101 protein-coding genes (2 of these 101 cut by a window edge) are annotated in these 114,549 nt (G+C 70.0%); 58 read left to right on the top strand and 43 right to left on the bottom strand.

What is annotated here, in order from left to right; all coding sequences use genetic code 11:
• On the top strand, positions 1-1,718 hold the 3' portion of the coding sequence (locus tag OG430_RS18710; RefSeq protein WP_442816515.1) for a TPM domain-containing protein. The gene continues 352 nt to the left of window position 1, outside the view; the window shows 1,718 of its 2,070 coding nt (coding positions 353-2,070); its start codon lies beyond the left edge, outside the window; it ends in the stop codon at positions 1,716-1,718.
• Positions 1,719-1,779: 61 nt separating this feature from the next.
• Positions 1,780-2,493 (top strand): PspA/IM30 family protein, encoded by a 714-nt coding sequence (locus OG430_RS18705; protein WP_327353671.1) that lies wholly within the window; start codon positions 1,780-1,782, stop codon positions 2,491-2,493.
• Positions 2,494-2,832: 339 nt separating this feature from the next.
• Here OG430_RS18705 and OG430_RS18700 read toward each other — a convergent pair whose 3' ends face one another.
• Genes OG430_RS18700 through OG430_RS18685 form a run of 4 tightly spaced genes read right to left on the bottom strand, consistent with a single transcriptional unit; the run spans position 2,833 to position 6,733 of the window.
• Positions 2,833-3,639 carry a succinate dehydrogenase/fumarate reductase iron-sulfur subunit gene (locus OG430_RS18700; RefSeq protein ID WP_327353670.1) on the bottom strand — a complete coding sequence of 269 codons (807 nt, stop codon included), beginning with the start codon at positions 3,637-3,639 and terminating at the stop codon, positions 2,833-2,835.
• Entirely contained in the window at positions 3,636-5,579 is a 1,944-nt protein-coding gene (locus tag OG430_RS18695; RefSeq protein ID WP_327353669.1) for a fumarate reductase/succinate dehydrogenase flavoprotein subunit, read from the bottom strand. The genes OG430_RS18700 and OG430_RS18695 overlap by 4 nt, the downstream gene beginning before the upstream one ends.
• Positions 5,579-6,403, bottom strand: coding sequence for a hypothetical protein (locus OG430_RS18690; protein WP_327353668.1), 825 nt, complete (start codon positions 6,401-6,403; stop codon positions 5,579-5,581). The genes OG430_RS18695 and OG430_RS18690 overlap by 1 nt, the downstream gene beginning before the upstream one ends.
• Positions 6,404-6,445: 42 nt before the next feature.
• Positions 6,446-6,733: a hypothetical protein gene (locus tag OG430_RS18685; protein ID WP_327353667.1), complete on the bottom strand. Its 288-nt coding sequence runs from the start codon at positions 6,731-6,733 to the stop codon at positions 6,446-6,448.
• A gap of 331 nt (positions 6,734-7,064) precedes the next feature.
• Between OG430_RS18685 and OG430_RS18680 the strand changes: the two genes are divergently transcribed.
• The 8 genes from OG430_RS18680 (at position 7,065) to OG430_RS18645 (ending at position 19,234) form a co-directional block, all read left to right on the top strand.
• Positions 7,065-9,266 (top strand): ABC transporter family substrate-binding protein, encoded by a 2,202-nt coding sequence (locus OG430_RS18680; protein WP_327353666.1) that lies wholly within the window; start codon positions 7,065-7,067, stop codon positions 9,264-9,266.
• Between the two features lie 201 nt (positions 9,267-9,467).
• Positions 9,468-11,375 carry a translational GTPase TypA gene (gene typA / locus OG430_RS18675; RefSeq protein WP_327353665.1) on the top strand — a complete coding sequence of 636 codons (1,908 nt, stop codon included), beginning with the start codon at positions 9,468-9,470 and terminating at the stop codon, positions 11,373-11,375.
• 133 nt (positions 11,376-11,508) lie between these two features.
• Positions 11,509-12,186 carry an HAD family hydrolase gene (locus tag OG430_RS18670; RefSeq protein WP_327353664.1) on the top strand — a complete coding sequence of 226 codons (678 nt, stop codon included), beginning with the start codon at positions 11,509-11,511 and terminating at the stop codon, positions 12,184-12,186.
• Between the two features lie 756 nt (positions 12,187-12,942).
• A complete protein-coding gene (locus OG430_RS18665; RefSeq protein WP_327353663.1) occupies positions 12,943-13,992 on the top strand; it encodes an ABC transporter permease in 1,050 nt (349 codons plus the stop codon).
• A gap of 106 nt (positions 13,993-14,098) precedes the next feature.
• Positions 14,099-15,889, top strand: a complete 1,791-nt coding sequence (locus tag OG430_RS18660) for an ABC transporter substrate-binding protein (RefSeq protein WP_327353662.1) — start codon at positions 14,099-14,101, stop codon at positions 15,887-15,889.
• 133 nt (positions 15,890-16,022) lie between these two features.
• On the top strand, positions 16,023-17,000 hold the full coding sequence (locus OG430_RS18655) for an ABC transporter permease (protein WP_327353661.1): 978 nt from the start codon (positions 16,023-16,025) through the stop codon (positions 16,998-17,000).
• Between the two features lie 10 nt (positions 17,001-17,010).
• Positions 17,011-18,075 (top strand): ABC transporter ATP-binding protein, encoded by a 1,065-nt coding sequence (locus OG430_RS18650; protein WP_327353660.1) that lies wholly within the window; start codon positions 17,011-17,013, stop codon positions 18,073-18,075.
• Positions 18,076-18,100: 25 nt separating this feature from the next.
• Entirely contained in the window at positions 18,101-19,234 is a 1,134-nt protein-coding gene (locus tag OG430_RS18645) for an ABC transporter ATP-binding protein (RefSeq protein WP_327353659.1), read from the top strand.
• Between the two features lie 127 nt (positions 19,235-19,361).
• Here OG430_RS18645 and OG430_RS18640 read toward each other — a convergent pair whose 3' ends face one another.
• The gene (locus OG430_RS18640) at positions 19,362-20,771 is read right to left on the bottom strand and encodes a M1 family metallopeptidase (protein WP_327353658.1); all 1,410 of its coding nucleotides are present in this window, start codon (positions 20,769-20,771) and stop codon (positions 19,362-19,364) included.
• 75 nt (positions 20,772-20,846) lie between these two features.
• A complete protein-coding gene (locus OG430_RS18635) occupies positions 20,847-21,599 on the bottom strand; it encodes a class I SAM-dependent methyltransferase (protein WP_327353657.1) in 753 nt (250 codons plus the stop codon).
• Positions 21,600-21,825: 226 nt separating this feature from the next.
• On the opposite strand from OG430_RS18635, the gene OG430_RS18630 reads away from it, so the two are divergent.
• Positions 21,826-22,764 carry a GNAT family N-acetyltransferase gene (locus OG430_RS18630; RefSeq protein ID WP_327353656.1) on the top strand — a complete coding sequence of 313 codons (939 nt, stop codon included), beginning with the start codon at positions 21,826-21,828 and terminating at the stop codon, positions 22,762-22,764.
• 11 nt (positions 22,765-22,775) lie between these two features.
• Here OG430_RS18630 and OG430_RS18625 read toward each other — a convergent pair whose 3' ends face one another.
• The gene (locus tag OG430_RS18625) at positions 22,776-23,363 is read right to left on the bottom strand and encodes a Uma2 family endonuclease (protein WP_327353655.1); all 588 of its coding nucleotides are present in this window, start codon (positions 23,361-23,363) and stop codon (positions 22,776-22,778) included.
• A 216-nt stretch (positions 23,364-23,579) separates the two neighbouring features.
• Here OG430_RS18625 and OG430_RS18620 point away from each other — a divergent pair, with 216 nt between their 5' ends.
• From OG430_RS18620 to OG430_RS18595, 6 genes are all read left to right on the top strand, one after another.
• The gene (locus OG430_RS18620) at positions 23,580-25,208 is read left to right on the top strand and encodes a peptide ABC transporter substrate-binding protein (protein ID WP_327353654.1); all 1,629 of its coding nucleotides are present in this window, start codon (positions 23,580-23,582) and stop codon (positions 25,206-25,208) included.
• Between the two features lie 134 nt (positions 25,209-25,342).
• Complete coding sequence (locus OG430_RS18615; protein WP_327353653.1) at positions 25,343-26,266, top strand: ABC transporter permease; 924 nt, start codon at positions 25,343-25,345, stop codon at positions 26,264-26,266.
• Complete coding sequence (locus OG430_RS18610; RefSeq protein WP_327353652.1) at positions 26,259-27,278, top strand: ABC transporter permease; 1,020 nt, start codon at positions 26,259-26,261, stop codon at positions 27,276-27,278. The genes OG430_RS18615 and OG430_RS18610 overlap by 8 nt, the downstream gene beginning before the upstream one ends.
• Before the next feature lie 8 nt (positions 27,279-27,286).
• Positions 27,287-28,264: an ABC transporter ATP-binding protein gene (locus OG430_RS18605; protein WP_327353651.1), complete on the top strand. Its 978-nt coding sequence runs from the start codon at positions 27,287-27,289 to the stop codon at positions 28,262-28,264.
• Positions 28,257-29,369 carry an ABC transporter ATP-binding protein gene (locus OG430_RS18600; protein ID WP_327353650.1) on the top strand — a complete coding sequence of 371 codons (1,113 nt, stop codon included), beginning with the start codon at positions 28,257-28,259 and terminating at the stop codon, positions 29,367-29,369. Before OG430_RS18605 ends, OG430_RS18600 begins: the two co-directional genes overlap by 8 nt.
• A 94-nt stretch (positions 29,370-29,463) precedes the next feature.
• Positions 29,464-30,579: an NAD(P)/FAD-dependent oxidoreductase gene (locus OG430_RS18595; RefSeq protein ID WP_327353649.1), complete on the top strand. Its 1,116-nt coding sequence runs from the start codon at positions 29,464-29,466 to the stop codon at positions 30,577-30,579.
• A 28-nt stretch (positions 30,580-30,607) separates the two neighbouring features.
• Here OG430_RS18595 and OG430_RS18590 read toward each other — a convergent pair whose 3' ends face one another.
• The gene (locus tag OG430_RS18590; protein ID WP_442816514.1) at positions 30,608-31,063 is read right to left on the bottom strand and encodes a MarR family winged helix-turn-helix transcriptional regulator; all 456 of its coding nucleotides are present in this window, start codon (positions 31,061-31,063) and stop codon (positions 30,608-30,610) included.
• 54 nt (positions 31,064-31,117) lie between these two features.
• On the opposite strand from OG430_RS18590, the gene OG430_RS18585 reads away from it, so the two are divergent.
• Positions 31,118-32,092: an LLM class flavin-dependent oxidoreductase gene (locus OG430_RS18585; RefSeq protein ID WP_327353648.1), complete on the top strand. Its 975-nt coding sequence runs from the start codon at positions 31,118-31,120 to the stop codon at positions 32,090-32,092.
• Between the two features lie 49 nt (positions 32,093-32,141).
• Here OG430_RS18585 and OG430_RS18580 read toward each other — a convergent pair whose 3' ends face one another.
• From OG430_RS18580 to OG430_RS18555, 6 genes are all read right to left on the bottom strand, one after another.
• Positions 32,142-35,309: an ABC transporter substrate-binding protein gene (locus OG430_RS18580; RefSeq protein WP_327353647.1), complete on the bottom strand. Its 3,168-nt coding sequence runs from the start codon at positions 35,307-35,309 to the stop codon at positions 32,142-32,144.
• Positions 35,310-35,485: 176 nt separating this feature from the next.
• Positions 35,486-36,610, bottom strand: coding sequence for an ABC transporter ATP-binding protein (locus OG430_RS18575; RefSeq protein ID WP_327353646.1), 1,125 nt, complete (start codon positions 36,608-36,610; stop codon positions 35,486-35,488).
• 13 nt (positions 36,611-36,623) lie between these two features.
• Positions 36,624-37,697 (bottom strand): ABC transporter ATP-binding protein, encoded by a 1,074-nt coding sequence (locus OG430_RS18570; RefSeq protein WP_327353645.1) that lies wholly within the window; start codon positions 37,695-37,697, stop codon positions 36,624-36,626.
• 111 nt (positions 37,698-37,808) lie between these two features.
• Entirely contained in the window at positions 37,809-38,786 is a 978-nt protein-coding gene (locus OG430_RS18565; protein WP_327353644.1) for an ABC transporter permease, read from the bottom strand.
• 82 nt (positions 38,787-38,868) lie between these two features.
• Positions 38,869-40,653, bottom strand: a complete 1,785-nt coding sequence (locus OG430_RS18560) for an ABC transporter substrate-binding protein (protein WP_327353643.1) — start codon at positions 40,651-40,653, stop codon at positions 38,869-38,871.
• Between the two features lie 45 nt (positions 40,654-40,698).
• Complete coding sequence (locus OG430_RS18555) at positions 40,699-41,736, bottom strand: ABC transporter permease (RefSeq protein ID WP_327353642.1); 1,038 nt, start codon at positions 41,734-41,736, stop codon at positions 40,699-40,701.
• A 450-nt stretch (positions 41,737-42,186) separates the two neighbouring features.
• Here OG430_RS18555 and OG430_RS18550 point away from each other — a divergent pair, with 450 nt between their 5' ends.
• Entirely contained in the window at positions 42,187-43,167 is a 981-nt protein-coding gene (locus OG430_RS18550; RefSeq protein ID WP_327353641.1) for a hypothetical protein, read from the top strand.
• Between the two features lie 32 nt (positions 43,168-43,199).
• Here the strand turns inward: OG430_RS18550 and OG430_RS18545 are convergent, their stop codons facing one another.
• A complete protein-coding gene (locus OG430_RS18545) occupies positions 43,200-45,335 on the bottom strand; it encodes a S9 family peptidase (protein WP_327353640.1) in 2,136 nt (711 codons plus the stop codon).
• 199 nt (positions 45,336-45,534) lie between these two features.
• Here OG430_RS18545 and OG430_RS18540 point away from each other — a divergent pair, with 199 nt between their 5' ends.
• The 8 genes from OG430_RS18540 (at position 45,535) to OG430_RS18505 (ending at position 53,144) form a co-directional block, all read left to right on the top strand.
• The gene (locus tag OG430_RS18540) at positions 45,535-45,729 is read left to right on the top strand and encodes a hypothetical protein (protein WP_327353639.1); all 195 of its coding nucleotides are present in this window, start codon (positions 45,535-45,537) and stop codon (positions 45,727-45,729) included.
• 32 nt (positions 45,730-45,761) lie between these two features.
• Positions 45,762-46,730, top strand: coding sequence for an N-acetyl-1-D-myo-inositol-2-amino-2-deoxy-alpha-D-glucopyranoside deacetylase (gene mshB / locus OG430_RS18535; protein WP_327353638.1), 969 nt, complete (start codon positions 45,762-45,764; stop codon positions 46,728-46,730).
• Positions 46,727-47,152, top strand: a complete 426-nt coding sequence (locus tag OG430_RS18530) for a DUF6113 family protein (RefSeq protein WP_327353637.1) — start codon at positions 46,727-46,729, stop codon at positions 47,150-47,152. The genes mshB and OG430_RS18530 overlap by 4 nt, the downstream gene beginning before the upstream one ends.
• A 175-nt stretch (positions 47,153-47,327) precedes the next feature.
• On the top strand, positions 47,328-49,448 hold the full coding sequence (locus OG430_RS18525; protein WP_442816513.1) for a hypothetical protein: 2,121 nt from the start codon (positions 47,328-47,330) through the stop codon (positions 49,446-49,448).
• A 213-nt stretch (positions 49,449-49,661) separates the two neighbouring features.
• Positions 49,662-50,612, top strand: a complete 951-nt coding sequence (locus OG430_RS18520) for an ABC transporter ATP-binding protein (protein ID WP_327353635.1) — start codon at positions 49,662-49,664, stop codon at positions 50,610-50,612.
• On the top strand, positions 50,609-51,364 hold the full coding sequence (locus OG430_RS18515; RefSeq protein WP_327353634.1) for an ABC transporter permease: 756 nt from the start codon (positions 50,609-50,611) through the stop codon (positions 51,362-51,364). Before OG430_RS18520 ends, OG430_RS18515 begins: the two co-directional genes overlap by 4 nt.
• Positions 51,365-51,369: 5 nt before the next feature.
• Positions 51,370-52,530 (top strand): sensor histidine kinase, encoded by a 1,161-nt coding sequence (locus OG430_RS18510; RefSeq protein WP_327359143.1) that lies wholly within the window; start codon positions 51,370-51,372, stop codon positions 52,528-52,530.
• Entirely contained in the window at positions 52,527-53,144 is a 618-nt protein-coding gene (locus OG430_RS18505) for a response regulator transcription factor (protein ID WP_327353633.1), read from the top strand. The genes OG430_RS18510 and OG430_RS18505 overlap by 4 nt, the downstream gene beginning before the upstream one ends.
• A gap of 91 nt (positions 53,145-53,235) precedes the next feature.
• On the opposite strand, the gene OG430_RS18500 is transcribed toward OG430_RS18505, so the two are convergent.
• Together OG430_RS18500 and OG430_RS18495 are read right to left on the bottom strand one after the other, a co-directional pair.
• Positions 53,236-54,066, bottom strand: coding sequence for a transglutaminase-like domain-containing protein (locus tag OG430_RS18500; protein ID WP_327353632.1), 831 nt, complete (start codon positions 54,064-54,066; stop codon positions 53,236-53,238).
• Between the two features lie 36 nt (positions 54,067-54,102).
• Entirely contained in the window at positions 54,103-55,137 is a 1,035-nt protein-coding gene (locus OG430_RS18495) for a GNAT family N-acetyltransferase (protein ID WP_442816512.1), read from the bottom strand.
• A gap of 110 nt (positions 55,138-55,247) precedes the next feature.
• Here OG430_RS18495 and fdxA point away from each other — a divergent pair, with 110 nt between their 5' ends.
• Positions 55,248-55,574 (top strand): ferredoxin, encoded by a 327-nt coding sequence (gene fdxA, locus OG430_RS18490; RefSeq protein WP_327359142.1) that lies wholly within the window; start codon positions 55,248-55,250, stop codon positions 55,572-55,574.
• Between the two features lie 115 nt (positions 55,575-55,689).
• On the top strand, positions 55,690-56,784 hold the full coding sequence (locus tag OG430_RS18485; RefSeq protein ID WP_327353630.1) for a bifunctional succinyldiaminopimelate transaminase/glutamate-prephenate aminotransferase: 1,095 nt from the start codon (positions 55,690-55,692) through the stop codon (positions 56,782-56,784).
• An 81-nt stretch (positions 56,785-56,865) separates the two neighbouring features.
• On the opposite strand, the gene OG430_RS18480 is transcribed toward OG430_RS18485, so the two are convergent.
• Together OG430_RS18480 and OG430_RS18475 are read right to left on the bottom strand one after the other, a co-directional pair.
• Positions 56,866-57,381, bottom strand: a complete 516-nt coding sequence (locus OG430_RS18480; protein WP_327353629.1) for an ATP-binding protein — start codon at positions 57,379-57,381, stop codon at positions 56,866-56,868.
• A gap of 311 nt (positions 57,382-57,692) precedes the next feature.
• Complete coding sequence (locus OG430_RS18475; protein WP_327353627.1) at positions 57,693-58,631, bottom strand: heavy metal transporter; 939 nt, start codon at positions 58,629-58,631, stop codon at positions 57,693-57,695.
• A gap of 74 nt (positions 58,632-58,705) precedes the next feature.
• Between OG430_RS18475 and dapE the strand changes: the two genes are divergently transcribed.
• Together dapE and OG430_RS18465 are read left to right on the top strand one after the other, a co-directional pair.
• Complete coding sequence (gene dapE, locus OG430_RS18470) at positions 58,706-59,794, top strand: succinyl-diaminopimelate desuccinylase (protein WP_327353626.1); 1,089 nt, start codon at positions 58,706-58,708, stop codon at positions 59,792-59,794.
• A gap of 136 nt (positions 59,795-59,930) precedes the next feature.
• Complete coding sequence (locus OG430_RS18465; RefSeq protein ID WP_327353625.1) at positions 59,931-60,680, top strand: TIGR00730 family Rossman fold protein; 750 nt, start codon at positions 59,931-59,933, stop codon at positions 60,678-60,680.
• 137 nt (positions 60,681-60,817) lie between these two features.
• Here the strand turns inward: OG430_RS18465 and folP are convergent, their stop codons facing one another.
• On the bottom strand, positions 60,818-61,687 hold the full coding sequence (gene folP, locus OG430_RS18460) for a dihydropteroate synthase (protein ID WP_327353624.1): 870 nt from the start codon (positions 61,685-61,687) through the stop codon (positions 60,818-60,820).
• 117 nt (positions 61,688-61,804) lie between these two features.
• Here folP and OG430_RS18455 point away from each other — a divergent pair, with 117 nt between their 5' ends.
• Both OG430_RS18455 and OG430_RS18450 read left to right on the top strand, forming a co-directional pair.
• Positions 61,805-62,191, top strand: coding sequence for a DivIVA domain-containing protein (locus OG430_RS18455; RefSeq protein WP_327353623.1), 387 nt, complete (start codon positions 61,805-61,807; stop codon positions 62,189-62,191).
• A complete protein-coding gene (locus OG430_RS18450; RefSeq protein WP_327353622.1) occupies positions 62,188-62,763 on the top strand; it encodes a DNA-3-methyladenine glycosylase I in 576 nt (191 codons plus the stop codon). Before OG430_RS18455 ends, OG430_RS18450 begins: the two co-directional genes overlap by 4 nt.
• Before the next feature lie 147 nt (positions 62,764-62,910).
• On the opposite strand, the gene OG430_RS18445 is transcribed toward OG430_RS18450, so the two are convergent.
• Positions 62,911-63,711, bottom strand: coding sequence for an enoyl-CoA hydratase/isomerase family protein (locus OG430_RS18445; RefSeq protein WP_327353621.1), 801 nt, complete (start codon positions 63,709-63,711; stop codon positions 62,911-62,913).
• A gap of 331 nt (positions 63,712-64,042) precedes the next feature.
• Between OG430_RS18445 and OG430_RS18440 the strand changes: the two genes are divergently transcribed.
• On the top strand, positions 64,043-64,210 hold the full coding sequence (locus tag OG430_RS18440) for a DUF3117 domain-containing protein (protein WP_003966491.1): 168 nt from the start codon (positions 64,043-64,045) through the stop codon (positions 64,208-64,210).
• 107 nt (positions 64,211-64,317) lie between these two features.
• On the opposite strand, the gene OG430_RS18435 is transcribed toward OG430_RS18440, so the two are convergent.
• The gene (locus OG430_RS18435) at positions 64,318-65,037 is read right to left on the bottom strand and encodes an O-methyltransferase (protein ID WP_442816720.1); all 720 of its coding nucleotides are present in this window, start codon (positions 65,035-65,037) and stop codon (positions 64,318-64,320) included.
• A gap of 143 nt (positions 65,038-65,180) precedes the next feature.
• Between OG430_RS18435 and sigE the strand changes: the two genes are divergently transcribed.
• The 5 genes from sigE to OG430_RS18410 all read left to right on the top strand — a co-directional run bounded on the left by sigE (position 65,181) and on the right by OG430_RS18410 (position 70,828).
• The gene (gene sigE / locus OG430_RS18430) at positions 65,181-65,960 is read left to right on the top strand and encodes an RNA polymerase sigma factor SigE (RefSeq protein ID WP_327359140.1); all 780 of its coding nucleotides are present in this window, start codon (positions 65,181-65,183) and stop codon (positions 65,958-65,960) included.
• Complete coding sequence (locus OG430_RS18425) at positions 65,957-66,922, top strand: anti-sigma factor (protein ID WP_327353620.1); 966 nt, start codon at positions 65,957-65,959, stop codon at positions 66,920-66,922. The genes sigE and OG430_RS18425 overlap by 4 nt, the downstream gene beginning before the upstream one ends.
• A gap of 429 nt (positions 66,923-67,351) precedes the next feature.
• A complete protein-coding gene (locus tag OG430_RS18420) occupies positions 67,352-69,421 on the top strand; it encodes a S1C family serine protease (protein ID WP_327353619.1) in 2,070 nt (689 codons plus the stop codon).
• A gap of 165 nt (positions 69,422-69,586) precedes the next feature.
• Positions 69,587-70,093, top strand: a complete 507-nt coding sequence (locus OG430_RS18415) for a sec-independent translocase (RefSeq protein WP_327353618.1) — start codon at positions 69,587-69,589, stop codon at positions 70,091-70,093.
• A 111-nt stretch (positions 70,094-70,204) separates the two neighbouring features.
• Entirely contained in the window at positions 70,205-70,828 is a 624-nt protein-coding gene (locus OG430_RS18410) for a hypothetical protein (RefSeq protein WP_327353617.1), read from the top strand.
• An 82-nt stretch (positions 70,829-70,910) separates the two neighbouring features.
• Here OG430_RS18410 and OG430_RS18405 read toward each other — a convergent pair whose 3' ends face one another.
• Genes OG430_RS18405 through OG430_RS18395 form a run of 3 tightly spaced genes read right to left on the bottom strand, consistent with a single transcriptional unit; the run spans position 70,911 to position 73,954 of the window.
• Positions 70,911-72,059, bottom strand: a complete 1,149-nt coding sequence (locus OG430_RS18405) for an Mrp/NBP35 family ATP-binding protein (protein ID WP_327353616.1) — start codon at positions 72,057-72,059, stop codon at positions 70,911-70,913.
• A gap of 40 nt (positions 72,060-72,099) precedes the next feature.
• Positions 72,100-72,675: a DUF1003 domain-containing protein gene (locus tag OG430_RS18400; protein ID WP_327353615.1), complete on the bottom strand. Its 576-nt coding sequence runs from the start codon at positions 72,673-72,675 to the stop codon at positions 72,100-72,102.
• On the bottom strand, positions 72,659-73,954 hold the full coding sequence (locus OG430_RS18395; protein ID WP_327353614.1) for a magnesium transporter MgtE N-terminal domain-containing protein: 1,296 nt from the start codon (positions 73,952-73,954) through the stop codon (positions 72,659-72,661). The genes OG430_RS18400 and OG430_RS18395 overlap by 17 nt, the downstream gene beginning before the upstream one ends.
• Before the next feature lie 186 nt (positions 73,955-74,140).
• Between OG430_RS18395 and OG430_RS18390 the strand changes: the two genes are divergently transcribed.
• Positions 74,141-74,860 carry a hypothetical protein gene (locus OG430_RS18390; RefSeq protein WP_327353613.1) on the top strand — a complete coding sequence of 240 codons (720 nt, stop codon included), beginning with the start codon at positions 74,141-74,143 and terminating at the stop codon, positions 74,858-74,860.
• A gap of 91 nt (positions 74,861-74,951) precedes the next feature.
• Here the strand turns inward: OG430_RS18390 and OG430_RS18385 are convergent, their stop codons facing one another.
• Both OG430_RS18385 and OG430_RS18380 read right to left on the bottom strand, forming a co-directional pair.
• Entirely contained in the window at positions 74,952-75,461 is a 510-nt protein-coding gene (locus OG430_RS18385) for a hypothetical protein (RefSeq protein WP_327353612.1), read from the bottom strand.
• Positions 75,462-75,496: 35 nt separating this feature from the next.
• Positions 75,497-76,621, bottom strand: coding sequence for a magnesium and cobalt transport protein CorA (locus OG430_RS18380; protein ID WP_327353611.1), 1,125 nt, complete (start codon positions 76,619-76,621; stop codon positions 75,497-75,499).
• A 440-nt stretch (positions 76,622-77,061) separates the two neighbouring features.
• Between OG430_RS18380 and OG430_RS18375 the strand changes: the two genes are divergently transcribed.
• From OG430_RS18375 to OG430_RS18360, 4 genes are all read left to right on the top strand, one after another.
• Entirely contained in the window at positions 77,062-77,646 is a 585-nt protein-coding gene (locus OG430_RS18375; RefSeq protein WP_327353610.1) for a suppressor of fused domain protein, read from the top strand.
• Positions 77,647-77,746: 100 nt separating this feature from the next.
• Complete coding sequence (locus OG430_RS18370) at positions 77,747-78,388, top strand: DUF6758 family protein (RefSeq protein ID WP_327353609.1); 642 nt, start codon at positions 77,747-77,749, stop codon at positions 78,386-78,388.
• A gap of 88 nt (positions 78,389-78,476) precedes the next feature.
• Entirely contained in the window at positions 78,477-79,340 is an 864-nt protein-coding gene (locus OG430_RS18365) for a PHP domain-containing protein (RefSeq protein ID WP_327353608.1), read from the top strand.
• 108 nt (positions 79,341-79,448) lie between these two features.
• On the top strand, positions 79,449-80,054 hold the full coding sequence (locus OG430_RS18360) for a MarC family protein (RefSeq protein WP_327353607.1): 606 nt from the start codon (positions 79,449-79,451) through the stop codon (positions 80,052-80,054).
• 97 nt (positions 80,055-80,151) lie between these two features.
• Here the strand turns inward: OG430_RS18360 and OG430_RS18355 are convergent, their stop codons facing one another.
• On the bottom strand, positions 80,152-80,304 hold the full coding sequence (locus OG430_RS18355) for a hypothetical protein (RefSeq protein WP_327353606.1): 153 nt from the start codon (positions 80,302-80,304) through the stop codon (positions 80,152-80,154).
• Positions 80,305-80,502: 198 nt separating this feature from the next.
• Here OG430_RS18355 and OG430_RS18350 point away from each other — a divergent pair, with 198 nt between their 5' ends.
• Positions 80,503-81,426: an NYN domain-containing protein gene (locus OG430_RS18350; protein WP_327353605.1), complete on the top strand. Its 924-nt coding sequence runs from the start codon at positions 80,503-80,505 to the stop codon at positions 81,424-81,426.
• A 6-nt stretch (positions 81,427-81,432) separates the two neighbouring features.
• On the opposite strand, the gene OG430_RS18345 is transcribed toward OG430_RS18350, so the two are convergent.
• Both OG430_RS18345 and OG430_RS18340 read right to left on the bottom strand, forming a co-directional pair.
• Positions 81,433-82,275: an alpha/beta fold hydrolase gene (locus OG430_RS18345; protein ID WP_327353604.1), complete on the bottom strand. Its 843-nt coding sequence runs from the start codon at positions 82,273-82,275 to the stop codon at positions 81,433-81,435.
• A 232-nt stretch (positions 82,276-82,507) separates the two neighbouring features.
• Complete coding sequence (locus OG430_RS18340) at positions 82,508-84,244, bottom strand: DEAD/DEAH box helicase (protein ID WP_442816511.1); 1,737 nt, start codon at positions 84,242-84,244, stop codon at positions 82,508-82,510.
• Positions 84,245-84,763: 519 nt separating this feature from the next.
• Here OG430_RS18340 and OG430_RS18335 point away from each other — a divergent pair.
• Positions 84,764-85,510: a ferritin-like fold-containing protein gene (locus OG430_RS18335; RefSeq protein WP_327353603.1), complete on the top strand. Its 747-nt coding sequence runs from the start codon at positions 84,764-84,766 to the stop codon at positions 85,508-85,510.
• Between the two features lie 134 nt (positions 85,511-85,644).
• Here OG430_RS18335 and OG430_RS18330 read toward each other — a convergent pair whose 3' ends face one another.
• From OG430_RS18330 to OG430_RS18315, 4 genes are all read right to left on the bottom strand, one after another.
• A complete protein-coding gene (locus OG430_RS18330) occupies positions 85,645-85,926 on the bottom strand; it encodes a hypothetical protein (protein ID WP_327353602.1) in 282 nt (93 codons plus the stop codon).
• Positions 85,927-86,102: 176 nt separating this feature from the next.
• A complete protein-coding gene (locus OG430_RS18325; RefSeq protein WP_327359139.1) occupies positions 86,103-86,330 on the bottom strand; it encodes a DUF3107 domain-containing protein in 228 nt (75 codons plus the stop codon).
• A gap of 156 nt (positions 86,331-86,486) precedes the next feature.
• On the bottom strand, positions 86,487-87,128 hold the full coding sequence (locus tag OG430_RS18320; protein WP_327353601.1) for a TetR/AcrR family transcriptional regulator: 642 nt from the start codon (positions 87,126-87,128) through the stop codon (positions 86,487-86,489).
• A 198-nt stretch (positions 87,129-87,326) separates the two neighbouring features.
• Entirely contained in the window at positions 87,327-87,542 is a 216-nt protein-coding gene (locus OG430_RS18315; protein ID WP_327353600.1) for a hypothetical protein, read from the bottom strand.
• 148 nt (positions 87,543-87,690) lie between these two features.
• Here OG430_RS18315 and OG430_RS18310 point away from each other — a divergent pair, with 148 nt between their 5' ends.
• The 12 genes from OG430_RS18310 (at position 87,691) to moeZ (ending at position 102,800) form a co-directional block, all read left to right on the top strand.
• The gene (locus OG430_RS18310) at positions 87,691-88,680 is read left to right on the top strand and encodes an alpha/beta fold hydrolase (protein ID WP_327353599.1); all 990 of its coding nucleotides are present in this window, start codon (positions 87,691-87,693) and stop codon (positions 88,678-88,680) included.
• Positions 88,681-89,102: 422 nt separating this feature from the next.
• Positions 89,103-90,446, top strand: a complete 1,344-nt coding sequence (locus OG430_RS18305) for a DUF3152 domain-containing protein (RefSeq protein WP_327359138.1) — start codon at positions 89,103-89,105, stop codon at positions 90,444-90,446.
• An 80-nt stretch (positions 90,447-90,526) separates the two neighbouring features.
• Positions 90,527-90,619, top strand: coding sequence for an Ms4533A family Cys-rich leader peptide (locus tag OG430_RS18300; RefSeq protein ID WP_327353598.1), 93 nt, complete (start codon positions 90,527-90,529; stop codon positions 90,617-90,619).
• 172 nt (positions 90,620-90,791) lie between these two features.
• Positions 90,792-92,513 carry an ABC transporter substrate-binding protein gene (locus OG430_RS18295; RefSeq protein ID WP_327353597.1) on the top strand — a complete coding sequence of 574 codons (1,722 nt, stop codon included), beginning with the start codon at positions 90,792-90,794 and terminating at the stop codon, positions 92,511-92,513.
• A gap of 33 nt (positions 92,514-92,546) precedes the next feature.
• A complete protein-coding gene (locus tag OG430_RS18290; protein WP_327353596.1) occupies positions 92,547-93,539 on the top strand; it encodes an ABC transporter permease in 993 nt (330 codons plus the stop codon).
• Positions 93,536-94,528 (top strand): ABC transporter permease, encoded by a 993-nt coding sequence (locus tag OG430_RS18285; RefSeq protein ID WP_327353595.1) that lies wholly within the window; start codon positions 93,536-93,538, stop codon positions 94,526-94,528. The genes OG430_RS18290 and OG430_RS18285 overlap by 4 nt, the downstream gene beginning before the upstream one ends.
• A gap of 35 nt (positions 94,529-94,563) precedes the next feature.
• Complete coding sequence (locus OG430_RS18280; RefSeq protein WP_327353594.1) at positions 94,564-96,348, top strand: ABC transporter ATP-binding protein; 1,785 nt, start codon at positions 94,564-94,566, stop codon at positions 96,346-96,348.
• Between the two features lie 190 nt (positions 96,349-96,538).
• Positions 96,539-98,347 carry a DUF3492 domain-containing protein gene (locus OG430_RS18275; protein ID WP_327353593.1) on the top strand — a complete coding sequence of 603 codons (1,809 nt, stop codon included), beginning with the start codon at positions 96,539-96,541 and terminating at the stop codon, positions 98,345-98,347.
• The gene (locus OG430_RS18270) at positions 98,344-99,594 is read left to right on the top strand and encodes a hypothetical protein (RefSeq protein WP_327353592.1); all 1,251 of its coding nucleotides are present in this window, start codon (positions 98,344-98,346) and stop codon (positions 99,592-99,594) included. The genes OG430_RS18275 and OG430_RS18270 overlap by 4 nt, the downstream gene beginning before the upstream one ends.
• Before the next feature lie 264 nt (positions 99,595-99,858).
• Positions 99,859-100,815, top strand: coding sequence for an NAD-dependent epimerase/dehydratase family protein (locus tag OG430_RS18265; RefSeq protein WP_327353591.1), 957 nt, complete (start codon positions 99,859-99,861; stop codon positions 100,813-100,815).
• Positions 100,803-101,555 (top strand): spherulation-specific family 4 protein, encoded by a 753-nt coding sequence (locus tag OG430_RS18260; protein WP_327353590.1) that lies wholly within the window; start codon positions 100,803-100,805, stop codon positions 101,553-101,555. The genes OG430_RS18265 and OG430_RS18260 overlap by 13 nt, the downstream gene beginning before the upstream one ends.
• A gap of 66 nt (positions 101,556-101,621) precedes the next feature.
• Entirely contained in the window at positions 101,622-102,800 is a 1,179-nt protein-coding gene (gene moeZ, locus OG430_RS18255) for an adenylyltransferase/sulfurtransferase MoeZ (RefSeq protein WP_327353589.1), read from the top strand.
• 61 nt (positions 102,801-102,861) lie between these two features.
• Here the strand turns inward: moeZ and OG430_RS18250 are convergent, their stop codons facing one another.
• From OG430_RS18250 to narH, 9 genes are all read right to left on the bottom strand, one after another.
• The gene (locus OG430_RS18250; RefSeq protein WP_327353588.1) at positions 102,862-104,424 is read right to left on the bottom strand and encodes an alpha/beta hydrolase; all 1,563 of its coding nucleotides are present in this window, start codon (positions 104,422-104,424) and stop codon (positions 102,862-102,864) included.
• Positions 104,425-104,482: 58 nt separating this feature from the next.
• The gene (locus OG430_RS18245) at positions 104,483-106,096 is read right to left on the bottom strand and encodes an alpha/beta hydrolase (RefSeq protein WP_327353587.1); all 1,614 of its coding nucleotides are present in this window, start codon (positions 106,094-106,096) and stop codon (positions 104,483-104,485) included.
• A 219-nt stretch (positions 106,097-106,315) separates the two neighbouring features.
• Positions 106,316-107,893 (bottom strand): alpha/beta hydrolase, encoded by a 1,578-nt coding sequence (locus OG430_RS18240; protein WP_442816510.1) that lies wholly within the window; start codon positions 107,891-107,893, stop codon positions 106,316-106,318.
• 68 nt (positions 107,894-107,961) lie between these two features.
• On the bottom strand, positions 107,962-109,485 hold the full coding sequence (locus OG430_RS18235) for an alpha/beta hydrolase (protein ID WP_327353586.1): 1,524 nt from the start codon (positions 109,483-109,485) through the stop codon (positions 107,962-107,964).
• A 192-nt stretch (positions 109,486-109,677) separates the two neighbouring features.
• Complete coding sequence (gene hemG / locus OG430_RS18230; RefSeq protein ID WP_327353585.1) at positions 109,678-111,045, bottom strand: protoporphyrinogen oxidase; 1,368 nt, start codon at positions 111,043-111,045, stop codon at positions 109,678-109,680.
• A 361-nt stretch (positions 111,046-111,406) separates the two neighbouring features.
• The gene (locus tag OG430_RS18225) at positions 111,407-112,597 is read right to left on the bottom strand and encodes a TIGR04053 family radical SAM/SPASM domain-containing protein (protein WP_327353584.1); all 1,191 of its coding nucleotides are present in this window, start codon (positions 112,595-112,597) and stop codon (positions 111,407-111,409) included.
• A gap of 8 nt (positions 112,598-112,605) precedes the next feature.
• Positions 112,606-113,334, bottom strand: a complete 729-nt coding sequence (gene narI / locus OG430_RS18220) for a respiratory nitrate reductase subunit gamma (protein WP_327353583.1) — start codon at positions 113,332-113,334, stop codon at positions 112,606-112,608.
• On the bottom strand, positions 113,334-114,014 hold the full coding sequence (gene narJ, locus OG430_RS18215; protein ID WP_327353582.1) for a nitrate reductase molybdenum cofactor assembly chaperone: 681 nt from the start codon (positions 114,012-114,014) through the stop codon (positions 113,334-113,336). The genes narI and narJ overlap by 1 nt, the downstream gene beginning before the upstream one ends.
• Positions 114,011-114,549, bottom strand: partial view of a nitrate reductase subunit beta gene (gene narH / locus OG430_RS18210; protein WP_327353581.1) — the final stretch only. 1,027 nt of this gene lie beyond the right edge of the window; the window shows 539 of its 1,566 coding nt (coding positions 1,028-1,566); its start codon lies beyond the right edge, outside the window; the stop codon is at positions 114,011-114,013. The genes narJ and narH overlap by 4 nt, the downstream gene beginning before the upstream one ends.

Below are 114,549 nucleotides of genomic sequence, written 5' to 3'. Positions count from 1 at the left end.
CCTACTGGGTCGACCAGGGCTCCCGGCTCACCGACGCCCAGCTCGCGGACGTCGCGCAGAAGGCGATCGTGCCCACCCTGCGGCAGAACGACTGGGCGGGCGCCGCCATCGGGGCCGCGAACGGCTATGACGCGGTCCTCGCCGGACAGCCCGTCCCGGCCCCCGCGATCACCCCCGGCGAGGCCGACCCGGGAGGAGCCGCTTCCGACTCCACCGCGAGCGGCGACCTCGTCCTGCCGGTGATCGCCGTCGGCAGCGCGGGCGCCCTGGCGGCGTACGCGTACACCCGGCGCAAGCGGCGTACCACCACGCGCACCACACCCGGACAGCCGGCCGTCCCCCTGACCCCGCTGCCCGAACTGGACACCAAGGCCAAGCACCTGCTCGTCCAGACCGACGACGCGATCCGCACCAGCACCGAGGAACTCGGCTTCGCCAGCGCCCAGTTCGGCGACGAAGCGATCAAACCCTTCACCGAGGCGGTGGAGTACGCGAAGGCCGAGCTGACGGCGGCCTTCCGCATCCGCCAGCAGCTCGACGACGCGTTCCCCGAGGACGACCCGACCAAGCGCCGCATGCTCGACGAGATCATCACGCGCTGCACCGAGGCCAACCGCCGCCTGGACGCGGAGACCGCCGACTTCGACCGGCTGCGCGCCCTGGAGCAGAACGCCCCCGAGGCACTGACCCACGCGGAGGGCGCGTTCCGGCAGATCGCGGGCCGCACGGGCACCGCGGAGGCGACGCTCGCCGCGCTCACCACCCGCTACGCCGACTCCGCGTCCGCGTCCGTGACCGGACACGTCGAGGAGGCCAAGGAGCGCCTGGTCTTCGCCACCACCAACCTCAACCAGGCCCGCCAGTCCGTCGACGGCGGCGACAACGGCAGGGCGGCCGTCTATCTGCGGGCCGCCGAGGGCGCGGTCGACCAGGCCGGCACCCTCGTCGACTCCATCGACCGCCTCGCCCAGGAACTCGCCGAGGCCACCGGCAAGTTGCCGGCCGCGCTCACCGAGACCGAGACCGATCTGGCGGACGCCCGCGGCATGCTGCAGGGCACGGTCACCGGCACCTCGACGGCCGATCTGCAGGGCCGCATCGGCCGCGCGGAGGCCGTCGTCAGCGACGTACGACAGGAGATGACGACGGGCCGGTACGACCCGATCGACGCGCTGCGCCGCATCGAGGAGGCCGACTCCGCGCTTGACGAGGCCCTGGACGGCGCCCGCGAGCGCGAGGTCGCGAACCAGCGGGCCCGGGCCCTGCTCGACCAGGCCATGCTCACCGCCCGCAGTGGCATCGGCGCCGCCGCGGACTACATCACCACCCATCGCGGCGCCGTCGGCAGCCAGGCCCGCACCCGGCTCGCCGAGGCCCAGCGCCACCTGGAGCGGGCCGACGCGATCGCCGCCTCCGACGCCTCGACCGCCCTGGCCGAGGCCCAGCAGGCGGACTCCATGGCCCGCCAGGCACAGCAGCTGGCCGAGCGCGACGTGGGTTCGTACGGCAGCCCGTACGGCGGCGGATTCGGCGGACAGCAGCGCGGTGGCGGCGGCATGGGCGGGGCGGTGCTCGGCGGGATCATCCTCGGCGAGATCTTCGGCGGGATGGGGCGGGGGATGGGCGGCGGCGGTGGGGGCGGCGGCTTCGGCGGGGGCGGGCCCGGGAGCTTCGGCGGTGGAGGGACTCGGGGGCGGATGGGCGGAGGCAGGTTCTGAATCCCACCTAGCTCGATCCGGTATGTCCCCCAATTACCTTTTCAGGCAAGGAGCTTGAGCCATGACCAAGCAGACGATCCTGGGCCGTGTCGCCCAGCTCGCGAAGGCCAACATCAACGCCCTGCTCGACCAGGCCGAGGACCCGCAGAAGATGCTCGACCAGCTGATCCGGGACTACACCAACAACATCAGCGAGGCGGAGCAGGCGGTGGCCACCACCATCGGCAACCTGCGGATGCTGGAGCAGGACCACAAGGAGGACGTGGACGCGTCCGCCGAGTGGGGCGGCAAGGCGGCGGCGGCCAGCAAGAAGGCCGACGAGCTGGCGTCCGCCGGCGATTCCGCGGACGCGGACAAGTTCAACAACCTCGCCAAGGTCGCGCTGCAGCGCCAGCTGCAGGCCGAGAAGGAGGCGAAGGACGCCGAGCCGACGATCGCCGCGCAGACGGAGGTCGTCGACAAGCTGAAGACCGGACTCGACCAGATGAAGGTCAAGCTGACCGAACTCCAGTCGAAGCGCGACCAGTTGGTGGCCCGCGCGAAGACGGCGTCGGCGCAGAACCAGATGATGGACGCCGCGAAGAACATCAACGTCCTCGACCCGACGAGCGAACTGAGCCGCTTCGAGGAGAAGGTCCGCCGCGAGGAGGCCAAGGCGCTCGGCAAGCAGGAGCTCGCGGAGTCCTCCCTGGACGCGCAGTTCGAGCAGCTGGACTCGATGGGCGACCAGGCGGAGATCGAGGCGCGGCTGGCGGCGCTGAAGGCTACGGCTTAGCCGCGCGCCCAGGCACGCGGGGCGACGAGCACCGGGACCGAGCGGGGAGGGGGTCCCGTGGGGCTACGTGGGGGAAAGGGGGCAGCCATAACGGACATAAGGGTCCGTCTGGCGCCCCTTTCCCCCCCATGTAGCCCCGCTTCACCTTCCGGTCCCCTGCTGCGCCCTCGCCCTCGCCTTCCGCCCCGCCCCCGCCGCGCCTCTTTCCGTTGCCGACCTGCCCCCGGCCTGCCCGGCCTGCCCGGCCTGCCCCGGCCTGCCCGGCCTGCCCCGGCCCGCCCGGCCCGCCCGACCTGCCCCCGACCTGCCCGGCCCCGGCTCGCCCAGCAGGGCCCCCGCCTACCCCTCGCCCCGCCTGCGGATCTTGTTCCCCAGCCACACCAACGGGTCGTACTTCCTGTCCACCGCCCGCTCCTTCAGCGGAATCAGGGCGTTATCCGTGATCTTGATGCCCTCGGGGCACACCTCGGTGCAGCACTTGGTGATGTTGCAGAGCCCGAGCCCGTGCTCCTCCTGCGCCGTGGCCTTCCGGTCGAGGCCCGACTCGGCGGCCGCGTCCAGCGGGTGCATGTCCAGCTCGGCGACCCGCATCAGGAAGCGCGGGCCCGCGAAGGCGCCCTTGTTCTCCTCGTGGTCGCGGACCACGTGGCAGGTGTCCTGGCAGAGGAAGCACTCGATGCACTTGCGGAACTCCTGCGAGCGGTCCACGTCCTCCTGCTGCATCCGGTACTCACCGGCGGCGACCCCCTGCGGCGGCACGAAGGCCGGGACCTCCCTGGCCTTCGTGTAGTTGAAGCCGACGTCCGTCACCAGGTCCCGCACCACCGGAAACGCCCGCAGCGGCGTCACCGTGATGACTTCCTCCCGCGAGAACGTCGACATCCGCGTCATGCACATCAGCCGGGGCCGGCCGTTGACCTCCGCCGAACACGAACCGCACTTGCCCGCCTTGCAGTTCCAGCGCACCGCGAGATCCGGCGCCTGGGTGGCCTGCAGCCGGTGGATGATGTCGAGGATCACCTCGCCCTCGTTGACCTCGACCTTGAAGTCCTCGAGCCCACCGCCGTCGGTGTCCCCGCGCCACACCTTGAAGCGCGCCTCGTACGAGGTCGACGCCCCGGCGCCCGTCTCCTGAACCGTGCTCACTCGTAGAGCTCCTCTTCGGCGAGGTACTTGACCAGCTCTTCCTTCTCGAAGAGGGCGAGCAGGTCCGGACGGATGGGCTCGGTCTCTTTCCGTACGAGCTTGATCTGGCCCCGTACCGGATCGGTGGCCGCCAACCCCCCGCTGGGATCGGCGAGTTGGCAGAGCAGATTGGCGCGCCGCCACTGCCGGTCCATGCCCGGGAAGTCCTCGCGGGTGTGCCCGCCCCGGCTCTCCTGCCGCTCCAGGGCGGCCCGCGCGATGCACTCGCTGACCAGGAGCATGTTCCTGAGGTCGAGCGCGAGGTGCCAGCCCGGGTTGAACTGCCGGTGCCCCTCGACCCCGGCCCGCCGCGCCCGCACCCGCAGCTCGGCGAGCTTCTGCAGGGCCTCGTGCATCTCGCCCTCGCGGCGGATGATGCCGACCAGGTCGTTCATGGTCTGCTGGAGTTCCTGGTGGATGGTGTACGGATTCTCCGGCGGCCTGCCGTTGACCTCGCCTTCCGGCGGCCCCTCGGCGGAGAAGGGCCGCAGCGCCTCGGCCGCCGCCACGTCGATCTCCAGGTCGTCCACGGCGGGGCGGCTCGTCAGCGCGGTCGCGTACTGCGCCGCGTGCAGACCGGCCCGGCGCCCGAACACGAGGAGGTCGGAGAGCGAGTTCCCGCCGAGGCGGTTCGAGCCGTGCATTCCGCCCGCGACCTCACCGGCCGCGTACAGACCGGGCACGGCGAGCGCCGCGGCGGTGTCGGACTCGACCGCGATGCCGCCCATCACGTAGTGGCAGGTCGGCCCGACCTCCATGGCCTCCGCCGTGATGTCGACGTCCGCCAGCTCCTTGAACTGGTGGTACATGGAGGGGAGTTTGCGCTTGATCACATCGGCTGGGAGGCGGCTGGACACGTCCAGGAAGACCCCGCCGTGCGGTGATCCGCGGCCCGCCTTCACCTCGGAGTTGATGGCGCGGGCCACCTCGTCGCGGGGGAGCAGTTCCGGAGGTCGCCGGTTGTTGGCCTGGTCGTCGTACCAGCGGTCGCCCTCCTCCTCGGACTGGGCGTACTTCTCCTTGAACACGTCCGGGATGTAGTCGAACATGAACCGCTTGCCCTCGGAGTTCCGCAGCACCCCGCCGTCACCGCGTACGGACTCGGTGACGAGGATCCCCTTCACCGACGGCGGCCAGACCATCCCGGTCGGGTGGAACTGCACGAACTCCATGTTCAGCAGCGGCGCCCCGGCGAGCAGGGCGAGCGCGTGCCCGTCACCCGTGTACTCCCACGAGTTGGACGTCACCTTGAAGGACTTGCCGATGCCACCCGTGGCGATCACGACGGACGGCGCCTCGATGACGAAGAAGCGGCCCGACTCGCGCTCGTAGCAGAACACCCCGGAGACCCGGCCGTCCGGGTCCTTGAGGATGCGGGTGACCGTGCACTCCTGGAAGACCTTCAACCCGGCTTCGTAGTCGCCGTGCTCCTTCTTGTCCTCCTGCTGCAGCGACACGATCTTCTGCTGCAGCGTGCGGATCAGTTCGAGGCCCGTACGGTCACCGACGTGCGCGAGCCGCGGGTACTCGTGCCCGCCGAAGTTGCGCTGCGAGATCCGGCCGTCCTTGGTGCGGTCGAAGAGCGCACCCCAGGTCTCCAGCTCCCAGACCCGGTCCGGGGCCTCCTGCGCGTGCAGTTCGGCCATCCGCCACTGGTTGAGGAACTTGCCGCCGCGCATGGTGTCGCGAAAGTGCGTCTGCCAGCTGTCCTCGCTGTTCACGTTGCCCATGGCGGCCGCGATGCCGCCCTCGGCCATCACCGTGTGCGCCTTGCCGAACAGCGACTTGCAGATGACCGCCGTACGCGCCCCCTGCTCGCGCGCCTCGATCGCGGCGCGCAGTCCCGCGCCGCCCGCACCGATCACGACAACGTCCCACTGCTGCCGCTCCACCTGAGTCATCAGAAGAACCTCGGATCATCGAAAGCACCGGACGCGACCAGGAAGACGTAGAAGTCCGCGAGTGCCACGCTGATCAACGAGGCCCAGGCGAGCAGCATGTGACGGGCATTCAGCTTCCCGATCCACTGCCACGCCCGGTAGCGCACCGGGTGCTTGGAGAAGTGCTTGAGCTTGCCGCCGACGATGTGCCGGCAGGAGTGGCAGGACAGCGTGTACATCCAGATCAGCACGATGTTGAGGAGGAAGACCAGGGACCCGAGTCCCATGTGGCCCCACTCGTAGTTCTCGTCGCGGAAGGCGAGAACGGTGTCGTACGTGAGGATTCCGGCCACCGGCACCGCGGCGTAGAAGAAGTAGCGGTGCATGTTCTGGAAGATCAGCGGGAACTTCGTCTCGCCGCTGTACTTCGTGTGCGGCTCGGCCACCGCGCAGGCGGGCGGCGAGGCCCAGAAGCCGCGGTAGTAGGCCTTGCGGTAGTAGTAGCAGGTCAGCCGGAAGCCCAGCGGGAAGATCAGGATGAGCAGCGCGGGGGACAGGGCCCACCAGCTGCCGAAGATCTCCCAGTTGGGGCCGCCCTTCATGGTCTGGCAGTTGTCCGCGAGACAGGGCGAGTAGAACGGCGAGACGTACGGGGCCGCGTAGTAGTCCGAGTTCGCGAAGGCCCGCCACGTCGAGTACACGACGAAGGCGAACAGCCCCGCGGCGGTCCCGGCGGGCGCCAGCCACCAGCGGTCTGTCCGCAGATGAGGGGCGGCGATGGCGGCACGTGAGGCGCCGCGCACACCGCCCGCGGTATTGAGTTCGGGTTCCGTGCCAGTGGCCAACGAGGTCTCCAGGGGAGGTCGCGCTCAGGGGGTTCGGGGGTGCTAGGGCGCGTGGCGGTCGCGGGCGCCCAGACCCTCGTCGTCCGAGTCGGTCCAGAGCGAGCGGTCGTACGGCGTGTCGGGGATCGTGACCATCTCGGGGCGCTGCTTCGGGGGCAGTGCGGGCGCCGCCGCGCGCAGGAGCGCGACGCTGTCCCGCAGATGGTCGGTGTCCGTGCCTACCCGGCGTATGTCCAGGCCCGGTCCGACCTGCTGCTCCAGCCTTCCGACGGAGCGCACCAGGTCGTCCAGGCAGCGCTGAACCGCCGTCAAATCGTCCTGCAGGGACATGACTTGCCCTCACTTCCGCGGTTGCGGTGGCAATGCAGTCGTCGATCCATGCGCCTGCGAGTGTTGCGCGTCACATCCCGCGTTGTGAAGAGATCTGCGCGGATTGAACACTTCAGTGCGTCGACTGGCGCGCCTGTGCGCCCCGCGCGGCCGGATTGGGCCCAATGGGTGGGCTTCCTTGGCGCTGCCGACGTGTCGCCGCCATGCGCCGGGCCCGGGCCCCTTCAGTAGGGCGATAGGTGTGATCAGCCCCTTAATACCGCCATACGTGAACAAACCCGGCCCACGACTGGTAGCGGGCGGCCGGGCGAGCCCCCGGAGGTACCAAGTCATGGCCCGACCAGGATCAGCGGGCGTCAGACTCCGCTCTGCCGCGCTCCTCACCACGGGGGTGCTCGCCCTGCCCGCGCTCGCCGGCTGCAGCTCGGGCGAGGAGGGCGGGGCCACCACGGCGCCCCAGGACATCTCGCGCGCGCAGCGGGACCAGGTCGCGGACGGGGGCAAGGCCACCTGGGCGGTCGACGCGATGCCCGAGACCCTCAACTCCTTCCAGGCGGACGCCGGTTCGGCCACCTCGCGGATCGCCGGGGCGGTGCTGCCGTCGATGTTCACGCTCGACGCCAAGGGCCGGGCGCAGCGCAACGCCGACTTCCTGGAGAAGGCCGAGATCGTCGAGCGCGAGCCCAAGCAGGTCGTGCTCTACAAGCTCCACCAGCAGGCGGTGTGGAGCGACGGCCGCGAGATCGGGGCCGCCGACTTCGCCGCCCAGTGGCGCGCCCTGTCGGGGCAGGACAGCGCCTACTGGACGGCGCGGAACGCCGGTTACGACCGGATCGAGAAGGTCGAGCGCGGCGCCAGCAACCTGGAGGTCCGGGTCACCTTCGCCAAGCCGTACACGGACTGGCGCTCGCTGTTCTCGCCGCTGTACCCCAAGGACGTGATGGGGACGCCGGACAGCTTCAACGACGGCGCCCGCAAGAAGCTCAAGGCCACGGCCGGCCCCTTCCGCATCGAGCAGCTCGACCGAAAGGCCGGCGAGGTCACGCTCACCCGCAACCCGCGCTGGTGGGGCAGCCCGGCCAAGCTGGAGCGCCTGAGCTTCCGCGCGGTGCCGCGGGGCGAGCTCGCCGGAGCGCTGGCCGCCGGTCAGGTCGACGTCGCCGAGATCGGCAGCGGCGAGGCCGAGCGGATCGCGCTCGCGGCGCGGGACGCGGGGGCCAAGGGTCCGCTGGCCCACGGCCCGGGCTCGAAGATCACGCCGGCCCAGGCGCTGAAGTCCTGGATCCGCGCGCACAGCGAGGACGAGGACAAGGCGGAGGCCGAGCAGAAGGCCCGCAAGAAGAACCAGCAGGCCATCAGGGAGTACGCGACCGAGCAGTCCGGACTGCGCGGCTTCGTGGTCCGCAAGTCGCTGGAGCCGGCGTACACCCAGCTCGCCCTGAACGGCGCCGACGGCCCGCTCGCCGACGAGCGGGTCCGCCGCGCCGTGGCCCGCGCCCTGAACCGCGCCGAGCTCGCCGAGGTGGTCCTCAAGCCGCTCGGCCTGCCCGCCGTGCCGGTCGGCAGCCACCTGGCGCTCGCCGGACAGCAGGCCTACAACGACAACAGCTCGGCGCTCGGCACCCAGGACACCGCCGAGGCCCAGGCCCTGCTCGCGGACGCGGGCTGGGTGCCCGGCGGCCCGCTCAAGGAGAAGACGGCGGGCAGCAAGGCCGACAAGAAGAAGGCCAAGGACTCCGCGGAGGACGACGGTACGTACATCGTCGGCCAGGAGGACGACAAGCAGCCCGCCTCCGCCCGCCGCGACACCAAGCCCGAGGCCCAGCTGGAGGCCAAGCGCGAGGAGAACAAAGAGAAGAAGAAGGCGGGCGAGCACAAGAAGAAGGAGCAGCAGCAGGCGAAGAAGGGCGGCGCTCCGGGTGCGTACGCCCCGAAGGGCACCGCGGCGCCGAAGGGCGCGGGTGCCCCGAAGCCGGCCGGCGGCCCGCTCGCCAAGGACGGCAAGGCCCTGACGCTGAAGTTCGTGCTCCCCTCGGGCCCCGGCACGGAGTCGCTGCGCGCGGTGGGCGACAAGGTCTCCCGGATGCTGCAGCGCATCGGCATCCGTACGGAGATCGACCGCGTCGCCGACGACAGCTACTTCAAGGACCACGTCGCGTCCGGCCAGTTCGACATGGCCCTGTACTCGTGGCCCGCCTCGGCCTTCCCGGCCACCGACGCCCGCCCGATCTTCGCCAAGCCGCAGCCCGCGGCGGACGGCTCGCTCAACGTCGAGCAGAACTACAGCCGGGTCGGCACCGACCACATCGACCAGCTCTTCGAGCAGGCGCTCGGAGAGCTGGACGAGGGCGCCTCGCGGGACCTGGTCAAGCAGGCGGACGCCCGGATCTGGGCGGCGGCGGGCTCCATCCCGCTCTACCAGCGCCCGCAGCTGTACGCGGTGCGCCCGGCCCTGGCCAATGCGGGTGCCTTCGGCTTCGAGTCGCCGCACTACGAGGACATCGGCTTCCTGAAGGCGCCGCCGAAGGCGTAGCTTCCTCCGTCGCTGCTTCGGTATATCCGCAGGTCAGCGACAAGACGTAAGTGAACTTCAGACGTACAGAAAGCCCCCGCGGAGGCCGCCTCCGCGGGGGCCACGTACGATGGGGTAAGGCCGTGGCGTGTCTGCCCGGCAGGGCTCGCGTACCGGACCGTACGCGCAAGCCGTCCACGATTCCGGGAGAAGCGCCCCAGTATGCCCACGCGCCACGACATCCGTAACGTCGCCATCGTCGCTCACGTCGACCACGGCAAGACGACCATCGTCGACGCCATGCTCAAGCAGGCCGGCTCCTTCGCCGCGCACGCCGCCGAGTCCCTCGACGACCGCATGATGGACTCGAACGACCTGGAGCGTGAGAAGGGCATCACGATCCTGGCCAAGAACACGGCCGTGAAGTACCACCCGAAGGATGGCGGCGACGTCATCACCATCAACATCATCGACACCCCGGGCCACGCCGACTTCGGTGGCGAGGTCGAGCGTGGTCTGTCGATGGTGGACGCGGTGGTCCTGCTCGTGGACGCCTCCGAGGGCCCGCTCCCGCAGACCCGCTTCGTGCTCCGCAAGGCCCTCCAGCAGCGCCTGCCCGTCATCCTGTGCATCAACAAGACGGACCGCCCGGACTCCCGCATCGACGAGGTCGTCAACGAGACGTACGACCTCTTCCTGGACCTGGACGCGGACGAGGACCAGATCGAGTTCCCGATCGTCTACGCCTGTGGCCGTGACGGCATCGCCTCGCTGACCAAGCCGGAGGACGGCACCGTCCCGGCGGACAGCGACAGCCTGGAGCCGTTCTTCTCGACGATCCTCGAGCACGTCCCGGCTCCGGAGTACGACGACGCCGCCCCGCTGCAGGCCCACGTCACCAACCTCGACGCGGACAACTTCCTCGGCCGTATCGCGCTGCTCCGTGTCGAGCAGGGCGAGCTGCGCAAGGGCCAGACGGTCGCGTGGATCAAGCGTGACGGCACGATCGCCAACGTCCGCATCACCGAGCTGATGATGACCGAGGCGCTCACCCGCAAGCCCGCCGAGGTGGCGGGCCCCGGTGACATCTGCGCCGTCGCGGGTATCCCGGACATCATGATCGGCGAGACCCTGGCCGACCCGGAGAACCCGATCGCGCTGCCGCTCATCACGGTGGACGAGCCGGCGATCTCCATGACCATCGGCACCAACACCTCGCCGCTGGTCGGCCGGGGCGCCACCGGCAAGGGCGCGGACAAGGGCACCCAGGTCAAGGACCGCAAGGTCACCGCGCGCCAGGTCAAGGACCGTCTGGACCGCGAGCTCATCGGTAACGTCTCGCTGCGCGTCCTGGACACCGAGCGCCCCGACGCCTGGGAGGTGCAGGGCCGCGGTGAGCTGGCGCTGGCCATCCTGGTCGAGCAGATGCGCCGCGAGGGCTTCGAGCTGACCATCGGCAAGCCGCAGGTCGTCACGCAGGAGATCGACGGCAAGACGCACGAGCCGGTCGAGCGCATGACGATCGACGTGCCCGAGGAGCACATGGGCGCCGTCACGCAGCTCATGGGCGTCCGCAAGGGCCGTATGGACAACATGTCGAACCACGGCTCCGGCTGGGTCCGCCTGGAGTTCGTCGTCCCGTCCCGCGGCCTCATCGGCTTCCGTACGGAGTTCCTGACGCAGACCCGCGGCACGGGCATCGCGCACTCCATCCACGAGGGCCTCGAGCCCTGGTTCGGCACCCTGGCGACCCGTAACAACGGTTCGCTGGTCGCCGACCGCGCCGGCGCCGTCACCGCGTTCGCGATGACCAACCTGCAGGAGCGCGGCGTGCTGTTCACCGAGCCCGGCACCGAGGTGTACGAGGGCATGATCGTCGGCGAGAACTCGCGCGCCGACGACATGGACGTGAACATCACCAAGGAGAAGAAGCTCACCAACATGCGCTCGGCCGCGGCCGACTCCTTCGAGGCGATCGTCCCGCCGCGCAAGCTCTCCCTGGAGCAGTCCCTGGAGTTCTGCCGCGACGACGAGTGCGTCGAGGTGACCCCGGAGGCGGTCCGCATCCGCAAGGTCGGCCTGGACAAGACGGCGCGTGCGCGGGCGGCTTCGCGGGCCAAGAACAGCTGAAGCCAAGCATTGATCGACTGATGGGCCCGGTACCCCGAGAGGGGGCCGGGCCCATCGGCGTTCTGCCCGGCGGCTCGCGTTCTGCCCAGTGCCTGGCGTCGTTCCGCCCGGCGCCTGGTGACATGATCCAGAGGTGACCAGCGAACTCTCTCAGCCCGGCACCGAGCGATACGTCCTGTTCGACGTCGACGGCACATTGATCGACGCCGTGGCCAACCAGCGCCAGGTCTGGCGCACTTGGGCCGAGCGGTACGGACTCGATGCCGACGAGGTCTACCAAGTGGCCCTGAGGGCAAGGCCGTTGGAGACCTTCGCGCAGGTCGCGCCGGACCGGAACCCGCAGGAATGCCTCGCGGCCCTGCACGAGTTGGAGGACGACGACGTACGGTCCGGCACCTATGCCGCCTTCGACGGAGCCGCGGAATTGCTCACGGCCCTGCGGCCCGGGACCTGGGCCCTGGTGACCTCGAACTACGAGCACCGGGTACGCGGCCGCTTCGCCCGGACCGGCCTGCCGGTCCCGGAGGTCCTCGTGGACGCGGCCGCCGTCGAGGAGGGCAAGCCGTCCCCCGTGCCGTATCTGCGGGCCGCCACGCTGCTCGGCGCCGCACCGGGGGAGTGCCTGGTCATCGAGGACGCCCCGTCCGGAGTGCGCTCCGGGCTGAGCGCCGGGATGACGGTGTGGGGCGTCAACGCCCCCACGGCCGTTGACGGCGTGCACCGCCACTTCGCCGGCCTGCGCGAGGCGGTGCAGGACATTCTCGCCTTCGCGTCCGGAACCAGCCCTCAGGAGCGGGCCCGGCACGCGTGACGCCGGGCGGCTCGACATATTTTGCAGAACCCCTGCGGAACGGCCTGATCGAGCCGTTAAGGTGCACGTCATACCGCCTCCGGGGGCCACTGCCCGCCCGCGTCTCGCAAGATCACGAACGATCAGAGCGAGCGGCTTCGGCGCAACTCCTTTTCCTGTACGGCCCGTCCGGTATTCGAACGATCATGACCGATAGATACGTAACGAGTCCGTTTCGCAGTGATCTATCTAGGATCGGTTTGTCCATATTTCGGAAGAAGTAGGTCGCAGGTGTGATCGAACCGAGACCAAAAGTGTGTGGTCGCTTGGAACCCGATGGCTAATAGTTGAGCGCGTAGAGCTCGGGTCAATGGGTTACGCGCTATGGGGAGCGCCGACTCACGAGCACACCGGGGTACTTGATCTTTGCCGTCAGGGGTGGCGGCGAAGCGTCGGTGCCTCACCTTTCAGGTGAACAAGTGGACTCATGAGGAGGAACCCATGCGTGGTGCCACAAGCGCCAAGTGGGTTGCGCCGTCGTCGGCATGGGCCGGCGGTCTCACCCGGCGCAGTTCGTATCGCTCGGTACCCGGCCGCGGTACGCGGACCTGACGTCTGGCAGCCCACCCGGCCTGCCTGACCCTTTGGGTGCATTCCCGGAGCCGAGACAACTCGGCTTTCCCGGCCCGCAGATGACCCGGTTCGGCGTATCGCTCACCGAATCTGCCGGACCGGCGCGGGAGCGCAGGCCGACAATACCCGTGAAACGGACAAAACATGACTAGTCCAATCGAGACCGAGGGCGCCAAGTCCTCTGTCGTCTTGGACGGCGAGATCGCGAAGAAGTCGGGCAAGAAGTCCGGCAAGGGCAAGGGCAAGGACGACGAGCTGCTCGTCGGTCGTTCCCCCGGGCAGCTGATGTGGATCCGCTTCAAGCGGGACCGGGCGGGCGTCATATCCGCCTGGATCGTCATCGCCTTCTTCGCGGTGGCGGCGCTCGCTCCGCTGATCGGCAAGGTCTACGGCAAGAACCCGTACGACCTGTACGGGCAGGATCAGTTCCTGCTCGACGACTTCAACATGCCGCTCGGGTCCAACGGCGGTATATCCGGGGACTTCTGGTTCGGCATCGAGCCCATCCTCGGCCGCGATGTGTTCACGCAGCTGATCTACGGCATGCGCACTTCGCTCTACACCGCCCTCGCCGCGACGGTCATGATGGTCATCACGGGTGTCCTCATCGGCCTGGCCGGCGGCTATTTCGGCGGAAAGATCGACTACGTCATCGGTCGCGCGACGGACTTCTTCATCGCCTTCCCGCAGCAGCTCTTCTTCATCGCCGCGATGCCCATCGTCACCTCGGTCTTCGTCAGCCCGTCCGAGGAAACCCCGGTCTACGTCCGGACGTTGGCCATCATCGGCGTCATGTGGTTCCTGGGCTGGATGGGCCTCGCCCGTCTGATCAGGTCGGTGACCCTGTCCCTCAGGGAACGGGAGTTCGTCGAGGCCGCCAAGGTCTCGGGTGCGTCTCCCTGGCGCATCATCCGCAAGGAACTGCTCCCCAACATCGTCACACCGATCCTGGTGCAGGCGACGTATCTGCTCCCGTCCACCATCCTCTCGGTGGCCTTCCTCTCGTACGTCGGCGTCGGCTACACCGAACCCACCCCTGACTGGGGGCGGATGTTCGCCACCGGCGCCAAGATCTACGAGCAAGACCCGACCTACATGTTCTTCCCGGGCATCGCCATGGTCATTTTCGTCGTGGCGTTCAATCTCCTCGGAGACTCCGTACGGGATGCGTTCGACCCCAAGACAGGACGCTGAAGTCCGCCTCTAGGGGGGGAATCGCTGCCACTCTCGTGCGTCGGCCCGGCCGGTCGCGCAAGGCAGCTCAGCTGGATCACTATCGACAGGCAGGTGCCTCAATCTCATGAAGATGCTTCCCTCGCGCACTGCGCGCGCCGCACTGGTCGCTCTCGCGGCCGGCTCGCTGGTCCTGACCGCCTGCAGTGACAACAACGGCGGCAAGGCCACCGGCGGCAAGGACCAGAAGGACGCTGCCTCCCAGGGCGACGCCGTGGCCCTCGGCGACAAGGCGGCCTCCACGGGCCCCGCGGCCGCGGTCAAGGGCGCCAAGTCCGGTGGCACGGTCACCGTGTACCAGGAGAACAAGTTCTCCCACCTGGACCCCGCTCAGATCTACGTGAGCGACGCCGGCCTCGTCTCCAAGATGATCCAGCGTGGTCTCACGACCATCAAGGAAGACGACAAGGGCGGCCAGACCGTCGTCGGTGACATAGCCACCGACTCCGGCAAGATGACCGACGGCGGCAAGACCTGGACGTACACCCTCAAGGACGACTTGAAGGACAGCCAGGGCAACGCCATCAGCTCGGCCGACGTCCGCCACACCTTCGAGCGGCTCTACGACCCGTTCATCACGGACGGCCCGAGCTACATCCAGCAGTGGCTGTCCGGCTCCGGCACCACGTACCGCAAGGCGTACCCGGGTCCGTACAAGGGCAAGCACCTGCCCGCCACCGTCCTGGACACCCCGGACGCGAAGACGGTCGTCTTCCACTTCAAGGACGCCCAGCCCGACCTGCCGCAGGCGCTCGCCATGGCCGGCTACTCCATCGTCGCCAAGAAGGCGGACACGAAGGAGAAGTACGACACCGAGCCCGCCGGCATGGGCCCGTACAAGGTCGCCGAGCACAAGGTCGGCAAGTCCCTCACCCTCGTCAAGAACGAGAACTGGAAGGCGGACACCGACGCGGTCCGTCACCAGTACGTCGACGGCTTCAACATCGAGTTCGGCCACGACGACGAGGACCAGACCAAGACCATCATCGCCGACCGCGGTGAGGCCAAGAACGCCATCATGATGACCGGTCAGGTTGCCACCAACCTGGTCAAGGACGTCGTCACGACGGACGTCAAGAAGCGCTCCATCGCGGGCTACGCCCCGTACGTGTGGCAGCTCAACATGAACATGGACCGCATCAAGGACAAGAAGATCCGCGATGCGATCACCTACGCGCTGCCCAACGGCCAGATCTACAAGCCCGACGGTGGCAACTACGGCGGTGAGCCGGCCGGTGGTCTGCTCGCCCCGACCGTCCCGGGCTACGAGAAGGGTTACGACCCTTACGGCAAGCTCGCGAAGCCGAATGGTGACCCGGAGAAGGCCAGGGCGCTCCTGAAGAAGGCCGGCAAGGAGGGCATGAAGCTCGTCTACGCCTACTCCAACATCCCGGTCCGCCAGCAGCAGTCCGTGATCATCGAGAAGGCTCTCGAGAAGGCCGGCTTCGACGTCCAGAAGAAGGAAGTCGACAACGCCACCTGGTACGAGCAGATGGGCAAGGTCAAGAACGGCTTTGACGTCTACATGACCGGCTGGGGCCAGGACTGGGCGTCTGCCTCCACCGTCATCCCGCCGTCCTTCGACGGTACGCAGATCCAGGACGGTGCCTCGAACTACGCGCACCTGAACGACGAGCACGTCAACTCCGAGATCCAGCGGATCCTGAAGATCACGGACCCGGCGAAGTCCGCCAAGGAGTGGAACACGCTCCAGAAGTACATCGTCGAGAAGATCAACCCGGCGGCCCCGATGTACTTCGTGAAGGTTCTGCAGGTCCAGGGCTCGAACGTCGGTGGCGCTCGCTACTCGACCGAGAAGAGCTACATCGACCTGACGAACATCTTCCTCAAGAAGTAGCAGCAGCGGCGTAACCCCCGCTTGCCCGGAGTGTGTCCACGGCGGTGGCGCACTCCGGGCGGCGGGCCCGTCACACCCGGCCACAAGCCACCCAACCCCTCAACCGCCGCCGCCCTGAGAGCAGCGAATTGTCATGCTTAGATTTCTCCTGCGCCGCACAACCGGCGCCGTGGTCATCCTGTTCCTGATCGCCGCGTTCACGTTCTTCATGTTCTTCGCGATCCCGCAGGACCCGGCAACCCTGGCCTGTGGCAAGAACTGCACGCCGGACGCCCTGGCGATCATCCACAAGAACCTCGGCCTCGACTCCCCGGTACCCGTACAGTTCTGGGACTTCGTCGTCGGCATCTTCAACGGCCGCGACTTCTCCGTCGGCCGCTGTGATGCGCCGTGCTTCGGTATGTCCTTCAGCGACCGGGAGATGGTCTGGGACACCCTCATCGACCGATTCCCGCTGACGCTCTCGCTCTCCATCGGCGGCATCATCTCCTTCCTGACCATCGGCCTCGGCACCGGCATGATGGCCGCGTGGAAGCGTGGCACCAGCCTCGACAAGACGGTCAGCGCGTTCTCACTGGTCCTCAGCTCGATGCAGATCTACTTCCTCGGCCCGGTGATGGTCGGCCTCTTCGTCTTCAGCACCGGCTGGCTGGACAAGCCGAAGTACGTTCCGTTCAGCGAGTCTTTCGGCGGCTGGTTCATGGGGTTGCTGATCCCCTGGCTGGTCATGTCCGTCATCTTCACGGCGAACTACACGCGTATGGCGCGCTCGACGATGATCGAGCAGCTGCAGGAGGAACACGTCCGCGCGGCCCGGGCCAAGGGCATGACGAGCAAGTACGTCTTCTTCCGCTACGCCTGGCGCGGTTCGCTCATCCCCATCGTCACCATCCTCGGCATGGACCTGGGTGCGCTCTTCGGCGGCGCGATCGTCACCGAGTTCACCTTCGGACTGCACGGCCTCGGACGCCTGGCGGTGGAGTCGGTCAACAACAAGGACCTGCCGCTCACCATGGGCGTGATGATCTTCAGCGCGGCCTTCATTCTTCTCTTCAACATCATCATTGACGCGGCGTACGCATACATCGACCCGCGCGTGCGGCTGTCCTAGGAGTTCGACCGTGACCACACTCACCAAGACCGAGGACGCCGAGGCGCCGACCGGCTCCGACGCGTTCCTCCAGGTGCGCGACCTGCGTGTCCAGTTCTCCACCGAGGACGGCATCGTCAAGGCCGTGGACGGGCTCTCCTTCGACCTGGAGCGCGGCAAGACGCTCGGCATCGTGGGCGAGTCCGGTTCGGGCAAGTCCGTCACCAACCTGACGGTGCTCGGGCTGCACAACCCGCGGTCGACGACTGTCACCGGCTCGATCAGCCTGGACGGCCAAGAGCTCACCGACGCCTCGGAGAAGACGCTCGAGAAGCTCCGCGGCAACAAGATGGCGATGATCTTCCAGGACGCGCTGACCGCCCTGTCGCCGTACTACACGGTCGGCCGGCAGATCGCGGAGCCGTACCGGAAGCACACCGGCTGCAGCAAGAAGGAGGCCCGCGACCGGGCCATCCAGATGCTGGAGAAGGTCGGCATCCCGCAGCCCAAGACGCGCGTGGACGACTACCCGCACCAGTTCTCCGGCGGTATGCGCCAGCGCGCGATGATCGCCATGTCGCTGGTCTGCAACCCCGATCTGCTGATCGCGGACGAGCCGACCACCGCGCTCGACGTGACCGTGCAGGCGCAGATCCTGGACCTGCTCAAGGACCTGCAGCAGGAGTTCGGCTCCTCGATCATCATGATCACGCACGACCTCGGTGTGGTCGCCAACATGGCGGACGACCTGCTGGTCATGTACGCAGGGCGGGCCGTGGAGCGCGGTTCGGTGCGCGAGGTGCTGAAGGCCCCGCAACACCCGTACACCTGGGGCCTGCTCGGCTCGATGCCGCGCCTCGGGGGTGACGTCGACGAGCCGCTCAACCCCATCCCCGGGGCCCCGCCGAGCCTGCTCAACCCGCCGTCGGGGTGCGCCTTCCACCCGCGTTGCGCGTACGTCGACCTGGTCGACGGCAGCGCACGCTGCAGCGGTGAGCGTCCGGGGCTGCCCGTGGCGCGCGGCGCGGCCTGCCACCTGAGCGCGGACCAGAAGCAGCAGGTGTTCATCGAGAAGATCCAGCCCCGGCTGGGCTGACAGACGGCGACTGGGGTCAACGACCATGAGTGAGAACAAGAACACGGCCACCGCGGTGTCCGATGCCGTCCCGGCGCAGCGGAACTCGGACCAGTCCAAGCCGCTGCTCGAGGCGAAGGGCCTGACCAAGCACTTCCCGATCTACGGCGGCTTCCCGATCAAGCGGAAGGTCGGCGCGGTCCGGGCCGTCGACGGAGTGGACCTCGCGGTCTACCCCGGCGAGAGCCTGGGCCTGGTCGGCGAGTCTGGCTGCGGCAAGTCCACGACGGGCCGGCTCCTGACCCGCCTGATGGAGCCGACCGACGGCGAGATCTCGTACCAGGGCAAGGACATCACCAAGGCCAGCCGCAGGCAGCTGGCGCCGGTGCGCTCCGAGATCCAGATGATCTTCCAGGACCCGTACGCCTCGCTGAACCCGAGGCAGACGGTCGGCTCGATCATCGCGGGCCCGATGGAGATCAACGGCATCAACCCGCCCGGCGGCCGCGAGGCCCGGGTCCGCGAACTCCTCGAGATCGTCGGCCTCAACCCGGAGCACTACAACCGCTTCCCGCACGAGTTCTCGGGCGGCCAGCGGCAGCGCATCGGTGTGGCCCGGGCGTTGGCGCTCGAGCCGAAGGTGATCATCGCCGACGAGCCGGTCTCCGCGCTCGACGTGTCGATCCAGGCCCAGGTCATCAACCTGCTGCAGAAGGTGCAGCAGGAGATGGGCATCGCCTTCGTCTTCATCGCCCACGACCTCGCCATCGTGCGCCACTTCTCGCACCGTGTGGCCGTGATGTACCTCGGCAAGATCGTCGAGGTCGCGGACCGCGACTCCCTCTACAACCGCCCGCGCCACCCCTACACGCACGCGCTGCTCTCGGCCGTGCCCGAGGTGGACCTCGACGGTGACAAGAAGGAGCGCATCCGCCTCCAGGGCGACGTGCCTTCGCCGATCAGCCCCCCGTCCGGCTGCCGCTTCCGCACCCGTTGCTGGAAGGCGACGGACAAGTGCGCGTCGGAGGAGCCCCCGCTGGTCCAGATCTCCGGAAACAAGGAAGGCCACCTCACGGCCTGCCACTACCCGGAGGACCCGACCACCGAGGCCCGCGACGAGGACATCGTCCTCGACCCGGCGCTGGCGGCGCTGGAGGACGGGCACGTCGCGAAGGACTGAGGCTTCGGCCGTACGTCCGCGCAGCTGTGCGTCTGTACGTTGAAGGGGCGCCCGGAACCGATCGGTTCCGGGCGCCCCTTCGTCGCGCCCCTTCGTCGCGCTCCATCGAGCGCGGCGGGACGCTACTTCACCGGATGCGGTGCTTCTTCCAGAAGGAGGTCAGGTCCTTGTCCGTCATGGACTGGGCGGCCTTCTTGAAGTCGGCGGTGGTGGAGATGCCGTACCAGTGGTCGTGGGCGTACCGCTTGAGGAGTTTCGTCATGGCGTCGGGGCCGAGGGTGCGCTCCAGGTCTGCCAGGGCGCAGGAGCCGGCGTCATAGAGGATGAACATGAACTCGTCGCGATGATTGGACCAGTAGGCCATCGAGTTGGTGAGCGCGGTGCGCGCGTCCGGCCAGTTGACGTCGGACCAGCAGCCGCGTCTCTCGTCGCCGTTGAAGCGGTACATGGCGTACTGCGTAAAGCCCTCGTCCAGCCAGGGCGAGGAGTATTCGTCGTTGCCGACGATGCCGTACCACCATTGGTGGGCCACTTCGTGCACGATGGCGCTCTCCTCCTCCGTGGTGGCGAGCAGGACCAGACCGGGGTACTCCATGCCGTTGCCGCCGAATTCGGGCGTCATCACGAGGTCGATCTCGCCATACGGATAGCGGCCGAACTCCTTGCCGAAGCGGTCGATGGCGGCGACCCCCAACTTGCGGTTGAGGCGCACACCCACGGCGGGCGTGTTCGGTGCCCAGTAGGACTTCACGCGGACGCCTCCGGGCGAGGTGTCGGTCGCCGTACGGAACGGGCCCGCCGACCACGCGAAGTCCCGCACGCGGTGGGCGACGCTCTGGGTGACCGTCCGCCCTGCCATACCGGGCCGGGTCCAAGTGCGCCCGGTAGCCGGGACCTTGAGGCTCGTCGGGTGGTCGAGGCGCACCCGGAAATCGCTCGCCAGGGCGTAGAAGCTCTCCCCGAGGTTCACATAGGGATCGAGATGCCACCCCTTCGCATCGTGCACGGCGAGCACCGGCAGCGCATTGCCCAGGAAGCGGAAAGCACCCTCACGCCCGAAGCGGTCGTTGCGCTTCGGCACGGCGATGGACACGTCGAACGAGACGGCTGCCCGCCGACCGCGCGCGAGCGGCTTCGGCAAGGTGACACGCAGCGCGCTGCAGTTCACCGCAAGGCGGCCCGGAGTGCCCCCGCGCACCCGGGACGCCTTGATGGGGGACGGCTTGCCCGGTGTGCCGCACTTGTCGTCGCCGTTACCCCACAGCCGTACGTACACCTCGCGCAAGGGGCGACCGGTGGCATTGCGGAACGACACCCGCTCCCGGCCCTTCCAGTGCGAACCGTCGGCGTCGCTTCGCAGGGCCACTTCGTAGCGAAGGTGATCGGGTGTCGCGGCCTCGATGGATCCGGCTTTGGTCTTGCCCACGGGTGCGGGGCCCGCGTCGGCGATGGTCGCGCCTGCCGTGACGAGTGAGGCGAGGAGGCCAACTAGTACGTATCGGAGGGCTCTTGGTGGTCTGGCAAGAGTTGACTGCATGGCAGTGGATCATTGCAGGCCGGTGGAGTGTTCACCTCGGCTGTGACAATCCAGGGACATCGCGGGCGAGCTGCCCTAGGCCCGCCTTGCCACGGTGATGATCTCGGGGCTTGCTTCGGTGACCGGGCCGCGCCCCCAGTCGCCGTACTGCTCCGCCACCTCAAGCCCGGCCTCGGCAAGGAATTCCCCGAGCCTCTCCTGCCCGAGGAACCGCAGCGTGCTCCGGCTCACCTCCGGCCCGGCCCAGCCCGCGCCGGTGCAGGTCGTGCTGAAGCGGACCAGGCCGCCGTCGACGGGGTCGACGTCCACGGGGTGCTCGACCTCGTGGGCGGCCCGCACCAGGGCGCCGTCCGCGTCGGTGACCTCGGCCGCGCGTTCCGGGGTCCAGCGCTCCCAGGCCTTGGCCGAAGGGTTCCGTGTCTCGAAGGCGAAGGCCCCACCCGGGGTGAGGGCCTGGCGAATCGCGGCGAGCGAGGTGCGCAGCTGGTCGTCGGTCACCAGCACTTGGAAGGCGTGCCCGGTCATCACCGTGAGGTCGAACTCCGCGTCCCAGTCGGTGGATTGGGCATCGCCGAGCACCCACTCGATGTCCTCGCGCCTCCGCCGCGCGACTCCCAGCATGCCGCGCGCCGGATCGAGCCCCACCAGCCGCCCCGTGTGCCCCGCCTCCCGGGCCCGGTGCAGCAACAGCCCCGTCCCGCAGCCCACATCGAGCACGGACCCGGCGTCCCCCACCAGCCCGAGATAGAACTCGTCACCCGGTCCCCAGGTGTTGAACAGGTCGTACAGCCGGGCCAGTCGGCCGTCCTCGTACGCGTGATCCACCATCGGGCCAGTCTGCCGGTCGCGGTCACTGCGGAAGTGCTCGAGCGCGTGGCTGGTGGGGGTGGGTGATGCCAGCGGTATGTGGGGCGAAAGGGGCGGCGATATGGGGCATACCAGGCCTCCTGGTGCCCCTTTCTCCCCACATGGCTGGTGTCGGTCCTGGGCGGGGCGCTCCGCATCGCCGGAAACCCCTTTGCGATCAGGGCGCCCGTCCCCGGACCCTGACCCCATGCCTTCCTTCGCCGTCCGCCCCGCCGCCTTCGCCGACGCCCCGGCGATCTGCGAACTCCTCAACACCATCGATGAGTTGGAGATAGGCCGGCCCGAAACGGACCTGCACGAGGTGCAGGCGGACCTCAAGCAGGTCGAGGCCGATCTGGCCCGCAACTCGTGGCTCGCCCATGACGAGGAAGGCAAGCTCGTCGCGTACGGCCTGCTCTGGGACGACTCCGGGGCCGAGCGCATCGACATCGACCACTACGTCCTGCCGGACCAACAGGTCGCCGGGGCCCGCCTGTTCGAGCTCATGGAGAGGCGCGCGGCCGAGAAGGCGGCGGCGAACGGTGCCGAGCGGGCCGTGGTGCATCTGCACCTCAACTCCAGCCCCACCCTCGACCTCGCCCTCCTCGAAGGGCGGGGCTGGCGACGCGTCCGCCGCTATCAGGTGATGACCCGCGAGGTCTCCGAAGCCACCGACCCCACCCCGCCTGCGCTCCCCGGCCTGACCCTGCGCACCTGCGAGGCCGAGGCCGACCGCCGCCTCGCGCACCGCCTGACCGAGGCGACCATGGCGGACCACTTCGACCATCAGCCGCGTACGTACGAACAGTGGCTGCTGGACCTCGACGCTGAGCGCCTCGACTGGTCCCTGATCTGGATCGCCACCCTCGCCGGCCGGGACGTGGGCGTCCTCCTCTCCCGCGACGACCGCCAGGCCATGGCCTGGATCCGCACGATCGGCGTCCTGGCAGAAGCGCGCGGCCGCGGCATCGCGGGCCATCTGTTGCGCCATGCCTTCGCGGTCTACGCGGCCCGGGGCCGCGACACGGCCGGCCTCGGCGTGGACGTGCAGAACGCGACGGGAGCGCTGCGCCTGTACGAGGCTCATGGCATGCGGCAGCACTATGCGGTGGACACCTGGGAGAACACCCTCGGGGTCGCCCCCTGAGAGCCTTGGTCTCAGCGTTGGCTGTCGGTGCCCGGCTTCCCGTACCGACGGAACGCCCCGGTCTCAAGGAGCCATGGGCCGAAGGGGACCGTGTCGCCGAAGATGTACGGCTCCTTCGACCCGTACCGGTTACCGCAAGGCTCGGAGTGCACCTCGATGGTGCCGGTGCGTGGGTCGACGATCAGATAGAGCGGGATACCCATGGCGGGGTAGTCGGCGAGTTTGTCCCGGTAGTCGTTGTCCGGATTGGAGGGGGAGACGATTTCGATGACGGCGAGTACTTCGGCCACGTCTACTGCGAGGCCCTCTTCGTCAAGCGAAGCTTCGGGGATCACGACCGCGTCCGGGTGCCTCATGCGGCCGATTGCGGGGTGCTCGATTTCGGGGCCGCCGGCGCAGATGTAGCCGGGGTGGGTTGCGGTGAGCTGCTGGTCCAGCTGCTTCCGGATCCTGCGGGCTGTGCCGTGGTGTCTGTTCGGAACGCTCGCCATGGCCAGGACCGGGCCCGACGGGCCGATCTCGACGCTCCAAGACCCTTCGAGTCGCTCGGCGTAGGCCATTAGCTCCTCGGCGATCCCACGCATCTTCGCGTACTCCATGACATGAAGGTACCGAGGGCTCACCTCCTCCGGCTTGCCCAGCGCAGCGCTCCGTCATCCGAGGGTTTCTCCGCCACAGAACCCCCAGAAGGCCGCCATAGAGGTGCGACTCGTCACCACCTGGGGTGTATTTGGGCCTATCTGTGATTTATCCGGCCCAAACGGGCCTGATGAGCCCGATGGGCCTGACGGGCCTGATACGAGGAGGCACTCCCTATGCGCGGAGCCACACACGCCAAGTGGGCCGCTTGCGCGGCCACCGTAGCGCTGGCGGCCACCGGCCTCGCCGGCTGTGGCGGTGGAAGCAGTAGCGGCGACGGCTCCGGGATCGTGAAGTCCTCGTGGGGTGATCCGCAGAACCCGCTCGAGCCCGCCAACACCAACGAGGTGCAGGGCGGCAAGGTCCTCGACATGCTCTTCCGCGGTCTGAAGCGCTACGACGCGAAGACCGGCGAGGCGAAGAACATGATCGCCGACAAGATCGACACCTCGGACTCGCAGAACTTCACCGTCACGCTGAAGGACGGCTGGACCTTCAGCAACGGCGAGAAGGTCACCGCGAAGTCCTTCGTGGACGCCTGGAACTACGGCGCGCTGGTCGACAACAAGCAGAACAGCGCCACGTTCTTCAAGGACATCGAGGGCTACGACAAGGTCCACCCGGAGACCGGGACCGCGTCCGCCAAGACCATGTCCGGCCTGGCAGTCAAGGACGACAAGACCTTCACGGTCAAGCTCAGCGGCAAGTTCTCCACCTGGCCCGACACCCTCGGCAGCTCGGCCTTCTCGCCGCTGCCCCAGTCCTTCTACAAGGACCACGCGGGCTGGCTGAACAAGCCCGTCGGCAACGGCCCGTACACCGTCGAGTCCTACACCAAGGGCTCCGGCATGAAGCTCCGCAAGTGGGACGGCTACAAGGGCGACGACAAGGCCCAGAACGCCGGTGTCGACCTGACCGTCTTCACGGACAACAACACCGCCTACACCGCGCTGATGGCGGGCGACCTCGACCTCGTCGACGACGTACCGGCGCAGCAGCTCAAGAACGTCAAGAACGACCTCGGTGACCGGTACATCAATCAGCCGGCGCTGATCATTCAGACCGTCGTCTTCCCGCTGTACGACGCCAAGTGGGGCAAGCCCGGCATGGAGAAGGTCCGCCAGGGCCTGTCCATGGCGATCAACCGGGACGAGATCACCAAGACGATCTTCCAGGACACCCGCACCCCGGCCAAGGACTGGACCTCGGCCGCCCTCGGCGACAAGGGCGGCTACAAGGACGTCTGCGGCGACCTGTGCAAGTATGACCCGGCCAAGGCCAAGAAGCTGATCGAGGAGGGCGGCGGCCTGCCCGGCGGCAAGGTCACGCTCACCTCGAACGTCGACACCGGCTCGCACCGCGAGTGGATGGACGCCGTCTGCAACAGCATCAACAACGCCCTGGGCAAGGGGGCCGTTTGTACGGTCAACCCCATCGGCACCTTCGCCGACTTCAAGAACCAGCTCAGCGGCTTCAAGCTCACCGGGCCGTTCCGCTCCGGCTGGCAGGCCGACTACCCGCTGATCGAGAACTTCCTCGACCCGCTGTACTACACGGGCGGCTCCTCGAACTACGCGAAGTTCAGCAACAAGGACTTCGACAAGCTGATCGACGAGGCCAACGCCGAGTCCGACAACGCCAAGGCCCTGACCAAGTTCCAGGACGCCGAGAAGATCCTCGCGGCGCAGGTCCCGGCGATCCCGCTCTGGTACCAGAACGGCAGCGCCGGCTACTCGGACAAGGTCTCCAACGTCTCCCTCAACCAGTTCAGCGTCCCGGTCTACGACCAGATCAAGGTCAACTGACCGCTCAGGAAGCGCTGAGAGAGCGCTCAGAAAGCGATCAGGAAGCGATCGGAAGGGCCGTTCGCGGCGACGTACGTCCTCGCGGGCGGCCCTCTTCCTCTCACCCCCCGGAGCCTGACTGACATGGGAAGCTAATGGGACGCTATGTGATCCGGCGGCTGCTTCAGATGATCCCTGTGTTCATCGGCAGTACGTTCCTGATCTTCTTCATGGTGTACGCGCTCGGGGACCCGGTAGCGGCCCTCTTCGGCGACAAGGCACCCGACCCGGCCACCGCCGCGCTCATCCGCAAGGAGCTGTATCTCGATCAGCCCCTGTGGAAGCAGTACCTGCACTACATGGGCAACATCTTCCAGGGCGACTTCGGCACCGCCTTCAACGGCCAGAAGGTCACCGAGCTGATGAGCACGGCCTTCCCGGTGACGCTGCGGCTCACCCTGGTCGCCATCGTCATCGAGATGGTCGTCGGCATCACGCTCGGCGTGATCAGCGGCCTCAAGCGGGGCCGGACCATCGACACCTCGGTGCTGCTGCTCACCCTCGTCGTGGTCTCCATCCCGACGTTCGTCAGCGGCTATCTGCTGCAGTTCCTGTTCGGCGTGAAGTGGGGGATCGTCCGGCCGTCGGTCTCCTCGGACGCGCCGTTCAACGAACTGATCCTGCCCGGCGTCGTGCTCGCGCTGGTGTCATTGGCGTACGTCACCAGGCTGACCCGGACCTCGATCGCGGAGAACGCCCGCGCCGACTACGTCCGTACGGCCATCGCCAAGGGCCTGCCGAAGCGCCGGGTCATCACCCGCCACCTCCTGCGCAACTCACTGATCCCGGTCGTCACCTTCATCGGCACCGACATCGGCGCCCTGATGGGCGGCGCGATCGTGACGGAGCGGATCTTCAACATCCACGGCGTCGGCTACCAGCTCTACCAGGGCATCCTGCGCAACAACGCCCCCACGGTCGTCGGCTTCGTGACCATCCTGGTGATCGTCTTCCTGCTTGCCAACCTGCTCGTCGACCTGCTGTACGCGGTCCTGGACCCGAGGATCCGTTATGCCTGAGCCCGAGCTGCCGTACGACCCGCTGAAGGCGGGCAAGAGCGAGGCGATCGCCCCGACCGGCCAGGGCGGTGCCATGGACCTCGCGTTGGAAGAGGGCGAGAGTTTGGAGAAGGCCCCCGGTGGGCCGGGCGGGGTCGGTGCTCCCGACGGGACCGGTGCCGCGAACAAGCCGCGCAGCCTGTGGACCGACGCCTGGCACCAGCTGCGCCGCAATCCCATCTTCATCGTCTCGTCGCTGCTGATCCTGTTCCTCGTCATCATCGCGATCTGGCCCCAACTGATCGCAAGCGGCGACCCGTTGAAGTGCGACCTGTCCAAGTCCCAGCAGGGTTCGCAGCCGGGGCACCCCTTCGGCTTCGACACCCAGGGCTGTGACGTCTACACCCGGACCGTGTACGGGGCGCGCGCCTCGATCTCGGTCGGCATCTGCGCCACCCTCGGCGTCGCCCTGCTCGGCTCGCTGCTCGGCGGGCTCGCCGGGTTCTTCGGCGGCTGGTGGGACGCGCTGCTCTCCCGGCTCGCCGACATCTTCTTCGGCATCCCGGTGATCCTCGGCGGCCTGGTCTTCCTGTCCGTCGTCACCGGCTCCGGGATCTGGCCGGTGGTCGGCTTCATGATTCTGCTCGGCTGGCCGCAGATCTCCCGCATCGCCCGCGGATCGGTGATCACGGCCAAGCAGAACGACTACGTCCAGGCGGCGCGGGCGCTCGGCGCGAGCAACAGCCGGATGCTGCTCAGGCACGTGGCGCCCAACGCGATCGCGCCGGTGATCGTCGTGGCGACCATCGCGCTCGGCACGTACATCGCGCTCGAAGCGACCCTGTCGTACCTCGGTGTGGGCCTGAAGCCGCCGACCGTCTCCTGGGGCATCGACATCTCGAACGCCGCCCCGCAGATCCGCAACGCCCCGCACATGCTGCTCTGGCCGGCGGGCGCGCTGAGCATCACGGTGCTCGCCTTCATCATGCTCGGCGACGCGGTGCGCGACGCCCTCGACCCCAAGCTGAGGTGACCGGCCGCATGCTGCTCGACGTACGCGATCTGCAGGTGGAATTCCGTACGAGGGACGGGGTCGCCAAGGCCGTCAACGGCGTCACCTACTCGGTGGACGCGGGCGAGACCCTGGCGGTCCTCGGTGAGTCCGGGTCCGGCAAGTCGGTCACCGCGCAGGCCATCATGGGCATCCTCGACATGCCGCCCGGGAAGATCGCCGGTGGCGAGATCCTCTTCCAGGGCAAGGACCTCCTCAAGCTCAAGGAGGAGGAGCGGCGCAAGATCCGGGGCGCCGAGATGGCCATGATCTTCCAGGACGCGCTGTCCTCCCTGAACCCGGTGCTCACGGTCGGCGAACAGCTCGGCGAGATGTTCACCGTGCACCGGGGGATGTCCCGCAAGGACGCCAAGGCCAAGGCCGTCGAGCTGATGGACCGGGTCAGGATTCCCGCCGCCAAGGAGCGGGTCTCCAACTATCCGCACCAGTTCAGCGGCGGCATGCGCCAGCGCATCATGATCGCGATGGCGATGGCACTGGAGCCCGCGCTGATCATCGCCGACGAGCCGACGACGGCCCTCGACGTCACCGTTCAGGCCCAAGTCATGGACCTGCTCGCGGAGTTGCAGCGCGAGCTCAACATGGGGCTGATCCTCATCACCCACGACCTGGGCGTCGTCGCGGACGTCGCCGACAAGATCGCGGTGATGTACGCGGGCCGCATCGTCGAGCACGCCCCCGTGCACGAGATCTACAAGGCGCCCGCCCACCCCTACACCCGGGGCCTGCTCGACTCCATCCCGCGCCTGGACCAGAAGGGCCAGGAGTTGTACGCGATCAAGGGCCTGCCGCCCAACCTGATGGCGATCCCGCCGGGCTGCGCCTTCAACCCGCGCTGCCCCAGGGCCCAGGACATCTGCCGCACCGATGTGCCGCCGCTGGCGAAGGTCAGCGAGGACCGGCAGAGCGCCTGCCACTTCTGGAAGGAGACGCTGCGAGATGCCTGAGCTCACCAAGGAGGCCCAGGACGCGGCGCCGGTTCGCTCCGGGGAGCCGATCCTCGAAGTGCGCGGTCTGGTCAAGCACTATCCGCTGACGCGCGGCATCCTCTTCAAGAAGCAGGTCGGCGCGGTCAAGGCCGTCGACGGCATCGACTTCGCGCTGCACCAGGGCGAAACCCTCGGCATCGTGGGCGAGTCCGGCTGCGGCAAGTCGACCGTCGCCAAGATGCTGGTGAACCTGGAGCGGCCGACGGCGGGCGAGATCCGCTACAAGGGCGAGGACATCAGCAACCTGTCGGGGCGCGCCCTGAAGGCCGTACGCCGCAACATCCAGATGGTGTTCCAGGACCCCTACACGTCGCTCAACCCGCGCATGACGGTCGGCGACATCATCGGGGAGCCGTACGAGATCCACCCCGAGGTCGCCCCGAAGGGCTCGCGCCGGCAGAAGGTGCAGGAGCTGCTCGACGTCGTCGGGCTCAACCCCGAGTACATCAACCGGTACCCCCATCAGTTCTCCGGCGGCCAGCGCCAACGCATCGGCATCGCCCGGGGGTTGGCGCTGCGGCCCGAGATCATCGTGGCCGACGAACCGGTGTCGGCGCTCGACGTGTCGGTGCAGGCGCAGGTCATCAACCTCCTTGAGCAGCTGCAGAACGAGTTCAACCTGTCGTACGTCTTCATCGCCCACGATCTGTCGATCGTGCGGCACATCTCCGACCGGGTCGGCGTGATGTACCTCGGCCGGCTCGCCGAGATCGGCACGGACGTCGAGATCTATGAGCACCCGACGCATCCGTACACGCAGGCGCTGCTCTCCGCCGTCCCGGTGCCGGACCCCGCGGCGCGGGAGCACCGGGAGCGGATCATCCTCTTCGGCGATGTGCCCTCGCCCGCCAACCCGCCCTCGGGCTGCCGCTTCCGTACGCGCTGCTGGAAGGCGCAGGAGCGGTGCCAGTTGGAGGTGCCGGAGCTGGCGGTGCCTGCGGTGTTCCGGCTCGAGGGCGGGCCTGCGGCGCATGAGTCGGCGTGCCATTTCGCGGAGGAGAAGCAGGTGGTTCCGACGGAGCCGACGCAGGAGCCCGACTCTGGGCCTAGGCCCAAAGACTGAGGGCTGGTTCACCGGCAGCGGTTGTAGTTCGTAGTGCGAATCAATTAACTTCGTACTACGAACTACTGCTGCTGATTGCCGGGAGTGACACGTCATGAGCAAGGCCATGGGCAAGGGAATCGCAAGGCCCACCGTCGCCGTCATAGGCGGGGGTTACGGCGGATCCGCCGTCGCGAAGGCGCTGGACGAGGACACGGACGTCGTCCTCATCGACCCCAAGGACGCCTTCGTGCACGCGGCCGGATCGCTGCGGGCGCTGGTGAAGCCCGACTGGGCGGACAACATCTTCTTCCCGTACGACACCCTGCTCCAGCGGGGCCGGTTCGTCCGGGACCGCGCCGCCTCGGTGGACGCCGCGGGTGTGACGCTGGGCTCGGGGGAGCGCGTCGACGCCGACTACCTGGTCCTGGCCACCGGCTCCGGCTACCCCTTCCCCGCCAAGCCGGACACCGACACCGCCGAGGTCGCCCTCGAACGGCTGCGGGCCACGCATGCCGAACTCGGCGAGGCAGGGCGGGTGTTGCTCGTCGGGGCCGGTCCGGTCGGGCTTGAGCTGGCCGGTGAGATCAAGGCGGTGTGGCCGGAGAAGGAGGTCACGCTGGTCGACCCGGCCGAGGAACTCGTCCCCGGCTTCGCGCCCGAGATGCGCGCCGACCTGACCCGCCAGCTCGCCGAACTCGGTGTCGAGGTACGGCTCGGCACGAGTCTGACCGGTGAGCCGCCGACCGGTCCTGGGCAGGCGAAGACGTTCACCGTCGCCACCTCCGGCGGGCCGCTGACCGCCGACATCTGGTTCCGGTGCTACGGCGTACGCATCAACGGGGAGCCCCTGGAAGGGGAGTTGGCCGCGGTCCGCACGCCCAAGGGGCAGGTCCGGGTGACGGAGGAGCTCAATGTCGAGGGGTACGAGCACATCTACGCGGTCGGCGACCTGACCGATCTCGCCGAGGCCAAGATGGCCGGGTACGCGATGCAGCACGCCGAAGTCGTGGCGAAGAACATCCTCGCGCGGGTCCGCGGCGAGCGGCCCGAGGCCGTCTACCGGCCCTCGCCCGTCCCGGCCGTGCTGCTGCCGCTCGGTCCGACCGGCGGGGTCGGGCAGTTCCCTTCGCCGGAAGGGCCGAACGTGCTGCCCGCGCGGATGGTCGCCGAGTACAAGGGGGCGGACCTGTTCACGGGGCGGTTCGCCGAGCTGTTCGGTACGGCGTGAGCTGCTCGGTACGGCTTGAGGGGCTGGGTCACGAGGTCTCGGAGAAGACCTCGGGCACCTTGTTGTCCTGCACCACCCGGGCCAGGAGCGAGGCGAGCGTCGCGCGCTCGGCCTTGCTCAGGCCCTCGGGGAGCAGTTCGATGCGCCGGCAGGTCTCGGTGTAGAACTCGTCCACGAGCGCGGCACCCTTCTCGGTGAGCGCCACCCGGATCGCCCGCCCGTCCGCGGGGTCCGGCTCGCGGTGCACCAGGCCGTGCCGGGCGGTCCGGTCGACCAGGCCGGTGAGGCTCGACTTGGCGAGGCCGAGGGTGGCGCCGAGCTCGCTCATCCCGAGCGGCCGGGCCATCAGGACGCACATCAACTGGCCCTGCTGGGAGGTGATTCCGTACGCCCTGCTCGACTCGGCGTACACGGCGTTCACCAGAAACGCGGAGCGCACCAGTGCGGCGACGACTCCCATCTGCCCCTCATCGGACTTGGCCATGGGGTCAGGTTACCGCCACATGATTCGTAGCACGAACTATTGGAAGGCAAGCCGATGAAACAGCTGTCCACTTCCCCACGCGGCCCTCTGTTCGGTGCCCACGGCAGCACCGCCGTCGGTTCCGCCGAGGAGGTGCTGAAGCGCGCCGAGCAGGCGGACCGTGCCGGGCTCGACCTGTTCACGGTCTCCGACCACCCCTACTTCGGCGACCGGTTGGACGCGTACGCAGTGCTCGGGGTCGTCCTCGGCCGGACCGGCCGGATCACGGTCATCGACTGCGTCACCAACCTGCCGAGCCGTCCCGCGCCCATGCTGGCCCGCACGATCACCTCGCTCTCCGCGCTCTCCGGCGGCCGGGTGGTGCTCGGGCTCGGGGTCGGCGGGCTGTGGGACGAGATCGTCCGGCTGGGCGTGGAGCGGCTCGGGCCCGGGGCCGCTGTGCGTGCCTTCGAGGAGGCGATCACGCTGGTCAGGGCCCTGTCCGACGGGGGCGAACCGGTCACCTTCGACGGGGAGTTCCACCGGGTCGAGGGCCTGCAGCCTGCCCCGGTTCCGGCCGCGCCCGTGTGGACCGGTTCGGTCGGGCCGAAGTCCCTGGCCGTCACCGGGCGGTTGGCCGACGGCTGGTTCCCCGGGCATGCCGCGGACTGGCTCAGTGAGCGGTATCGCACCTCGCGTCCGGTGATCGACGAGGCGGCGGTGGCGGCGGGCCGCGACCCCGGGGACATCGCCACCGTCTACAACCTGCCCGGCGCCATCACCCCCACCCCGCTCGCCCGTACCCGCGACGACGACGGCCGCTGGGTGGGCGGCTCGGTCGACCAGTGGGTCGAGGAGCTGACCGGCGCGGCCTTGGAGCACGGCGCGTCCGGCTTCGTGTACTTCGCGCCGGGCGGCGCGGCCCCGGACGAGTCGGCGCTCGCCCGCTGGGCGGAGGAGATCGCCCCGGCGGTGCGCGAGGCAACCCGTCCCGGCGGGGAGGTGAGCGGGGTGCGTGTCCACCCGGCCGGTCCGGCGCCTACTTCTTGACGTACACGGCTACTTCCGGACGTATACGGCTACTTCTTGACGTGCGCAGCTACTTCTTGACGTACACGGCGGTGGGGTCGAGAGCCCCGTAGAGCCCTTGGTACTTCACCCCGCCGAGGCGCGGGCCCCACACCGTGAGGATCCGTGAGGTGAAGATCGGGACCTGCGGGATGTGCTCGGTGAGGATGTCCCGGCCCAGCTCGGCCCACGTCTTCGTGGACTCGTCCGGGTCGGCGATCCGCTCGGCCTGGTCGATGCGCGAGTCGACTTCGCGGTCCTTGAGCTTCGCGTAATTGGTCATGTCCTTGTCGGCGTAACTGCCGTCGAACAGCGGTGACACCACGGTCGACGCGGACGGCCAGTCGGCGGACCAGGAGGTCGGGTACAGATCGAACGTGCTGTCCGGATTGTTGATCTCCGAGTAGAACTCGGTGACTTCCAGCGGCTTGAGCTCCACCTTGAATCCGGCCCGCTCCAGTGCTTGGCTCACCGTCTCGGCGGCCCGGTCGTCCCGGCCGTCGCGGCGGTAGGCGTAGACGATCTTCTTTCCCGTGGCGTCGGCCTCCTCGAGGAGCTGCTTGGCCTTGGCGGGATCGCCGTCGGGCTTCCCGACCTTGTCGAAGGGGTCGAAATCGGCCGAGCCTTCGAGCGGCGGCCCGTACAGCGACCCGGTGACCTCGCCCGCGCTCTTGCCGCCGTACGCCTGCAGATAGGTCCCGGACGGGAAGGCACGGGCGATGGCCTCGCGGACCTTCTTGTCCTTGATGCGCTTGGTGTTGATGGTGGCGGAGCGGACGAAGGGCTGTGGTGCGGTGAGCGAGCGCTTCTTGAGCTTCGGGTCGCCCTGGACGGCCGCGGCCCCGGCGGGGGTGATGACATTGGTCCAGGACATGGCGGTCGCGTTCTCGCCGGTGCCCGCCCGCAGGCGCACGGTCGCCTCGTCCTGGGACAGACCGAGGGACACCTCGAACCCGTCGACGTGGTTGTGGCGTACGGCGTCGGTGTCCGGGTCCCACTGGCTGTTCCGCACCAGGGACAGGCTCTTGCCCGGCGTGTAGCTTTCGATCTTGTACGGTCCCGAGGCCACCGGCTTCGTGTCGTACGCCGCCTTGGAGTCCTTGTCCTGTGGCACCGGGGACGAAGTGGGCAGCGCCATCAGGTACGGCACCTCGGCGCGCGGCCGGTCGAAGTGGAACACGACGGTCCTGTCGTCCGGGGTCTCCAGAACGCTGTCCGGCAGGTGCTTGCCCCCGTACGGGCCCTTGGGCAGGACCTTGCCGCGGTAGTCGTCTCCGGACAGCCACTGCGGCAGATAGGTCGGGCCTTCGAGGGCGAAGTCCGCGTACTGCCGCTCGATGCCGTGGCGTACGTCCTTCGAGGTGATCAGGGAGCTGTCCTCGAAACGGATGTTGTCCTTGAGCGTGTACGTCCAGGTCTTGCCGTTGTCCGAGGACTTCCCGGTGTCGGTGGCGAGGTCGCCGACCAGGGTCATGCGGCCGGTCCCGGGGTCGACCTTGTATGTCGTGAGCGTGCGGTTGTACAGGCTCTGGGCGGTGAACTCGGAGCTGTAGTACTGGCGGGCGGGGTCGAGATGCTCGATCCCGCCGCTCTGCAGGACATTGACCGTGCCGCCGCGCTTCGCGCCCGGCACCGCCTTTGCCGGTCCGGTGGAGTCGGACGCGGTGCCGATGACCACGGGTTTGTCACTGACGGCGACCTGATCGGGGTTTGCCGAGGGGCTGCCGCCGTTCGAGCCCTCGGTTGAGCCGCCGTTCGAGCCGCCGTCCGTGCTGTTGCCGGAGCCGCCCTTGTCGCGGTTCTGGAGCAGGACGATGCCGGTGGTGATGCCGCCGCCGATCAGGGCGACGGCGAGGGCGGCCGCGAGGACCCGGGAGCGCAGGCTGCGCAGCCGGCCGGGGGCGGGGCTCGGCACGGTGGGGGCGAAGGGGGACGGCGGAGTGCTCGGGAACGGGGGGATGTAGGGGGTGTTGTTCTGGGCGTGGGCGCCGCCGGCGTAGTCCAGGCCGGGGGAGTGGAGCGGTCCGGTGGGGGCTCCAGTGGACCCGGGGGACCCGGTGGATCCAGGGGACCCGGGTATCTCCGGGGACGGAGCCAGGGGTCCGCCCATGACGGGCGCGGGGCTCGGCGTTCCAAAAGCCTGGGCGGGGGTTCCGAATCCCGGCCCGGCCTGCTCAGGTGCGCCGAAGCCGGGCCCGCCTTGGCCAGGTGCGCCGAAGCCGGGCCCGCTCTGGCCAGGTGTGCCGACGCCCGGCCCGGCCTGCCCGGGCGTGCTGGATCCCGGCGCGGGTGATGGTGCGGGCGAGGGCGAGGGCGGCTGTGGTGTCGCAGGCCAAGGAGTCCTGGGATCGGAGGAATTCGCCGGGGCCGTCACCGCGGCGAGCAGGTGGGCGGTCCGGTCCGCCGGCATGCGCTGCCCGGGATCCTTCATCAGGAGCCCCGCGATGACCTCCGCGAGCGGACCGTCGACCCGGCGCAGCGGTGCCGGCTCCTCGAGCAGGGAGGCGGCGAGCGCAGCGAGGCCCTCGGCACGATCGAAGGGGCCGGTTCCCTCGGCTGCGTAATAGAGCATGACGCCGAGCGAGAACAGGTCGGTGGCGGGCGAGGGTTCGGCGCCGCGGATGCGCTCCGGAGCGAGATAGCCCGGGGTGCCGATCACACCGTCCTGGGTGAGCCGGGTGTGGCCGGGGTCGATGCGCAGGGAGATGCCGTAGTCGGCGAGCATCACCCGGGCGAGGGGGCGGCCCGAATGGTCGGGTGCCAGCAGGATGTTGGCGGGCTTGACGTCCCGGTGGACGATGTCCAGCTGATGCCCGGCGGTCAGCGCGTTGAGGACGTCCGCGCCGATGCGGGCCACTTCGTCGGGGGGCAGCGGGCCGTGCTCGCGGATGAGCGCATCGAGGTCGGTCGCACCCTGGACGTACTCCATGACGATCCACGGCAGTCCGTCGTCCTCGACGAGGCCCATGACGGTGGCGACATGCGGATGGTGGCGCAGCCGGGCCGCGTTGCGCGCCTCGTGCCGGGCGCGGGCGATGCGCTGGGCGCGCTCGTCCTCGGTGAGGCCGCCGGGCAGCTGGATCTCCTTGAGGGCGACCTGGATCTGCAGGTCCAGGTCGTCGGCGAGCCAGACGTGGCCCATGCCGCCCTGCCCGAGGGGATGGCGCAGCCGGTAGTGGCCTACGGTTCTCCTGCTCATTTCCGACATGCTGTCCGGCTCTCCCCCGTCGGCCACCCTGCGTCACGCGCGGCACACAGCACGCCCGCACAGCCTGGCACACGACTGTGGCCGGGCTGTGATCAGGGCACGTCACCGCAGCACAGACGTTACCCAAGTCGCGGGGTTCACATCGGAGTTGTCCGGGGCCGGCCCGCTCAGGGAAGGTCCTCCTCCAGGCTGCGCAGCGCCGGGTCGAGGACCACGTCCTCGTCACGCGCCTCGGTCGTCGGGTCCTCCGGGAAGTGGCAGGCCGTGAGGTGCCCCGCGCGGTTGCCGGCGATCTGGATCAGGGGCGGCTCCTCGGCCGCGCACTTGTCCTGCGCCTTCCAGCACCGCGTCCGGAACCGGCAGCCCGAGGGCGGGTTGATGGGCGAGGGCACGTCGCCTGCCAGCCGGATCCGCTCGCGCGGCTCCGTGCCCTCGGGCGCCAGGGCGGCCTCGGGGACCGCCGAGAGCAGCGCGTGGGTGTAGGGGTGGCGGGGCCGCTCGTAGATCGAGTCGCGGTCGCCGATCTCGACGATCTTGCCCAGGTACATCACGGCGACCCGGTGCGAGAAGTGCCGTACGACGGCCAGGTCGTGCGCGATGAACAGGAACGTGATGCCCATCTCGCGCTGCACCTCTTGCAGCAGATTCACCACCTGCGCCTGGATCGACACGTCCAGGGCCGACACCGGCTCATCGGCGATGATCAGACGGGGTTCGAGGGACAACGCCCGTGCCACGCCGATGCGTTGACGCTGTCCACCGGAGAATTCGTGCGGGAAGCGGTTGTAGTGCTCGGGGTTGAGGCCGACGATCTCCAGGAGCTCGCGGACCCGGGCCTCGCGGCCGCCCGGCGGATTCATGCCGTTGATCTCCATCGGGCTCGACACGATCGTGCCGATGGTCTGGCGTGGGTTCAGTGACGAGTACGGGTCCTGGAAGATCATCTGGATCTCGGGGCGGATCGGCGCCAGCTGCCTGCGCCCCGCGTGCGTGATGTCCTTCCCCTGGTACGCGATGGTGCCCTCGGTCGGTTCGAGCAGCCGGGTCAGCAGTCGGCCCGTGGTCGACTTGCCGCAGCCCGACTCGCCGACCAGGCCGAACGACTCGCCCGCGAGCAGCTCCAGATCGATGCCGTCCACCGCCTGGACGGCCCCGACCCGGCGCCGGAACGGGAAGCCGCCGAACACCGGGAAGTGCTTCTTCAGCCCCTCGGTGCGCAGCAGCACCTCGGAACCGGCCGGAGCCGCCTCACGCGGGGCGGGGACGGCGGGAACGGTGGCCTCGTGCGCCATTGCACAACTCCCTCTACCTCAGCCGCGGCTTGATCTGCTCGATGAAGATCGTGTGCTTCTGCTCCGGCGAGAGGTGGCACGCCGAGCCCCGCCCGTCGGGCATCGCGGGCCGCTCCTCGGAGCACCGCCGCAGCCCGCCGCCCTGCACCTCGGAGGGGAATCCGCACCGCGGATGGAAGGGACACCCCGGGGGCGGCGACAGCAGGCTCGGCGGAGTCCCCGGGATCGGGGTCAGCGCCTCGGTGACATCGGACTCAAGACGCGGGATCGAGCTCAACAGACCCCAGGTGTACGGGTGTTGCGGGGCATGCAGCACTTCCCGCACCGGCCCGCGCTCCACCGCCCGCCCCGCGTACATCACCAGGAGGTCGTCCGCCGTGTTGGCGACCACGCCCAGGTCATGGGTGATCAGGACGATCGCCGAGCCGAACTCCTGCTGCAGATCGCTGAGCAGGTCCAGGATCTGGGCCTGCACGGTCACGTCGAGCGCGGTCGTCGGCTCGTCGGCGATGAGCAGCGCGGGGTTGCAGACCAGCGCCATGGCGATCATCGCGCGCTGCCGCATGCCCCCGCTGAACTGGTGCGGATAGTCGTGCGCCCGCTGCTTCGGCTGGGGAATGCCGACCTTGCCGAGCATCTCCACGGCCCGGTCCCAGGCCGCCTTCTTGGAGGCCCCGGTGTGCTTGCGATAGGGCTCGGAGATCTGCCGGCCGACCGTGTAGAAGGGCGAGAGCGCGGTCAGCGCGTCCTGGAAGATCATGGCGACCTTGTTGCCGCGCAGCCGCTCCAGGGTCTTCTCGCCCGCGCCGGTCATCTCCTGTCCGTCCAGGATGATCTCGCCACGGGTGGTGGTGTGCCGGGAGTCGTGCAGCCCGAGGATCGACAGATTGGTCACCGACTTGCCCGAGCCAGACTCCCCGACGATGCCCAGGGTCTTGCCGCGCTCCAGCTCGAAGGAGAGCCCGTCCACCGCCTTCACGATGCCGTCCTCCGTACTGAACTGCACATACAGATCACGCACGGAGAGGAACGCGCCGCCTCCCGAATCGGGCGGCGGTTCGTTCTCGGCCTTGGCGAGTGTGGTCATACGCGGACTCCTCCAACTCAGGGCCTTGAAAGGGGTGTTGCTGTCCAGGTCGGCGTTCTGCTGTCCGGGTCGGCGTTCTCTCGTGTCCTAGGTCAGCCGTACGCGCGTGTCCTAGGTCAGCCGCACGCGCGGATCGAGCACGGCGTACAGGGAATCCACCACGATGTTGAACAGGACGATGGCGGCGGCGCTCACCAGCATCACTCCCATCAGCATCGGCAGATCGGTGAGCCGCACGGACTCGACCGCGAGGCGTCCGATGCCGTGCAGCGTGAAGGTGAACTCGGTGACCATCGCGCCGCCGATCAGCGAGCCGAGATCCATGCCGAAGATGGTCACCACCGGGGCCATGGCCCCGCGCAGTGCGTAGCGGAAGAAGACGGCGGGCCGTCCCATGCCCTTCGCCCGGGCGGCTCTGACATGTTCCTCCTGCAGCTGCTCCACCATCAAGGACCGCGTCATACGGCTGTAGTTGGCGATGAAGATCATGGAGACGACCAGCCAGGGCAGCAGCATCCCGGCGAACCACTGACCCACGTCCTCGGTGATCGGGTAGTACGCGGGCTGATCCAGCCACCCGAGGCGGGAGACGAAGAACGCGAGGCACAGCACGCCGACGAAGTAGATCTGCATCGAGGCGCCGAGCAGCGACAGCGAGCTGAAGAACTTGTCGATCCAGGTGCCCCGGCGCGCGGCCGCGACCAGGCCGATGCCGACGCCCACGGTCAGGAACACGACGGCGCCGCCCGCGGCCAGCGAGAGCGTGGTCGGGAAGCGGTCGAGGATGGTGCCCCACACCGACTCGTTGTTGACGAAGGAGTACCCGAAGCAGGGCGCGTCGCAGCGGCCCACCGGCAGATCACGGCCGACGAAGATCCCCAGCATGTACTCCCAGTACTGCACGGGAATCGCCTTGTCGAGGCCGAGGTTCTCCCTGATGATCGCCAGCGCGTCGGGGCTGCAGTTCTTTCCGCAGGCGAGCCTGGCGGGCTCCGCGGGCAGCACGAAGAACATGAAGAAGGTGACCGCGCTGATGACAAGCAGGATGACCAGCGCACCGAGCGAGCGGCGGAACAGGAATCTCAGCATGGATTCGTGATCTTTCGGTCAGCTCCGGGACCGGCCGCCGTACGGGCCGGACCGGTCCCGGAGGAAGAGCCGAGCCTCAGGGCTACTTGACGTAGATGGCGGTCGGATCCACGGCGCCGTACGGCTCGTGGTACTTCACGCCACCGAGGCCGGAGCCCCAGACGGTGAACAGCCGGTTGTAGAAGGTCGGGACCTGCGCGACCTCGTCGCTGAGGACGTTCTGCGCGATCTTGACCCACTCGCCGGCCGCCTTGTCGATGTCCGTGGACTTCGACGCCGCCGCGATCTGACTGTTGATCGCGGGGGAGTTGACGTGCGAGTAGTTGGCCGAGTCGTCGTAGATCTGGTTGCCGTCGTACAGCGGCGGCACCACGGTCGAGGCGGACGGCCAGTCGGCGCCCCACGAAGAGCGGTAGAAGTCGTACGGGTTGTCGACCTTGCCGATCTGCGTGTAGTACGTCGTCGAGTCCAGCTCCTTCTTCTCGATCTGGAAGCCCGCCTTCTCCAGGGCCCGCTCCACGACGATCGAGGCGTCCTGCGCGACGTCGGTGTTGGAGTAGGCATAGACGAGGGTCTTCTCGCTCGCCGGAACGCCCTTCAGGAGTTCCTTGGCCTTCTCGATGTTGCCCGCCGGGAACTTCTTCTTCTGGAACGGGTCGAACTCCTTGTAGCCCTTGAGCGTCGGACCGACCAGCGACCCGGCGACCTCGCCGGCCTTCGGACCGCCGTACTGCTGCAGGTACTGGCCCGCGGGGAAGGCCCAGGCGAGCGCCTGGCGGACCTTCTTGTTCTTGACCCGGTCCATGTTGATGCTGATCACGTCGACGTACGGCTGGGTCTTGGTGAACGACCGTGCCATCGCGGCCTTGTTGTCCAGAACCGTCGAAGTCAGCGACGGGTCAACGGCGTTGGTCCAGGTCATGCCGTTCTTGTCGACGCCCCTGTCGGCGACGAGCCGCCGGGTGGAGTCCACCCACTGGTGGCCGAAGGAGACGCTGAACTTGTCCACGTACTGATGGCGCACGGCGTCCGTCTTCGGGTCCCACTGGTCGTTCTTGACGTACTCGACGGACTTGTCCGGCTTGAAGTTCTGCACCTTGTACGGGCCCGAGGCGACCGGCGCCTTGTCGTACTTCTCCTTGGTGTCCTTGGCCGCGGGCACCGCCGTGATGTTCGGCATGGCGACGGCGAACGGCACCTCGGCGCGCGGCTGGTCGAAGTGGAAGACGATGGTCTTGTCGTTCGGGGTGTCCAGGACACTGGCCGGCAGATGCTTGCCCTTGTACGGCCCGTCCGGGAGCGCCTTGCGGTAGTCCTGCCCCTCACCCGACAGCCACTGCTGCAGATAAGTGGGGCCCGCCGTCTGGTACTTGGCGTACAGCCGCTCGATGCCGTGCCGGATGTCCTTCGAGGTGATCGTCTTGCCGTCCTCGAACTTCAGGCCGTCCTTGAGGGTGTAGGTCCAGGTCTTGCCACCGTCGGAGGACTTCCCGGTGTCGGTGGCGAGGTCACCGACCAGCGTCACCTTGCCGGTCTTGTCGTCGATCTTGTACGTGGTCAGCGTGCGGTTGTAGAGCGTCTGCTGGATCAGCTCGTCGCTGACGTAGATCTGGCCCGGGTCGAGATGCTCGAAGGCATCCCGCTGCAGGACCGTGACCGTGCCGCCCTTCTTGGCGCCGGATATCTCGGGGGCGGGTCCCTGCGAGTCCGCTGCCGTGCCGATGGAGATGGTCTGCTGCTCGATCTTCTCCTCGGGGTCCTTGCCCTTGTCGCCCCCGCCGCCGCTGCTGCACGCGGAAAGGACGAGTGCGCCGGCCGCCACGATCACCGCCGAGGCCCGCACTTTGGATTGCGTCGAATTCCTCATGGTCACGAATGCACCTGCCTTATTTGTACGTTCCTGAAGACGTACTCAGTGCTTGGTCTTCGGGTCGATGGCGTCCCGGACCGAGTCCCCCAGCAGGTTGAAGGCGACCACGAAGATCACCATGGCGATACCGGGGAAGAACATGTAGGTGATGTCGCCCTCGTAGAATCCGGCGCCTTTGGCGAACATCCGGCCCCAGTCGGGAGTCGGCTCCACGAGGCCGACGCCGAGGAAGGAGAGCGCGGCCTCCAGCGTCACGAAGTTGGGCAGCATCAAGGTCGACTGCACCAGGATCGGCGTCATCACATTGGGCAGAAGTTCCTTGCGGATGATCCGCCAGGGAGGTGCGCCGGAGACCCGTGCGGCCTCGACGAACTCCCTTTCCCGCAGGCTGAGTACCTGTGATCTCAGCAGCCGGGCCAGCGGCATCCAGCCCAGAATCCAGAGCACCATGATCAGAACGGTGACCCGGAAATAGGTCGGCGTCTCCTTCTGCGGACTCACGAAGAGCGCGGTGAACACCGGCATGAAGGCGACGAAGGAAAGCTGCTGCGGGAAGGAGAGCAGAAGATCGACGAAGCGGCCGAGGAAGTAGTCGGTCCGCCCGCCCATGTAGCCGGCCGTCACCCCGATCACGATCCCGGTCACCGTGCAGAGCACCGTGACGACGACCCCGATGAGCAGGGACATACGGATCCCGTAGACCAGCTGCATCAGCACGTCCCGGCCGAGCTTGGGCTCGATCCCGAACCAGAACTCGCCGTCGATGCCCCCGTTGGGCTTCGTCGGATAGCTGGTGATCGGGTCGAGGAGCTCCGGCCGGTCGAGTCCGTACGTGGTGTACGGATCCTTCCCGTACAGCCAGCCGATCACCGGCGCCAGAATCGCGACCAGGAAGAAGAACAGCACGATGTACGCCGACACCACACCGGTCCGGTCGCGCCGGAATCGTCGCCACGCGAGCTGTCCCGGAGAACGCCCGGTGAGCTCCTCCTCCTTGCCCAGCGAAATCGAATGTGGATCAATACCGCTGGGACCGAGATCGGCAATTCCGGTCGGTCCGGCCTGAGATGGACTTGTCATCGTGCGAGCCCCCGAAATACCCAGTTCCGCGGTGCACTGAGCGAACGGGCCCCGCCGGCCCGATCGCTGTTAATGAGCGGACTGTGGCCCTGGAGGTCTATGCCAGTCAAGAGCCGAGGGAGGTAATGGGCCCCATTCCGTGACTTCTTGAGTGAACGTTGTGCAGATTGTCGTGGACGCGTGCTTGACGAGGCGTCAGGTCGAGCGACATATCAAGCCAAAGACCCACCAATTTCGTTAACACGCAGGCAACTTGACTGTCGCACCTCCGATATACGGACGCGCCATCCTGAACAGCGTACGGCCGTGCGGGTGCCGTGGATCGGTCGGAGGGCGCCATGTCCCTCCGACCGGTCGTACCCCCTTGTTGTCCGGCCCGGAGGGCGGGAGGATCTGGGGCTCATGGGGCAGCCGCAGATTCTTACGCGTGGAGCGCGGATATTCGGAACCGTGATTTCCGCGCTCATCGCGCTGATTTCACTGGGCTGGATCATTCGTGATCTCGTCACCGCCGAGGAGCCCGGCCATGTGTGGTGGTCATGGGCGGGGCTGCCACGGCTCTTCGAGAACCAGGACATCTGGGTCACCGGTCTGGCGGACCCGGTCATCGCCCTGGTCTGCGGGGCGGTCGCCGTCACGGCCATGCGCTCGCCGTCCGCGGCCTCGTCCCTCGTGGCGGCCGGGGCGGTCACCGTGGTGCTGCGCGGGATCAACCTGTGGATCCTGACCGAGGGCTGGCTCGGGCACTACGACGACCTCGATGTGCACTTCCAGGCCCTCCTGTCCGCGGGTGTCACCGTGGGCCTCGGGGGCGCGCTCCTGCTCACGGCGGCGGCGGGCCGCAGGCCGGTGGGACACAGCGGCTACGGCTACCCGCCCACCGCGGCCGACGAGGAACCGCCCCGGCTCACCACCGGCGCGGCCGCCACGGCCTTCGTCCTGCTCGGCGCGGTCGCCGCGATATGGGTCGCCTGGGAGGTCGACTTCTTCCAGGAGTACGGCTGGAAGGCGTACCGGACGTATCTGACCGGCGGCGAGCAGGCGGTGGGTTCGATGCTCGGCACACCGGTGCGCTGGGCGGCGGTCGCCTTCGCGGTGCTCGCCCTGGTGGCCGCCGTGGCGGCGCTGAACCGCGCGGTGTTCAGCCGCCCGCTCGGCCTGGCGGCAGGCTCGGCGGCACTGTTCTGGGGCGCGTTGAGCATCAGTCTGGCCATCAAGTACGACACCTTCGACAAAGTCATGGACGCCCCGCTGCGCACCCAGCTCTCCCTGCTCAGCTCGGGGTTCTTCGTCCTCGCCGGCGCGATCGTCCTCGCCGTCCTGGCCCGCCCGGGCCGGCGCCCGTACCAGTACCAGGACAGCCCCCAGGGGTGGGGCCCCGCGGGCGGCTACGGCCCGCCCCCGCCGTCCCATCCGCCCCCCGGCTGGTAGCCGCGCGCCACCGGCCGGGGGCGGAGTGCCGGCTACAGCCCCAACGACCGCTTCAAGAAGTCCACTTGGAGCAGCAGCAGATTCTCCGCCACCTCCTCCTGCGGCGTCATGTGCGTCACCCCCGACAGCGGAATCACCTCGTGCGGCCGCCCCGCCGCGAGCAGCGCCGAGGACAGCCGCAGCGAGTGCGCCACCACCACGTTGTCATCGGCCAGTCCGTGCACGATCAGCATCGGGCAGTGCCGCCCGGCCGCCTCGACCAGACCGTCGTCCCAGACCAGGGAGTTGTGGCGGTACACGTCCGGGGCCGTGCCCGGATCGCCCAGGTACCGCTCCTCGTAATGGGTGTCGTACAGCCGGAGATCCGTGACCGGAGCCCCCACCACCGCCGCGTGGAACACATCCGGCCGCCGCAGCGCCGCCATCCCCGCGAGATAGCCGCCGTACGACCAGCCGCGGATCGCCACCCGGCTCAGGTCGAAGAAGGGATACGTCGCCGCCAGCGCCTGCAACGCGTCGACCTGGTCGTCCAGCGTGAGCGTGAGGTCGTTCCTGATCGACTTCTCCCAGGCGGGGGAGTGCCCGGGCGTTCCCCGGCCGTCCGCGACCACGACCGCGAAGCCCTGGTCGGCGAACCACTGCGAGGTGAGGAAGGCATGGTGCGCGGCCTGGACGCGCTGGCCGTGCGGGCCGCCGTACGGATCGAGCAGTACGGGAAGCGGGCCGTCCGTCTCCTGGTACCCCGTGGGGAGCAGGACGGCGCACGGGATCTTGCGTGCGCCCCCCTCGGTCAGCGTCACGCGCGGGGTGAGCCCCGGGCGCTCGGCGTATGAGGCGACAGTCGCCACCTGCTTGCCGTCGCGCAGTACCTGGACCTGTGCGCCGGAACGGTCGAGGGTGGCGGAGACCAGGACGGTCAGGCCACCCGAGCGGACCGCCGAATGCACCCCGGGCTCCTGCGAAAGACGCTCCACGCCCAGCTCGTTGACCCGGTAGACATGGATCTCGCCGACCTCCGGATCGGCCGCGGCCTGGCCCGCCGACGCCGCGACCAGGATGTCCTCCTCGGTCACGTCCAGGACCGCGCGGACGTGCAACTGCGGCCCGGTGAGCGGCCGTTCGCCCCACGCGAGCACCCGGGCGCCGCCCTCGTCGACGATCCGCACCAGCTTGCCGCTCGGCGACCAGCACGGCACTCCGGGGAACAGCTCCAGCCAGTCCGGGTCCTCCTCGGCATGCACCATCCGCGTCGAGCCGTCCGCCGGATTCACCGCCAGATACAGCTGACTGCGCTGGTCACGCGCCTGTACGAGGAGCAGTGGGGCCCCGTCCGAGGACCAGTGCACGCGCGCCAGATACGGGAAGCGCGCCCGGTCCCAGACCACCTCGGTGCGGGTGCCGTCCAGGCCGAGCACGAAGAGCCGCACCTCCGCGTTGGGCGTGCCCGCGGCCGGGTACGCGATCTGCGCGGGCTCCCGGTCCGGGTGCGCCGGATCGGAGATCCACCAGCGCCGCACCGGGGCGTCGTCGACCCGCGCGACCAGGAGCCGGTCGGAATCCGGCGACCACCAGAAGCCGCGGTTGCGCTGCATCTCCTCGGCCGCGATGAACTCCGCGAGGCCCCAGACGACGGTCTCCTCCTCGCCGGACCCGGGCCCGGCGAGCGCCCTGTCCCCCTCACCGTCGGCCCCCGTGACGCGCAGGGCGCCCCCGGAGACGTACGCGACATGACGCCCGTCCGGCGACGGCCGGGGGTCGACCACCGGCCCGGGGACGCGGAGTTCACGTGCCGTGCCCGCGCGCAGCTCCGCCGCGAAGAGCCGGCCCGAGAGCGCGAACGTGGCCAACTCGACCGCGCTGTCGGTCGCATAACCCACGATGCCCGCGCCGCCTTCACGGCTCCGCTCGCGCCGGGCCCGCTCCTCGGCGGACAGCCGCTCGGCCGCACCGCCCAGGAGCGCGACCGGATCGGCGGCCACCCGCTCGGTGCCGCCACCGGCCTCAACGTCCAGCACCCACAACTGATTAGCTCGATCGGTTCCGGCTGCCGACCTCAGAAAGACCACACGCTTGCCGTCCGGTGAAACCGTGAACGCGCGCGGGGCGCCGAGCGTGAAGCGCTGCGTGCGCGCGTACTGGCGAGGGAAGGAGAGCTGCGGTGATTCCATGCCCCGAGGCTACTGATCGCCGGGTCATCATGCGCCCCTCGTGCTGCCATGCACCGAACGATGCGCGTGCACGTAACGTTAAGATCCGTAGCGCTGGGTGGGTATAACCGGGCCGGTATGCCTATAGAGCCCTGAGTCGTTACTAGTCGTTGCTGGTCCGGCAGTTCAGCTGCTCTGGTGTGGTGGGAGGTGAGCCGCCGTGGCGCTCTCGATTTCGGCGGTGCTGCTGTTCGCGATCGTGGTCTTCTTGCTCGTCAAGAAAGCCGGGCTCAAGGCGGGGCACGCGGCCGTCTGTGTCCTGCTCGGCTTCTATCTGGCCAGTTCCTCCGTGGCCCCGACCATCAGCGAGGTCACGACGAACGTGGCCGGGATGATCAGCGACATCAAGTTCTGAGTCACCGGCCCCGCGCCTCGTAGGGTGGGGGCATGACGGAACTGCCGGCCCGAAGCCGACGCCTTCTCCTGGTGCACGCGCACCCGGACGACGAGTCCATCAACAACGGCGCGACGATGGCCAGGTACGCGGCCGAAGGTGCCCATGTCACCCTCGTGACCTGCACGCTCGGCGAGGAGGGCGAGGTCATCCCGCCCGAGCTCGGCCATCTCGTGGCCGACCAGGAGGACACGCTCGGCTCCCATCGCATCGGCGAGCTGTCCGCCGCGATGAAGGAGCTGGGCGTCGCCGACCACCGCTTCCTCGGCGGCACGGCACGCTTCCGCGACTCCGGAATGATGGGCCTGGAGACCAACCACCGCGAGGGCGCCTTCTGGTCCGCCGACGTGGACGACGCCGCCGCGTCCCTCGTCGAGGTGATCCGCGAGACCCGCCCCCAGGTCCTCATCACGTACGACCCCGACGGCGGTTACGGCCACCCCGACCACATCCAGGCCCACCGCGTCGCCATGCGCGCCGCCGACCTGGCCGCCGAGGCCGCCTTCCGCAAGGACCTCGGCGAGGCCCACCGGATCGCGAAGGTCTACTGGAACCGCGTCCCGCGTTCGGTCGCCGAGGCCCGCTTCAAGGTGCTGCGCGAGGGCGCCATCGGTCACCTTCCGTGGGCGGGCGTCGCGGAGGTCGACGACGTACCGGGCGTGGTCGACGACTCGTTGATCACCGCGGAGATCGACGGCACCGAGGGCTCTCCTCCGTACGTACGCGCCAAGGCGGCCGCGATGAGCGCGCACGCCACTCAGGTCTCGGTCCTGGAGCCGTGGTTCGTCCTCTCCAACGACCTGGTCCAGCCGCTCTTCGACGTCGAGTACTACGAGCTGGTGCGCGGGGAGTCGGGGGCGCCGGCGGGGGAGCGCGAGACGGACCTGTTCGCGGGGATCGCGGACGGGACCGAAGGAGCCGAAGGAACCGCGGGAGCCGAGTCAACGGTGGAGGCGTCATGAGCGGGTCCGGCGGGTCCGGGTCCGGCGGGTCCGGTGGATTTCTGACCGAGCCGCTCAAGCCGGGGCGGATCGCCCTGTACGCGCTGCTCCTCGTGGTCGGCGCGGTCGTCGGCATCGCGGGTGCGCTGCTTCAATCGGCCTGGTTTCCGGGCGGGTTGCTGCTCGCGCTGCTCGGCTCGACCGGACTGTTCTACGGCGGGGTACGGCTGACCGGGACCAGGGGCGGGGCCTTCGCGGGCGGCGCCGGCTGGCTGGTTGCCGTCATGCTGCTGACGTCGACCCGGCCGGAGGGTGACTTCGTGTTCGGCGCCGGAGTCGGCTCGTACCTCTATCTGCTGGGCGGAATGGCCCTCGCTGTGATGTGCGCCACGCTCGGGCTGCCGGCGCAACCGGCCAGGCCCGCTGCCCGACTTGGCAAGTGACGTACCACTTCGCCGGGTGCAAAGCACTGCTTTCCCGCCCGTTGACGGCGGTCACAGGATGCGTGCCGACCGCGGCCAGTATGGTGGTGCGCGCCGCCGAGCTGCCCGCGCACGGTGCTGGGTTTGTTGAGATAGAAGATTTGGCGGGCGGCGGAGCCGATCGGGAGAACCTGCCTTGAGTCGTGAAACTGACAGTTCGTCCTCCGGGCCTCAGGGGCACGGAGGTGCTGCCTACCCCTCCGGGACGCCGCCGTACGGCGCTCCCGGCGGTGCCGTGCCTCCGGGGTCCCCGGGCGCGGAAGCGGAGCGTCAGCCGGTGGAGCCGCAGCCGGACGAGTCCGACCCGCAAGCCACCCAGACGACGCTGACCACCCGGATCCGGATCAACATCCCCGGTTCGCGGCCGATTCCGCCTGTCGTGATGCGTACGCCGGTCAATGACGGCGAGGCGTCGGACGGTGCTGCTGCCTCGGCGGGCGCGGGTGCCGGCCCGGATCGGACGGCGGCCGGAGCTTCCGGTTCCGCCGCTTCCGAGGGCGGTGCCGGTGACTCCGGGCAGGCGGAGGAGAAGACGAGCGACTGGTTCGCGCCGCGGAAGTCGGCGGGGCCTGCGGGTCCGGGCGCCGGGCCCGCTGCGGGTTCCGGGCCTGCTGCGGGTCCCGGTGCGGGCGCGGGTGTTGCCGGTGGTTCCGGTCCTGGTGCCGGTCCCGGTCCCGGTACGCGAGGTGGCGGAGCCCCTGGCTCCGGCACACCCGGCGGCGGCCCCGGTGCCGCGGAACCCCAGCGCGGTGACCTCCCCTTCTTCTCCGGGAACGGCAGCGCACCGGCCGCCGCACCTTCGGCGAACGGCCGCCCCGGCCCGCTGGGCAACACCCCGGCAGGCCCGCCCGGCTCGCTCGCCGGACCGGGCGCGGGCATCGGCGCCGGTCCCGGTGCGGGCCCCGGCGCGGGTGCGCCCAAGCCGGGCGGCCCCAGCGGACCGACCACCGGCCCCGCCACCGGCGAGGGCCCCCTGCTCCCGCCCGGCTTCAGCCAGGGCGGTGGCGCCCCCCTCGGCGGACCGGGCCCGCGCCCCGAGCCCCCGCGGATGAGCGACGACACCGCGGTGCTCACGCCGCAGTCCCCGGCCGGGGAGCCCCCCGCGCCCGGCGGCCATGTCTCCGGCTCGACCCTGACCAGCGGGATCCCCGTGGTGCCGCCCGCGTCGAACTCGCCGTTCGGCCCGCAGGCGACCCCGCACACCCCGCACACGCCGCCCGTCCTGCCGGACCCGCCCGCCCCCCGCCCGCAGCAGGGCGGCGAGGGCGGCGAGCCGCCGACCACCACCAGTTCCAGGCCCAAGAAGAAGGGCCGCAACAAGCTGGTCCTCGCGGCGAGCGCCGTCATCGGCCTGACCGGTGTGGCCTATGGCGCCGGGCTCCTGATGAACCACTCGGACGTGCCCAAGGGCACCAGCGTGCTCGGCGTCGACATCGGCGGCGGCACCCGGGACGAGGCCGTCAAGAAGCTCAACTCCGCCCTCGACAAGCGCGCCAAGGAGCCGCTCAAGCTGTCGATCGACGGCGAGGACGCGACGCTGGAGCCGGAGCAGTCCGGGCTCTCCCTCGACGGCCAGGCCACCGTGCGCGAGGCCGCGGGCAGCGACTACAACCCGGTCTCCGTGATCGGCTCGCTCTTCGGCCAGCAGCGCGAGATCGACCCGGTCCTGCTGACCGACGACGAGAAGCTGCGCGACTCCCTGGAGCGGGTCGCGGGCGCCGCCGGCAGCTCGGGCGAGGGCACCATCGAGTTCAAGCCCGGCAAGGCGGTCGCCGTCTACGGCACGGCCGGCAAGGCGCTCAACCCCGAGGGCTCGATCACGGCCATCGAGGAGGCGTACCGCACCAAGCTGGAGACGGGTGAGGACACCGCCGTCCAGCTGCCGGTGACCTCCGCCGAGCCGAAGATCACCAAGGCCGAGGTCGACCGGATGATGAAGGAGTTCGCGACCCCCGCGATGTCCGGCCTCATCACGGTCCAGACGGACGCGACGCACACGGTGTCGTTCAGCCCCGAGAAGTCGATCTACAAGTTCGTGAGCGTCAAGGCGTCGGACAGCGGCAAGCTCGTCCCGTACTACGACCGCGTGGCGCTCAAGGAGCTGTACGGCGGCGCGTTCGTCGGCGTCATGGTCACCAAGGGCGACGGCAGCAAGAAGCCCCTCAGCGTCGAGGAAGTCGCCCTCGCGGTGGACAAGGCCCTGCGCGGCAAGACCCCGGCCGAGCGCATCGTGACGATCCCGACCAACCCGAGCTGACCAGCCCGATCTCCCCCTGGCTGACAAGCCAGAGCCGAGCCACCCGAGCCCCGGTCGCAGCAAGCGCGGCCGGGGCTCCGGCATGCCCGGGCACGGCATCCGTACGCCACCTGCCCAGCAGCAACCGCATGCCCTCCGCATGACATCCGTCATGCCGCCTTCACGACCCGCGACACTGCCGGGCAGGGCCCCCGCCCAGCGATCGTAGAACCCATGACCACGACTTCCACGGCAGCCACGAAGCAGGCGGCGGGCACCTCCCCCGCAGGCGTGGTGCGCTTCGAGAACGTATCCAAGAGCTACGGATCCGTCCGTGCCGTCGACGGACTCTCCCTCGAGCTCCACCCCGGCGAGACCGTCGCCCTGCTCGGCCCGAACGGCGCCGGCAAGTCCACCACCCTGGACCTCCTGCTCGGCCTGCGCCCCGCGGACAGCGGCACCGTCGAGGTGTTCGGCACCAGCCCCCGGGACGCGATCGTCGCCGGCCGGGTCGGCGCCATGCTGCAGAGCGGCGGCCTCATGGAGGAGGTCACCGTGCGGGAGATCGTCAAGCTCGCCTGTGCCCTGCACCCCAGGCCGTACGCCGTCGACGAGGTGCTGGCCCGCGCCGGCATCGCCCAGATCGCCGACCGCAAGGTCGACAAGCTCTCCGGCGGCCAGGAGCAGCGCGTCCGCTTCGCGCTCGCCACCGCCGGGGACAGCGACCTGATCGTCCTCGACGAGCCGACCACCGGCATGGACGTCACCGCACGGCAGGCCTTCTGGGCCACCATGCGCGAGCAGGCCGACCAGGGCCGCACCGTCCTGTTCGCCACGCACTACCTCGAAGAGGCCGACGCCATCGCGGACCGCGTCCTGGTCCTGCACCGCGGCCGGCTCCTCGCGGACGGCACCGCCGCCGAGATCAAGGCGAAGGCGGGCGCCCGGAAGGTCTCCTTCGACCTGGAGGGCCAGATCGACGAACTCGCCCTGCGCGGGCTCCCGTTCCTCGCCACGCTCGACGTATCGGGCCACACCGTCCGCATCCAGTCGCACGACGCCGACGCCACCGTCCACGCGCTCTACGGCCTCGGCCTCTACCCCCGCAACCTCGAAGTCGCGGGCCTCGGCCTGGAGCAGGCCTTCGTAGCCATCACCGAGGCCGAGGAGGCCAAGGCATCATGAGCACTCTCACCGTCAACGCCCCGCTGATGAAGCTCGAGATCACCCGGGCCGTACGCAACAAGAAGTTCCTGTTCTTCTCGATCGTCTACCCGTCCGCGCTCTTCCTGATGATCGCGGGCCCGCAGAAGAACGAGATCGTGAAGGGCACGGGCCTGACCACCGCCGCCTTCTACATGGTCGCCATGGCCTCCTTCGGCGCCCTCACCGCCGTTCTCATGGGCAACAGCGAACGCATCGCCAAGGAGCGCGAGAAGGGCTGGGTCCGCCAGCTGCGCCTGACCACCCTGCCGGGCCGCGGCTACGTCTTCGCGAAGATCGCGAGCGCCGCGGTGGTCTCGCTCCCCTCGATCGTCATCGTGTTCATCGTGGCCGCCGCCTCCAAGGGCGTACGACTCGACACCTGGCAGTGGTTCGCGCTGACCGGCGTGATCTGGGCGGGCAGCCTCGTCTTCGCCGCGCTCGGCGTCGCCCTCGGCTACCTGGTCAGCGGTGACGCGGTCCGCCCGGTCACGATGATCCTGTACTTCGGCCTCTCCATCCTGGGCGGCCTGTGGATGCCCACCACCGCCTACCCGCAGTGGCTGCAGAACATCGCGGAATGGCTCCCCACCCACGCGTACGCTGCACTCGGCCAGGCCATCGAGCTGGGCAACGCCCCCGGTGCGAAGGACATCGCGATCCTCGCCGTGTACTTCGCGCTCTTCGCCGGCGGCGCCGCCTGGCTGTACCGGAAGGACACCCTGAAGGCGTGAACGCCATGAACGACGACGCCCCGGTCCCGATCGGGCGTCCCCCGCAGAGCCGTCGCGAAGCCCTGGCCAAGTTCGGCTGGATCGCGGTCTGGCTGGTCTTCCTGGCCTACCCGGTCAAGGACCTGGCCGACGGCCACCACTCGGCCCCCGCCACCCTCCTCGGGTGTGCGGGGCTGGTCGCCTTCGGGGGCTGCTACCTGGCGCTGGTCCTTCGCTTCATGGTCCGGGCCGAGGCGCTGATCGCGCCCCAACTGGCCCTGGCCGCCCTCCTGGTCCTGGCCACGGTGCTCGCGTACACCCTCGGCGACGAGTGGCTCGGGCTGTTCGTGTACGTCTCCGTGGCATCGGCCTTCGCGCTGCCGTTCCGGCAGGCCCGCTGGATGATTCCGCTGACCACGGTCGTGATGGTCCTGTTGGGCCTGCGCACGGAGACCCTGGGGCAGATCATCATGTCCCTCGGCGTCATGACGCTCATGATCGGCTTCGCGATGACAGGCGTACGGCACCTCATCCACACCACGATCCAGCTCCGCGAGGCCCGCGCCACCGTCGCCGAACTCGCGGCCAACGAGGAGCGGTTGCGCCTCGCCCGCGACCTGCACGACCTCCTCGGCCACTCCCTCTCCCTCATCACCCTGAAGAGCGAACTGGCGGGCCGCATGCTCCCCGCCCACCCCGACAAGGCCGCGGAGCAGGTGGCCGACATCGAGCGGGTCAGCAGGCAGGCGCTCGTCGACGTACGGGAGGCGGTGAGCGGCTACCGCAGGGCCACGCTGCCGGCTGAACTGGCCGGTGCGCGCACGGCGTTGACGGCAGCCGGCATCGAAGCGACGATCCCGCCCGCGCCCGACGGACCGCCCGACGGCCCGCTCGGCGAGCAGGAGGAGGCGGCCCTCGCCTGGGCGCTGCGCGAGGCGGTCACCAACGTCGTACGCCACTCCGGCGCGCACCGCTGCACGGTGGACCTCACCCGCCGCGAGACCCTGGACGGACCGGTCCTGGAGCTCACCGTGGAGGACGACGGCAAGGGCGGCGGGGGAGCGGCGGGCAACGGCCTGACCGGCCTCACCGAACGCCTGGAAGCGGTCGGCGGCACCCTCGAATCCGGCCCCGGGAAACGGGGATTCCGGCTCCTCGCCCGGGTCCCCGTAGGATCCGAAGCATGAGCGGCGACAAGATCAGGGTCCTCCTGGCGGAAGACCAGTCCATGGTCCGTGAGGCCCTGGCGGCCCTGCTCGGCCTCGAACCGGACATAGAGGTCGTCGCCCAGGTGGCACGCGGCGACGAGGTCCTTGCGGCGGCCCGCGCGCACGACGTGCAGGTAGCCCTCCTTGACATCGAAATGCCGGGCAAGACGGGCATCGAGGCGGCCGCGGAACTGCACACGGCTCTCCCCGCCGTCCACATCCTGATCCTCACCACGTTCGGCCGCCCCGGCTATCTGCGCCGCGCGATGGAATCGGGCGCCGCGGCCTTCTTGGTCAAGGACGCCCCCGCGGCCCAACTCGCCGCAGCCGTACGCAAGGTCATCGCCGGCGAACGCGTCATCGACCCCACCCTGGCCGCGGCCGCCCTGGCCGAGGGCGCGGACCCCCTGACGGACCGCGAACGCGACGTGCTGCGCGCGGCGGCGGACGGCGCGACGAACGCGGAACTGGCGGCGCAGCTGCACTTGTCCCCGGGGACGGTCCGCAACTACCTCTCGACGGCAATCCAGAAACTGGCGGCCCGCAACCGGGCGGAGGCGGTCCGCATCGCGCGGGAGAAGGGCTGGCTCTAGTCCTCAAACGGGGGTCTGGGGGCGCGGCCCCCAGGACCTCAGCCCACCCAGCCTCCGCAGGATTTCGGGAAGGGGCGGGGAGGGGAAAAAATCAGTTCAACATCGCCCGAGCCGCATGCGCCTGCCCCCGCACCCGCGAGGCCGCATCCGCATCCACCGCCTCGACCACAGAAGCGTACGCATCAAGCTCCACCGCGCCCGCGATGAACTCCCCCCGCTGAACGAGCAGTTGAGCCCGCTCGTACCGAAGCCGCGCAGGATGCGAGGGAAGCAGCAGCGCCAGCTCCACCGCCCACAACGACACATCCGACCGCTCCGGCCGAGCCGCCGCCCAAGCCCGGATGTTGTTGAGGATCCGCAGCACGATGTCCAGCGGATCCGCAGGAGAAAGCATCGACGGATCCAGCGGAGCCCCCGTCGCCCCCGCCACCAACAACTCCGCATCGGCCCCGCTCAACAGCCGCCCCCCGTCGAAGGCGTCCACAAGCACCTGGTCCTCCGGGGGCCCGAACCCGACCACGAAGTGCCCCGGCAGAGCCACCCCGTACACCGGCGCCCCCGCCCGCCGCGCGACCTCCAGCCACACCACGGACAACAGGATCGGCAGCCCGCGCCGCCGTCGAAGGACCTCGTGAAGCAGCGAAGACCCGAGCCGCTGATAGTCGGCCGGCGTCCCGCGGAAGTCGCAGCGCCCGCCCAGGAGTTCGGCGAGCGCGGCCGCCCAGGCCCGTGGTCCGCCCGGGCGGAACGGCAGCAGCCCGGCAAGCCGGTCCAGCTCGATCTGCGCGGCGTCGATGCCCGCCTCGCCGAGCCCGGTATCGGCCTCCGCGCCCACCAGCAGGCAGAGCAGCGCGAGGTCGGGCCGTTCGGCTCGCGCCTCCTCGGCGAACTGCCGCCGCCGGTCGGTGGATTCGGGGTTCATAGCTGCCTCGTGCCCTCTCACACAGATCGCCTCACCTCACAGGGATGGGCCGTGGCGATAGTGGTGATAGTGGTGATGGACCGCGAAGCCCATCCCGTCATAGAGCGCCTGCGCCCCGTCGTTGTCCGCCTCGACCTGCAGCCACGCGGCCGACGCACCCTCGTCGAGGGCCCGGCGCGAGAGAGCCGTCATCACGGCCGTGGCCAGCCCCTGGCGCCGGTACGCCGGATCGACCTCGACGGCCATGAATCCGGCCCACCGCCCGTCGACCACGCACCGCCCGATCGCGGCGGCCGACCCGCCCTCGCCCGGCACGGTCGCGAACCACACCGAGGGCCCGCTCTCCAGGACCTGCAGGATGTGCGGCTCAGGCGTCCCGAACCGCTTGTACCGCCCCAGCCACGCCTCGTCGTGGGACCGCGAGAGACGTACCCGGTCCACCGCCGCGTCCAGATCCGCGATCGGGGCGAGCCCGGCGATCTGCACCTGGGCGCTCACCGCGCGCACCCACCCGCGCTCCTCCAGGGCGGCGGCGAGCAGCTCCTGGGTGCCGGCCGCCCCGGTGGCCGTCTGGATGTGCGGGGGCAGACTCCGGTCCGCGTACCACCGGGAGACGTACGACAGTGCCTCGTCGAGCGGACGTCCCGGATCGCCGAGCGGCAGCACGGAGTTGGCCCGCCAGGTGAATCCGCCGGCGGCCCTGAGCTCCCACTCACCGAGCCGCTCGCTCTCCACGGGCTGCCAGCCGCGCGCCGTGACCCGCGCCAGTTCCTCGTACGAGGCCGCGGGACCCCGCCTGCGGGCCGGCGCGGCGGGCACCACCTTCCCTGCGACCAGCGAGGATTCCTCGATCCGTACGGGCTCGCCGTCCCGTCGTGTGATGAGCAGCACACCGTCGTTCCACGATGTGAGAACCCCCACCGTGTCGGTGAACTTCTCACCTGGGATTCCGGTGCCGCTCAAGCGCCTCACCGAGACCCGTTTGCCCACGTCAGCCCCGGTAATGCGGACTTCTAGGCGGGCGCCTCCAAGGATTTCCACAGCTCTGTACGCCCCTCCTGTTCGGATCATGGCCTGGAACGGAGATACTAGGTGTGGGCATCGACGACGCCGCGCTCCCGCGCGCCAGGCGGCGGAGCCTGTGGAGGCCCGCCAGCGCCCTAACGAGGAGGAACGACAGCGTGACCTACGTCATCGCGGAGCCTTGTGTCGACTTGAAGGACAAGGCGTGTATCGAGGAGTGTCCGGTCGACTGCATCTACGAGGGCCAGCGGTCCTTGTACATCCACCCGGACGAATGCGTCGACTGTGGTGCCTGTGAGCCGGTTTGCCCGGTCGAGGCCATCTTCTACGAGGATGACACTCCTGAGGAGTGGAAGGACTACTACAAGGCGAACGTCGAGTTCTTCGACGAGCTCGGCTCGCCCGGTGGCGCCTCGAAGCTCGGTCTGATCGAGCGCGACCACCCCTTCATCGCCGCATTGCCGCCGCAGGAGCACAACGAGTAAGTGCTGCAGCGCGCATTCTTGGTCCCGTACGGCATCAACCGCTGTACGGGACCGAGTCGTTTGCGCCTCGGCCGCTGAGGCCACCGGGCCACCCCGTACGAGAAAGAAGAGTGCTGTGTCCGCTGTCACCGACCGGCTTCCCGCCTTCCCCTGGGACAAGCTCCAGCCGTACAAGGCCACCGCGGCCGCACACCCGGGCGGCATCGTCGACCTGTCGGTCGGCACGCCCGTGGACCCGGTGCCCGAGCTGATCCAGAAGGCGTTGATCGCGGCCGCGGACTCGCCGGGCTATCCGACGGTGTGGGGCACCCCCGAACTGCGCGACGCGCTCACCGGCTGGTGCGAACGACGCCTGGGCGCGCAGGGCCTCACCCACCACAACGTCCTGCCGGTCGTCGGCTCCAAGGAGCTCGTCGCCTGGCTGCCCACACAGCTGGGTCTCGGCCCGGGCGACGTGGTCGCCTACCCGCGCCTCGCGTACCCGACGTACGAAGTGGGCGCGCGCCTGGCCCGCGCCGAGTACGTCACGTACGACGACCCGACGGAGCTCGACCCGACGGGTCTGAAGCTGCTCTGGCTCAACTCGCCCTCGAACCCGACCGGTCGGGTGCTGACGGCCGAGGAGCTCACCCGGACCGTCGCCTGGGCGCGCGAGCACGGCGTGCTCCTGGTCAGCGACGAGTGCTACCTGGAGCTCGGCTGGGAGGCGGAGCCGGTCTCGGTCCTTCACCCGGACGTGTGCGGCGGTTCGTACGAGGGGATCGTCGCCGTCCACTCGCTCTCCAAGCGCTCCAACCTCGCGGGCTACCGTGCCGCGTTCATCGTCGGTGACGCGGCCGTACTCGGCGACCTCCTGGAGATCCGCAAGCACGGCGGCATGATGACCTCCGCGCCGACCCAGGCCGCCGTCGTCGCGGCGCTCGGTGACGACAGCCACGTGCACGAGCAGCGCGAGCGGTACGCAGCCCGCCGCACCGTCCTGCGCGACGCCCTGGTGAAGCACGGCTTCCGGATCGAGCACAGCGAGGCGAGCCTCTACCTGTGGGCGACCCGCGGCGAGTCCTGCTGGGACACCGTCGGGCACCTCGCCGAGCTCGGCATCCTCGTCGCGCCCGGCGACTTCTACGGCCCGGCGGGCGACCGCTTCGTGCGCGTCGCGCTCACGGCCTCGGACGAGCGCGTGGCGGAAGCGGTCAAGCGGCTGTCATAGACGTTCTCGACGGTACGCAGATGGGGCCCGGGAGTTGATCTCCCGGGCCCCATCTGCGTACTACTACTGCTGCTGCGTGGACTAGCCGAGCGGCAGGCCCTTCAGCGGCAGCGAGTCGGTGCTGGGCAGACCGCCGGTGGGCAGGCCGCCGGTGGGCAGGCCGCCCTTGGTCAGGGCGTCGGTCGGCAGGCCGCCGCCGCCGGCGACGGGCAGCTGGCCGACCGGAAGGCCGCCCTCGGTCGCGGACTTGGCGGTCTCGCCGACCACCTCGGCGGCGCTGCCGGCCACGTCACCGGCGGCCTTCTGCGCGGCGGGGGTGGCGGTCTTGCCGGCCTTGCCGACGGTCTTGCCGGCCTTCGGCACGGCCTGCTTGACGGCCTTGCTGCCCGCGTCGCCGGCGAGGCCGGTGACCTTCTGCGCCGCACCGTCGACCGTGTCGCCGAGGCCGGCGCCGTCCAGTGCGGACAGGCCGCCCAGGTCGGGGGTGGCCGGGAGGTCGACGGCGCTCGCGGAGCCGGCCGCACCGACCGCGGAGGCCGCTCCCGCTGCGGTGAGCAGCGCGGCACGAGCGATCCGGCGGGTCAGGGGGAGGGACATGATGCTCCTTTTGGACGGGGAGAGAACGGTGTGGTCCGGCGTGGGAACGCCGTGACTAGCGCCGTGACTACCGCTCGAAAGCTCCGAAGGTTGCGGTGCGGCAACGTAAAGAGTTGGCAATGCGTCGCATTATCGGCTGCGGATAAAAACGGGCAAACAACGGGCAATCGGCGCCCGTGCGCAAGGCTCGCAGAACCCTCACTTCCCTTTGTTCTCAAGGGATTTGAGGATCGCGGGCAGGCCAGCCCGGAAAGCCGCGCAGGACGGTGCGGCAGAGGAGTCCGACTAACACCTACGGGTGAGGGACCGCACTACTGCCCAGTGACGATCTGGACCTCGTCGGGGGCGTCACCGGTCTTCGGCTCGCTCCAGTTGTGCCCGGAATCCGTGGCGTTCCACTCGCGGCCCGCATAGGAGACCCGTTCGATGCGCAACTCCGCGGCGTGCGCCACGGCCCAGTGCGCCAACTCCCAGCCGCGCTGCTTGCTGCCGCCCTCCGCGGTCACCCCGGTCACGGGGACGCGCACGGTCCGCTTCGCCTCGGCCGCCTTGTCGTCGCCGGCTTCGGCGCCCGCCGCCTCGGTGCGGGGCAGCACATCGCGCCCGAAGTCCCGGGCGAGCGCCTGGCGGACCTTCGCCGGGTCGCCGGGCGCGGTGTCCGGGTTCGGCGTACCGGCCTCGCAGCTGAAGGTCGCGGCTGCCTGTCCGGTCAGCGCCGCGGCGAGCAGCGCGGCGTCCGGCTCGTGCTTCGCGTACGCCTGCGGGAAGCCGCTGCGCTGCACGCGCTGCGCGGCGACGGTCAGCGGGAGCCGCGAGTAGCCGGGCACCTTGTCCAGGTGCTCGTAGAACTTCCCGGCCGAGTACACCGGATCCATGATCTGCTCGGCGGTGCCCCAGCCCTGCGAGGGCCGCTGCTGGAAGAGGCCGAGCGAATCGCGGTCGCCGTGCCGGATGTTGCGCAGCCCCGACTCCTGCAGCGCGGTCGCGAGCGCGATGGTCACGGCCCGCTCCGGCATCCCGCGCGTGGTGCCGACCGCGGAGATCGTGGCCGCGTTCACGGCCTGCTGGATGCTCATCTCGTACGTCGCCCCGTCACCGGCGGCCGAGACGACCGTGCACCGCGGGGCGCGCCTGCCGCCCCCCTCGTACTGGACGACGAGATAGCCGGCGACCGCGAGCAGCACGACGAGTGCGGCTGCGATACGGATGAGTCGGCCGCGCCTGAAGAGGGTGGGGGGCTGCTCTGGCACGCGGTCAACCGTACTGGAGTCCGGGATACGGCCGGGACGGCGTTTATGTGAAGGGAACGTCTAGGGTCGATGACATGTCCGAGACCTCACAGCACCCGCTTGACCTCACGCTCGACGCCGCGAAGCTCACCGCCCAGCTCGTCGACTTCCCGTCCCCGAGCGGCGAGGAGAAGCCCCTCGCGGACGCCGTCGAGTCCGCCCTGCGCGCACTGCCGCACCTCACGGTCGACCGCTACGGCAACAACATCGTGGCCCGCACGAACCTGGGCCGCGGCGAGCGCGTGATCCTCGCCGGGCACATCGACACGGTGCCGATCGCGGACAACGTGCCGTCCCGCCTCGACGAGGACGGCGTGCTGTGGGGCTGCGGCACCTGTGACATGAAGTCGGGCGTCGCCGTCCAGCTGCGCATCGCCCAGACGGTCCCGGAGCCCAACCGCGACCTCACCTTCGTCTTCTACGACAACGAAGAGGTCGCCGCCGAACTCAACGGCCTGCGCCACGTCTCCGAGGCCCACCCCGACTGGCTGGCGGGCGACTTCGCGATCCTCCTCGAGGGCACCAACAACGACATCGAGGGCGGCTGCCAGGGCACGCTGCGGGTCTTCCTCAAGCTCAAGGGCGAGCGGGCCCACTCTGCGCGCGCCTGGATGGGCGACAACGCGATCCACAAGGCGGCCCCGATCCTGGCCAGGCTGGCGGCGTACGAGCCGCGCAAGCCGGTGGTGGACGGCCTTGAGTTCCACGAGGGCCTCAACGCAGTACGTATTGAGGGCGGCCACGCGAACAACGTCATCCCCGACGACTGCACGGTGGTCGTGAACTTCCGCTACGCGCCCGACCGCAGCATGGAGGAGGCCGAGGCCTTCGTCCGGGACTTCTTCGCCGACTGCGAGATCGACGAGTTCATCGTCGACGACCACACGGGCGGCGCCCGCCCCGGCCTGACCCACCCCGCCGCGGCGGCCTTCGTGGCGGCGGTCGGCGGCGTGCCGAAGCCCAAGTACGGCTGGACGGACGTGTCGCGGTTCAGCGCCATCGGCGTACCGGCGGTGAACTTCGGGCCCGGTGAGCCGCTGCTCGCCCACAAGGTCGACGAGCGGGTGCACACGTCGAGGTGCATCGAGGGCGAGGAGAAGCTGCGCGCCTGGCTGACGGCCTGAAGGCCCGACGGCCGACGGTCGGACGACATCGCGACTTACCTCATTTGTAACGCCCGTAGACCTACCCTGAACTGACACGCGAGAGCGCGAGAGATCGCGCACGCACGTCACGCACGTCAGCGGAAGGGGATCGTCCATGGGCAGTCCAGAGATGCAGGGCCCGCCGGAGGAGCAGTACCTCGGCCCGGTGGTGCGGCGGCGGGATCAGGTCACCCCGGGCACCACCGATCAGCGGCTCCTCGACTCCGAGGGCGACTCGGAGTGGGTGCACACCGACCCCTGGCGGGTCATGCGCATCCAGTCCGAGTTCGTCGAGGGCTTCGGCGCGCTCGCCGAACTCCCCAGCGCCATCAGCGTGTTCGGCTCGGCCCGCACCCCCGCCGACTCACCCGAGTACGAGGCGGGCGTCCAGATCGGCAGGGCCCTGGTGGAGGCCGGCTTCGCGGTGATCACCGGCGGTGGCCCGGGCGCCATGGAGGCGGCCAACAAGGGCGCGCGCGAGGCGAAGGGAGTCTCGGTCGGCCTCGGCATCGAGCTGCCCTTCGAGCAGGGGCTCAACGAGCACGTCGACATCGGCGTGAACTTCCGCTACTTCTTCGTCCGCAAGACGATGTTCGTGAAGTACGCGCAGGGCTTCGTGGTCCTGCCCGGCGGCCTCGGCACCCTGGACGAGCTCTTCGAGGCGCTCACCCTGGTCCAGACCCGCAAGGTCACCCGCTTCCCGATCGTGCTCTTCGGCACGGCGTACTGGAGCGGCCTGGTCGACTGGCTCCGCGACACGGTGATCGCAGGCGGCAAGGCCTCGGAGAAGGACCTCCTCCTCTTCCACGTCACGGACGACATCGACGAGGCGGTGGCGTTGGTCACCAAGGAGGTCGGGCGGTAGTTGATCAGCCCGTGGGGCCTTCCTTCAGCCCGTCCGGCGTTTGAGGACAATCTTTTGTCTGTCGAAGCCGGCGGCAGCCTTACGGGAAGGGGCGGGGCGGGGAGAAAAAACCCCCACCCCGCCCGCACCCAAATCGCCTACGCGAGCCCCCGCCGAGCAACGGCAGGAGCCCGATGACCAGCAATGGTCGAAACCATGTCCAACACCTGCCGAGTCTCGGCGACTTCATGCACGCGATACACCTGAGCCCCCAGCCAAGCCGACACCGCAGTGGTCGCCAGCGTCCCGATCACCCGCTCCTTGACCGGCTTGTCGAGCGTCTCCCCGACAAAGTCCTTGTTGGACAAGGAAACGAGCACGGGCCACCCCGTCTCGACCATCTCGCCCAACCGCCGCGTCGCCTCCAACGAATGCCGCGTGTTCTTCCCGAAGTCGTGCCCCGGATCGATGAGCACGGACTCCCTGGGCACCCCCAGCGAAACGGCCCGCTCGGCAAGCCCCAGCGTCACCCGCAGAATGTCCGCCATCACATCCTCGTACGCGATCCGATGCGGCCGTGTCCGCGGCTCCGCCCCGCCCGCGTGGGTGCACACAAGCCCCACCCCGTACCGCGCGGCGACCTCCGCGAGCTTCGGATCGACCCCGCCCCAGGCGTCGTTGAGCAGATCGGCACCCGCCTCGCAGACGGCCTCGCCGACGTCGTGCCGCCAGGTGTCGACGCTGATGACGACATCGGGGAACCGCCGCCGCACCTCGGCCACGAAGCCGACCGTCCGCCGCGCCTCCTCCTCGGCGGACACCTCCTCGCCGGGACCGGCCTTGACCCCGCCGATGTCGATGATCATCGCGCCCTCGGCCACGGCCTGCTCCACGCGCGCGAGCGCGGGCTCGTCGCGGAACGTGGCGCCCTGGTCGTAGAAGGAGTCCGGGGTCCGGTTGACGATGGCCATGATCACGGGCTCGTGCACATCGAACTCGTGCCGTCCCAGCCGCAGCGGGCTATGCATCCCCTGTGTCCTCCTCGCATTCGGTCGCCTGCGACCTTAACTGTCAGTGGCGCATGGCACGATCGGACATCGAGACTTGACGCAAGACGTGCCGCCGAGTTCGTGTGCCCCGGGGAGATGGTCGTGTTCTGGTTCCTGCTCATCGCGCTCGTCGTGGTGGTCACCGCGGTCACGCTCGCGGTCCTGAGCGGCGGCGAGTCGGCCGTGCTCCCGGACGCCGAGCCGGAGCGCTTCGCCGACCCGCTGCCCCTGGAGCGCCCGGTGCACCGCGCGGACGTGGACTCCCTCCGGCTGCCGCTGGCGGTACGGGGATACCGCATGGCCGAGGTGGACGACGCGCTGAACCGCCTCGGGGCCGAACTCGCCGAGCGGGACGCCCGGATCGCGGAGCTGGAGTCGGCCCTGGCCGGCGCACACGCCACGGCGATCGGCGCGGACCCCTTCACCAAGGGCGCCGCCCCCCAGGACACCCCGCCCCCCGCCCCCGAGGAGCCCCAGCAGTGAACGGCGCCGCACACCCCGGCCCGGACGGCGCGCTGCGCTGCCCCTGGGCCCTCTCGGCCGACGACTACATCGCGTACCACGACGAGGAGTGGGGCCGCCCGGTCCACGGCGACGACGCGCTGTACGAGCGGCTCTGCCTGGAGGCCTTCCAGTCCGGCCTCTCCTGGATCACGATCCTGCGCCGCCGCGAGGGCTTCCGCGCGGCCTTCGCGGGCTTCGAGATCGCCAAGGTGGCGGCCTTCACGGAAGAGGACGCCGTACGCCTCCTCGCCGATCCCGGGATCATCCGCAACCGCGCGAAGATCGAGGCGACGCTGGCGAACGCGAAAGCTCTGGCCGAGTGGGGGCCGGGCGAACTGGACAAGCTGATCTGGTCGTACGCGCCGGACGCGGCGACGCGCCCGGCGCCGCGCACGATTTCCGACGTTGCGGCGATCACGGACGAGTCCAAGGCGCTGTCCAAGGACCTGAAGAAGCGGGGCATCCGCTTCGTGGGCCCGACGACTGCGTACGCGCTGATGCAGGCGTGCGGGCTGGTGAACGACCATCTGGCCGAGTGCGCTTCGCGCTGATTTTCCCCCACCCCGCCCCTTCCCGAAATCCTGCGGAGCTGTGTCCTCAAACGCCGGACGGGCTGACTTTGTCAGCCCGTCCGGCGTTTGAGGACAGTCTTTGAAGCCGGCGGCAGCCTTACGGGAAGGGGCGGGGTGGGGAAGAAACTAGCGCCCCAGATACTTCGGCTGCTCCTTCGCGATGAACGCCTGCACCGCGATCGCATGGTCCTCGGAGGCCCCGGCCAGCGACTGCAGCTCGTCCTCCTTGTCCAAGGTCTCGCTCAGCGAATGCGAAGCCCCGTACGCAAGGGATTCCTTGAGCGCGGCGTACGCCACCGTCGGCCCGGCAGCCAACGCACGCGCGACCGACAAGGCCTCCGACGCGAGCGACTCCTCCGGCACGAGCCGATTCGCGATGCCCAGCTCGAACGCCTCCTGTGCCTTCACCGACCGCGGAAACAGCAGCAGATCGGCAGCCCGCCCGGGCCCGACGACCCTGGGAAGGGTCCACGAAACGCCCGAGTCGGCCGTCAGCGCGACCCCCGCGAAGGACGTGTTGAAGGCCGCGGTGTCCGCGACCACGCGATAGTCCGCAGCAAGGGCGAGCCCGAACCCCGCCCCGGCGGCCACGCCGTTGACCCCCGCGACAACCGGCTTGGGCATCGACGTCAGGGCCCGCACCAGCGGGTTGTAGTGCTCGCTCACCGTGCTCATGGTCTGCCCGGTCCCGGCCTCCCGGTCGGCGGTCAGCGTGCCGATGTGCTCCTTGAGGTCCTGCCCCACACAGAAGGCCCGCCCGGTGGCGGTGAGCAGCACCGCCCGCACCGCCGGATCCGCGGCAGCGGCCTGCGCGGCGTCGCGCAGGGCGACCTTGGCCTCGGTGTTGAGGGCGTTCATGGCCTCGGGGCGATTGATGGTGATCGTCGCGAGCCCGTCGGTCACCTCGTAGAGCACGGCGTCGGCCATGGTGGGGGTCCCCTCCGTCGGAAATCCTCCGGACACGTGTCCGGCAGTCGTCAGGGCCCAGCATGACGGAGATCACCAGGGCCCGACATGTGCTCCGACATGTGACCTGCGTCAAAGAATTCGGGGTCACTTTGGCGGCTGCGGCGGCGCAGTATCGCAGCCACATCGCCGAATTGAGTGGTTTTGCTCAAGCGCGTTGCGCAAGCGATGCCTCCTCATGTTGGTCATCGGGTCCTGCGATGCGGGATAATGGCTTGGAAGCAATGTGTTCGATGCCGGTGACACCTGGGTTGTCGGCTGCGATGAGCTGGTTTCAGGAAGGGGAACGAGCATGGCGGCCATGAAGCCGCGGACGGGCGACGGCCCGCTCGAGGTGACCAAGGAGGGGCGGGGCATCGTCATGCGCGTTCCGCTCGAAGGCGGCGGTCGGCTCGTCGTAGAGCTGACGCCGGACGAGGCAGATGCGCTCGGCGACGCCCTCAAGAAGGTCGTCGGCTGACGCGGAACGCGTATCACCCACTTTCACTGCCCCGGGCCCTCACAAGGGTCCGGGGCAGTGTTGCGTCCACCGCTCGGCTCAGCGCCGGCGATCGGCCTCGATGAATCTCAGCGCTTGACCGCGCACAGCAGCCCGTCGCCCACCGGCAGCAGCGACGGCACCAGGTCGGGGCTTTCCCGCACGGTCCGCAGCAGCTCGCGCAGGCGCAGCACCTCGGCCGGCTGGGGCCCCGAGTCGACCGTACGGTCGTCGGCGAAGACGCCTTCGAAGCAGACGAGACCGCCGGGCCGCAGCAGGCGCAACGATTCAGCGAGGTAGTCGAGGCACTCCGTGCGGTCGCCGTCGCAGAAGACGAGGTCGTACCCGCTGTCCGCGAGGCGAGGCAGTACGTCGAGGGCGCGGCCCGGGATGAAGCGCGCGCGGTTGCTGGCGAAGCCGGCCGCGCGGAAGGCGAGCCGGGCGAACTGCTGGCGCTCGGGCTCCGGGTCGACCGTGGTCAGGACGCCGTCGGGCCGCATGCCGGACAGCAGATGGATGCCGGAGACGCCGGTGCCCGTGCCGATCTCGGCGACCGCCTTGGCGCCCGCGGTCGCGGCGAGCATCCGCAGCGCCGCGCCCGTGCCGGGCGTCACCGGACGCAGCCCCGACTCCCGGGCCCGCTCACGGGCCCAGTGCAGCGCTTCGTCCTCGGCGACAAAGGCGTCGGCGAACGCCCAGCTCGTCTGCCGGTTGCCGGTAATGGCCCTCTCCTGTCCCCTCCAGTGCCGGGTGGCCTTGGCGGCCTTGGCCTGCCGGTGACTGTATCCGTTGGGGGCGGGAACCCGCAGATGGGACCGGGCGTTAGGAAGGGGTGTAGGGCGGCACGGGGGAGAAGCTGATGGAACTGCAGGAGCAGGGGCAGGCTCGAGGCCCCGGCGGAATTCCAAATTCACGTAAAAACGCTTATCCGGAGCTAACGGGCGAGGTGGCTATGGTAGGGGCTCCACTGGACACCACCAGAGCCGACAGGGGAGGTGCGGCTGCGGCCGGTGATCAGGGACGGATGCCGCTCTGGCGGCGCTTTCTCAGGTCTCCCGGCGAGCCGAAATCCGTGACCAACACCGCTGACCGAACCCGCGCATCCGACTCCGCACAGACCGCGACCTTTGCCGCCGATGCGGATTCGCAGGCGTGGACTCCGCCCACCTGGGAGGAGATCGTCAGCACGCACAGTGGTCGGGTCTACCGCCTCGCCTACCGTCTGACGGGCAATCAGCACGACGCCGAGGATCTGACGCAGGAAGTCTTCGTCCGCGTCTTCCGCTCGCTGTCGACGTACACGCCGGGCACCTTCGAGGGCTGGCTGCACCGCATCACGACCAACCTCTTCCTGGACATGGTCCGCCGCAAGCAGCGCATCCGCTTCGACGCCCTCGGCGACGACGCGGCCGAGCGGCTGCCCAGCCGCGAGCCGTCCCCGCAGCAGGTCTTCAACGACACGCACTTCGACGCGGACGTCCAGCAGGCCCTCGACACGCTCGCGCCCGAATTCCGCGCCGCGGTCGTCCTCTGTGACATCGAGGGACTTTCGTACGAGGAGATCGCCGCGACCCTGGGCGTCAAGCTCGGCACGGTCCGCAGCCGTATCCACCGCGGCCGCTCCCAGCTCCGCAAGGCCCTCCAGCACCGGTCTCCCGAGGCCCGTGCCGAGCGCCGTTCGCTCGCGGTCACCGGTGTGCCCGCCCTGGGAGGAGGGGGCGCGACCGCGTGAGTGGATCCCGGCCCAATCCTGCCGAGCGGCACATTGCCGAGCAGCACCTGGGGGACCGGCTCGCCGCCCTCGTGGACGGAGAGTTGGGCCACGACACCCGTGACCGCGTCCTCGCACACCTCGCGACCTGTCCGAGGTGCAAGGCCGAGGCCGACGAGCAGCGGAGCCTGAAGACCTACTTCGCCTCCACCGCCCCACCCGGCCCCTCCGAGTCCTTCCTGGCCCGTCTGCAGGGCCTCTCCGAGGGTGGCGAGGACGACCGCGGCGGACCGTTCGGCCCCGGCCTGAGCGACCCCGTCTTCGACGTCCGGGCGGACGGGGTCTTCGGTGTCCGGGGCGACACCTTCGGATACCTCCCCACCACCGGGCACAGCGGTCTGCTCCCGGGCCGCGGCAGCCTGCTGCCCGACGACTCCCGCGAATCGCGGGGGCAGGGCTTCCGCATCCATGACGTGGGCCGCCCGGCGCACGACCGCGCCGCGGCCTCGCGCGGGCGCCGCTTCGCCTTCGCGGCGGCGGGCGCGGTGTCGCTCGCCGCGATCGCGCTCGGAGGGGTGTCCACGGGCGCGCCCGCCGCGCTGGACGGCTCCTCGGACGCGCGCGGCAGCAGGGCCACCCCGACACCCGCGCAGGGCTCGGGCACGGGCGCCGGCGTGGACACGCAGCGGCGGCGGAGCGGCGGCGGCCGGCAGTCGGCCCCTGACGACGCGGCGCGGCCGGGCACCCTCGCGGCGCCGGCCGCCTCCACCGGAGTCACGGGCCCCGGCCTGCCGGGCGTACCCCAGCCGTCGGGCGCAGCGGGCTCGCTCGAGTCCGTGGCCTCACCGATGCTGACGGGGGCCGCGGCGCTGTCCCCGCTGATACGGCCGGTGAGTTACCTGGCACCCTCACTGCCTTTCCTGGGGGAGGCGAAGCCTTCGGCCTCGCCGTCGGGCGGACCTTCGGGGTCGTCGGTCCGCTGACCCGAGGCGGGGTCCGCCCTCCCCGGACTCTTTGCGGGCTATGTCTTGATTGCTCGCGCCGGATGCGCGTCCGCCGAACCCTGTCCGTCCCCAGGGCCTGTCTTCAAACTCCCGTCGTCGCCCGAAGGGCGGCCCTGCGCCCGCTGCGGAGCAGCTGATGTCTGCGGTTGGTGCGTGCTCTCGGCGTGCCGGGTGAAGGTCCTCGTACTGGGACGTACTTGGGGCTTTGCCCGGTGCGGCGAGAGGGGGCACCTCCCACGCCTTTAAGGCAGTGGGGGCGCGTGCCAGGCGTTGCGGGGCAGGCGGGAGTTTGAAGACAGGCCCTGGGGCCACTGCACGGGCGTTCGGGGACCTGGTTGAATCCTCGGGGGACCGTGCTCGTCGAGGCGGGCCGAGCCGTGGATCAGGGTGTGGGGAGAGCGCAGAAATATGGACGAGGCGGAGCCCACCGGGCCGAAGGTGAAGGCGAAGTGGTGGAGCCGACCCCGGCCGGGTGTGCCGGGCGCCGAGGCCGATGCGGTCGATCAGGCGCCTGAGGGGCCCGAGGGGCGGCATGGCCAGGTGTCCGACGAGATATCGGGATCCGCGCAGCCGCAGCCCGAGCGAGCCTCCGGGGCCGACGGCACCGAGCCGCCTGCGCAGCCCCGACTCCCGGCCGCCTCCGGCCATTCGCCGTCCGGCGGGTCGGTGCAGGACGCGCAGCCGACGCAGGAGCTGCCACCCGTGCAGGACGCCCAGCCCGTGTCGGACGCGCCGCAGCCGTCGCAGGCCGCGCCGGCCGACCGGCCCGCGCAGCCCGGCTCCGAAACCCCGGCCCAGGCCTCCGACCGGCCCAAGCCCCGCCACGCCCCGGACCCCTACGGCACCCCGCCGTACGGCGAGCCCGGCCCGTGGGCCCCCGCGCCCCCGGTGCAGCACCCGATGGCAACTCCCGCCCAGGGAACGGCTGTCCCCAAGCTCCCGGCTGCGCCCGAGCAGGGGATACCCCACTCGACCGCCGCTCCGGTGCCCCCGCAGGCCGGGCCCGCGCCGGCCGCCCCGCACCCGCAGGCCGCGCCCCACCACCCCGGTACCCCGGCGCACCCCGCCGGCACCCCCGCGCACGGCACCCCCACACCGCCGTACGCCGGAAACCCCCAGGGACCGACGGCCCCGCAGCCGGTGACCCAGCAGCAGCCCCACGCGCAGCACCAGCCCCATCCTCAGCAGCAGCAGCCCAACCCCCCACACCAGCCCAACGGCGCCCACCAGCCCAACGGCACGCACGGTGGCACCCCCCAGCCCCACGCCGCCACGCCCACCGGCCAGTGGCAGCAGTACGACCCGTGGCGCTCCCCGCACCCCCAGCCCCTGCTGCACTCGGGCGGCCCCGCCGCGGCGCCCGCCCGTAAGCCCCGGCGCGGTCTGCTGCTCGTCGGGGCCCTGCTGATCGCCCTCGTCGCGGGCGGCATCGGTGGCGGTGTGGGCGCGTACGTGGAGCGCAACGGCGGTGTGGGCGAGGTCAAACTCCCGCAGGTGGCCAAGGGATCCAAGGACCGTGCCCCCGACAGCGTCGCCGGGATCGCCGCCAGCGCGCTGCCCAGCGTCGTCACCCTGCACGTCAGCGGCGACGGCGGCCAGGGCACCGGCACCGGCTTCGTCCTCGACAACAAGGGCCACATCCTCACCAACAACCACGTGGTGCAGCCCGCGAGCGAGGGCGGCGACATATCCGTCACCTTCAGCGGCGGCGAGACCGCGAAGGCCAAGCTCATCGGGGCCAACGGCGGCTACGACATCGCGGTCGTCAAGGTCAGCAACGTCAAGGGCCTCAAGCCGCTGCCGCTCGGCAACTCCGACAACGTCCAGGTCGGCGACCCGGTCGTGGCCATCGGCGCCCCCTTCGACCTGGCGAACACCGTGACGTCGGGGATCATCAGCGCCAAGGAGCGCCCGATCACCGCCGGCGGCGAGGAAGCGGACGGCAGCGACGTCAGCTATGTGGACGCGCTGCAGACCGACGCCCCCATCAACCCCGGCAATTCGGGCGGCCCGCTGGTCGACTCCGATGCCCACGTCATCGGCATCAACAGCGCCATCCGCTCGGCGAGCGACGGCTCGGAGTCGGAGGGCGGCCAGGCCGGCTCCATCGGCCTCGGCTTCGCCATCCCGATCAACCAGGGCAAGCGCGTCGCTGAGGAGCTGATCAACACCGGCAAGGCGACCCACCCGGTGATCGAGGTCACCCTCGACACCAAGTACACGGGCGACGGCGCCCGCGTCGCGGACAAGGGCGCCGACGGCAGTCCGTCGGTGAATCCCGGCGGGCCGGGGGCCAAGGCGGGCATGAAGGCCGGTGACGTGATCACCGCGGTCGACGGCCAGCGCATCCACACCGGCGAGGAACTCATCATCAAGATCCGCGCCCATCGCCCGGGCGACCGCCTCGAACTCACCCTGAAGCGCGGCGGCGATGAGCGGACCCTGTCCCTCGTGCTCGGCGCCTCCGAAGGAAACTGACGACGGAATCCGATTCCCGACCGAAGCCCGGCCGATTCCCGGGGGGTTACCTGAAAGTCGGCGGAAGGTCGCCCTTCCGTCGACGCAAGGGCCCCGGGACAGTACCGGCGATACAGGATCGCCGGGTACCGTGGTTCCCGCCCGGACATGGCAAGGAGCTGCAAGGTGTTCAACGACATAGGCGCACTTGAGCTGGTGACGCTCGTGGTCCTTGCCGTGCTCGTTTTCGGCCCGGACAAGCTGCCGAAGGTCATTCAGGACGTTTCCAGCTTTATCCGGAAAGTCCGGGCCTTCTCCGACAGCGCCAAGCAGGATATCCGCGACGAACTCGGCCCGGAGTTCAAGGACTTCGAGTTCGAGGACCTCAACCCCAAGAAGTTCATCCGCAAGCAGCTGGACAGCGATGAACTGGGGCTGAAGGAGATCCGTAACGGCTTCGACCTGCGCAAAGAGATCAACGACGTCACCGACGCCGTGAACGGCACCGAGGCCGAGCCGGCCACCACCCCGGCCGCGGCCGGCCGCGCCGATCTGAGCAAGGACGCCGGCAGCCCGAATCTCACCAAGGGCGACGGCCCCAATCTCGGCAAGGGCGGCAGCCCCGACCTCGAGAAGAAGCCCGCGAATCCGGCCAAGGACGCGCCTCCGCCGTTCGACGCAGACGCCACCTGACCGACCCGCGAACGCCTCGCCGCTATATTCCTCTGTTGTTGTCCGGACTCAGGACGCCCGAGGGGGGCGGGCCGCTCCGGACCGGGAGAGATCGAGGAGGCGGCCGGGTACATGGAGACGACGACCAGTCACACAGGTGCACGCGCGGTCGACGGCTATCTGCTGGCGCCGTTCCCGTGGTACGGCCTGGACGAGGCCTTCACGGGACCGCGCTGGCTGATGCAGGTCGGCGCCGCGGCCGACGGCGCGGTCGAGCACGGTTCGATCGGGCACGGCGACGAGCCCACGGTGCGCTCGGAGACACGTGACGACAGCAGTGCCAAGGAGCGCTTCGCGGTCGTGGTGACCGTCGCCGCCAACCCGGTGCGGCGCAGCGCCGACGGCACCGGCGTCCTGGAGGCCACCTCGGTCTCCTCGGCGGCCTGGCTGGCCGGGGTCGGCCTGCTGAATGCCACCTGGCCCAGCCAGATGGACCACACCCTGCGCGGCGACTGGCTGGACCAGCAGACGGAGACCGCCTGGGTCCTCGCCGACGACCTGCAGGGCTCCGACTGGTCGACGCTCACGCTCCCCGTGGACGGCGTGCCCACGTCCTTCCACTACCGCGAGTCCGAGTTCGGCTGGGTCCTCGCCGGCTCGACCCGGAGCGGCGCCCACCTGGGTGCGTACGGCCGCGGGATGAGCGCGTACGGCCTGGCCTTCTCGGTGGTCAAGGACATCACCGAGTACGCCTGACGGTCACTGATTTCCGGTACGTACGTCGATGGGGCGCCCCCTGATCAGGGGGCGCCCCATCGACGTACGCGTACGGAAGAAGTCAGAACTTGTTGCGCGGCGTGATCCCGAGCGACATGCCCGACAGGCCGCGCTGACGGCCGCCGAGCTTGCCCGCGATCGCGCGCAGTGCGGCGCCGGCCGGGGACTCGGGGTCGGTCAGGACGACCGGCTTGCCTTCGTCGCCGCCCTCGCGGAGCCGGACGTCGATCGGGATGGAGCCGAGCACCGGGACGTTCGCGCCGGTGGTCTTGGTGAGGCCCTCTGCGACCCGCTGGCCGCCGCCCGTGCCGAACACGTCGACCATCTCGTCGCAGTGCGGGCAGGGCAGCCCCGCCATGTTCTCGACGACGCCCACGATCTTCTGGTGGGTCTGCACGGCGATGGAGCCGGCGCGCTCGGCGACCTCGGCGGCGGCCTGCTGCGGGGTGGTCACGACGAGGATCTCGGCGTTCGGCACCAGCTGGGCCACGGAGATCGCGATGTCACCGGTGCCCGGCGGCAGGTCCAGGAGCAGGACGTCCAGGTCGCCCCAGTAGACGTCCGCGAGGAACTGCTGGAGCGCGCGGTGCAGCATCGGGCCGCGCCACACCACCGGGGCGTTGCCCGGCGTGAACATGCCGATCGAGATGACCTTCACGCCGTTCGCCGTCGGCGGCATGATCATGTTCTCGACCTGGGTGGGACTGCCGTCCGCGCCGAGCATGCGGGGCACCGAGTGGCCGTAGATGTCCGCGTCCACGACGCCGACCTTCAGGCCGTCGGCCGCCATCGCGGCGGCGAGGTTGACCGTCACGGAGGACTTGCCGACGCCGCCCTTGCCGGACGCGACCGCGTACACCCGGGTCAGCGAGCCGGGCTGGGCGAACGGCACCTCGCGCTCGGCGGTGCCGCCGCGCAGCGCGGTCGCCAGCTCCTTGCGCTGCTCGTCGCTCATCACGTCGAGCGTGACGGAGACGGAGGTGACGCCCTCGACGCGGGAGACCGCCTCGGTGACGTTCGTGGTGATCGTGTCGCGCATCGGGCAGCCGGAGACCGTCAGATACACGGTGACGGCGACCGCACCATCCGCCCCGATCTCCACCGATTTGACCATGCCGAGCTCGGTGATCGGCCGGTGGATCTCGGGGTCATTGACCGTGGAGAGCGCCTCGCGGATCGCGTCCTCGGTCGGATACGTGTCGGTAGCCATACGGGAATGGTACGGCGGATGGGTGACAGCCCGAAAAGGCCTAGCGGCGGTCGCCTTCGTCACTCCGTACGACCTGCTCTGCGGGAATAACCGAGGGGAGCGCTGCCCGCTGCTGCTCCATCTCCTTGACCAGGTCCTGCAGTTCCGACCGGATCCAGTCCCGGGTCGCGACCTCGCCGAGGCCCATCCGCAGGGCGGCGATCTCCCGGGTCAGGTACTCGGTGTCCGCGATGGAGCGCTCGTTCTGCTTGCGGTCCTGCTCCAGATTGACCCGGTCCCGGTCGTCCTGCCGGTTCTGCGCGAGCAGGATCAGCGGGGCGGCGTACGAGGCCTGCAGCGACAGCGCGAGCGTCAGGAACAGGAACGGGAACGGGTCGAAGCGCAGGTCGGTCGGGGCCGTGACGTTCCAGACGATCCACACGGTGATGATGATCGTCATCCAGACGATGAACCGTCCGGTCCCCAGGAACCGGGCGATCTTCTCCGACATCTGCCCGAACGCTTCCGGGTCGTAGTCGGGCAGCAGCTTGCGGCGCGTGGCGCGCGGCAGGTCGAGCCGGATGCGCGGCCTGCCCTCGGGGCGCGGCTCCCGCTCGCGGTCAGCCGTGGGTGCCATGGCCGGCCTCCCCGGGGTGCTCGCCCTCACCGGCGTGGAACTCCGACTCGCGCCAGTCCTCCGGCAGCAGGTGGTCCAGTACGTCGTCCACGGTGACCGCGCCGAGCAGCGAGCCGCTCTCGTCCACGACGGGCGCCGCGACCATGTCGTACGTCGCGAAGAAGGCGGTGACCGCGGGCAGCGGGGTGTCCGGGTCGAGGGACTGCAGATCCTTGTCGAGCATGGACCCGACCAGCGTGAACGGCGGGTCCCTGAGCAGCCGCTGGAAGTGCACCAGGCCCAGGTACTTGCCGGTCGGCGTCTGGTCCGGCGGCCGGCAGACGTACACCTGCGCGGCGAGCGCCGGTGACAGATCGGGATTGCGTACGCGGGCGAGCGCGTCGGCGACCGTGGCGTCGGGCTGCAGCACGATCGGCTCGGTCGTCATCAGACCGCCGGCCGTGTGCTCCTCGTACTGCATCAGGCGTCGCATGTCGGCGGCGTCGTCCGGCTCCATCAGGCCGAGCAGGCGCTCCTTGTCGTCCTCCGGGAGCTCGGAGAGCAGGTCGGCCGCGTCGTCCGGGTCCATCGCCTCCAGGACGTCGGCGGCGCGCTCCTCCTTGAGCTTGCCGAGGATCTCGATCTGGTCGTCCTCGGGCAGCTCCTCCAGGACGTCGGCCAGGCGGTCGTCGTCGAGGGCGGCGGCCACTTCGGCGCGCCGCTTGGGGGAGAGGTGGTGCAGGACGTTGGCGAGGTCGGCGGGGCGCAGCTGCTCGAAGGTCGCGAGCAGGTTCTCCGCGCCCTGGCCGTGCTCCTCCAGCGAAAACCCGGTCACGGCCGACCATTCGAGGGTCAGTGTCTCGCCCTTGCGCCGGAGTGCGCCGGCCTTTCCCTTTCGTACGAAGACCCGGTCGATCTCCCAGTCCCGGCGGGCCGGCAGCTGCTGCACGGACACGTCTAGGACGGTCGCCTCCTCGCCGGTCTCGACGATGCTGACCCGCCGGTCGAGCAGTTCACCGAGGATCAGCCGCTCGGTCGGGCGCTGCTCGAAGCGGCGTACGTTCATCACGCCCGTGCTGATGACCTGGCCCGACTCGATGCCGGTCACCCGGGTCATGGGCAGGAAGATGCGGCGCCGCGTGGACAGCTCCACCACCAGGCCGAGCAGCCGCGGCGGCCGGTTGCCGACCCGCAGCATGGCGATGAGGTCGCGGACCCGGCCGACCTGGTCGCCGTTGGGGTCGAAGACGGCGGTGCCGGCCAGGTGCGACACAAAGATCCGGGGGGCGCCTGCCGCCATTCCGCACGCCTCCCTCGGGCCCTTGTTTGTCGCTTAATACGGGCTTCAGGCTAGTACGTAGTGATCGGATACGCCCTGGTGGGGCTTCCCCGGGCGTCCGCGCGACTCTCTGCCTGGTGACGTAGAGGACACCGGTACGCTGCCGTACTGCGCCTTTGGACACCCGGATGAGAGGCAGTGCCGCACGTGTTCGCAATCCCCCTGGGCCGGGCCCGCCGGACGGCACTCGTCGGCGCGATGTGCGCGGGTCTCGCCGCCGGCCTGACGGGTCTCACGGGCTGCGGCAAGGAGGACCCGGACGCCGGGACCAACGGCGTCGGGAAGCTCTCCGCCACGAAGATCCAGAGCCAGGCGAGCGCCGCGGCGAAGGCCGCCGACTCGGTCCAGGTCAGCGCGGACCTCGTGGTCAAGGGCGAGCCGTACCGCATCAAGATGCGGCTCAACGGCGAGGGCGGCACCGGCGAGATCACCGACGGCGGGGTCACCTTCCGCCTCCTGCGCATCGGCGAGGACGTCTTCATGCAGGCGGACGCCTCCCAGCTGGAGGAGGGCGGCGGCAAGGACAAGCTGTCCGCCAAGTACGTACAGGTCGCGCCCGGCGACCCGAAGTACAAGCGCTTCGTCTCCTACACCGACAAGGACGAGCTGCTCGGCATGCTGCTCGACCTGCACGGCAAGGTGACGAAGGGCGGCCGGGACACCGTTGACTCGGTCCGCACGGTCCAGCTCGCGGCGTCCAACGGCAACGGCGGCACCCTCGACGTCTCCCTGGAGGGCAAGCCGTACCCCCTCCGCCTGGTCCGCGCGGGCAACGCGGGCAGCCTGACGCTGACGGACTGGGGCAAGTCGGTACCTCTGAAGCCACCGGCCAAGGATGAGATGGCGGACTTGGAAGTTTCCGGCTGACGGCTCAGGCGCCCCGAACGGGGGCGCCCCCGTCAGGGGCGCGGGGAACTGCGCGACCAGCCCCCACCGGGCCCGCAGATGACAACGGTGCTCAGCGTTTGCGGCGCTTGAAAAGCAGCTTGGGCAGCGAGCCCGGAATGGCCTCACGTGTCGTCGCCCCACTCGGAAGAGGCGCCGCCGCAAGCGAGCCCGAGGGCACCTCGGCCTCAACCTCTCGCGGCTCAAGGCGCAGCACACGACATTCCCGAGCCCAACGCTCAGTCATCTGCTCGCTGTCCGGCGCATTCAACCGCTTCCCCTTGAGCTCGGCCACCGCCGCTTCCCACTCGGTAGAGTGCGGCGAGAGCTCCACCGTCTTGGCCGACCAGGTCACGAGCCGACCGCCCTTGTCCTTGCTCCGCACGGTCACCTCGGCCCGCGCCCCGTCGGAGAGCCCCGGCAGCGGTTGCTCGCCCGGCCCGTCCCCCACCACGTGCGCCGCGCCCTCGTGCCAGGCGTGCCACAGGGCGCGGGCGGGCCCCGAGCCCTGGACCCAGATCAGGCCGGACTTCTTGGTGGCCTCCTCGACGAGGGCCTGGTCGAGCGGGGACGAGAGAGTCATGGGGCGCAGCCTATTAGAGGCCCCCGCCGGCCCGCCTATAGCCACCCGTTGCGCTTGAGTGCCCGGTGGATCGTGAAGCAGATGCCGACCGTGACGAGGAGCACCATCGGGTAGCCGTACTCCCAGTCGGTCTCCGGCATGTAGTCGAAGTTCATGCCGTACACGCCACAGATCATCGTCGGTACGGCGATGATGGCCGCCCACGAAGTGATCTTGCGCATGTCCTCGTTCTGCGCGACGGTCGCCTGCGCCAGGTTGGCCTGCAGGATCGAGTTGAGCAGCTCGTCGAAGCCGATGACCTGCTCCTGCACGCGCGCCAAGTGGTCGGCCACGTCACGGAAGTACTTCTGGATGTCCGGGTCGACGAGCCGCATCGGCCGCTCGCTCAGCAGCTGCATGGGACGGAGCAGCGGCGACACCGCGCGCTTGAACTCCAGTACCTCGCGCTTGAGTTGGTAGATCCGCCCGGCGTCCTTGCCGCGCGGCCCGCCCTTGCCGGTCTGCGAAAAGACATCGATCTCGACCTCGTCGATGTCGTCCTGCACGGCGTCCGCGACCGCGATGTAGCCGTCCACCACGTGGTCGGCGATCGCGTGCAGGACGGCGCTCGGCCCCTTGGCGAGCAGCGTCGGGTCGTCCTGCAGCCGGTGCCGCAGCGCGCGCAGCGAGCCCTGGCCGCCGTGCCGCACGGTGATGAAGAAGTCCCGCCCGGTGAAGCACATGACCTCGCCGGTCTCCACGACCTCGCTGGTGGCGGTGAGTTCGGCGTGGTCGACGTAGTGGATGGTCTTGAAGACGGTGAACAGGGTGTCGTCGTACCGCTCCAGCTTCGGCCGCTGGTGCGCGTGCACCGCGTCCTCGACGGCCAGCGGGTGCAGCCCGAACTCCGCGGCGATGCCCGAGAATTCGGCCTCGGTGGGCTCGTGCAGCCCGATCCAGGCGAAGCCCCCGTCGCGGCGTACCTGCAGCATCGCGTCGTGCGGCGTAAGGCACGCCTCGTCCGCATCGGGCTTCACGCGGCGGCCGTCGCGGTAGACGGCGCAGTCCACGACGGCGCTGATGGCGGCCGGGTCCCGGGTGGTGTCGTACGGGCTGTACGGGGCACGCTCCTTGCGGAGCTGGGGGCGGACGGCGGCGCGGAGGTCACGGATCATCGACATGGCAGGCTCCTTCGCAACGCGGCTGCCCGCGGCAGGTGGCACAACCCGGAATGGGGACGTAAAGGGCTCGAACGGGATGAACCCGGCACATCCGCAAAGCGGGTGGCACCGCACCATCGCGGTGAACAACCTTCGCTGCTGACTCAAGAATCAAGCACTCGGATCAAGCAGAAAGCTAAAGACGAGATGCTCTTCCGTCGTGCGGAATGCCGAAGCTGCGGTTCAACCAGCAGTCACAGGGCGGAAGAACGGGTGGTACTGCACGGTCGACTTCGATCCATCAGCCCCACCTCCTCCGGCCGGTCCCCCATGAGGGACGGTTTGTCGGGCTCGAAAACAACGCTTCAGCGTGTCGCCCTGACCAGCGGCCAAGACTATCAGCCGACAGAAGTGTCAAGGCCCGTCTTTGCCCTCTCCATACGGTACGTATGCTCGGCGGCATGGCTGACGTTCTTGCCCTGGTAGAGGCCAGGCTGCGCACCGCACTTGGCGAACCCGACGCCCGGGCAGCGGTGACGTTCCTCGGCACCGACCGCATCGAGGTGCTGCGCTTCACCGACGGCGATGTCGTCCGGTACGCCACCCTCGGCATGTCGGCCCACCCCATGACCGACCCCACCGCGGCCCTCGCCGACCCGGTGCACGGCCCCCGCGCGGAGCTGGTCCTGTCGGTACGCGTCGGCCGCGCCGAGACCGACAAGGTGCTCCGCCCGCTCGCGGTCCTGGCCGCGTCCCCCCAGGTCGAGGGCCTGGTCGTGGCCCCCGGCGCCTCGCTCGACACGGGCGAACCCCTGTGGCCCGAAGCCCAGTTCACCTCCGTACTGGTCGCGGAGTCCGGCGGCCTCGTCGAGGACCTGGAGCTGGACGACCCGATGGACCCGGTCCGCTTCCTGCCCCTCCTTCCGATGACGCCCAACGAGGCGGCGTGGAAGCGGGTGCACGGCGCGGAGGCACTGCAGGAGCGGTGGCTGGCCCAGGGCACGGATCTGCGCGACCCGCTGCGCAGGTCCGTGCCGCTGGACTGACGCCGCCACTGGCCTCGACCTCTGACGTCGGAGGGGCCGTCGCATCCGGACGGGTGATCGTCCTTGACGCGACGACGACCACGGAGGACCGTGGGGCGCTATGAGGGGCGAACCCAGTTGCCCGAAGTGTGGTGGCCGGGTCAGGGCTCCCGGTCTCTTCGCCGATTCGTGGCAGTGCGACGTGCACGGGACCGTACATCCGCTGCAGCCTGTGATCCCGCCGAGCGTCGAGGCCCTCAGCGTCGTCGTGCACCGGTCGCGGGTCCCCGTGTGGATGCCGTGGCCGCTTCCCGTGGGCTGGCTGTTCACCGGCGTGGCCTGCGCCGGTGACGACCGGGGCGGCGGCCGCGCCACCGCCGTCGCCTGCTCGGGACCTGGTCCGCTCGGCGGCATCGGCGAGCTGGTCCTCGTCGCCGAGGAGCTCGGCGTCGGCCTCGGCGCGCGGTACGCGGGCATCGACGGGCCCGACCCCGGCCCGCACATCGCCGTCGAGAAGCCGCCCCAGGCCAAGCTCCTCGCGGCCGGCCGGCCCACCCCGCTGTGGCACGTCTCCGGCACGCCCGACGACCGGGCGGTGTTCGCGGGGGAGGCGCGCGGCCTGTGGCTCTGGGCGATCGTGTGGCCGGAGCAGTCGGGTCTCCTGATGTACGACGAGCTGGTGCTCACGGACCTGCGGGACGCGGGGGCCGAGGTCGAGCTGCTGCCGTGCGGGGCGCTCTCGCCGCGGATTCTGATGGCCTGAGCGAGCGTCCGGCCGGATTTCCGGTGCGAATCGAACGGTTACCCTTGAGCGTTCCCGCCCACCCCGTCAGAGCACTGGAGTATGTGTCATGCGTATCGACCTGCATGCTCACTCCACGGCCTCCGACGGTACGGACACCCCGGCCGAGCTGGTCCGCAACGCGGCGGCCGCCGGACTCGACGTGGTCGCCCTGACCGACCACGACACCACGCGCGGGTACGCGGAGGCCATCGCGGCACTGCCGCCCGGCCTCGCCCTCGTCACCGGCGCCGAACTGTCCTGCCGCCTGAACGGCACCGGCCTGCACATGCTGGCCTACCTCTTCGACCCCGAGGAGCCCGAGCTCTCCGCCGAGCGGGAGCTCGTGCGCGACGACCGGGTGCCGCGGGCCCGGGCGATGGTGGGCAAGCTGCGGGACCTCGGCGTCGACGTCACCTGGGAGCAGGTCGCCCGCATCGCCGGGGACGGCTCCGTCGGCAGGCCGCACATCGCCGAGGCCATGGTCGAGCTCGGCGTCGTACGTACCGTCTCGGACGCCTTCACCGCCGAGTGGCTGGCCAACGACGGGCGGGCGTACGTCGAGAAGCACGAGCTCGACCCCTTCGACGCGATCCGTCTGGTCAAGGCGGCCGGCGGCGTCACCGTCTTCGCGCACCCGCTGGCCCTGAAGCGGGGCGAGACCGTGCCCGAGGCGGCCATAGCCGAGCTGGCCGCGGCCGGGCTCGACGGCATCGAGGTCGACCACATGGACCACGACCCGGCCACCCGCGCCCGACTGCGCTCACTCGCCGCCGACCTGGGCCTGCTGGCCACCGGGTCCAGCGACTACCACGGCAGTCGCAAGACCTGCGTACTCGGCGAGTTCACGACGGACCCCGAGGTCTACGGCGAGATCACCCGCCGCGCGACCGGGGCGTTCCCCGTGCCGGGTGCGGGCGGAGCGAGCGCCTAGTCCTGCTCGGCCCAACTCTTCCGGTGTCCGGCACCCAAGGTTGTGCCCACCCGTGCCGCCCTGCGGCACGCCTGCCCACAACGTTTCTCATCTCATGCAAGGCCTACTGTGTTCGACGCTGCCGTCTTCGGATCCCTCTTTCTCACCCTATTTGTGATCATGGACCCCCCTGGGGTCACCCCGATCTTCCTCGCGCTGACCGCGGGCCGCCCCGCCGCAGTGCAGCGGAAGATGGCCTTCCAGGCGGTCTGTGTCGCCTTCGGCGTCATCGCCGTCTTCGGGCTGGTCGGGCATCAGATCCTCGACTATCTGCATGTCTCCGTGCCCGCGCTCATGATCGCGGGCGGTCTGCTGCTGCTCCTGATCGCGCTCGATCTGCTGACCGGCAAGACCGACGAGCCGAAGCAGACCAAGGACGTGAACGTCGCCCTGGTTCCGCTCGGCATGCCCCTGCTCGCGGGCCCGGGAGCGATCGTCTCGGTCATCCTGGCCGTGCAGAACGCCGACGGGGCCAAGGGCCAGGTGTCGGTCTGGGCCGCGATCGTGGCCATGCACGTCGTGCTCTGGGTGGTCATGCGCTACTCGCTGCTGATCATCCGCGTGATCAAGGACAGCGGCGTGGTCCTGGTGACGCGGCTCGCGGGCATGATGCTCTCCGCGATCGCGGTGCAGCAGATCATCAACGGTGTCACCCAGGTGATCCAGGGCAGCTAGCGCCGCGACCGGCCGCGGCACTTGGCGCCCGCTGACGTACAGAACACAAAACGCCCCCGTACCTCGCTGGGTACGGGGGCGCGCTGCTGCGTACGCGTTATGAAGCCGAGCTGTCGGCCGGCCGAATCAGGATGCGCTGGCCGATTGCGGCGGCCTGCTGCACGATCCGGTTGACGGAGGCGGCGTCCACGACGGTGGTGTCCACGGCGGTGCCGTCGACGTCGTCCAGGCGCATGATTTCGAAGCGCATGAGGCTTCTCCCTTCGTCTGATCCTCCTGCTGGAGAACTGTTGGTGCGAGTGCGGTACGTGGTGCCGTACTGATCTGTCCAACGAGATGCACCCTACAAACATTCCCTAAGCTAAGGAAATCTTTTTTCAGCCTAACTACTCACGAGTAGCGCGACCGTTTGTGTTCACCGCGTGACCGCCGGGACAATGGGTGCCCTATGGAAGATGACGACCCGGCCTCGAGTGACACTCCTGGCGGACTCGAGTCCCTCGGTGCCCGAATCGATCAGACCAATGCGCTGCTGCAGCGGATGCTCGCGGAGGTCGCCAAGACCCCGTCGACGCACGCGATCTTCGTCGACGCCGGCTATCTGTACGCGGCCGCCGGGCGCCTCGCCACCGGCACGGAGGACCGCCGGGCCTTCGACCTAGACGCCGAGGGCCTGATCGACGCCCTCATCGACAAGGCCCGCACGATCTTCGCGGACAGCCGGCTGCTGCGCGTCTACTGGTACGACGGTGCCCGCAGGCGCATCCACACCCCCGAGCAGCAGTCCATCGCCGAGCTCCCCGACGTCAAGGTCCGCCTGGGCAACCTCAACGCCAGCAACCAGCAGAAGGGCGTCGACTCCCTGATCCGCACGGACCTGGAGTCCCTGGCCCGGCACCGCGCGATCAGCGACGCGGCCCTGATCGGCGGCGACGAGGACCTGGTCTCCGCGGTCGAGGCCGCCCAGGGGTACGGCGCGCGCGTCCACCTGTGGGGCATCGAGGCCCCGGACGGCCGCAACCAGGCCGAGCCGCTGCTCTGGGAGGTCGACAGTCAGCGCACCTTCGACCTGGACTTCTTCAAGCCGTACGTCTCACGCCGCACGGTCACGACGTTCGAGCCGAGCCCCACCCGCCCCACCCGCGAAGCCGTGCGCTTCGTCGGCGCCCAGCTCGCCGCGACCTGGCTCGCGGCGCGCGGCCAGGACGCGCTGAGCGAACTGCTGCCCGGGCACCCCTACCTCCCCGGGCCGGTGGACCAGGAGCTCCTCGTCGAGGCGGAGGGACTGCTGCAGTACTCGCTGCGCGGGCAGGCGGATCTGCGGCGGGCGCTGCGGGACGGGTTCTGGGAGCACCTGCAGGCGCGTTACTGAGCGTCGTTACTGGGCGTCCCAGAAGGCGATGAGGGCCGCCGCCGTCTCCTCGGGCCGGTCGGTGTTGGGGGAGTGGTCGGCCCCCGCGATCACGCTCCGGCGGGCGGTGAGCCGTACGGCCATCTCGTCGAGGAGCGGCACCGGCCAGGTGTCGTCCTGCTGCCCCGACAGGACGTGCTTGGGCAGCGGCAGGGCGGCGAGCTCGGCGACCCGGTCCGGCTCGGTCCTCAACTGGGCCCCGGTGGCGGTGAGTTGGGCCGGGCTGTTGCGCAGCCAGCGTTCCCTCAGGGCGTCATCGGTGTCGGTGTCCTCCGGGGCGGCGGCCCCTTCCATTGCCTGGATCGCGTCCCAGACCTGGGCCATGTCCATCACGGACAGCGCGTCGCCGAGGAGCTTCACGCGCTCCTGCTGGGAGGGGGAGATGGCCGCGGGCCCCGAGGAGATCAGGGTCAGCGAGGCGAAGGGGGCCCTGTCCCGCAGGACGGCCGCGCGGGCGATGAGCCCGCCCAGGGAGTGGCCGAGCAGGTGCAGGGGCCCCTGCAGCGTCCCCGCCTGCGCCAGCACGTCCTGGGCCAACTCGGCCTGGGCGTACGGTGCTTGGTCGTCGGCCGGACCCTCGGACTCGTACTGGCCCCTGCCGTCCACGGCGATCGCGCGGTAGCCCGCTTTCGCGAAGGGGGTGAGCAGGGCGATGAAGTCTTCCTTGCTGCCGGTGTAGCCGGGCAGGAGGAGGACGGTCCCCTTCGGGGTGTCTGGGCATGCGTCCAGGGCGGCGAACTCCCCTCGCGGGGTGCGCATGCGGTAGGCACGCGTGCCGGGCGGGGGTGTGAAGGTGGGCGGCCTGCTCATGGGTTGAGGCTAACGTTTGATTTCCCCGCCCCGCCCCTTCCCGAAAGTCCTCAAGCGCCGGACGGGCTGATTCATCGAGCTCGGCCTCGATCAATCAGCCCGTCCGGCGTTTGAGGACACCGCCCGCAGGGCGGAAGGCTCCGCAGGATTTCGGGAAGGGGCGGGGCGGGGAAAAAGACTGATGGCCCGCCCCCACCAGGGGAAACGGGCCATCAGGCAGAACAGCTGGCTACTAGCCCTCGGGCTGAGCCTCAACAGCCTTGCGCGTCCGGCGGCGACGAGGCTTGGCCTCGCCCTCCGAAGCCTCGGCAGGCGCAGCCTCGACCGGGGCCGAAGCCTCAGCAGGGGCGGCAGCCTTCCGCGTCCGGCGACGCACCGGCTTCGCAGGCTCCGACGCCGCAGGCTCGACCGCGGCTTCGGCGACCGGCGCCTCGGCGACAGCCTTGCGGGTGCGGCGACGACGGGGCTTGGCCGGAGCCTCACCCTCGGCGGTGTCCACCGCTGCCTCGGCCGCGGCCGGAGCCTCGACCACCTCGGCGACGGCCTTGCGCGTCCGGCGACGACGCGGCGTGCGCGGCTCCTCCGAGGAGGCAGCCTCCTCGGCAACCGGAGCCGGAGTCACAGCGGCAGTCGAAGCCGCGGCCTCGTCCACCGAGGACCCGCCCCGCGTGCGACGACGCTGACGCGGCGTACGCGTACGAGCCGGACGCTCCTCCTCGACGACGGGAGCCGCGTCACGACGCGAGCCACCACGACCGCCGCGCGCCCCGCGCCCACCGGTCTCGCCCAGGTCCTCGAGCTCCTCGGCCCGCAGACCGGCGCGGGTGCGCTCGGCCCGCGGCAGGGTGCCCTTGGTGCCGACCGGGATGTTCAGCTCCTCGTACAGGTGCGGGGAGCTGGAGTACGTCTCGACCGGGTCGTTGAAGTCCAGCTCAAGAGCCTTGTTGATCAGCTGCCAGCGCGGGATGTCGTCCCAGTCGACCAGCGTGATCGCGATGCCCTTGGCGCCCGCGCGGCCGGTGCGGCCGACGCGGTGGAGGTACGTCTTCTCGTCCTCCGGAGACTGGTAGTTGATGACGTGCGTGACGCCCTCGACGTCGATGCCGCGCGCGGCGACGTCGGTGCAGACGAGGACGTCCACCTTGCCGTTGCGGAAAGCCCGAAGGGCCTGCTCGCGCGCGCCCTGGCCGAGGTCGCCGTGGACCGCGCCGGAGGCGAAGCCGCGCTTCTCGAGCTGCTCGGCGATGTCGGCCGCCGTGCGCTTGGTGCGGCAGAAGATCATCGCGAGCCCGCGGCCGTCGGCCTGCAGGATGCGGGAGACCATCTCCGGCTTGTCCATGTTGTGCGCGCGGAACACGTGCTGCTTGATGTTCGCGACGGTCACGCCCTCGCCGTCGGGCGAGGTGGCGCGGATGTGCGTGGGCTGCGACATGTAGCGACGCGCGAGGCCGATGACCGCGCCCGGCATGGTGGCCGAGAACAGCATGGTCTGACGCTTCGCCGGAAGCATGTTCATGATCTTCTCGACGTCGGGCAGGAAGCCCAGGTCGAGCATCTCGTCGGCCTCGTCCAGGACGAGGGCCTTGACGTGCTTGAGGTTGAGCTTCTTCTGGCCCGCGAGGTCGAGCAGGCGGCCCGGGGTACCGACGACGACGTCGATGCCCTTCTTGAGCGCCTCGACCTGCGGCTCGTAAGCGCGACCGCCATATATGGCGAGGACGCGCACATTGCGCACCTTGCCGGCGGTCTGCAGGTCATTGGTGACCTGCTGGCACAGCTCGCGGGTCGGGACGACGACGAGCGCCTGCGGAGCGTCGGTGAGCTCCTCGGGCTGCGCGCGGCCGGCCTCGACGTCGGCGGGAACGGTCACGCGCTCGAGGAGCGGCAGGCCGAAGCCGAGCGTCTTGCCGGTGCCGGTCTTGGCCTGGCCGATGACATCCGTGCCGGAAAGGGCGACGGGGAGCGTCATCTCCTGGATGGGGAAGGGGGACGTGATGCCGACTGCCTCAAGGGCTTCGGCCGTCTCGGGAAGGATCCCGAGGTCTCGGAACGTAGTCAGGGTGCTGCCTCTTCTGTGAGACGCGGCGCGAGGCGAACGCGGGGGGTCGTGACCGTGCCAAGTGCATCCGGTCGCAGTTGCGAGGCTGCATTCCCAAACTGTGCTTCTAGACACAATGGGCGGTACGGGACCACTGCCGTCGCTCGAGCGCTCATGCCGCTGAGGTCCCCTCCGGTGGTACGCACACTGTCGTACGCCGCCTGGGAGGGCTGTCGGGTCGGAGCCGATCGGGCCACCGACCGGGCATCCTCATTCTTGCGGCCCGCGAGTCACATAGAGAAGAACTGCTCCTCTACCTCAACCCAGCGGGCGCATTACCACTGTACCCCGGATACGCGCAGGCGTGTCGGCCGAATTGGTCACGTCATCGCCGTCACAAGCATTGACCAGGGACTTCCGCCACCCGCCGAGCGGGCTATTCTGCGCTGCATGGAGACGCCTGACAACGCCACGGACACCGCCGCCACTGCCGAGGAGCCCACCGGAATCGCCGCCCAGGACTGGGCGAAGGCTTCCGCCGACCCGCAGTACCAGGCCGCGGTCGTCGATCTCCTGGGAGCGCTCGCCTACGGCGAGCTCGCTGCCTTCGAGCGGCTCGCGGAGGACGCGAAGCTCGCGCCGACGCTGGCCGACAAGGCGGAGCTGGCCAAGATGGCGTCCGCCGAGTTCCACCACTTCGAGCAGCTCAGCGAGCGGCTCGCGGCGATCGGCGTGGACCCGACCCAGGCGATGGAGCCCTTCGTGGCCGCCCTCGACGGCTTCCACAAGCAGACCGCGCCGTCGGACTGGCTGGAGGGCCTGGTCAAGGCCTATGTCGGCGACTCGATCGCGAGCGACTTCTACCGCGAGGTCGCGGCCCGCCTCGACTCCGACAGCCGCAAGCTGGTGCTCGCCGTCCTCGACGACACGGGCCACGCCAGCTTCGCCATCGAGAAGGTGCGCGCCGCCATCGACGCGGACCCGCGCGTCGGCGGCCGGCTCGCGCTGTGGGCCCGGCGCCTGATGGGCGAGGCCCTGTCGCAGTCGCAGCGCGTGGTCGCGGACCGGGACGCGCTGTCGACCATGCTGGTCGGGGGCGTGGCCGACGGGTTCGACCTGGCCGAGGTGGGCCGGATGTTCTCGCGGATCACCGAGGCGCACACCAAGCGCATGGCTGCGTTGGGGCTGGCCGCGTAGAGCTCCGCTCATGGTGCGGGTCGTCTTGGGCCGAGGTCACGGGGGCGCTGCCCCCGGACCCCCGCTCCTCAAACGCCGGAGCGGCTGATTTCGGCCGAACTCCGGAGGGGCTTGGCCGAACTCCGGAGAGGCTGCTAGACGCCGGAAGGGCTGATCTTGGCTGAGCGGCGGAGTCGGCCGTCCGGGCGCAGGAGCAGCGAGAGAAGGGCCCCCGACAGAACGACCGCGCCGGCCAGGGTGCCCAGTGTGTGGTCCGGGCCGAGCGCCGAGTGCGTGATGAAGGCGCCGAACAGGGCGCCCGCGACGCCCGTCGCGAGCACCAGATTGCGGGACGGCAGCCGGTGCGGCAGCCGCTGGGCCGCGGTCCAGGCCAAGGCCAGACCGAGCAGGGCGGAGCCGAGAGCTTCCAAGATCATGAGTCCTCCCGCGCGGCTAGGTGCAAATCGGTCGTAGCCGGTCCTACCCGAAGCGGCCGGAATGCAATCCTCCGTACGCCCGGTCGCAGGTGAACAAAGAAGTGAACATAAGGGTGTGGCCCGGTGGTTGAACCACCGGGCCACACCCTTTTATGTCTGCTGTTCCAGCGTCCGCTCTAGAGGGCGCTGAAGCCCACCTTGCGTGCGGTCGGCTCGCCGAGCTCGACATACGCGAGGCGGTCCGACGGAACCAGGACCTTGCGGCCGTGGTCGTCCTTGAGGGAGAGCAGCTGAGACTTTCCGCTCAGCGCCTCGGCCACCGCCTTCTCGACTTCCTCGGCGGTCTGACCGCTCTCCAGAACGATCTCGCGGGGCGCGTGCTGCACGCCGATCTTGACCTCCACGGCTATGTCCCTCCGACGTTCAGTCATGTGCGCGAACTGCCGCGCCGTACTCCGCACACATTAGCCCGGTGAGGGGACGGGAAAGTCCGTGACGCTGCACGCTGGCAGCGAACAGCGGGCCGGAATACTTCGCATCCTTTGCGGCCCGCGCGGGTCTCAGTTCTGTTCGGACGCGTGCAGCGGGAAGCCCGCGATGCCGCGCCAGGCCAGTGAGGTCAGCAGCTGGACGGCCTTGTCGCGGTCGACCTGGCTGCCGCTGGCCAGCCAGTAGCGCGCGACCACCTGGGAGAAGCCGCCGAGGCCGACGGCCAGGAGCATCGACTCGTCCTTGGACAGGCCGGTGTCCTCGGCGATGACCTCGGAGATCGCCTCCGCGCACTCCAGGGTGACCTTCTCGACGCGCTCGCGGACCGCGGGCTCGTTCGTCAGGTCGGACTCGAAGACCAGGCGGAACGCGCCGCCCTCGTCCTGGACGTACGTGAAGTACGCGTCCATCGTCGCGGCCACGCGCAGCTTGTTGTCGGACGTCGACGCGAGCGCCGCGCGGACCGCCTGGAGCAGCGCGTCGCAGTGCTGGTCGAGCAGCGCGAGATAGAGGTCGAGCTTGCCCGGGAAGTGCTGGTAGAGCACCGGCTTGCTGACGCCGGCCCGCTCGGCGATGTCGTCCATCGCCGCGGAGTGGTACCCCTGGGCGACAAAGACCTCCTGTGCCGCGCCGAGAAGTTGATTGCGGCGGGCCCGGCGCGGCAGACGCGTGCCTCGCGGGCGCGCTGCCTCGGTCTGCTCGGTGGCTGTCACGCCGCCTCCCACGTTTCTCAAAAACAAGCACATGTTCCGTGTGCGGCCTGATGCCGCGCCGCCATCGTACTTTTCGGTAACCCCGGTGTGCGCGGTGCGGACCGAGAATTTCATGGATCGGCCGCCCTCCATACGTATCCGAATTCGGCTTTACGCGGATATGGAGGGCGTAGTTTCTGCAGGTCAGCGAGGCATGGCTCAGCGGTAATCATCTTCGTCGAGATCGACCACACGGGCCTGCTCCACCGCGTCGGCCGGATTTGCGCCGGCCGGATCGTAATGGGGCGGGTCGTCGTGGTGCTGCTGCAGGTCGGTGTGCTGCTCGGCGGCGTCCGCCTCCGGTGTCTCTTCGGCCGGCGGTTCCGATTCCTGCTGAGCTTCGAAGGTGTCCGGGTCGCTCGGGTCGACAGTCATCGCGCGGCACCCCTTTCCGGGGGATCCGGGGGCGAGGGCCCTTATTAAGAGCGTAGGAGACACCCAATCGAGGCGCTATGCGATCTGTACGCGATCTGTGACGGCGAACACGTGATCCCACGCGTGATCGTCTCGTAACATTGCCCGCATGTCTTCGACCGAGCTGCCGGGAGCCCTCGCCGCCGCGGTGACCCCCAAGACGCTTCCGGTCCGGGTCGCTGAGGGCGAGAAGCTGCGCTCGGTCACCCTGCCGGGGCTGACGCTGGCCGTGCGTTCCCGGCCGCCGGCCCGCACCGGGCTCGCGCCCGCGCTGTTCGTGCACGGGCTCGGCGGGTCCTCGCAGAACTGGTCGGCGCTGATGCCGCTGCTCGAGGACCGCCTGGACAGCGAGGCGCTGGATCTTCCGGGGTTCGGGGACTCGCCGCCGCCGGACGACGGCAACTATTCGGTGACCGGGCACGCGCGCGCGGTCATCCGTCATCTGGACGCCAGCGCGCGCGGTCCTGTGCATCTCTTCGGCAACTCCATGGGTGGTGCGGTCGCCACGCGCGTGGCCGCGGTCCGGCCCGATCTGGTGCGTACGTTGACGCTGATCTCGCCGGCGCTGCCCGAGATCCGGGTGCAGCGGACCGCGCTGCCGACCGCGCTGGTCGCGCTGCCCGGGGTGGCCCAGCTGTTCGCGAAGCTCACCAAGGACTGGACGCCCGAGCAGCGCACGCGCGGGGTGATGGCCCTCTGTTACGGCGACCCCCGGCGGGTCACCCGGGAGGGGCTCGAGGCCGCGGTGCACGAGATGGAGCGGCGGCTGCAGCTGCCGTACTTCTGGGACGCGATGGCGCGCTCGGCGCGGGGCATCGTGGACGCGTACACGCTGGGCGGGCAGCACGGGCTGTGGCGGCAGGCGGAGCGGGTGCTCGCGCCGACGCTGCTCATCTATGGGGGCAGGGATCAGCTGGTCTCGTACCGTATGGCGCAGAAGGCAGCGCGCGCGTTCCGTCACTCGCGGCTGCTTACGCTGACGGAGGCGGGGCACGTGGCGATGATGGAGTACCCGGAGACGGTCGCGACGGCCGTCCGTGAACTCCTTGCGGACCAGGGCGAGTTGACGCCCGGCGGCAGTACCGGGTCGAGGAGCTGAGGCGCCGCGTGGGACGGCATGCGAGGCGGGGGCCCGCCGAGAAGACCGAAACCGGGAACATACCCGTGGTGCCCCAGGGCACCCCGGACCCAGGACCGGGACGCCGCAGGCGCGGCAAGGACTCACAGGTACCGCAGGCCCAGGTGCCGCGGGCGAGGGAGCCGAGGGACGGGACGCCGGCGCGTGGTGTGCCGCAGGCCCGCTTCGACGGGACCGCGGGGCGGGGGATGCCGCAGGTGCGGCCGGACGGGACTCCCGGGCAGGGGATACCCCGGGCCCGCTATGACGGGACCCCGGCGCAGGGGATGCCGCAGGTCAGGCCTGACGGGACGCCGGCGCGTGGTGTGCCGCAGGCCCGCTTCGACGGGACCGCGGGGCGGGGGATGCCGCAGGTGCGGCCTGATGTGACCCCGGCGCACGGCATGCCCCGGTACTACCCGGACGGGACGCCCGCCCATGGCACGCCCCGGTACCGCCCGGACGGGACGCCCGCGCACGGTACGCCCCAGCCGCGCTTCGACGGCACGCCCGGCCAGGGCATGCCGCGGGTCAGGCCCGACGGGACTCCGGGGCGCGGGATGCCGCAGGTCCGGCCTGATGGAACTCCCGCGCATGGCACGCCCCGGTACCGCCCCGACGGGACGCCGGCGCACGGCTCGCCGCAGGTTCGCGGGGGGCACCCCGAGCAGCGCGAGAGCGGTGGGGGATGGGGAGTCGCCGGTGGTGCGGCCACGCCCGGGCGGTCCGGCTATGGCGCCGCTCGCGTTCCCGGGCCCCGGCGTGACTTCGTCGAGGCCTTCGACGGGATCGACGAAGACGACGATGTGTTCGCGGCCCGGCCGCCCCGGGGGCGTACGCAGGACCCCTATGGCGCCGTCACCGACTGGGACCGCCGACTCGACGACGATGATGAGGAATTGAGGTCGTACGACCTCGAACCCGAGCCCCACGCGCCCGAGAAGGCCAAGGGCGGCAAGGGCCGTACCTTCACCGGGATCGCGGCCGCCGCGGTGACCACCGTGCTCGCGGTCGTCGTCGCCGGGCAGGTCGCCGACGGGCGGCCCGGGGGCACGCAGACGCAGGCCGCCGACGCCGACGGCAAGGTGCGCGACAACGCCAGCGAGGCCTCGCGGTCCCAGGACCGGCCGGCGCCCGCCAAGGCCGCGGAGACGTACGACCAGAAGATGGGCAAGAAGTACCCGCTGGCCGCCGACCTGAAGGGCTCCGGCGACTTCGAGGTGATCGGCGGCTTCGACAAGGCGCCGGGGCGCGGGCAGAAGGTCCGCTATCGCGTCGACGTCGAGAAGGGCATCGGCCTCGACGGCGAGCTGTTCGCGCAGGCCGTGCAGAAGACCCTGAACGACGATCGCAGTTGGGCCCACGGCGGGCAGCGGACCTTTGAGCGGATATCCAGCGGAAAGCCGGATTTCGTCATCACGCTGGCGAGTCCCGGCACGACCGGGACCTGGTGCGCCAAGTCAGGGCTCGACACCACCGAGGACAACGTGTCCTGCGACTCCGCAGCGACCGACCGCGTGATGATCAACGCCTTCCGGTGGGCGCAGGGCGCGAAGACGTACGGCGAACACATCCACCCGTACCGGCAGATGCTCATCAACCACGAGGTCGGCCACCGGCTCGGCTTCAACCACGTGCAGTGCGGCGTGGACGGAGCGCTCGCGCCCGTGATGCAGCAGCAGACGAAATTCCTCGACCACGACGGGATCAGCTGCAAGGCCAACCCCTGGGCGTTTCCCGAGAGTTGACGGTCCGGGGTGGGCGTCCGAATGCCGGACGGCGATCTCGTACGTTGACATCCGGCGAAAGTTCGTTCATATTTCAGCGCATGTCGAACCGTCACGCCCCTGCGAGCGCCGCCCTTGAGCTGGCGCTCTTCGGCGTGACCGCGCTCTGCGTGGCCGACATCCACTGTTGCTGACACTCCCGCCCCTGGCGAGTGCGTCGGCTTTCTCTGCGGCCTTCTCTCTTTCATCTCTGGGTTCTTGGTGCTGTGACGCGCCGGGGCGGAATCCGTCTGTCGCTTTCTGCAGATTCCCGCTGATTCCCGCTGATTTCGCCGATTCAGGCGACCCCCGAGAGGTCTCGTTCCGATGCGTCGTACGTCCGTCATATCCCGCCGCGTGGCAGCGGCATCCGTAAGCCTGGTGCTGGCCTCGGGCGTCGCCGCCTGCGCGGGCCCCAAGGACGAGAGCGCCGGCGGGGCGGGTGACGGCAAGGCCCGCAAGGGCGGCACGCTCACCGTCCTGAACAGCGATCCGCAGAGCGACTTCGACCCGGCGAGGCTCTACACCTCGGGCGGCGGCAACGTCCCCAGCCTGGTCTTCCGCACGCTCACCACCCGCAACCGCGAGGCCGGGGCCGAGGGCGCCAAGGTCGTGCCCGACCTCGCCACGGACCTGGGCAAGCCGAGCAAGAACGCCACCGTGTGGACGTACACCCTGAAGAAGGGCCTCAAGTACGAGGACGGCACGCCGATCACCAGCGCCGACATCAAGTACGGCGTCGAGCGGTCCTTCGCGGCCGAACTCTCCGGCGGCGCGCCCTACTTGAGGGACTGGCTGATCGGTGGCGACAAGTACCAGGGGCCGTACAAGGACAAGGGCGGGCTCGATTCCATCGAGACGCCGGACGACTACACGATCGTCTTCCACCTGAACAAGCCCGAGGGCGAGTTCCCCTTCCTGGCCACGCAGACCCAGTTCACGCCGGTGCCGAAGGCCAAGGACAAGGGCGCCAAGTACGAGGAGCACCCGCTCTCGTCGGGTCCGTACAAGGTCGTCAAGAACGAGAACGACGGCGAGCGGCTCACCCTGGAGCGCAACAAGCACTGGTCCGAGGAGGTGGACGACGAGCGCAAGGCCTATCCCGACAAGATCGATGTGCGGTCCGGGCTCGACCCCGCCGTCATCAACCAGCGCCTCTCCGCCAGCCAGGGCGTCGACGCCACCGCGCTCACCACCGACACCAACCTCGGGCCCGCCGAACTCGCCAAGGTCAGCGGCGACAAGGAGCTCGCGTCGCGGGTCGGGACCGGGCACTTCGGTTACATCAACTACCTGGCGTTCAACCCCGAGGTGAAGCCCTTCGACGACCCGAAGGTGCGCCAGGCGATCTCGTACGCCGTCGACCGTTCGTCGGTGGTCAACGCTGCGGGTGGCTCCTCGCTCGCGATTCCCGCCACCACGTACCTGCCGCCGCAGGACTCCTTCGGGTACACGAAGTACGACCACTTCCCGGCCGGCAAGAGCGGCAACGCGAAGAAGGCCAAGGAACTGCTCGCGGACGCCGGGTACGAGGACGGCCTGGAGATCACGCTCACGCATTCCAACGCCAAGGACTTCGAGACCAGCCCGGAGATCGCCACCGCACTGCAGGACGCCCTGAAGAAGGCCGGAATCACCCTCAAGCTCAAGGGACTTGAGGACAACGACTACAAGGAGAAGATCCACACGGCGAAGACCACGCCGGGCTTCTTCCTCGCGCACTGGGGTGCCGACTGGCCCTCCGGCGGTCCCTTCCTCGCCCCGATCTTCGACGGCCGGCAGATCGTGAAGGAGGGCGCGGGCAACTACAACTACGCCTTCCTGGACGACGCTTCGGTCAACAAGGAGATCGACGAGATCAACAAGCTGACCGACCTCGACGCGGCCGCCAAGCGCTGGGGTGCGCTCGACAAGAAGATCGGCGAGCAGTCGGTGACCGTGCCGCTGTTCAACCCGGTCTACAAGCAGCTGCACGGCAAGGGCATCAAGAACGTCGTGATCAGCGACTGGACCGGTGTGCTCGACATTTCGCAGATCGCCGTCAAGTAGCAGCAGGTACCGGCGAATTGAGAGTAGTAGTTCATGAGTGAGGCCCTTTCGGCCGTCGAGCTGGGGGCGGGCGCCACGGCGTCCGTCCCCGCCTCGGGGGCCCGGCAGTTCTGGCGGCGGCTGCGGGCACAGCGCGCCGCGCTGATCGCGGCGGTCGTGGTCGCCCTTCTGGTCCTGGCCGCGCTGGGTGCGCCGCTGCTCACCGCGATCGAGGGGCAGGATCCGAACACGTACCACCCGGAGCTCGTCGACTCGGCGGCCGGCGGGCTGCCGCTCGGCTCGTTCGGCGGGGTGAGCGCGGAGCACTGGCTCGGCGTCGAACCGCAGACGGGGCGCGATCTGTTCGCGCGGCTCGTCTACGGGGCGCGGATCTCGCTCGCCGTCGCGCTCGCCGCGACCGTGCTGCAGGTGCTGCTCGGGCTGGGCGTCGGGCTGGCGGCGGGGCTCGGCAACAAGGTCGTGGACCAGGTGCTCAGCCGGGCCACCGATGTGTTCGTGGCGATGCCGCTGATGATCCTGTCGCTCGCCCTGCTCGCGATCGTGCCGTCCGATGTGCCGCGGCCCGTTGTCGTGGCGCTGGTCATCGGCCTCGTCCAGTGGGGTGGTGCGGCCAAGCTGGTGCGGGCGCAGACCGTCATGCTCAAGGAGTTGGATTATGTGGCCGCCGCGCGGCTGAGCGGCTGGTCGACCTGGAAGATCGCCCGGCGGGAGCTGCTGCCGGCGCTCGCCGCGCCGGTCATCACGTACGCGGCCCTCCTTGTGCCGATCAACATCACGGTCGAGGCCGCGCTGTCCTTCCTGGGCGTCGGGGTCAAGCCGCCCACGCCCTCCTGGGGGCAGATGCTGACGCAGGCCGACACCTGGTACCAGGCGGCGCCGCAGTATCTGCTGCTTCCCGCGGCCGCGCTGTTCGTCACCGTGCTCTCGCTGACCGTCCTCGGCGACGGGGTGCGTACGGCACTCGACCCGCGCGCGGCCTCGCGGCTGCGTATCGGAACCGGCCGCAAGAGGGAGGCCAAGGCATGACGCTCCGCTTCCTTCTGCGGCAGCTGGTGGGCGCGGCCATCACGCTCTTCGCCATCTCCGTGATCATCTTCGCGGTCTTCTACGTAGCCCCCGGCGACGTCGCCCAGATCACCTGCGGCCCGAAGTGCTCGCCCGCCCAAGTCCAGCAGGTCACCGAGCAGTTGAGGCTCGACGACCCGGTCCTGGTGCGGTACGGGGACTTCCTGCAGGGCATCTTCGTCGGCCAGGACTACTCCACCGGCACCGAGATCGTGCACTGTGCCGCGCCCTGCCTCGGCCGCTCCTACCAGAGCGACGAGGAGGTCACCGCGCTGATCCTGCGCGAGCTGCCCGTCACCGGATCGCTCGCCCTCGGCGCCATGGTCCTGTGGCTGATCCTCGGCATCGGCACCGGCCTCCTGTCGGCCTGGCGGCGCGGACGGCTCAGCGAGCGCCTGCTCACCGGCCTCACGCTGGCCGGGACGGCGACGCCCGTCTTCGTCATCGGGCTGCTGCTGATGGTCGTCATCTGCGGGCAGCTGCAGTGGCTGCCCTTCCCGCAGTACGTGCCCTTCACCGAGAACCCCGAGCAGTGGGCCTGGAGCCTGCTCCTTCCCTGGATCTCGCTCGCCCTGATCGAGTCCGCCAAGTACGCCCGCCTGACCAGGGCTTCCATGCTGGAGACCCTTGCCGAGGACCATGTGCGCACCTTCCGTGCGTACGGCGTCAGCGAGCGCTCGATCATCGGGCGGCACGCCCTGCGCGGGGCGGTCGCGCCGGTGATCGCGCTCAGCGCCAATGACTTCGGGACGATGTTCGGCGGGGCGGTCCTGACCGAGACGCTGTTCGGGCTGCCCGGGATGGGGCGTGAACTGGTGCACGCCGTGAACGTCGTCGATCTGCCGGTGGTCGTCGGGATGGTCCTGGTGACCGGCTTCTTCGTGGTTCTCGCCAATGTCGTCGCGGATCTGCTGTACGCGGTGGCCGATCGACGGGTGGTGCTCAAGTGAGCCCTGTAGTTACTGCCGCAGTTACTGCCGACTCCGTGGCTCCTCTCATCGAAGTGACCGATCTGTCGGTGGAGTTCGGGTCCGTGGAGTCCGGGGGAGTACGCGCCGTCGACGGCCTCTCCTTCGCGCTGGCGCCCGGCGCCGCGCTCGGGGTCGTCGGCGAGTCCGGGTCCGGCAAGTCCACCGTGGCGGGGGCCTTGCTCGGGCTGCACCGGGGGACCGGCGCCCGGGTGAGCGGGACGGTGCGGGTCGCGGGCGTCGACGTGACGGCGGCCGGGGACGCGGAACTGCGCAGGCTGCGCGGGGCCGAGGCGGCGATGGTGTTCCAGGACCCGCTCTCCTCGCTCGACCCGTACTACGCGGTGGGCGACCAGATCGCCGAGGTCTACCGCGTGCACAACCGGGTCTCGCGCCGGGCGGCACGCGCGCGTGCCGTCGAAGTCCTGGACCGGGTCGGCATCGCGGACGCCGCCCGCCGGGCCAGATCGAGGCCGCACGAGTTCTCCGGCGGCATGCGCCAGCGCGCCCTGATCGCCATGGCCCTGGCCTGCGAGCCCCGCCTCCTGGTCGCCGACGAGCCGACGACGGCGCTCGATGTGACGGTGCAGGCCCAGATCCTCGACCTGCTGCACGAGCTGCGGCGGGAGACGGGGATGGGGCTGCTCCTGGTCACCCATGACGTGGGTGTGGCCGCCGAGAGCGTCGACGAGGTCCTGGTCATGCGGCACGGGCGGGCCGTGGAACACGGGGCCGTGGCGAAGGTGCTCGGCGCACCGAAGGCGACGTACACGAAGCAGCTGCTCGCCGCGGTGCCTCGGGTGGACGCGGCACGGGACGCGGTACGTGACCCGGCCGCGGACGACCGCCTGCCCACGCCCCTCGCCCGTACGGCCGAGGGCGGTGCCGAGAGGGCCGAAGTGATCGTGCGGGCAACCGAGTTGCGCCGCGTCTTCGGGCGCGGAAAGCAGGCCTTCACCGCCGTCGACGGGGTGTCCCTCGAAGTGCGGCGCGGCGAAACGCTCGGGATCGTCGGCGAGAGCGGCAGCGGGAAGACCACGCTGGGACGGATGCTGGTGGGGCTCCTGGAGCCGAGTGCGGGCGAACTCCGTTACGGGGGTGCGGAGATCGCCGGCAGCACGGGGAGGAGGGCCGCACGGCCGCTCGCCGGGCAGCTGCAGATGGTCTTCCAGGACCCGGTCTCCTCGCTCAACCCGCGCCGCACCGTCGGCGAATCGATCGCCGACCCGCTGCGGGCGCGATGGGCAGGGGCGGTGCGAAGCGCCTCGATGAGGGGCGGTGGTCGGGCGACGGGCGGGCGCGACGGGGACGCCATCCGTGGCCGCGTACACGAACTCCTCGAACGGGTGGGGCTCGAAGCGGCGCACTACGACCGCTATCCGCACGAGTTCAGCGGCGGCCAGCGCCAGCGCGTCGGCATCGCGCGGGCCCTCGCGCCAGAGCCCCGGCTCATCGTGTGCGACGAGCCGGTGTCCGCGCTCGATGTGACCACCCAGGCCCAAGTGACCGACCTGCTGCGGGAGTTGCAGCACGAACTAGGGCTCGCGCTGGTCTTCGTCGCGCACGATCTGGCGGTCGTACGGCAGGTCAGCCACCGGGTCGCGGTCATGCGCGAGGGGCGCGTCGTCGAGGAGGGCACGGTCGACGAGGTGTACGGGGCGCCGCAGGACGCGTACACCCGGCAGCTGCTCGCGGCGGTCCCGGCGCTCGATCCCGCGGTCGCGGCCGGGCGTCGTTCCGTACGGAAGGAACTGGCGCGAAAGGCAGCGGAAGCAGCGCGGAAGGAGTTGGCCGCGGCCTGACGCAGCGTAATTAGTTGGCCGCCTAGCGCGACGGAACGCAACCTGCGCGGGAAAGTTACGGCCGTTCACCCCTTTTGGTGGCGCGATGGACAACCGTCCACCGCGCCACCGGCATGTCCGCATACGTTCTTCCCGCTGCGGGCCGTCCGACCAACGACGGCCCTCCACAAGGGAGATCGGGGGTGTACTCGTGCGCATCGGACTGCTGACCGAAGGTGGCTATCCGTATGTGACCGGCGAGGCCAGGCTGTGGTGCGACCGCCTTGTGCGCGGACTGGACCAGCACGAGTTCGACATCTTCGCCCTGGCCCGCAGCGCGGACCAGGAGGAGCGCGGCTGGATCGCGCTCCCGCCGCAGGTCAACCGGGTGCGCACGGCCCCGCTGTACTGGGCCGACGACGACAGCGTGGTCTATGGGCGCCGCCGCCGGCGCCGGTTCGCCGAGCACTTCGGGGAGCTGGTCGGCGCGCTCTGTGCGGGGGAGTCCGGGGAGGCCGGGACCGGCTCGTCCGACGCTGCGGCGGACCGTTTCAGCACGGCGCTGTACGGCCTCGCCGAACTCGCCCGCGACGAAGGCGGACTGGCCGCCGCGCTCCGCTCCGAGTCGGCGGTGAGCGCCCTCGAAAGCGCCTGCCGCGCGCCCGGCGCACTGCGTGCCGCGCAGCACGCGCGCGTGTCCGATCTGCTCGCCGTCGCCGGACTCCTGGAGCGGGCCCTGCGGCCGCTCTCCCTCGACTGGTACGAGGACGTCGAGGGCGGGCTCGGCGCGGTCGACGTCTGCCATGCCACCTCCGGCGGCGCCGCGGCCCTGCCCGGGCTGCTCGCCCAGCACTTCTTCGGCGTCCCGCTCCTCGTCACCGAGTACGGCGTCCAACTGCGCGCCCACTACCTCGGCGCGTCCCCGGACCTGCTCGGCGCCCCCGCGCGCGCCCTGCTCGCCGCCTTCCACGGCCGGCTCGCCACCGAGGTCTACCGGCGGGCCACCCTGATCACCCCCGGCAACACCCACGCCCGCCGCTGGCAGGAGAAGTGCGGCGCCGACCGCGCCAAGCTGCGCACGGTCTACCCCGGCATGGAGTCCGCCCGCTTCGCCGAGGTCGGCGAGAGCGAGCCGGTCGAGGACGGCGACACCCTGGTCTGGGTCGGCCGCATCGAGCCCTCCAAGGACCTCATCGCCCTCCTGCACGCCTTCGCCGAGGTCCGCAAGGAAGAGCCGAAGGCCAGGCTGCGGATCGTCGGCGCGCCCGCCCAAGGGGCCGAGGCGGCCGCCTACTTGGCGCACTGCCGGGCCCTCGCCGCGCAGCTCTTCCCCGACGAGGCGGAGGACGTGCACGCGGTCGGCGACAACCCCGTCTCCTTCGAGGAGATCGGCAGCCCCGAGGTCCCCGAACTCGCCGACGCGTACGCGGCCGGAGGCGTCGTCGTCCTCTCCAGCGTCGTCGAGGGCTTCCCGATCAGCCTCGTCGAGGCGATGTTCTGCGGCCGGGCCACGGTCTCCACCGACGTCGGCGCCGTCGTCGAAGTCATCGGCGGCACGGGCCTGGTGGTGCCCCCGCGCAACCCCCGCGCGCTCGCGGATGCCTGCGTGGCGCTCCTGCGCGACCCCGAGCGGCGCGAGCGCCTCGGGGCGGCGGCACGCGCGCGTGCGCTCGAACTCTTCACCGTCGAGCAGAACATCGCGGCATTTCGCGGCATCTACCTGGAGATCGTCTCGCACTGCCCGGTGCGCCGGGAGGCCCTGGACGAGTCCGGTGAACCGCTGCCCTTCGGACATCCGGCGGAGGCGCATGTGCCGGGGCGCTGGGCGGCGGCCAAGGGCGTGACCGGGTTCGGGCAGTGGCTGGCCGGGCGCAACTCCGGGCGGAGCGGGCCCAGTTGGGTGACCGACGGCGTGACCGACGACGAGGCCGGCGAGGTGGCCGACGGCGCGGGCGGTGCGGGTGAGCCGGTGAGCGTAGGTGCTCCGGCTGCCCCGGCCGCCCCGGAGGGAGAGTCGTGAGCGACGGACCGCAGGCGGACTCCGCCGATACGCCGATGACGCCGGGCGGCGCAGGCAGCTGGGACACACGCTCCGAAGAGATCCTGGCCACCTCCGCGCTCACCCCGCGTGCCGCACGGGCCGCGCGGTCCTCGGCGGAGAAGCCGCGCAGAACCCCGCGGCGCGGCGCCGTCGACCCCGTGAAGGCCCTGATGCACCGGCACCGCGAGCTGTGCCACCGCGCCGTGGACCCGCTGGAGATCGCGGCCGGCCTGGAGGCGCACGGCGTCACCGACCGGACGGCCGCGCGCTTCCGGCACCGCGACGTGTTCTCGCTCGCCGAGGAGATGTACGCGCGCGTGCCCCGCGGCGCCGAGCCAGGTGCGGCCGACGCCGCACAGGGGCCGGGCTCGCGGGTGACGCCCCTGCCCGCGCCGCCGGCCGGCTGGGCCGCCCTGGCCATGCTGCCGGGCGCGGTCTGCGCGGTGGCCGTCACGGGAGTGCAGCTGACCGGCGGGCGGGCGCGGCTCGTCGTGCTCCTGGTCGGGGCGCTGGCCGTGGCGGGAGCGCTGCGGATGGGTCTCAGGCACGGGCCGCTGTTCGTGGCCGGACGCACGGTCCCCGCCACGCGGCTGTGGACCTGCTGGCTGCTGGCGTACGCGCTCCTCGGCGACGGGCTCCTGCGCGGGGCGCTGGCCGGCGGGCCCGACGAGCTCTGGCCGCCGGCCACGGCCCCCGTGCTCGGGCTCGCCCTGTCCGTGGGGCCCGCGGCCTGGTGCGCCCGGCTGTTCGCGGCGCAGGCGGGGCGGCGGCTGGAGGTGAGCCGGGGCCTCGCGGAGTTCGCGGCGGGCGTCCGGCCCTTGCTGGGCGGCGTGTTCGGGCTCTTCCTGGCCTGCCTCGCCCTGCTGCTCGTCGTCGCGGGGGCGGTCCTCGGGGAGCCCGCGGGGCTCGCCCCGGGGGTGGCCCTCGGCGCCCTGCTCCTGCTCGCCCGGCTCCTCGCCGTCTACGGCTTCCCGGACGCGCCCGCCTCGGCGCTGGGCTGGGCCTGCGGCGCGGAGGTGCTCGCTCTTGCCCTGGTTCTTGGTGGGCGGCTGCCCGGGTGTGGCGCTCTTGCCGCCCCGGTCGAGGCCTTGGCCTCGGCGCTCGGCGTGGGGGCGGTTCCGACCCTCGCCTGCGGAGGCGCGGCGCTGGCCCTCCTGGCCCAGGCGGCCCGGACTCTGACCCGGGCTTCGGCCCACGCCCCGACACCGACCGGCGCCCCGCGATGAGGCGGCCCCCCACCCCACCCCCACCCCCACCCCCCGCCCCGGGCGCGACCCCCGAAGTGCTTGTGGGGGGAAAGGGACAACTCGGCGACCGTTTCGCCCCGATATAAGTGTCCGTTTTCCCCCACTTACCAGCGCCCCCAGCCCCGGCCGGAGGCCCCAGCCCGCGTGGCCGACACCGCGGGACTCAAGTCGACAGCGATGCCACGAAGGAGAACGCCAGATGACCACCCCCAAGTGCTGGGCCGCTAACTCCGGAGGCGCCCGATGAGGGTGCTCTTGCTGGGAGCCAATGGATACCTGGGCCGCTTCGTCGCCGAGCGGCTGCTTGCCGACCCGGCCGTGCAGCTGACCGCGCTAGGGCGCGGCGACGACGCGGACGTGCGGTTCGACCTCGCGGGCGGCAGCCCCGGCGCGCTCGCCCGCTTCCTCGACGCCGTCCACCCCGGAGTCGTCGTCAACTGCGCCGGAGCCACCAGGGGCGGCGCCCGCGACCTGACCCGGCACAACACCGTGGCCGTCGCGACTGTCTGCGAGGCCCTGCGGCGCAGCGGCTGCGGGGCGCGCCTCGTGCAGCTGGGCTGCGCCGCCGAGTACGGGCCCAGCCAGCCCGGCTCCTCCACCCCCGAGGACGCGGTTCCGCGCCCCGGCGGCCCGTACGGCGTCAGCAAGCTCGCCGCGACCGAGCTGGTCCTCGGCTCGGATCTGGATGCCGTCGTCCTGCGCGTCTTCTCGCCCGCCGGGCCCGGCACCCCCGCGGGCTCCCCGCTGGGCCGCCTCGCCGAGGCCATGCGCCGCGCGATGCAGGCCGGTGACGGTGAGCTCAAGCTCAGCGGGCTCGGGGTGCAGCGCGACTTCGTCGACGTACGGGATGTGGCGAGGGCCGTGCACGCCGCCTCGCTGTCCGCCGCGCAGGGCGTGGTCAACATCGGTTCGGGGCGGGCCATCCGGCTGCGCGACGCGGCTGCCGTGCTGGCCAGGGTCGCCGGGTACGCGGGCGCGCTGCACGAGCTCGATTCCGGACCGGGCGGACGGCCATCCCTGAGCCACCCCCGCTCCGAATCGGAGTTGGGCTCGCCGGCCGCGTTCCCGTACCCGGACGGCTGCGGCAGCTGGCAGCAGGCCGACGTACGGACTGCCCGCGACCGGCTCGGCTGGCGGCCCCGGATCAACCTCGAAGAGTCGCTCGCCGACATCTGGATGGAGGCCGCATGTCGCATCTGACGACCACGAAGGGCGCCGAGGCCCGGTCCGGCGCCCTCGCGATGGGGGTGGGCGTACCCGGATACGCGCACCCGCTGATGGCCCCGGCCGAGTGGGCCGAACTGACCCGCCCGGCAACCCCTTTGCGCTGGACTGTCTTAAATGTCGCCAATGGGCCGGGAGCTCGCCCCGATCCCCATTGCCTCACCGCCGCAGGCAAGCTCCGCAACGCGGGCGGCCGCGTCCTCGGCCATCTCGACCTGGCCTACGGCGCCCGCACCTTCGGCGAGCTGGTCTCCGACGCCCACCGCTTCCTCGACTGGTACCGCGTGGACGGCTTCTATCTGGACCGCTGCCCCACCGAGCGGGCCGTCCTGCCGGAGGTCCGGCGGATCACCACGACCCTCAGGGCGCTGAGCGACGACAGTCACCTCGTCCTCGGCCACGGCATGCACCCCTACCCCGGATACGCCGAGACCGCCGACCAGTTGGTGACCTTCTCCGGCGCCTGGACCGACTACCGCTGGTCCCAGGTCGCCGAGTGGACCGCGGAGTATCCGCCCGAGCGCTTCTGCCACTTCGTGCACGGCGTGCCCCGCCGCCACCTCGAAGAGGCACTGCGCATCGCGCGCTGGCAGGGCGCCGCGACGGTGTACTTCACGGACCGCTCCGACCGCCACGGCACGGTCGACCCGTGGGAGGCGATGCCCGGTTACTGGGACGAATTCGTCTCGCGTATCGGACGCGGTGTCTCGGAATGAAGAAGGGTGTGGCAGCGTTACGGGAAGAACAACTGTTCCGCAATACCAACGATCTACGGAGTCCCCGTGTCGCTGCCACCCTTGGTTGAGCCTGCTGCAGAGCTCACCGTCGACGAGGTCCGCAGGTACTCCCGCCACCTGATCATCCCCGATGTCGGGATGGACGGGCAGAAGCGGCTGAAGAACGCCAAGGTGCTGTGTGTCGGCGCCGGCGGCCTGGGCTCGCCTGCCCTCATGTACCTGGCCGCGGCCGGCGTGGGCACGCTCGGCATCGTGGAGTTCGACGAGGTCGACGAGTCGAACCTGCAGCGCCAGATCATCCACAGCCAGGCGGACATCGGCCGCTCCAAGGCGCAGTCCGCCAAGGACTCGGTGCTCGGGATCAACCCGTATGTGAACGTGATCCTTCACGAAGAGCGGCTCGAGGCCGAGAACGTGATGGACATTTTCTCCCAGTACGACCTGATCGTTGACGGTACGGACAACTTCGCGACCCGTTACCTGGTCAACGACGCGTGCGTGCTGCTCGACAAGCCGTACGTGTGGGGCTCGATCTACCGCTTCGACGGTCAGGCGAGCGTGTTCTGGTCGGAGCACGGCCCGTGCTACCGCTGCCTCTACCCGGAGCCGCCCCCGCCGGGCATGGTTCCCTCCTGCGCCGAGGGCGGCGTCCTCGGTGTGCTCTGCGCCTCGATCGGCTCCATCCAGGTCACCGAGGCCATCAAGCTCCTGGCCGGCATCGGCGACCCGCTGGTCGGCCGCCTGATGATCTACGACGCCCTGGAGATGCAGTACCGCCAGGTCAAGGTCCGCAAGGACCCCGAGTGCGCGGTCTGCGGCGAGAACCCGACCGTCACCGAGCTCATCGACTACGAGGCCTTCTGCGGCGTCGTGTCCGACGAGGCCCAGGAGGCCGCGCTCGGCTCGACGATCACTCCCAAGCAGCTCAAGGAGTGGATCGACGAGGGCGAGAACATCGAGATCATCGACGTACGCGAGCAGAACGAGTACGAGATCGTCTCGATCCCCGGCGCCAAGCTGATCCCCAAGAACGAGTTCCTGATGGGCACCGCCCTCGAAGGCCTCCCGCAGGACAAGAAGATCGTCCTGCACTGCAAGACGGGCGTCCGCTCCGCGGAGGTCCTGGCCGTCCTGAAGAACGCGGGCTTCTCCGACGCGGTGCACGTCGGCGGCGGCGTGATCGGCTGGGTCCACCAGATCGAGCCCGACAAGCCGGTTTACTAGTACCTGTTGTACGTAATCGGGGCCCGTCCGCAGCGCGCGGACGGGCCCCGATTACGTGTGCCTACTTGCAGGTCAGCCCGTCCGACGGGACCTTGCCGTCCAGCAGATAGCCGTCAACCGCCTTGGTGGCGCAGGAGTTCACGCCGTACGTGCCGTGGCCCTCGCCCTGCACCGTGATGTTCACGCCGACGTCCTTGCCGAGCTCCGCCGCCATCTTCTTGGCGCCGGCGACCGGGGTCGCCGGGTCGCCCGCGTTGCCGATCACGACGATGGGGTCGGCGCCGGGCGCGGACACCACGGGGTGCACGGTGCTGCCCTTGACGGGCCAGTGCGCACAGTTGACCAGGCCCCAGGCCGAGTCCCGGCCGAAGACGGGGGAGGCCGCCTCGAACTCGGCCATGTGCTTCTTCGCGTCGGCGATGGTGAGGCGCTCGCTGGTGTCCGCGCAGCGGATCGCGCCCATGGCCGTGGTCGAGTTGGAGTAGCGGCCCTTCTCGTCGCGGTCGAGGTACTGGTCCGCATAGCTGAGCAGCTGGTTGCCCGTGCCGGCCTCGGCCTCGTCCAGGGCCTGGGTCAGCCAGTCCCAGTACTTCTCGGCGTAGAGCAGACTGGCGATGCCGGTCGTCGCGCCGCCGCGGGTCAGCTTGCGGCCGGTGTCCGTGGGCAGCGGGCTCTCCTCGATCCGGTCGAGCAGCCGGGCCAGCTTCTCGCTCCCCGTCTTGGGGTCCTGCCCGGTGCTCTTGAGGTAGTTGTCGAGCGCGAGCTGGAAGCCCTTGATCTGGTCGATGGAGCTGCGCACGGTGTCCGCGGTCGGGTCGACCACCGCGTCGAAGACGGTCCGCCCGACGTTCTTCGGGAACAAGTGGGCGTAGACGCCGCCCAGTTCGGTGCCGTACGAGATGCCGAAGTAGTTCAGCTTCTTGTCGCCGAGGACCTGCCGCATCAGGTCCATGTCGCGGGCGGTGTCCTTCGTGCCGACGTACGGCAGGTACTTGCCGCTCTTCTGCTCGCAGGTCTCGGAGTACTCCTTGTCGTCCTGGAGGAACTCCTTCTCCTCGGAGGCGTTGCGAGGGGCGTCCTCGTCGGTCGCGCGCTCCTCGTCGATCTCCTTGTCCGTCAGGCACTTGACGGGGATCGTGTCGCCGACGCCGCGCGGGTCGAAGCTGACCAGGTCATAGCGCTCGCCCAGGTCGCCGTACTCCTCCGCCGCCCACGGCAGGGTCGCGACGCCCGAGCCGCCGGGGCCGCCGAAGTTGTAGACGAGCGAGCCGATCCGCTTGTCCTTGTCCGTGGCCTGCTTGCGGATCAGGGCGATCTCGATGGTCTCGCCGGTCGGCTTCGCATGGTCCAGGGGCGCCTTCATGGTCGCGCACTCCCAGCCCTTGCCCGGGGCGTCGCCGCCGCCCTGCGCCACGGACGGTGCCTCGCAGCCGGCCCAGTCGAGCTGCTGGCCGGTCAGGGCCGCGGGCAGTGCGCCGGGCTCGGCATCCCCGTTCTTCTCCTGGCTCGTGGGGGACTTGGACGGCGCCCCTTCGTCCTTCGCGCCGCTGCTGCAGCCGGCTGCGGCCGTGACGGCCAGCAGGGTCGCGGCAGCGAGTGCTGCGGACCGTATGAGAGTCGCCATGTGTGTTGCTGCTCCTTGTGATCTTTTTGCGGTACGTCGATGAAGCGTGCGGCGCGGCTCAGGCGTCACAGGTGGCGCCGTGCTCGGGCACCTTGCCGTCGAGCAGGAACGCGTCGACCTTCTTCGTCGCGCACCCGTTCACGCCGTACGTGCCATGTCCCTCGCCCCGCACCGTCAGATGCACCCCGACCCCCTCGCCGAGCTCCCTCGCCATCCGCTTCGAGCCCTCGAACGGGGTGGCCGGGTCGCCCGTGTTGCCGATGACCAGGATCGGCGAGGCCCCTTCGGCGCTCACGTCCGGGGTCGAGCGTTCGCCCTCCACCGGCCAGTCCAGGCAGGTGTACAGGGTCATCGCGTCGGTCTCGCCGAAGATGGGCGAGGCCTTCTCGAACTTGGGGATCAGGTCGTCGACCTCGAAGTCGTCGTACCGCTGGTCGGAGTCGGCGCAGGTGATCGCGGTGAGGGCGTCCTCGGAGTTGTTGGCGGTGGGCTCGCCCTTGCTCCGGGGGCGGAGGCCGGGGCGGCTGCCGGGGCCGGGGCGCAGGGCCGTCTCGTAACGGCCGCTGTACTCGTCGGCGGACTGCAGGAGTTCATTGGCGGTGCCGCTCTCCTTCACCTCGCGCAGGGCGTCCACCAGGTACTCCCAGGCGTCCTCGCCGCCGTACAGGAAATTGGCGATGGCGGTCAGCGCGATGTCGGAGGTGACCTCGCGGCCGTCGTCCGTCTTCGCCGGGTCCTCGTCCAGCTTGTCGAGGAGCGCCTTGAGGCGGTCGTTGCTCTTCGCCGGGTCGGTGCCGGTGGGGCAGGAGGTGTGGTTCTCGGCGCAGTCCTTCGTGAAGTGGTCGAGCGCCAGCTGGAAGCCCTTGGTCTGGCCGAGGGCGATCTCCGCCTGGTCCAGGGTCGGGTCCACGGCGGCGTCGAGGACCGCGCGGCCCACGTTCTTCGGGAACAAGTGGGCGTAGACACCGCCGAGTTCGGTGCCGTACGAGATCCCGAAGTAGTTCAGCTTGTCCTCGCCGAGCGTCTGCCGCAGCAGATCCATGTCCCGCGCGGTGCTCGACGTGCCGACGTGGGCGAGGACGTCGCCGGAGTGCTTCTCGCAGGCGGTGTTGTACGCCTCCACATCCATGTCCTCGCCGTCCGTGCTGTCTTCGGAACCGGCGCCGCAGCTCACGGGGATGGTGTTGCCGACGCCGCGCGGGTCGAAGCTGACCAGGTCGTAGCGGGCGCCGAGGTCCGCGTAGTCCTCCTCGGTGGCCCAGGGCAGCGTCGCCACACCGGACTCGCCGGGGCCGCCGAAGTTGAAGACGAGGGAGCCGATGCGGCGGTCCGGGCCGGTGGCCTGTTGGCGGATCAGGGCCACGTCGATGGTCTTGCCGTCGGGCTTCTTGTAGTCGAGGGGCGCCTTCATGGTGGCGCACTGCCAATCGCCGCCGGGGGCGTCCCCGCCGCCCTGCGCCTTGGACGGGGCGGGGCAGGCGGACCACTTGAGCTGCTGTCCGGTCAGCGCCCCGGGCAGCCGGGGCTCGGGGTTCCTGGCTTCCTTGGGCGGCTCGGCCGCCTTGCCCAGCGCCTTGCCCGAGCGGGCGGCGCCACCGTCGTCGCAGCTCGCCAGGGTGACCACGGCGAGCGCCGTGGCGAGGACGCCGACGCGTATGAACTTGTTGGCCATGCCGGTGTCCTGCTCTTCCACCCCAGGGGCACTGTCGCGTGCCGCCTCATCTATGTAAATGAAGAGTAAAAGCACTCGGAGGTTGCCTCGGCGGGCCGTAGGTCCCGGCCGGTCGGGACCTACGGCACCGGTGTCAGCGGTCCTGGATCAGGTCGAGGTCCGGGTTCAGGACGGGGTCCTGGTTCAGGACGGGGTCCTGGTTCAGGACGAGGCCCTGGATCAGGACGAGCAGACCTTCCCGTCCTCGGGCACCTCGTGATCGAGCAGATAGTCGTTGACGGTCGAGTCCACGCAGGCGTTGCCGCTCGCGTACGCGCCGTGCCCCTCGCCCTTGAACGTCAGGAGTACGCCCACGTCCTCGCCCAGCTCGTCGGCCATCTTGCGGGCCCCCTCGTACGGCGTCGCCGAGTCGCCCGTCGTGCCGACGACCAGCATCGGTGCCGCGCCGGGCGCGCTCACCTCGGGCGTCTCGAACTCGCCCTCGACCGGCCACTCGTGGCACCAGCCCGCGGTGTCCCAGCCGAGGAACGGGCCGAAGACGGGCGAGATCTTCCGGAACTCGGCGAGCGAGGCCTTGGCCTCCTTTGGCGTGGGACGGCCCTTGGCGTCGGCGCAGGAGATGGCGCGCTGGGCGTGGCTCTGGGTGCCGTAACGGCCGCTCGGCTCACGGTCGTTGTAGGAGTCGGCGAGCGTGAGCAGCGGGCCGCCCCGTCCGTCCCTGGCCGCCGAGAGGGCGTCGGTCAGCTCCGGCCAGCGGCTCTCGCTGTACAGCGCGGCGGTGATGCCGGTGACGGCAAGGGATTCGGTGAGCTCCCGGCTGTCCGTCGCGGGCAGCGGCTCCGCGTCCATCCGCTTGAGCAGGGCGGCGATGTCCCGGGTGCCCTGCTTCGGGTCCTCGCCCTCGGACTTGAGGTAGTTCTCCAGGGCCCGCTGGAACCCGGTCGTCTGGTTCTTGGCGTGCCCCACCGAGTCCGCGCTCGGGTCGACCACCGCGTCGAGGACCATCCGGCCCACGTTCTTGGGGAACAAGTGGGCGTAGACACCGCCCAGTTCGGTCCCGTACGAGAATCCGAGATAGTGCAGCTTCTTGTCGCCGAGCACCTGCCGCATCAGGTCCATGTCGCGTGCGGCGCCGGTCGTGGCGACGTACGGCAGCACCTTCCCGGCCCGGCGCTCGCAGCCGGCGCCGAAGTCGGCGGCGTCCTTGAAGTACGCCTTCTCCTCGGCGGCCGTGTCCGGGGTGACGTCGACCGTGGTGAAGGACTTCTCCAGCTCCCGGTCGTCCCGGCAGCGCACCCCTTCGCTCGCCGCGACGCCGCGCGGGTCGAAGCTCACCAGGTCGTAGCGCTCGTGCAGCGCGCCGAGCGCGGGCTCGAAGGGCGGCAGCCCGGAGACACCGGAGCCGCCGGGCCCGCCGAAGTTGAAGAGCAGCGAACCGAGGCGCCCCGAGGAGCCGGTGGCCTTGCTGCGCACGAGCTCGATCCCGATGGTCTCGCCGTCGGGCTTGGCGTAGTCGAGCGGCGCCTTCATGGTGGCGCACTGCCAACTGCCGCCCGCCGCGCTGTCACAGCGGCCCCAGTCCAGCTTCTGCCCGGTGAGTGCGGCGGGCAGCTTGATCTGCTCGGGTGCGGGGGTGGTCTCGCTGTCGGCCGCCTTGCTCGCGGAGGGCTCCGCGGAGCCCTTGCCGTCGCCCTCGCCCTTGTCCGACCCGCCGCTGCCGCAGCCGACGGCGAGCATGGCGACCAACACGGCCCCGACTATGGGACGTACAGGAATTGTGCGTACGAAACCTGCCATTGACGGACTTCCCCCCTGGAGCGACAGTCCGGCCATCGTACGGGCGCCGCATGTGCGCCTCCACGTTGCTAGCCGCAGACAGTGCCGGCCGCGGGCGACCTGCCGTCCAGCAGATAGCCGTTCACGGCGTCCTGCACGCACTTGTTGCCGCTGTCGTACGCGCCGTGCCCCTGCCCCTTGTACGTCAACTCGACGCCGACGCCCTTGCCGAGCGCGTCGACCATTTTCTTCGCGCCCTCGTAAGGCGTCGCCGGGTCCCCGGTGTTGCCGACGACCACGATCGGTGCCGAACCGCCGGCGCTCACGTCCGGATGGTCCGATGCGCCCGGCACGGCCCAGTCGGTGCAGCTGACCATGCCCCAGGCCAGGTAGTCGCCGAACAGCGGCGACACCTTGCGGAACTCGGGCAGCTTCGCCTTGACGTCGGCCACCGTGTAACGGGGCTTGTCGTCCGAGCAGTTGATGGAGATGTTGGCCGCCTGGATATTGCTGTACGAGCCGTCGGGGGAGCGCCCGTTCATCGAGTCGGAGAGCGTCATGAGGATCTTGCCGTCGCCGTCATAGGCCTGTTCCAGGCCCTCCGTCAGATACGGCCAGAAGTCCTGCGAGTACAGCGACTGCGCGATGCCGTTGGTCGCCGTGGTCTGGGTCAGCTTGCGCTCGCCGGCACCCGGCAGCGGCTTGGCGTCCAGCTCCTTCAGCAGGCCTGCGATCTTCGTCTGCACCTCCTCGGCGGTGTCGCCGACCGGGCAGTCCTCGACCTTCGAGGTGCAGTCCTTGGCGTAGTTCTCCAGGGCCCGCTGAAAGCCCTTGGCCTGCCCGAGGGAGCCCTGCTCGGGGGTCTGCGTCGGATCGACGACGGCGTCGAAGACGGTCCGCCCGACGTTCTTGGGGAACAAGTGGGCGTAGACGCCGCCCAGTTCGGTCCCGTACGAGATTCCGAAGTAGTGCAGCTTGTCGTCGCCGAGCACCTGCCGCATCAGATCCATGTCGCGGGCGGCATCGGTGGTCCGCACATGGGGCAGCACCTTGCCGGACTTCTCCTCGCACGCACCGTTGAAGGTCTTCACCCCCTCCACCAGGGTCTGCTCCTCGGCGGCGTCGTCGGGCGTCGAGTCCTGCTGGTAGTACGCGTCCAGCTGGGCGTCGTCCTCGCACTTCACGGGGGCACTGCGGCCGACCCCGCGCGGGTCGAAGCTGACCAGGTCATAGCGCGTACGCAGCTTCGCGTAGTCCTCGCCGAACGCGGGCAGCGTGAGTACGCCGGAGCCGCCGGGCCCGCCGAAGTTGAAGAGCAGCGACCCGATGCGCTGCCCCTTCTCGCTGGCCTTGGCCCGGATCAGCGCCAGGTCGATGGTGTCGCCCTTGGGGTCGTCCCAGCTGAGCGGCGCCTTCATCCCGGCGCACTCCCACTCCTTGCCCGGCGCCTCGCCGCCGCCCTGGGCCGCGTCCGGGGCGGGGCAGGACTTCCAGCTCAGCTTCTGCGAGGGAAGGTCCTCGGCCTTGGTGTCGCTGCAGGCCCCGAGGGTGGCGGTCAGGAGGGCGACGGAGGCGAGGGCGGCCATGGCGGCGCGGCGGCGCGGGATCGGCATGGGTCCCATCCTGCGGTGGGGTCAGGTGGGGCGCTCGGGGCGCGGGCCGTACAGGTGATCACCCGTCAGCCCGGTCGGCGTTCATTCAGCCCGTCCGGCGTTTGAGGACAGAGGCCGCAGGCCGATCTGGGGGCCAGGGGCGGAGCCCCGGGCTTCGCAGAATTCAGGGAAGGGGCGGGGCGGGCCAAATCTCTATTCGGCCAGCCGCCGAGCAGCCGCACGCCCCGTGGCCACACACGCAGCCACCCCCACACCTTCGTAAGAAGCGCCGCACAGCTCGACCCCGGGCAGCTTGCCCACGGATTCCCGAATCCGCGAAACCCGATCCGCATGCCCCACGCCGTACTGCGGCAGCCCCCGCGTCCACCGAGTGACCCGAGCCGCGACAGGCTCACCCATCCGCCCCGCCGCAAGATGCAGCTCGGACACCGCGGTACGGATCAAGTGCCGGTCCGGCGCATCGAGTTGGGCCTCTTCTCCGGCCCGCCCGATCGACGCCCGCAGCACGAACATGTCCGGCGAGGACTCCGCCAGCCAGCCCCACTTGTTGCTGAGGAAGGACGCGGCCTTGATGGTGTGCCCGTCCACGGCGGGAACGAGGAAGCCGTTGCCGTCGGGCAGCACGGGCGCCTGCGCCCGGTTGAAGGCCATGGTGACGACCGCGGTCGAGGCGTGCACGATCGCCGAGAGCTCCTCGTCGGCGGCCGGCGCGTGACCGCGCAGCAGCTCCCCGGCGGCGTACGCGGGAAGCGCCAGGATCACCGCGTCGGCCTCCATGACGAGCGGCCCGTCACCGGTGACGGCGAGGACGCGCCACTTCCCGGCCGGGGTGCGCTGCAGATCGCGGGCGCGGGTGGAGGTGAGGATGCGGGCGCCGCTGGCCTCGGCGACGGCCATCGGGAGCCGCCCGGTGCCGCCGCGCACGCCCTGCACGGGTGAGGCCTTGGGGGCGCCGGCCGCGCGCACCCGGCGCAGCGCGGCGATGATCGAGCCGCCCTGCTCGGCGACGGCGGCGAGGCGCGGCATGGAGGAGCGCAGCGAGAGGCGGTCGGCGCGGCCCGCGTAGACGCCGCCGAGCATCGGCTCGACGAGGTGGTCCACGGCTTCCTGGCCGATCCGCTCCGCGAGGTATCCGGCGACGGAGACATCACCGGTGAGCGGCGTCGCGGGCAGTTCCTCCTCGCGGCACAGCCGCTCCAGGCCCTCGTCGCTGAGCAGCCCGGTGCCGGCGAGCGTGCGCGGCTCGGTCGGGATGCCCATGACGTGACCGCGGGGCATGGGGCGCAGCGCGCTGTGCGTCCACACGGTGGTGGGGGCCGAGGACGGGTCGCAGAGGTCCGCGCCGAGGCCGACCTCCTGTGCGAGCTCCACGGCCTCGGGCCGCAGCGCCATGATCGACTCGGCGCCCTCGTCCACCGGGATGCCGGCGACGCTGCTGGTGCGGAGCTTGCCGCCGATGCGGGGGTCGCTCTCCAGGACCGTGACGTCGGCCCGCCCGCGGAGCTGCCAGGCTGCGGCGAGGCCGCTGATTCCGCCGCCGATGACGATCACTGAGCGCATGGTTTTGCTCCCTTGATGGGCCGCTGGTCGCTGCGTTCTTACGGTACGTAGGCGGGGAGGCGGGAAATGGAGGGCTTCCGGCCCTCGGGGTGGGTAGTTCGGCCCCCTTGGGGCGGGCTTTCCACAGGGTTTTCCCATGGGGCGGTTGGGGTGTCGTCCTTATGGTCGGAATTCCGGTGCCGGAAGAACGATTTCGCCCCGCCCCTTCCCGTAAGGCTGCCGCCGGCTTCAAAGACTGTCCTCAAACGCCGGACGGGCTGAATGGTCGAGGCCTGATGAATCAGCCCGTCCGGCGTTTGAGGACACCGCCCGCAGGGCGGAAGGCGGCGCAGCCTTACGGGAAGGGGCGGGGTGGGGGAAATTAGACCGGCAACAATTCCCGCAGCTCCTCCTGATAGGCGAACGACCCCGGCTCATACGCACACCACGGATCCTCGGCCAACGTCCGCCCCGAAACCCCATAGGCCCGCGACCGCGACCCCCCGCACACGGTGTTGAACTCACACCGCCCGCACTTGCCCTCGAGCAACGACGGATCCCGCAGCGAAGCGAAAAGGGCCGACCCCCGGTAGATCTCCGTCAGCGGATGGTTCTTCACATTGCCCGCCGACAACGGCAGGAACCCCGACGGCGTCACCTCACCCGTGTGCGAGATGAACACGAACCCGCGGCCGGAGCCGACATCCATCGGAGGGCGGCGAACGGCCCGCTGCTCCCCGGAGAACAGCCCGAGCTCCGCGGCCCGAGCGGACAGCGACGCATGCACGGGCCCCAGCGAAGGCGCCTCCCCGTGCCGCGCCAGGATGGTGCGCTGAAGGGCGACCCGCCGGAAGTGATGACCCTCGGTCGTCTTCGTGGCCATGACGGCCCCGGCGTCGTAGAGGAAGTGCATGACGTCCTCGACCTCGTCCGCACCGAGTGCGGAAAGCGCCTCCCCCCGACCCGTCGGGACCAGGATGAACCCGCTCCAGATCATCGCGCCCTCGCGCTTCACGACCGCCGCGATGTCCGCCAGGTCCGGCAGGCTGTACCGCGTCACGGTCGTGTTGATCTGCACCTTGAGGCCCAGCTCACGGGCGGTCCGCCAGCCGTCCAGGGTCCAGTCGTACACGCCCTGCACACCCCGGAAGGAGTCGTGCCGCTCGGCCGTGGACCCGTCCAGGGACAGGGAAAGAGCCACCGCCCCCGCATCCCGCACCGCCGTCAGGTTCGACCGCGTGAGCGTCGGTGTCCCGGACGGCGACACCGCGATCCGCAGGCCCAGCGAGGTCCCGTACTCGATGAGCTCGGTCAGGTCGGCGCGCTGGAACGGATCACCCCCGGTGATCACGAACAGCGGGCTCGGCTTCCCGAACGCCGCGATCTGGTCCATGACCCGCCGCGCGTCGGCCCCGTCCAGCTCCTCGGGGTCCCGCGCCAACTGCGCCTCCGCACGGCAGTGCAGACAGGCCAGCGGGCACGCGCGCGTGGCCTCCCAGATGACGATGAAGGGCCGGTCGTCGACCGAGTGCTTCGGGGTGCGCACGACGTTCTTCGCCCTCTTCGTATTCATGCCGTGCATCACGAGCCCACCCGCTCCCAGCCGCGCTTCTGCGGACGATTGGCCAGCTCCTGCGGGTCCCGGCTGCGGTACACCACGTACGGCCGGAACACGTACTTCACCGGTGCGCTGAAGATGTGCACGAGACGCGAGTACGGGATCAGCGAGAACAGCACGAACCCAAAGAGAATGTGCAGCTGGAAGGCGACCGGCGCCTGCCCCATCAGCGCGTAGTCCGGCTGGAAGGTGAACAGCGACCGGAACCACAGCGAGATGCCGTCCCGGTAGTTGTAATCGCCCATCGCGCCCGCCGAGTTGAGGACGGTCGCGGCCAGGCCGAGGATCATCGCGCCGAGCAGGAACGTGTACATCAGGTGGTCGCTGCGCAGCGTCGCCCTGCGTACGGCGGGCACCTTGAAGCGGCGGTACACGAGGATGCCGATGCCGGTGATCGCCGCGACGCCCGCGACCGCGCCCGTCGAGATCGCGACCAGGTGGTACGTGTGGTCGCTGACACCCACCGCGTCCGTCCAGCTCTTCGGGACGACGAGGCCGACGACGTGCCCGAGCACGACGAAGGCCATCCCGAAGTGGAAGAGGGGCGAGCCGATGCGCAGCAGCCGTGACTCGTGCACCTGCGTGGAGTGCGTGGTCCAGCCGAACTTGTCGTAGCGCGCACGCCACACGAGCCCCGCGATCAGCATCACGACGGCGACGTAGGGCATGACGCCCCACAGGAGCAGGGACATCAGGCGGGGGTCCTTTCGGGCAGTACGGGCCAGGGCAGTTCGACGCCGGGGCCGAACTCGGCACCCGGTCCGACGCCGGGACCGAGCGGTTCGAGCCCGACCGCCTCGCGCGGCGGCCCGCTGCGGGCAAGGGCCTTGGCCTCCGCCTTGGTCTGCGGGGACGGGCCGGGCAGCGTCGCGCAGACGGCTTCGAGCACGCGCGCGTAGACGGTGTTGGCGTCGGTCACCGCGAGCCGCAGCAGTTCCAGACCCGCCCGGTGCTCGGTGAGCAGCTCGGTGCCCGCCTCCGGGTGGCGGGCCGCGAACTCCAGGGCCACGGGGAGGAAGTCGGGCAGTTCGTCGCCGGTGAACTCCAGGCCGAAGTCCCGGTAGATCCGCTTGATGCGGACGAGGGACAGGCCCCGGTTGCGGGTGTCGCCGTCCGTCCACCAGGTCAGGTAGAGGCAGCGGCGGTTACGGGTGTCGAAGGTGTCCGTGTAGTGCGCGGCGAGTTCGAGAACTGGCGTCACGCGCGCGTGGGCGATGAACTCACGCAGGAGTGCGGCCGGTTCGGTGGCCGCCCCGTCGAGGGCTTCGTCGAGCCGGGCGAGGGCGGCGTGGAACTGGTCGTCGGGGTAGCGCAGACAGTGCGCGGCGACAATGCGTGCGACGGCATCCGGAGTTACCCGTTCCTCGTTCATGCGCTCCTCCGCGTGGGGCTCATGTTCAGCAGGACCGGGCTCGCGCCGAACGCCTCGTCCGACACCGGACAGCCCGCGTCACCGTCGAGGGGATGGGACTCGGCCAGCGCGTCGGCGTCCGCCCGCGCGGCGGTCGGAATCACGTACCGGTCCTCGTACTTGGCGATGGCGAGCAGCCGGAACATGTCCTCCATCTCGGTCCCCGTCAGCCCGACGGCGGCCGCGATCGACTCGTCGCGCTCCTGCCCGAGGTTGATCCGCCGCATATAGGCGCGCATCGCGGCCATCCGCCGAAGGACCGCGTCCACGGCGTACGTGTCGCCCGCCGTGAGCAGCTCCGCCAGGTACTCCACCGGGATCCGCATCGCGTCGATCGCGCCGAACAGATTGCCGGCGTCCTCCCCGTCCTGCCCGCACGCGGCGACCGCCTCGACGACGGGCGACAGCGGCGGGACGTACCAGACCATCGGCATGGTGCGGTACTCCGGGTGCAGCGGAAGCGCCACCTGGTAGGTGCGGATCAGGTCGAAGACGG

The sequence above is a fragment of the Streptomyces sp. NBC_01304 genome, assembly GCF_035975855.1.
GTDB lineage: Bacteria > Actinomycetota > Actinomycetes > Streptomycetales > Streptomycetaceae > Streptomyces.
This window is presented reverse-complemented; position numbering and strand designations above follow the sequence as displayed.

Coding starts and splice junctions, on each gene's coding strand:
- OG430_RS18705 (WP_327353671.1), top strand. CDS start 1,780: ATGACCAAGCAGACGATCCTGGGCCGTGTCGCCCAGCTCGCGAAGGCC.
- OG430_RS18695 (WP_327353669.1), bottom strand. CDS start 5,579: ATGACTCAGGTGGAGCGGCAGCAGTGGGACGTTGTCGTGATCGGTGCG.
- OG430_RS18685 (WP_327353667.1), bottom strand. CDS start 6,733: ATGTCCCTGCAGGACGATTTGACGGCGGTTCAGCGCTGCCTGGACGAC.
- OG430_RS18680 (WP_327353666.1), top strand. CDS start 7,065: ATGGCCCGACCAGGATCAGCGGGCGTCAGACTCCGCTCTGCCGCGCTC.
- typA (WP_327353665.1), top strand. CDS start 9,468: ATGCCCACGCGCCACGACATCCGTAACGTCGCCATCGTCGCTCACGTC.
- OG430_RS18665 (WP_327353663.1), top strand. CDS start 12,943: ATGACTAGTCCAATCGAGACCGAGGGCGCCAAGTCCTCTGTCGTCTTG.
- OG430_RS18660 (WP_327353662.1), top strand. CDS start 14,099: ATGAAGATGCTTCCCTCGCGCACTGCGCGCGCCGCACTGGTCGCTCTC.
- OG430_RS18655 (WP_327353661.1), top strand. CDS start 16,023: ATGCTTAGATTTCTCCTGCGCCGCACAACCGGCGCCGTGGTCATCCTG.
- OG430_RS18645 (WP_327353659.1), top strand. CDS start 18,101: ATGAGTGAGAACAAGAACACGGCCACCGCGGTGTCCGATGCCGTCCCG.
- OG430_RS18640 (WP_327353658.1), bottom strand. CDS start 20,771: ATGCAGTCAACTCTTGCCAGACCACCAAGAGCCCTCCGATACGTACTA.
- OG430_RS18635 (WP_327353657.1), bottom strand. CDS start 21,599: ATGGTGGATCACGCGTACGAGGACGGCCGACTGGCCCGGCTGTACGAC.
- OG430_RS18630 (WP_327353656.1), top strand. CDS start 21,826: ATGCCTTCCTTCGCCGTCCGCCCCGCCGCCTTCGCCGACGCCCCGGCG.
- OG430_RS18625 (WP_327353655.1), bottom strand. CDS start 23,363: ATGGAGTACGCGAAGATGCGTGGGATCGCCGAGGAGCTAATGGCCTAC.
- OG430_RS18620 (WP_327353654.1), top strand. CDS start 23,580: ATGCGCGGAGCCACACACGCCAAGTGGGCCGCTTGCGCGGCCACCGTA.
- OG430_RS18615 (WP_327353653.1), top strand. CDS start 25,343: ATGGGACGCTATGTGATCCGGCGGCTGCTTCAGATGATCCCTGTGTTC.
- OG430_RS18610 (WP_327353652.1), top strand. CDS start 26,259: ATGCCTGAGCCCGAGCTGCCGTACGACCCGCTGAAGGCGGGCAAGAGC.
- OG430_RS18605 (WP_327353651.1), top strand. CDS start 27,287: ATGCTGCTCGACGTACGCGATCTGCAGGTGGAATTCCGTACGAGGGAC.
- OG430_RS18600 (WP_327353650.1), top strand. CDS start 28,257: ATGCCTGAGCTCACCAAGGAGGCCCAGGACGCGGCGCCGGTTCGCTCC.
- OG430_RS18595 (WP_327353649.1), top strand. CDS start 29,464: ATGAGCAAGGCCATGGGCAAGGGAATCGCAAGGCCCACCGTCGCCGTC.
- OG430_RS18590 (WP_442816514.1), bottom strand. CDS start 31,063: ATGGCCAAGTCCGATGAGGGGCAGATGGGAGTCGTCGCCGCACTGGTG.
- OG430_RS18585 (WP_327353648.1), top strand. CDS start 31,118: ATGAAACAGCTGTCCACTTCCCCACGCGGCCCTCTGTTCGGTGCCCAC.
- OG430_RS18580 (WP_327353647.1), bottom strand. CDS start 35,309: ATGAGCAGGAGAACCGTAGGCCACTACCGGCTGCGCCATCCCCTCGGG.
- OG430_RS18575 (WP_327353646.1), bottom strand. CDS start 36,610: ATGGCGCACGAGGCCACCGTTCCCGCCGTCCCCGCCCCGCGTGAGGCG.
- OG430_RS18570 (WP_327353645.1), bottom strand. CDS start 37,697: ATGACCACACTCGCCAAGGCCGAGAACGAACCGCCGCCCGATTCGGGA.
- OG430_RS18565 (WP_327353644.1), bottom strand. CDS start 38,786: ATGCTGAGATTCCTGTTCCGCCGCTCGCTCGGTGCGCTGGTCATCCTG.
- OG430_RS18560 (WP_327353643.1), bottom strand. CDS start 40,653: ATGAGGAATTCGACGCAATCCAAAGTGCGGGCCTCGGCGGTGATCGTG.
- OG430_RS18555 (WP_327353642.1), bottom strand. CDS start 41,736: ATGACAAGTCCATCTCAGGCCGGACCGACCGGAATTGCCGATCTCGGT.
- OG430_RS18545 (WP_327353640.1), bottom strand. CDS start 45,335: ATGGAATCACCGCAGCTCTCCTTCCCTCGCCAGTACGCGCGCACGCAG.
- mshB (WP_327353638.1), top strand. CDS start 45,762: ATGACGGAACTGCCGGCCCGAAGCCGACGCCTTCTCCTGGTGCACGCG.
- OG430_RS18530 (WP_327353637.1), top strand. CDS start 46,727: ATGAGCGGGTCCGGCGGGTCCGGGTCCGGCGGGTCCGGTGGATTTCTG.
- OG430_RS18520 (WP_327353635.1), top strand. CDS start 49,662: ATGACCACGACTTCCACGGCAGCCACGAAGCAGGCGGCGGGCACCTCC.
- OG430_RS18515 (WP_327353634.1), top strand. CDS start 50,609: ATGAGCACTCTCACCGTCAACGCCCCGCTGATGAAGCTCGAGATCACC.
- OG430_RS18510 (WP_327359143.1), top strand. CDS start 51,370: ATGAACGACGACGCCCCGGTCCCGATCGGGCGTCCCCCGCAGAGCCGT.
- OG430_RS18505 (WP_327353633.1), top strand. CDS start 52,527: ATGAGCGGCGACAAGATCAGGGTCCTCCTGGCGGAAGACCAGTCCATG.
- OG430_RS18500 (WP_327353632.1), bottom strand. CDS start 54,066: ATGAACCCCGAATCCACCGACCGGCGGCGGCAGTTCGCCGAGGAGGCG.
- OG430_RS18495 (WP_442816512.1), bottom strand. CDS start 55,137: ATGATCCGAACAGGAGGGGCGTACAGAGCTGTGGAAATCCTTGGAGGC.
- OG430_RS18480 (WP_327353629.1), bottom strand. CDS start 57,381: ATGTCCCTCCCCCTGACCCGCCGGATCGCTCGTGCCGCGCTGCTCACC.
- dapE (WP_327353626.1), top strand. CDS start 58,706: ATGTCCGAGACCTCACAGCACCCGCTTGACCTCACGCTCGACGCCGCG.
- OG430_RS18465 (WP_327353625.1), top strand. CDS start 59,931: ATGGGCAGTCCAGAGATGCAGGGCCCGCCGGAGGAGCAGTACCTCGGC.
- folP (WP_327353624.1), bottom strand. CDS start 61,687: ATGCATAGCCCGCTGCGGCTGGGACGGCACGAGTTCGATGTGCACGAG.
- OG430_RS18455 (WP_327353623.1), top strand. CDS start 61,805: ATGGTCGTGTTCTGGTTCCTGCTCATCGCGCTCGTCGTGGTGGTCACC.
- OG430_RS18445 (WP_327353621.1), bottom strand. CDS start 63,711: ATGGCCGACGCCGTGCTCTACGAGGTGACCGACGGGCTCGCGACGATC.
- OG430_RS18440 (WP_003966491.1), top strand. CDS start 64,043: ATGGCGGCCATGAAGCCGCGGACGGGCGACGGCCCGCTCGAGGTGACC.
- sigE (WP_327359140.1), top strand. CDS start 65,181: ATGGTAGGGGCTCCACTGGACACCACCAGAGCCGACAGGGGAGGTGCG.
- OG430_RS18420 (WP_327353619.1), top strand. CDS start 67,352: ATGGACGAGGCGGAGCCCACCGGGCCGAAGGTGAAGGCGAAGTGGTGG.
- OG430_RS18410 (WP_327353617.1), top strand. CDS start 70,205: ATGGAGACGACGACCAGTCACACAGGTGCACGCGCGGTCGACGGCTAT.
- OG430_RS18405 (WP_327353616.1), bottom strand. CDS start 72,059: ATGGCTACCGACACGTATCCGACCGAGGACGCGATCCGCGAGGCGCTC.
- OG430_RS18400 (WP_327353615.1), bottom strand. CDS start 72,675: ATGGCACCCACGGCTGACCGCGAGCGGGAGCCGCGCCCCGAGGGCAGG.
- OG430_RS18395 (WP_327353614.1), bottom strand. CDS start 73,954: ATGGCGGCAGGCGCCCCCCGGATCTTTGTGTCGCACCTGGCCGGCACC.
- OG430_RS18385 (WP_327353612.1), bottom strand. CDS start 75,461: ATGACTCTCTCGTCCCCGCTCGACCAGGCCCTCGTCGAGGAGGCCACC.
- OG430_RS18380 (WP_327353611.1), bottom strand. CDS start 76,621: ATGTCGATGATCCGTGACCTCCGCGCCGCCGTCCGCCCCCAGCTCCGC.
- OG430_RS18375 (WP_327353610.1), top strand. CDS start 77,062: ATGGCTGACGTTCTTGCCCTGGTAGAGGCCAGGCTGCGCACCGCACTT.
- OG430_RS18370 (WP_327353609.1), top strand. CDS start 77,747: ATGAGGGGCGAACCCAGTTGCCCGAAGTGTGGTGGCCGGGTCAGGGCT.
- OG430_RS18365 (WP_327353608.1), top strand. CDS start 78,477: ATGCGTATCGACCTGCATGCTCACTCCACGGCCTCCGACGGTACGGAC.
- OG430_RS18355 (WP_327353606.1), bottom strand. CDS start 80,304: ATGCGCTTCGAAATCATGCGCCTGGACGACGTCGACGGCACCGCCGTG.
- OG430_RS18350 (WP_327353605.1), top strand. CDS start 80,503: ATGGAAGATGACGACCCGGCCTCGAGTGACACTCCTGGCGGACTCGAG.
- OG430_RS18345 (WP_327353604.1), bottom strand. CDS start 82,275: ATGAGCAGGCCGCCCACCTTCACACCCCCGCCCGGCACGCGTGCCTAC.
- OG430_RS18340 (WP_442816511.1), bottom strand. CDS start 84,244: ATGACGCTCCCCGTCGCCCTTTCCGGCACGGATGTCATCGGCCAGGCC.
- OG430_RS18335 (WP_327353603.1), top strand. CDS start 84,764: ATGGAGACGCCTGACAACGCCACGGACACCGCCGCCACTGCCGAGGAG.
- OG430_RS18330 (WP_327353602.1), bottom strand. CDS start 85,926: ATGATCTTGGAAGCTCTCGGCTCCGCCCTGCTCGGTCTGGCCTTGGCC.
- OG430_RS18315 (WP_327353600.1), bottom strand. CDS start 87,542: ATGACTGTCGACCCGAGCGACCCGGACACCTTCGAAGCTCAGCAGGAA.
- OG430_RS18310 (WP_327353599.1), top strand. CDS start 87,691: ATGTCTTCGACCGAGCTGCCGGGAGCCCTCGCCGCCGCGGTGACCCCC.
- OG430_RS18305 (WP_327359138.1), top strand. CDS start 89,103: ATGCCCCGGTACTACCCGGACGGGACGCCCGCCCATGGCACGCCCCGG.
- OG430_RS18300 (WP_327353598.1), top strand. CDS start 90,527: ATGTCGAACCGTCACGCCCCTGCGAGCGCCGCCCTTGAGCTGGCGCTC.
- OG430_RS18295 (WP_327353597.1), top strand. CDS start 90,792: ATGCGTCGTACGTCCGTCATATCCCGCCGCGTGGCAGCGGCATCCGTA.
- OG430_RS18290 (WP_327353596.1), top strand. CDS start 92,547: ATGAGTGAGGCCCTTTCGGCCGTCGAGCTGGGGGCGGGCGCCACGGCG.
- OG430_RS18285 (WP_327353595.1), top strand. CDS start 93,536: ATGACGCTCCGCTTCCTTCTGCGGCAGCTGGTGGGCGCGGCCATCACG.
- OG430_RS18265 (WP_327353591.1), top strand. CDS start 99,859: ATGAGGGTGCTCTTGCTGGGAGCCAATGGATACCTGGGCCGCTTCGTC.
- OG430_RS18260 (WP_327353590.1), top strand. CDS start 100,803: ATGTCGCATCTGACGACCACGAAGGGCGCCGAGGCCCGGTCCGGCGCC.
- OG430_RS18250 (WP_327353588.1), bottom strand. CDS start 104,424: ATGGCGACTCTCATACGGTCCGCAGCACTCGCTGCCGCGACCCTGCTG.
- OG430_RS18245 (WP_327353587.1), bottom strand. CDS start 106,096: ATGGCCAACAAGTTCATACGCGTCGGCGTCCTCGCCACGGCGCTCGCC.
- OG430_RS18240 (WP_442816510.1), bottom strand. CDS start 107,893: ATGGCAGGTTTCGTACGCACAATTCCTGTACGTCCCATAGTCGGGGCC.
- OG430_RS18235 (WP_327353586.1), bottom strand. CDS start 109,485: ATGCCGATCCCGCGCCGCCGCGCCGCCATGGCCGCCCTCGCCTCCGTC.
- hemG (WP_327353585.1), bottom strand. CDS start 111,045: ATGCGCTCAGTGATCGTCATCGGCGGCGGAATCAGCGGCCTCGCCGCA.
- OG430_RS18225 (WP_327353584.1), bottom strand. CDS start 112,597: ATGAATACGAAGAGGGCGAAGAACGTCGTGCGCACCCCGAAGCACTCG.
- narI (WP_327353583.1), bottom strand. CDS start 113,334: ATGTCCCTGCTCCTGTGGGGCGTCATGCCCTACGTCGCCGTCGTGATG.
- narJ (WP_327353582.1), bottom strand. CDS start 114,014: ATGAACGAGGAACGGGTAACTCCGGATGCCGTCGCACGCATTGTCGCC.